Below are 88,179 nucleotides of genomic sequence, written 5' to 3'. Positions count from 1 at the left end.
AATTCTGCGGCGGCCCTTATGTACATGCATATCTGCAAACCGTTTCTTGGAAGCCTCATTGCCGGAACTGCTCTCATTATCCTTCTTCCGCTGCTGCTGATCGTTTCGGGACTTCTTGTACTTTCTACAGGGAAATCCCCGTTTTTTCTGCAAACGCGCGTAGGGTACAGGGGAAGGCTGTTCAAGATCATCAAATTCAAAACGATGACCGATGAAAAGGATGAACACGGCAACCTTCTGCCTGATGAACAGAGAGTGTTCCGGCTGGGGAGTTTTCTCCGCAGCTCCTCCCTGGACGAACTTCCCCAGTTAATCAACATCCTGAAAGGCGACATGGCTTTTGTGGGCCCGCGGCCCTGGATTCCCTCCCAGATGGCCGCTTTCCCGCCCAGCTACTGCCAGAGGCGCTGCTCCGTGCGTCCCGGCATCACCGGCATGGCGCAGATCCATGGCCGCAACGGCATCCCCTTCTACCGCCGCCTCTGCTATGATCTGATTTACGTCCATAACATCAACCTGAAGCTGGACATCTCCCTTATTTTCCAGACGGCACGCACAGTACTGATCCGTGAAGGAATCCAGCAGTGCAACGAGGCATTCCATAACAAGCTGGGACAAACCCTGGTTCATAACGATCTTTCCATGCCTTCCTCCACTCCCTCTCCCAACCGCTCTTTCTGACTCCCTTCACCCAACCTCTCTCCAACCAATGAATATACACCACCTCATTAGCAAAGCCGCCGTCTGCTCCGCAGTCCTGGCCGCTTCCTCTCTCCTCCCTTCCTGCGTCAGCCCCAAGGAAGTCCTCTATATCCAGGACGTCTCCGGACAGACGAATGAAAAGATCAAGGGGAATTACCAGACCCTCATCCAGAAGGATGACCAGCTTTCCATCACCGTGAGCAGCAAGCAGCCTGAACTGGCCGCTCCCTTCGCCGTCTCGGAGATAGGCTCCGGCAGCCAGGGCGCCACCTCCCGGAAGGGCTACCTGGTGGATTCAAACGGCTACATCGTTCTTCCGGTCATCGGCAAGATCAAGGCGGCCGGCAAGACCTGCTCCCAGCTGGGAGATGACATTGCCGCCACCCTGAGGAACAGGGATTACATCAGCGACGCCTCCGTCAACGTTCAAATCACCAACTTCAAATTCTCCGTCCTGGGCGAGGTGGCCTCCCCCGGCACCTACACCGTGGACGGCCAGCGCCTGACGATTCTGGAAGCCATCAGCCGCGCCGGAGACCTGAACATTGACGGCAACCGGGACATTACCCTGATCCGGGAGACCAACGGCCGCCGCCAGATCGCCACCGTGGACCTCCGCAGCAAGGACCTCTTCCAGTCCCCTTATTACTACATTCAGCAGAATGACACCCTTTACGTCACGCCTGCCGAACGCAAGATCAACACCCGCAGCGATACTGTCCAGTATGTCGGCTGGGCCGCTTCCGGCCTGGGCCTGATCCTCGGCATCGTCGCCCTGTGCGCCCTGTAGCCGCACCCTGCCCATCCCTCCGGCTTTCCGTTCCGTGGAAAGCCGGCACCTTTTTTTGACCGCTCCCTCTTTTATGCCAGATACTTCTGCTCCCCCCGCCGCACCGCCCGCCGAGGAACCAGAGTCCTCCCTTTCCCTGGATGTCATCACCGGCATTCTTCTCAGACGCTGGTACTGGATTCTGCTCTTTGCCCTGGCCGGGGGCGGCATAGCCTACTACATGACCGGGAAGCAGAATTACATCTTTGAAAAAACAGCCAGCGTCATCATGAGGGAGTCTAGCAAGGAGTCCTCCTCAGACCGCATCAAGGTGGACCTGGGCATGGATTCCGGAGCCGCCAACCTGGCTAATGAAAGCTTCATCCTCCGCTCCAGCACGGTGATGCGGAGCACGGTGGAAGACCTGGCGCTGAATGTCTCCTACTGGAAGCAGCAGGACCTGCGCCAGATAGACCTGTACAGGGACAGCCCCATCACCGTCACGTTTGACGGCATCGCGGAGAACCGCTTCTGCAGCGTGGACGTCACCTTGCAGGAGGGCAACTCCCTGGTGCTGACGTACCATGACATCAACGGCAACCCTGTCCAGGAGAAAGGCACCTTCCACACCCCCATCCATCTTCCCTTCGCCACGGTTACGGTTTACCCCACGTCCAACATGACGGAGGCCGTCCCCGGCACCACCATCACCGTGCGCCGTACCCCCGTGAACGCCGCCGCGGACCAGCTTCTTGCCAATTTTACGGTCATGCGCCCGGACGCCAAGGAGTCCAGCATCCTGCAAATGACGCTGACTTCCACCAATCCGGCCAAAGCCGCCGATACGCTGAACAAGCTGATTGCGGTTTACAATGACCATTCCACGGCGGAACGCCGCACCACCGCGGTAAAAACCAAAGATTTCATCCGGGAACAGCGCGCGCAGGTAGGCGCGGACCTCAAGCAGGTGGACCAGAAAATGGATGATATTAAAATCAAGAATGACATCATCGCAGACACGGAGGCGTCCATTTCCGCAGACTTCAATGCGGCCCAGACCCTGGATAATTCCATCTTTGAGCTCCAGACGCAGATGAAACTGGCGGACGGGCTGAAGGAAAGCCTGAATGCCCTGGACCAGAAGGCGGGCCTCATTTCCCTGGATACCGGCATTGCGGATTCCGGCGTTTCCCGCCAGATTGAAGCCTATAACACCGCCTATCTGGAATACCAGAAAGTAGCCGGCAGCGCAGGGGGGCAGAACCCCATTGTGGTTACCCTGACCAAGAAGATGGACGCCACCCGCAGCGCGGCGGCCCGTTCCCTGGACAATCTCCGCAATAACCAGAAACTCCAGCTTGAGGAGCTCACCAAGAAGCGTGAAAACATCGGCAAAAGGCTCACGGCCACTTCCGGAAAAGCCCGGGAGCTGACGCCCCTGGACCGTGAACACCGGGTGAAGGAGGAACTTTACCTCACGCTGTTGAGCAAGGAGCTGGAAAACGACCTGACGCTGGCCCTGACGGAATCCTCCGCACGCGTGCTGGAGGCGGCCCACGGCCCGGACTCCCCCATCGCCCCCAACACCAGAAAATCCGTGCTGACCGCGGCCGCGGGAGGCGCCATTGCCTGCATCCTCGGGTTCCTGGGTCTAGCCCTGCTTAACAACAAGGTGAAGAACAGGAAGGACCTGAACGCCCTCACCCACCTTCCCGTGGTAGCGGAACTCCCGGCCATGACCAAGAAGGAGCAGAGGAACGTGGCCCGCATGTTCACGGATGAGCATTCCGTCATTTCAGAGTATTTCCAGATCCTGTGCCACAATGCGGACTCCATGCTTCCAGTCACCCGGAACCAGGGGCACGTCATCCTCCTTACCTCCACCATGCAGGGGGAAGGCAAAACCTTCATCTCCGCGAACCTGGCCCTGGCCTTTGCCAACATCGGCAAACGCGTGCTGGTTATTGACGGAGACCTGCGCAGGGCGTCCCTGTCCAAACAGTTGGACGGCAAGGGACGCAAAGGGCTGAGCACTATCCTGCTGCGCAAGGTGGAAGACCCGTTTTCCGTCATCCGCACCCTGCCGGAACACGCCGGGGTGGACATCCTGTACGCCGGACCGCAGGTTCCCAATCCCGTCACCCTGCTCTCCCTGCCGGAGATGGAGGAACTCATCCGGCTCTTCAGGGAACGCTATGACGCCGTCATCATTGACTCCCCCCCGTACGGCATCCTTGCAGACACGGCCATCCTGGCCAGCCATGCGAACATCTCCCTGTACGTCATCCGCAGCAACAGGATAGACAAGCGGCACATCTCCACCGTCCAGCAGCTTGCGGATTCCGGCCAGCTTCCCAATCTGGGCTTCATCATCAACGCCGTGGATTTCAAGGCCAGCAGCTACAGTTATTACGGCTACGGCTATCACTACGGCAACACCCCCAAGAACGCTCATTCCTGATCTCCCAGCCTTGTTTTCCTCCCTCTTCCAACCCAGGCTCAAGACCGCCGCACTCTGTCCTGACGGAATGGACATGCACTGCCACCTGCTGTGGGGCGTGGACGACGGGGCGCACACCCTCCAGGACAGCAGGGACATCATTTCCCTGCTGAAAGCCAGGGGATTCCGGGGCGCGTACTGCACCCCCCACATCATCAGCCGCTACCCCTCCAACACCCCGGCCAGCCTGAAAGCCCGCTTCCGGGAGCTTCTGGACTCCCTGCCGGACCGGAATTTCGACCTCCGGCTCTCGGCGGAGTACATGCTTGACGAGAACTTCGAGCGGATGTTCACGGAGGAGGAGCCGCTCAGCCATGACGGCACGCACCTGCTCGTGGAGCTTCCGCAGTTCCGCCTGCCGAATGCGTGGATGGACATGCTCCAACTGGTCCGGGACAGGGGATTCATTCCCGTGCTGGCCCATCCGGAGCGGTACGGGAAGATCATGCCTCCGGAGGAACTGGCCGCCCTGGCCTCACGGGGCATCCGCTTCCAGGGGAATATAGGTTCCCTGTTCGGCCTTTACGGAAAAACCTGCCAAGCGGTCGCCCGGCAGTTCCGGAAGGAAAACCTGTACCTGTGGTGGGGAACGGACGCCCACCATGCCGGCATGCTGAAAAAACTCCGCCTGTAATCCCGCCAGGCCCCGCCACATGAAGATCACCGTCGTCACCGTCTGCCGCAATAGCGCCTCCACTCTCCGGGACACCCTGGAGAGCGTGCTCGCGCAGTCCTGGAACGATTACGAATACCTGGTGGTGGACGGCGGCAGCACGGACGGCACCAGGGAAATGCTCCAGGCCTTTGAAGACCGCTTCCGCGGACGGCTGAAATGGATTTCCGAACCGGACAACGGCATTTACGACGCCATGAACAAGGGCATCCGCATGAGCACCGGGGACGTCATCGGCTTCCTGAACGCGGATGACTATTACCAGGACAACGGCGTTCTGAAGGCCATTGCGGAAGCCTTCGCCCGGCACGGGGCGGACGCCGTCCACGGCAATCTGCATTACATTGACGGAGCCCGTAAAATCGTCCGCACGTGGCGCGGCGCGGGCTACCGCCCCGGCGCCTTCCAGCGCGGGTGGTGCCCGGCGCATCCCACGTTTTACTGCAAAAAAGAATGCTTCACCCGCTACGGCGGCTTTGACCCCTCCATCGGCAGCGCGGCGGATTTTGAACTGATGCTCCGCTTCATTGAAAAGAACCGCATCTCCACGGCTTACATGGACCGCAACATGGTGTTCATGCGCCCCGGCGGTTCCAGCACGGCGGGCCTGCGGGCCATCCTGCGCAATACGCGGCAGAACCGGGCGGCCTTCCGGAAGAACCATCTCCCCTGCCCCTGGCATTACGGCGTCACGCGCCTGCTGTCCAAGGCCGCCTCCACACGCAATCCCCTCCATTACTTTTTCAAAGCCCGGTAACCTTCCTTCCCTCCCCCCGCTTTTTCCGTTTCCACCTCCGTTCCGCCGCCATGAACCTGATCTTTTACTTTGACCACCCCATTTTACCCCATGCAGGGGGAACGGAACGGGCGGCGCACCTTCTGGCGGAGGCCCTGTCACGGCACGGCCACCGGGTTTCCTTCCTGTCCCTCCGGCGGCCGGATTCCCTGCCGGCCGCCTCCCCCTACTTTTACCTCCCACGGACAGACACGCTCTCCTGCGCGGAAAACAGGGAGTACGTGGAAACCCTGTGCGCCGCACAAGGGATTGACTGCATCATCAACTGCGGGGCCAACCAGGACGACTCCTTCTTTTTCAGCCATGAGCGCCTTTCCGTTCAGGCGTCCATCGTCTCCTGGATTTCCTTTGACGTCCGCACCGGACTGGACTACTTTTCCGCCCTGCTCCGGAAGGATTTCAGCACCTGGGGCAATGCCGTGAAAACCCTGCTGCGCCGGGCCATCCTCCCGTACAGGAAATATCAGGCCGTAAGCGCCAAGAGGAAGAAATACCGGGACATGTTCCGCGGCTCCGACAAGGTGGTCTTCCTTTCCAGCCGTTATGCGCAGGATGCCCTTCAACTGGCCGGAGCGCCGGAAAGGGCGCGGCTGTACTCCATCCCCAACCTGCTGACTTATGAGCCTGTGGAAACCGGCCCCTGCCGCAAGGAAAATGCCGTCCTTTACGTAGGGCGGCTGGTGGATTCCCCCAAGAAGGTAGACCGCCTGCTGAACGTCTGGAAGAGAGTCCACCCCCGGCATCCGGACTGGAGCCTGTACCTGCTGGGGGACGGCCCGGAACGCGGCGCCCTGGAACGGCTGGCGGCGCGGCTGAAACTGGAAAACGTCCATTTTGAAGGCGTCCGGGACCCGGCCTCCTATTACAGGAAGGCCAGAATCCTGTGCCTCACCTCCACGCATGAAGGCATGCCCATGGTGATTAACGAGGCTCTTTCCCATGGCTGCATCCCCGTTGCCTTCAACAGTTTCCACGCCGCCGCGGAAATGCTGCCAGACCGGGAGACGGGCCGGCTCATCCCTCCCTTCAGCCTGCGCCTGTTCGCCCGGGAGCTGGATGACCTGATGAGCGGCCCCCACGTGCCTCCCCGCACGGACGTATTAACCCATTACCAGCCGGAAAAAGTCATTCCCCAATGGCTGGAATGCCTGCAAGAACAACCATGAGCAACATCGTCATCTATCTCCCAAGCGAACCTCTGGGCAAGCAGGGCGGCATGGAGCGCGCCACCCATGGCCTGGCTGAAATGCTGCGTGACGCCGGGCACCGCGTCCTGCTGCTTTGCCGTGAGAAAAACAGGCTGGGGGAAACGTATTTCCCGCCCGTTCCCCTGACTTTCCTGCCTCCGGGCCTTTCCCGCCGGGAGGAGCAGGATTACCTGCGGAAATTGCTGTGGGAGGAAAAGACGGACGTCCTCATTGACCAGACGGAGGGGGGCATCACCGGCCGCTGGGGCATCTTCAGCAGCCGCGCCCAAATGAAGGAGGATTCCCTGAAGCTGGTTGCCGTACAGCATAGCTCCCAGTATTCCTCCCTCCGTTATTACCGTCTTGTCCACAAGCGCCGAGGCGCACGCACGTTCCCGGGGAAACTGCGGAACCTCCTGTTCAACGCCCTGGTGCTTCCCGTCAAGCGGCGGCGGGCGTGGCGCCTGCAAAAGAGCCTGTTCCGGGACCTCGCGGCCAATTATGACCACATCGTCACTCTTTCCAGCGGCGGCATGGAGGAGTTCCGTCTTCTGGCCCCCCGCACCCCCGCGGAAAAACTGGCGGCCATTCCGAACGCTCTCCCCCTGCTTGAAGACGCGCCCGCACCGCAGGAAAAGGAAAAACGCGTCCTCTTCGTCGGCAGGCTGGACAACTCCGTCAAGGGCGTGGACAGGCTGCTGAGGATATGGGCCCGCGCCGGAAAGGCCCTGCCGGACTGGCGCCTGGACATCGTGGGCGACGGCCCGGACGCCGCCCGCCTGAAGGAGCTGGCCCGGGAACTGAACTTGTCCGGCGTCTCCTTTGAGGGCTTCCGGAATCCGGCCCCCTATTACCGGCGTTCCTCCATCTTATGCCTGGCCTCCACCTTTGAGGGCTTCGGGCTGGTACTGCCGGAAGCCATGCAGAACGGCTGCGTCCCCATGGCCTTCAACAGCTACGCCGCCGTGCGCGACCTCGTTATTCCGGACCGCACGGGCATCCTGGTTCTCCCCTTTGACGAGGAGGAGTACGCGCGCCAGCTCATCCGCCTCATGCAGGACGCCCCCCTCTGCGCCGCCATGGCGCAGGCCGGGCTTCAGCATGCCTCCCTCTTCTCCCCGGCGTGCGTCGTCCGGGAATGGAACTCCCTGTTCCAGCGTTAACCAGCCAATACTCCAATGAAGATTCTCTTTTGTTTCATGGGCACGCTTAACCCCTCCTGCGGCGGGGTGGAACGCACCATGTGCAACCTGATTCATGAATTGCAGGACCGCGGGCACGAATGCACGGTCGTGAGCTGGTACCGGAACGCCCCTTACGCGCCCTTTTCAGCCATTCAGAAGATACTGCCCACGCCGCCCGCCGGGGCCAGGGAGCAGCGGCAGCAGGGCTTCCGGCAGGTCATGGCGGAACTGGCGCCGGACGTCATCATCCATGACGGGGAACTGCTGGGGGCCTGGGCCCTTTTCCCCGGCATGGCCGGAAAAAAACGCCTTCTGGAAGCTTTTCCGGGAAAACCCCCAGTCATTGTCGACATGCACCACTCGGACATCCGGGGGCGCCTCCGCGCGCCTTTCCTGAAAAGAATGTACTACGGCCTCACGTGGCGCAGGAATTTCTACCTCCGCATCGCGCACGCGGACGCCTTCGTCGTCCTGTCCGATTCTTTCAGGAAGGATTTTTACGCCTTCCTGCCGGGAGTCCGCCGGGAGAAGATCACCGCCATCCCGAACATGAATTCCTTTGAAAACGAAAGCATCCCTGCCGCAAAAGAGAAGGAAGTCCTGTTTGTGGGGAGGCTGGACAATCCCGTGAAGGGCGTGGACCGCCTGCTGAAGATATGGAGCGCGGTCTGCCACCGGGAACCGGGCTGGTTCCTCCGTATCGTAGGGGACGGGCCGGACCGGGAATTCCTCACCGGGCTGGCGGAGGAATGCGGCTGCGCCAATTACTCCTTTGAAGGCGCTTCCGACCACCCGGAGGAATACTACCGCAGGGCCTCCATCCTGTGCATGACCTCCACGTTTGAGGGCTTCGGCATGGTCCTGATTGAAGGCATGCAGCACGGCTGCGTCCCCATGGCCTTTGAATCCTTCACCGCCGTGCGGGACATCATTGACCCGGACCGCACGGGCATCCTGGTCCCGCCCTTTGACCTGGAGCAGTACGCCGCCCGGCTCCTGGACCTCATGAGGAACAGCGGGAAAAGGGAGGCCATGTCAGCGGCCTGCTTCCGGAGCAGCCGGAAATTCAGCAAGTCCCGCATCACCGGCCTGTGGGAAGACCTGCTCTCCACGCTGGCGGGAACGTCCAGATGAACCGCTCCCCTTCTCTTTCCACCATCCTTTCCTTATATTCATGAAGATCTGTTTCATCGCCTGGGAACGTTTCGGCGTGGGGGGAGTCTCCCGCGTGCTGACGCGCGTCATGAACGCTCTGGCCCGGGAACATGACCTCAGCGTGTACTGCCTGAGACAGCCCCCGCTGGAAAACGCGTACGGGCTGGACCTGGACAGGATACGCTTTTTCCACCATGAAATGAATCTTTACGAGAAGATAAGGCGTTCCGCGGCGGACAGGCTGGTCACCCGCACCCCGCTGTTCTCCTCCTGCGCCGGAGCCCGCGCGTACGCCCTCCTGCGGTACACGCGCGCCTTTAAAAAACGCCTCGCCGGGCATATCAACAGCCAGAGGTATGACGCCGTCGTGTTCGGCTCCGGATTTGAAGACTCACTCCTGCTGGCCCTGGTCCAGCCGCATCTTTCCCCCGGCACCAGGACCATCTCCTGGTCCCATGCGGCGTATGAAGACTACTTCGGGTTCAAGGGGCCCCATTTCGCCCGTTACTTCCGCCACGCGCTCCAGCGGTTCTACCGCCGTTTTGACCAGATCATCGTCCTGTCAGACCACGACCGGGAGAGCTTTGAAACGCAGCACCGGCTGAAGACGCGCCGCATTTACAACCCGGCCAGCTTCACGGCCACGGAGCATTCCTCCCTGACGTCAAAGACGTTCGTCTTTGCAGGCTCCCTCTCCTCCCACAAGGGAGCGGACCTGGCCCTGGAGGCGTTTGAGGAATTCTCCCGCCGGAACGGGGAATGGAACCTGCACGTGTACGGGGAAGGCCCGCTGCGCCCGTGGATGGAGGAATTCATCCGGAACCGCGGCCTGCAAGCCCGCGTGCGCCTGCACGGCAGCTGCGGAGCCATGGAGCGGGAATACCCCAAACATGCCGTTCTGCTGTTCCCCTCCCGGTGCGAGGGCTTCGGCCTCGTGCAGATTGAGGCCATGGGCTGCGGCCTTCCGGTCCTGGCCGCGGACATCCCCATCTGCCGGGAACTCATCCGTGACAGCGGGGCGGGCCGCCTGTTCCCCGCCGGAGACAGCCACGCCCTGTGCGCCGCCATGCTCTCCATGGCCGCGGAGGACCTGGCCCCGTACGCCCGGAAAGCGCGGGAGCAGGAACCGCGCTTTACGCTGGAACGGATCATCCGCGAATGGAACGAGACGCTCAAGGAGGGAAACGCATGAAAAAGCTTCTTCTGCTGGAACCTGTCAGGAAAAAGGGGAACCACCAGTTCTTCATGGACTGGTTTGCCCGGGCGTGGCAGGCCGCAGGGGGCGGCGTGAAACGCAGGCGCGCCGTACCGTGGCCCGCGCTCCTGACGATTGCCCGGCTGAAGCTCTCCGCGGGCCTGCCCCTGCTCTCCTCCCGGCGGCCGGCCCTGCTGGTCCCCGGCGCGGGCTATCCGGACTCCTTCGCGTGGCCGTACGCCTATACGCATGAAATCGTGCCCATGCTGTGGGACGTGTGGCCCCGGTACTGGCCGCGCCTTATCTCCTCCCTGAAGCGGCACCATGTCCGCACCTTCCTGTGCACCTCTTCCCGCGTCTGCGAATACGTCCGGAAGGAACTGCCCCGTGTCCGTGCCGTCCACGTTCCGGAAGGCATTGACCCCGCGGGCTACCTGCCCGGAAAGGACCTCCGGGAAAGGCCCGTTGACCTTCTGGAACTCGGCAGGCAGATGCCTTTCTTCCACCGGGCGGCCGTCCGGGCCTGCCGGGAGCATCCGGAATGGACCCATCTGTTCCCCGCCGCAGAGGGCCCCCTCCTGTTCCCGGATTTCCGCTCCCTCTGCGAAGGGCTGGCCTCCGCAAAAATCACCGTCTCCTATCCCCGGTGCGATACGCACCCGGACATGGCCGGAGAGGTGGAAACCCTCACCCAGCGCTACTGGGAATGCATGCTGTCCCGCACGCTCCCGGCAGGCAGGGCCCCGCAGGAGCTGGTTGACCTGCTGGGGTATAATCCCGTCATGGAAGTGAGCGAACGGAACGCCCAGGAACAGATCACCCGCCTTTTAACGGACATCTCCTCCTACCAGGACCTGGTGGACAGGAACTACCGGGCAGCGCTCCGGCACGCCCCGTGGGAGGCGCGCCTGTCCGCCCTGCTGCCGCAACTGGCCCTGCTGGGCTACCAGCCGTGAATTACCCGCTCCGCATGACTTCCCATTCCTGAACCACATGGCCCCCCTTCTCCAGTACATCAGAAAAAACGGAACATGGTCCTTCGCGGCCATGGTGGCGATTGCCGCCACCATGACGGGGGCCGTCTCCTTTCTTTCCCCCCTGTACCCGGTGATGCTGGCGGCGGGCGCCGCCGTGTGCGTGGCAAAGGCGAAGAAGACCAGCCTGGCGCTGGTGCTGATGGCGGCAGCCTGCGTCCTGAGCCTGGTGTTCAACCACCCGCCCGCCATTTTCAAGCCCTGGTACCGCCTGGGTTATTTCCTCATCCTCCTGCTGGCGCTCACCCCCCTGACCGCCTCCCGCCCCTTGAACGTCTTCCGCCTGAACCTGTTTCTGTGGCTCATGCGCTTCTGCGTCTTCATCGGCGCAGGCTCCTTCATCGGCTACTTTCTGGGGATCAACTACATGCGCCATAATGCCAGCGGGATGATCAATGTGGCGGGCCTCTTCGGGGGCCTGGTCTGGCAATCCATCACGCTGGGGCTGCTCGCGGGGCTGGGGCTGGTTTACCTGATCGTCATCCACATGGAAAACCGGCATTCCGGCAAAAAAGAACTTTATATCCGCCTGGGCCTGATGGTCGCCTGCCTGGGCTCCATCCTGCTCTCCGCCTCCCGCTCCGCCCTGGTAGCCACCCTGATGGGGACGGCCTACGTCTTCTTCATGTACTTCAGGCACTCCCCCAAAAAACTCTTCAGGGCGCTGCTGGCCCTGTTCTTCCTGGGAATTGTCCTGGTGCCTTTCGTCCAGCACTTCGGCGCCAATACGCTTGCCAAGCAGCAGGCCAACGTAGGCATGGGCAGCGCCATATCCTCCCGCTCCCACCTGTGGCAGGACCGGGAGAACGAATTCCTCTCCTCCCCCCTGTTCGGCGTGGGCTTCGCCTCCCAGAAAATCATTTCATTCAAGCAGTCCTTGGTCACCGGAATCATTGAGCCGGGCACGTCCTACGGGGCCGTCTTCGCCATGACGGGCCTGCTGGGCGGCGTCCCTTTCCTGTTCATCCTGTTCGGCAACCTGCTCAAGCGTCCGTTCCGCACGCCCGGCTCTCCGCCCATTTCAGCGGCGCAGGCGGCGCTGGCCCTCTTCTCCGTCCACATGGTCGCGGAGGGGTACGTCTTTGCCGCCGGCTCCGGACTGTCCGCCGTCTTCTGGGCCACCATCGGCGGGGCCTATGCCTGCCGCAACCTTCCCAATGGAGGAAAATAACACCATGGAATTCGTCTTCTGGCAAAACATGCTCAGCATTCACCAGTCAGCCCTGATTAAGGCGCTGGCGCGGGAACATGACGTCCTGCTGGCGGTTCAAACGGATTTTGAAGGGGAGCGGCGCGCCAGCGGCTGGGCGGTGCCGGACATGGGGAATGCCCGCGTCCTCCTTTCCCCCTCCCCCTGGGAGGCGGAGGAAACCGTACGCGCCCATCCCGCCGCCATCCATGTATTTTCCGGCATCAACACCTATCCCATGGTGTACGCGGCCTTTAAACAGGCCGTCCGCAGCGGCCTGAAAATCATGGTGTACGCGGAACCCTACCGCCGCCAGGGGTGGCGCGGCGCGCTGAGGGCCCTCAAGTACCGCCTTCTCCATGCCCGGTACGGAAAAAAAATAACGGCCCTGCTGGCCACGGGCAGGCTGGGCGTGGAGTGCTACCGCCGCGCCGGGTTCGCGGAGGATTCCATCTTTGAATGGGGCTATTTTACGGAAGCCGCAGAAGCCCCGGATACTTCCGCCGCCAAGGCCCCCGGTTCTGGGGAAAAACCGGACCTTCTGTTCGTGGGCCAGCTTATCCCGCGCAAAAACATTCTGCCCTTCCTCCGCGCCGCACGGCAGTGCAGCGGAGCCTTCCGCCGCTGCCATGTGGTGGGGGACGGCCCCCTGAGGGAGCAGGCCGCCCTGGAGGCGGAGGGCTGCGCGCAGATTTCCCTGCTGGGCACGCGGGGGAATGAGGAAACGCGGGAGCTGATGCGCCGGTGCGACCTGCTCGTCCTCCCCAGCCTGTTTGACGGATGGGGAGCTGTGGTGAATGAAGCCCTCCAGGCCGGAATGAGGGTGTTATGCTCCACCGCGTGCGGAGCCGCCAGCCTGCTGGACGGCCATTTGCGGGGCGGCACGTTTGACCCGGCGCTGCCGGACAGCCTGCCTCGCGCCCTTCAGGAGTGGCTGGCCAAAGGCCCCCTCACCCCCGCGGAACGGAACGCCATCTCCGCCTGGGCGGAACAGCACGCCGGCGGAACCGCCGCGGCGCATTACCTGGAACAGATCGCCGCCTGGACGGAAGGACGGGAACGGAACCGCCCCGCGGCTCCCTGGGCGCAGCTCAACGGAACGGAATCATGAAGATACTGCATACCATCGCCTCCATGTCCTCCCGGTCCGGGGGAACCACGGCCTGCACCCGCGAGTTGGTCCGGGCCCTGAATGATGCGGGCTGCCGCACGGACGTCCTCACCGTGGAGGACAGCGCCGGGAGCGCCCCGGAGGAGGAAAGCGCCTTCATCCACGCCGTTCCCAATGACCTGCGCACCCCGCTGGGCATCTCCCGGAACCTGCGCCGCTGGCTGGAAAACTGGCAGGATTACGACCTTTACCACACCAACGGCCTGTGGCTGGACGTGAACCACGCCACCTGCGCGGAGGCCAGAAGGGCGGGCAAGCCCTGCGTGGTCTCCCCCCACGGCATGCTTTACCCCCAGGCCCTGGCCATCAAGCCCGGGAGGAAGAAACTCATGCTGGCGCTGGGCCACCGCCGGGACCTGTCCCGCGCGGACTGCATCCACGCCACCTGCCGGGAAGAGGCAAGGCACCTGCGCGGGCTGGGCTTTACCAACCCCGTGGCAGTTATTCCCAATCCGGTGGCCGTGCCCCCGTGGATCAGCCAGATCCGGCGGAACACGGGGGAACGCTTCCGCGCCGGGTTCCTGGGCCGCTTCCACCCCATTAAAAATCTGGAAAGCCTCATCCGGGCGTGGGGAGCCCTCAACCTCCGGAACGGGGAACTCCTCCTCATTGGCGACGGCCCCGCGGATTACGTGGCGCACCTGAAGCGGCTGGCCGCGGAGGAAGGAGGCGAAGGCATCCGGTTCGCGGGATTCGCCGCGGGGAGGGAGAAGTATGAACTGCTCGCCTCCCTCCACGTCCTGTGTGCCCCCAGCCACCAGGAAAACTTCGGCATGAGCATTGCGGAAGGGCTGCTGGCGGGAACGCCCGTCATCGCAGGCACGGGCACCCCGTGGGAGGAGCTCCGCACGCGCCGGTGCGGCTGGTGGCGCGGCAACGGGACCGCCTCCCTGGCCGCCGCGCTGGAAGAGGCACTCAGCCTCACGCCGGAGGAGAACCGCGCCATGGGGGAACGGGGCCGCTCCCTCATCATGGAAACGTATGCCTCCCCCCATGTGGCCGCCAGCATGAAACGCCTGTACGGCTACCTGCTGGGGCGGGAACCCAAACCAGACTTTCTTGACCTGTCATGAACATCCTCTTCCTGCTTGGGAAATTCCCCTCCATCGGCGGCGTGGAGACCGTCACCACCATCCTGGCGAATGAGTTTTCCGCACGGGGGCATGAGGTTCATGTAGCCTCCTTTGAGCAGGCGGCGGAGACGCCCTCTCCCGCGCTGGACAGCCGGGTCACCCTGCACCGCTTAAGCTACCCCGTCTCCGGCCGGGCCAACCGGGACGCCCTCCGGGACATCCTTTCCTCCCGCCGCATCAACGTCATCATCAACCAGTGGTGCCTGCCCTTCCACGTTACCCGCCTGTGCCGGAAGGCCATGCAGGGCCTCCCCTGCCTTCTGCTGGCCGTGCACCACAACGCGCCGGACTGCAACAAGAGGCTGGAAGGCCTCCGGATGCACATGGCCCGGACGGGGAACCCGGTAAAAAAGGCGTTTCTGCGCCTACTGCTGAAAGGCGGCGCCATGGCTACCGGGGCCAGCCTGCGTTACGTTTATGCGCACAGCGACCGTTACATCCTGCTTTCCGACAGCTTCCACCGGGCTTTCCGGAACATCACCGGACTGAAGAATACCGGAAAGCTCCTGACTGTCCCCAACCCCGTCACCGTGGAAAACCGGGAATTCCGCCATGATCCGGCCTTCAAGAAGAAAGAGGTTCTCTTTGTGGGGCGGCTGGAACCCAACCAGAAAAGAGTCTCCCGCGTGCTGGAAACGTGGGCCCTGCTGGAACCCCGCTTCCCGGACTGGACCCTCCGCCTGGTGGGGGACGGCCCGGAAAAGGAGGCCCTTCAGGCATTCTGCGCGGAACACCGCCTGGAACACGTCTCCTTTGAGGGCTTCCAGGACCCGGCCCCCTATTACGAACAGGCGTCCCTGCTCCTCCTGGCCTCGGAATACGAGGGGCTTCCGCTCGCCGTGGTGGAGGGCATGTCCTTCGGCGTCGTGCCCGTCGTCTACGGGAGTTTTTCCGCCGCCTATGACTTGGTGGAGCACGGGAAAAACGGCTGCATCCTGCCCGCGGACAACGGCTTCCAGGCGCAGCAGATGGCGGAACTGGCCGCCGGGCTGATGCAGTGCCCGGACGTTCTGCACGCCATGGCGCGGGAGGCCGCCGCCAAAAGCCGGAAATTCACGCGGGAACACGTCGTCCGCCAGTGGGAGGAAATCTTCCGGAACGGTCCCGCCGCCCGCTAGCAGCTCTTCATTCACCCATCTCATGGAACAGATACGGAAAAAAACGGACATTGTATTCACCATCAGCGGCAAGCTTCTGGCTTCCTGCGCCGTGGCGTACATGGCCCTGCCCACCATCCTTTTCCTGCTGGGCTGGGTCAGGCCCCTGTTCTCCATCCCGGCGGCCATGGCCGTGGCGGCGGCTTCAGTGCTGCTGTGCGTGAAGCTTCCGGCCTCCCCTCTCCACTTCACCCGGCGGCAGCTTGCCGTTTACCTGGGCACCCTGCTTCTTTCCCTCCTGTGGCTGCTGGCGGGCGGCATTACGGGCGTGGCGCTCCAGCACGCGGACTTCGTCGTCCGCAATCCCATTTATGAAACCCTCATCCGGTGTGACTGGCCCCTGGTGGATGCGGACGGCAGCCATTTCATTTACTACCTCGCTTTCTGGCTGCCCCCCGCCCTGGCCTGCAAATGCCTCTCCTGCACGGACGTCTTCATCTCCGGCTACGTCCTGACCGCCTGGATTGAACTGGGCCTGGCGCTGGCGCTCACCGTCCTGTGGGGCAAATTCCGCACGGGCGCCCTGCTCTTCCTGGTCCTGCTCATGTTCCAGGGGCCTCTGGACGGCGTGGTCAGATGGAGCGTGCACCTGTTCAACCCGCAGGGCCAGACAGCCCATGAACTTTACCTGACGGTGCTGGCCTTCTTCGGCGGCGTGGCCCCCACCATGCAATTGCACTACACCTTCCACCACACCACGCTGCTGTGGCTGTTCGTCGCCATGGTCGTCTCCTGGAACATCCCGGCCAGGCACCAGCTCTTTCTTGCCTCCCTGTGCCTGCTCGTCTCCCCCATCGGGTCCGTGGGCCTGCTGGTCTTCATTGCCATCCGGGCGCTGGCCTCCAAAACTCCGGCCATGCAGTACTTCTCCTCCTGGACGGTACTTGCGGGCGGCGCGCTTGTCCTGCTGGCGGGAATCTACTTCATGAGCAGCAACGGGAACAACCGCATCCGCCTGACCTGGGAGGATTCCCCCTTTGACCTGCTCCGGCACGGAGGCTGGAAATTCTGGGGCGCGCTGGCCGGGTCCTGGCTGCTGACAGTGGGCGCTCCGGCGGTCCTCCTGTTCCGGCAGTTTAAAAGGGACGCGTTCTTCTGGAGCGCGCTGGCCATCCTGACCCTCACCTACTTTATTTACATAGGCTCCGTGGGCGGTTACAACGAATTCTGCTACAAGGCTTCCAGCATCAGCTTCTTCTGCCTGGCCCTCCTCTTTACCCGCGTCTTCGTGGAGCCGCTGGGCACCCGCCGGTGGCGCGCATGGTGCGTCTGCTACCTGGCGCTGGCCGCGCTGCCCAGCCTTTCCGTCTTTGCCAAGGCGGCGCCCACGCTCGCCTTCACGGAGCCCGCGCGGCTTGCCAACATGCAGCGGCTGTGGGCGGGCCACCTCCACCATCCGGAGCATCCCTGGAACGCCCCGCTGTGGGGCAAAGGGGAGGGAGCCGCGTTCCGGGCCGTCTATTTCCAGCAGGCCGGGCAGTCCGCGGACGGTCCCCTGCGCCCCTTTTCCACCGGAATCAGGACGGATACGGAACCCTCCGCCGTCCGGACCGCACGCCCCTGACCGCCTTTCCACCATTCAACCTCCATATCCCCACCATGAACCTGTCCCGTTACCAGGAACATTACTCCCTCAGCCACCGCCTCAGGCGGTACGGCTGGTACATCGTCAACCGGACTCTCTTCCGGATGATGGTCACCAACGTCATGAAGGTGCCCCGGAACCTGCTGCTGCGCCTCTTCGGGGCGGACATACCGCTCGTCTCCCTCGTTTACTCCAGCAGTAAAATCTGGGCTCCCTGGAACCTCTCCATGGGGGAATACGCCTGCATAGGCCCGGACACGGAAATCTACAACAAGGCCCCCGTCACCATCGGGAACCACGCCGTCATCTCCCAGGGAACCTTCCTGTGCACGGCCTCCCATGATATTTCAGACCCGGCGCACGCCCTCATCTCCGCCCCCATCGTGGTGGAGGACCAGGCATGGGTGGCCGCGGAAGCCTTTGTGGGCATGGGAGTGACGGTAGGCCGGGGCGCCGTGGTGGGCGCCCGCAGCGCCGTGTTCAGAGACGTGGCCCCCTGGACGGTGGTGGGCGGGAACCCGGCACGGTTCATCAAACAACGCACATTACGCCAGAGCCATGCTTGACCTTTCCGTCATCATCCTTGCCAAAAACGAGGAACTGCACATCCGCCGCTGCCTGGAGAACATCCTTCCGGTGGCCGCGGAAGTCTTCGTCATTGACTGCTTTTCCACGGACAGCACCGTTTCCATCTGCCGGGAATACCCCCGGGTGCAGGTCATCCAGCACGAATGGCCCGGCCTTTACGCGCCGCAGTTCAACTGGGCGCTGGACAACTGCCCCATCCGGACCGCCTGGGTTCTGCGCCTGGACGCGGACGAATGGTTCATACCGGAAGCCCTGGAGGAACTGAAGGAAAAACTGCCCGCCCTGCCGGAAGACGTCACCGGAATCATCCACAAGCGCAGGCACATCTTCCTGGGCCGCTGGATGAAGCACGGCGTTTACCCCGTCAAGCTGCTGCGCCTGTTCCGGCACGGAGCCGCCAGATGCGAGCAGCGCTACATGGACGAGCACATCCGGCTCAGCCGCGGCCATGCCGTGGAGTTTGAACACGACTTTGTGGACGAGAACCTGAACGACCTGGGCTGGTGGGCGCACAAGCACGTGGATTACGCCTCCCGGGAGCTGGCGGACCTGGAAGACATCCTTTCCTCTTCCGCGGCGGATTCCGGTTCCGGCATCAGCGGGCAGGCCGGGAAAAAGCGCGGCATGAAGGAACGCTACGCCCGCCAGCCGCTGTTCTGGCGTTCCTTTGCCTACTTCTGCTACCGCTATTTTTTCAAACTGGGTTTTCTGGACGGCAGGGAAGGTTTTTTGTGGCATTTCATGCAGGGGTGGTGGTACAGAACCCTCGTGGACGCCAGGCAGTTTGAAAAACAGAAAAACGGTTCCGGCAAAACGCCGCGCTGACTCCCTCCATTCACGCTTTTCCATGAAGCCCTTCTTTTCCATCATCATTCCCGTTTACCGTTCGGAGGCCTTTCTCCGGGACTGCCTGGATTCCATCCGCAGCCAGACCCTGGAGGACTGGGAGTGCATCTGCATCAATGACGGCTCCCCGGACGGGTGCGGGGATATTCTGGACGAATATGCCCGCACGGACGCCCGCTTTACCGTCATCCACCAGGAGAACCGGGGCGTGAGCGCCGCGCGCAACGCGGGCCTTTCCCGGGCGCGGGGAATCTGGACCGCCTTTATTGACGGGGACGACGCCGTGGAGCCGGACATGCTGGCCTGCCTCCATGAAGCCGCCCTCCGGACGCCGGAAGCGGCGTTCCACTGCTGGGGCATCAGCAAGGATTTCCACGCGGGAAGCCGCCTCATCCGCACGGAAACCACGCTGCCCAGCCGGGACCAGTACATCCCGGCGGAGGAAACGGGAACCTTTCTGCGCTACCTGCTGACCAGCCTGGACATGGAATCCTCCTGCAACAAATTGTTCCGCACGGAGCTTCTGGAAAAAAACGGCCTCCGGTTCAATGCCTCCGCGGTGGTGTTTGAAGACTTCCAGTTTGTCCTGGACTACCTTTCCTCCTGCGCGCCGGGCATCAGCCTGGTGAAAAGGGCGTTCTACCACTACCGCGCCCATGAGGAGGAAAACGGAGCGGCCAAGCGCAGCCGCTTCAACCTTGTGCAGGACATCGACGTGCTGGCGGCCAAATTCCTGGCGTGGACGGACACCCTAGCCCTCCCGCAGGAAGACGTTCCCGTGGTCAAAGGCTACATCCTGCAAAAAATCAACGTAATCTTCCACGCCCTCCGGCAGCAGCCCTACGCCGCCCGCAAAGCGGTGTTCCGGGACTTCCTTTCCAGCGGGCTGGCCGCGCGCAAGGCAGATCTGCGCCTGTGCGGCCCGTACTTCCACCTGGTCTGCCGCCTGCTGGCCGCGCGCAGGTACCGCATGGCCCATCTCCTGCTGAAAACAAGGCACCTTTAACGCCGTGCCCTCCCTCCTCTCCTCTCTCTTTCCCTTATCCAGCCATGCAAGCCGCCCTTGACAGTTCCATCCCCGCACCCGCCGCCGCGCCCGGCAGGGAGCGGATTCCGCAGGCGGACTACCTGAAGGGAATCCTGATTACCCTGATGGTTCTCTTCCACCTGTCCTGGTTCTCCACATACTACCTGGACGTCACGCGGTACGTGTACGTTTTCCACATGTCCGGGTTCATTATCCTGTCCGGCTTCTTTGCCAATACGGACAAGGCTCCGCGCCGGTTCCTGAAAACGTGGCTGGGCATCCTGGTTCCGTACCTGGTGTTTGAAGCTCTTTATTACCTGGCTCTTTCCCTTCTTCCGGCGTCCATTCCCGCCAGCAACCGCCTGGAACCAGCGTTCACGGCCTTCTGGAAAACGCTGCTGCTGGCCCCGGCGGGAACGTACTGGTACCTCTATCTTCTGGTGGTGTGCCTGGGCGTTTATTATCTCGTCTCCCGCATTCCGCGGCTCTCCCCTCCGGCACGGCTGGCCATATCCGCCGCCGTCCTGACGGCGGTTTCCTGGCTTAACCCGGCGTTCCAGATGATTCACGTCAGTTATTTCCTGCTTGGGGCCTTTTTCCGGATAACAGGGGTTCCCATCCTGAAATGCTTCTTCCCCACCCTGTGGGCCGTGGTCCCCGTAACCGTGCTTTTCCTGCTTTTCCCCCTCCCCTCCAGGGACAGCATGGCGGCCCTGTGCCTGTGCATGCTGACGCTCAGCTTTCTGGTAAAGACGTATGACCCCGCGGGAAAGGCCGTCCGGCGGCTGTTCACCTACCTGGGCAGGAACTCCCTGTCCATCGTGATCTTTTCCCCCGCCTTCACGCTCCTGTGCAAGCCGCTGGCCCCGGTCCTGGCCTTTGATTCCAGCAGAATCTGCTTTGCCCTCCTGTCCGTAACGCTGGTGCTGGCCGGCTGTCTGGCAGCCACCAGGCTATGCGACGCGCTGGGCTGGAGCAGGTTCCTGTTTTTCAAAGAGAAGATGTACTGCCCCCTGGCTCCATCCCGGTAATCCCATTGTTTCCCCGTTCGTCCCATTGAATTTCCAGACGCCCCATTCATGAACCCCGCCACACGCCATCCCCTGTTCAGCATCATCATCCCGGTTTACCGGAATGAAAAGCGCCTTGCGGCCTGCCTGGATTCCATCCGTAGCCAGACGGTGGAGGAATGGGAATGCATCTGCATTGACGACGGCTCTACGGACGGGAGCGGCGCCATTCTGGATGAATACGGCGCCAGGGACGCGCGGTTCAAAATCATCCACAAGCGGAATGAAGGCGTATCCGCAGCCCGCAATCTGGGCATGGAACTGGCGCAGGCCCCGTACCTGATGTTTGTGGATGCGGATGATGAGCTCCTTCCGGAAACCCTTCAATGCTGCCGGCAGGCAATCCGGGACTCTTCCCCCGGCATCATCGTCTTCGGGGCCCATCTGCTGGATGCGGACTGGAAGGGTTTTCTGGCCCCCACGGTAAGCCCCATGCCGGAAGATTCCACGGCCTCTTTCTCCTCAGGCGTTCCCTTTGTAGCAAACAATAATATTCCGGCCTGCTGGGGCAAGGTATATGAAAAGGAAATTCTGGTAAAAAATAAGATAAAATTCCCGGAAGGAGTCAAATTTGCGGAAGATCTTTATTTTACGGCTCAATGTTTCTGCCATTGCACCTCCGTAACCGTCATCAACAAGCCTTTTTATCAATACTTCACCAACGGGGAAACAGGCGTTACAAGCAACTTCTTCAACCGGAAAATGCCTCTGGAGGATTACATGAACGCCCTTCACGCCGTCCTGAACTTAAGCAATTGCATTGACGGGCGTTCCCCGTACAGCAGCAACTACTTCCTCCGGAGCAGGAGCCTGCTCGTCCTGTTCAGGCTCTGCTATTCAAACTATAAACTCATTTCAGGCAGAATAAAAACCCTCTACCCGGAGCATGAACAAACAATCAGGCGGGAGTCTTTCCCTGCATTAAAAAAATACGCGACGCTTGCCAACCTGCCCCTGGTACTTTACTTTTTCCTCAAATCAAATTACGGGCGCACCTTTAAAAACTGGCTGGCCGGCAAAAAGCACATTTCCACATGAATAACATCAAGACGGAAGCCCGGATGACGAACCCTCTATCAAGCGGCGGCGCGGCAAATGCCTGCGGCCTGCGCGTCCCTGCCGCACCCTGTTCCTGCGCCCGGCAGGTGCGGAACGGATAACCCCCGCCAGCATTTCTTCCTGTCCCCATGCTTCAGCCCCTCGTCAGCATTGTCATTCCCGTCTTCAAGGTGGAAGAGTACCTGCGCCAATGCCTGGATTCCGTCCTCAGCCAGACGGTGGAGGAATGGGAATGCATCTGCATTGACGACGGCTCCCCGGACGGAAGCGGCGCCATTCTGGATGAATACGGCGCCAGGGACGCGCGGTTCAAAATCATCCACAAGCGGAATGAAGGCGTATCCGCGGCACGCAATCTGGGCATGGAACTGGCCTCCGCGCCCTGCCTGACGTTCATGGATTCCGACGACTGGATGGAACCTGACGCGCTGGAATGCCTGCTGGCCGCCATGAAAGAAAGCCGCGCGGACATGGCAGTGTGCTCCATCTTCATTCACCGGGAAAACCGGGAAGACGCCTATACGGAGACTCCCCACCGCCCTCTTGGAAATCTTCCGGAATGCCCGGTCACCAATGAGACCTTTTCCGGCTCCTCCCTGGTGGACGTATCCGTTTGGGCCAAGCTTTTCAAAACGGAAACCGTCAAACGGAACGGGATTCATTTCATCCCGAACCTCAAGGTTTCCGAAGACATGGAATTCTCCACCAGGATGCTCTGCCACAGCAGCCGCATCTCCATCATTCCGCGCCCCCTGTACCATTACCGGGCGGGCCATGAGAGCAGCATCATGAACAACCTCATGAACGGAAGAATGAGCACGGCGGACTTCATCAATTCCATCAGGACCATTTACCACCTGTACCAGTGCGTTCCCCGGGAACTGGCCGGAAAAGAACGCCGGGAACGCGTCACGGGCACGCTGCGCAGGGCGCTGGCGGGAAAAACCTTTTACGGTCAGGCCATCCGGCGGCTTGCGCGGGAAGACCGCGCGGCCATCCTGGGCAGCACGTCCTTTCCTTATTCAAGCTATCTGCGGAAGGGGAAAAAAATGACGTCCCTGCGCCTGATGTTCCGGCATTGGAGAATGCAGGCGGGCATCGGAACGCGGCTCCAGTCCCTGCTGCACGGAATCGGAAAACCCTTCCAGAGCTGACGCCCATGAAGATAGGCATCATCACCATTCATTACTCTTTCATCACGCGCAATTACGGCTCCCTGCTGCAATTGTACGCCATGCAGCGCGTGCTGGACCGCATGTCCATTCAATCCGCGCTGATCAAGCAACTGCCGGCTTTGCCCCCCGTCCCCGCTCCACCCTCCGCCCGGCAGAAGCTGGCCTACTATCTTCACCATCCCGTTCATTTCCTTGCACGCTGCGCGCGTCTTCTTGCCGTCCGGAGAAAAACATCCCTGAAAACGCCGCCATTCGACGCCTTTCTGGAGAAGGAAATCCGCAGCCTCCCCCCGGTCTTCCGTCCGGGGGAACTCCATGCGGAAGAACTGGACTTTGACCTGTACCTGGCGGGAAGCGACCAGATATGGACCTCCTGCGAGCCGGAAAAACTCCTGGACTTCGCTCCTCCCGGGAGACGCATTGCGTATGCCGCCAGCGCCGCGTGGGGAGAGCAGGCTCCGGAATGGTTCGCGCACGCGCAGAGGGAATTACCCAGGTTTGCCGCCATTTCCGTGCGTGAAAAAAACGGAGTGGACATCTGCCGGAAAGCCGGGGCGGACAAGGTGGACGTGGTGCTGGACCCCACCCTGCTTCTGGACCGCCGGGAGTATGGCAGACTGCTGGAAGGCCGTCCCCCCTACCTGGCCGCCCCCTGCGTACTGGGCTACTTTCTCAACATTGAAAACCTTTCCCAACTGCCATGGAAACAGGTAAAAGCCGTGGGTAAAAGGATGGGCGCCCCTCTTCATGTGATTCCCCTCCAGGGAGCAGAGCGCTGCATTCCTGAAAAATACGCCATCACCCCGGACCCCTACCAATTTTTGCAGGCCTTTCAGGAGGCCTCCTGCGTCATCACCAATTCATTCCACGGGACGGTATTCGCCATCATCATGCAAAAGCCCTTCCTGACCATCCTCCAGAACGGGCACACGGCCATCCAGAATGCCCGCGTCTTCTCTCTGCTGGAAGCCCTGGGCCTGGAGGACAGGATATACCGCCCGGAACAGGGCTCCATGAGCGCGCAACTGGAACGCCCCGTCAACTGGGAGGCTACGGACCGGAACCTGAAAGCCCTGCGCCGCCATTCCATGAACTTCCTCCGGAATGCCGTTCAACAATGCACCCCCTCTCCCCTCCATGGCTGAAGAAAACAGCAACAGGCGCATTGCGCGCAACACCGTACTGCTCTATTCCCGCTCGCTGGTCAACCTGCTCATCGGGCTGTACACCTCGCGTCTCACGCTGGATGCCCTGGGCATAGCGGATTACGGGATTTACAACGTGGTGGGCAGCCTGGTAGCCCTCTTCGGCCTGTTCAACGGCAGCCTGAATACGGCTATAAGCCGGTTCATCACCTATGAGCTGGGAAGGAACAACCATGAAAAGCTGAACAAGGTTTTCTCCTCCTCCCTGAGCATCCTGTTCCTCTTTGCCCTGGTCATTTTCATTCTGGGTGAAACGGTGGGGCTGTGGGCAGTCAACTACCACATGGTCTTTCCCGCGGACCGCATGACGGCCGTCAACTGGGTTTACCAGCTCTCCCTGATGACCTTCCTGGTCAGCGTGCTTAACGTAGCGTACTCCGCCACGCTGGCGGCCCATGAGAATTTCCGCATTCTGGCGTCCGTGGACATCACGCTGACCGTGGTCAGGGTCGTCTGCGTGATCCTGCTGTACTACGTTCCCATAGACCGGCTGATTTACTTTGCGGGGTACTGCTTCCTGCTCACCGTGGCCTCAAGCGGTTTCTACGTTTTCTACTGCCGGAGGCATTACCCGAGCTGCCGCTACCGCCTTATTCTGGACAAGCCCTTCCTCAAGGAAATGGGAGCGTTTTACTCCTGGAACCTGTTCGGGTCCGTGGCATGGCTTCTGAAAGGGGCCGGCATCAACGTGGTCATCAACCTCTTCTTCGGGGTGCTCATCAACGCGGCCCAGGCCGTGGCTTCCCAGGTATCCACCGGGGTAACGGCCCTGATGGGGAGCTTCTCCAGCGCCATGCAGCCGCAAATCATCAAGAGCTACGCCTCCGGCGACTACGGGCACATGTGGAAGCTCGTCTTCAATGGAACGCGCTACAGCTTCTTCCTCCTGGCCGTGTTCATCATCCCGCTGTGCTTCAACATTGATTTCATCCTGTCCCTCTGGCTCAAGGAAATCCCGGTTTACACGAACATCTTCACCATCCTCCTCCTGGCCAATATCCTGATGGAATGCTACGCCACTTACATCATCACCGTGCTGCTGGCTACGGGGAAAATAGCCCTTTACCAAACGCTCGTCGGCACCCTGCTTCTGCTTAACGTTCCCCTGAGCTACCTCATCTTCAAGTGGGGCGGCGCGCCCATTTCATTCCTGCTGGTTTCCATTCTCCTAACGCTCATGGCGCTGGGAATGAGGCTGGTGCTGCTGAAAAAAATGCTCCCGTTCTCCGTACGCGCCTTCATGAAACAGGTGGTGTTCAGAACCTCGGCCGTCGTCCTGATGATCTGCGCGGCCACCTGGGGCCTCTTCCTGCTGCTGAAAGGGGTGCCGGGAGAACGCTTCATCTGCCTGGCCCTCTCCTGCCTGGTCTCCCCGGCGCTCATCTACCTGGCGGGGCTTACCCGGCAGGAAAAAACGATGGTCCTCCAGCAAATTAAAAAACGCCTTCCCATCCTGAACCGGGCCTGATTCCTGCTTGGCCGCCACCCCTTCCCCCCATCACTTCCATCCATGAATATTCTTCAACTGTTCCCCAGAATCCGCCGCCGCCTCCAATACCTGGGCTGCAAGTATTCCACCCGTTTTAAAATCAGGCATCTGTACGCCTATGACCGGAATCGTTTCTCCAGGCATTCCGGAGCCTTCCACCAGCAGGAACGGGAGCAGAAAAATGCTGCCGTCATCATGGCCTACCATATTGTGGAAAAGGGATTGACCATGCCTGAAAGAAGGCTGGGCTTCGGCCATGACGTGATCCTTAATCTCATCTCCCTGCTACGCTCCTACGCGGAAACGGAAGACGTCCGGGAACCCGCCTTCCAGCATGCCCTGTCCGTACTGAAGACTTACCAGACTCTTCACCGGGCGGAAGGCTTCCCCCTGAAACCGGATTTGCAGCGTGAGCTGGACAGCCTGCTGGCGGACTACCCTGATACCCAGGAGGCCGAACAACTGGAAATGACCAGGGAACAGTACTTTGCGGACATCTCCGCCCCCTTCCCCGTTTTTGCGGAATCCAGGCATTCCGTCCGCCATCTCTGCGGAACCGTCTCCCTGGAGCAGATTGAACGGGCCGTTTCCGTAGCCCGCAGCGCCCCCTCCGCCTGCAACAGGCAACATACCCGCGTTCACTGCATCTGCGACAAGCAGACCCAGAGGGAAATACTTTCCCTCCAGAATGGAAACAGAGGATTTGGAAACCTGGCGGACAAGCTTCTGGTCATCACGGCGGATCTCCATGACATCCGCTGGGCTGAAGAACGCAACGACCTTTATACCAATGCAGGCATCTTCCTGATGAATCTCTGTTACGCGCTGCACGCCAACCAGGTGGCACACTGCATCCTGAATTGGTCCGTTACACCGGCCCTGGATTCATGGATGAGAACGCTTGTCCCCATTCCCACCCATGAAAACATCATCTGCATCCTGGCCTGCGGGGATTGTCCGGAACGGTTCAGCCTGGCCGTCTCTCCCCGGAAACCCGTCCGGCAGATTCTGACCATTCACAAGTGATCAAGAAAAAGCGCCGGCCACTGAAGACAAGGGGAGTAGCTTTTTCTTTCCCACATTATGCCGTCTCCCGCCGCAGCCAAACTCTCTCTGCATGGAACCATCAAAAAAACGTGTCGTATGGATTGAGGTGTCAAGAGTGCTTGCAGCGCTCCTGATCATGTACATCCACCTGTCCTCCCCCCTGCTCAGGACAACGGGAATCCATCTGTTTTACAACGGCCCAGTTCCCTTTTTCCTGGTACTGGCCGGGTATTTCCTGGCAAGGAACATCACCTGGGGCAAAGCCATGGACCGGGCTTTATGGCTGTTCATCCCGTACATGTTCTGGAACGTGCTCTACCTGCTCTTTCTCTCCCTCCACGGCGGCAGTTCCTTCCAGTTTGCGGACCTGCTCGGCATCCGGGACGTGTTCCTGCCGGGCATGGACCTCTTCCCCTTCGGGAGCGAGCCTCATTGTGTTCCCCCCATCGGCCCCTCCTGGTTCCTGCGGGACATCATCATCCTCACTCTGCTGACGCCGCTACTGGCCCGCATCAAAATACTGCTGCTGCCCGCCCTGCTCCTCTTTTTCTCCTTCTGCAACATGGCTCCCGATCCCCTGGTGACGCTCTCCGTAGGAGCCTGCGCCTTCTACCTGCTGGGCGTCGTGCTCAGCTCCCGCCGGATTGACGACATCCATCTGGTGCTGAACAAAAAATTCGGCATCGTCTTCTGCGTAAGCATCCTCGTTTCCTCCGCAATGATTCTGCTGCACTCCGCCGGAATCCTCTCCCTGTGGACGGAAACGGTCGCGGGCATGCTGCTGGGAGTCATGCTGATTATGTATGCAGGCATCTGGATGGAAAAGCGCCTGCCCGGCGTGGCCGCCAGAATAGCCCTGCTGGCCCCCGCCTGCTTCCTGACATTCATGTTGCACATGCCCATTTACAAATTCCTGCCTTCCTCCATGAAATTCGGCGCGTTCGCCCTGTTCATGCCGCTGCTGGCATTCACGGCCATTGTCCTGTTCTATTTTGCCCTGAAACGCTTTGCCCCGTTCCTGCTCCCGTATCTGGCCCATGTCAAACGGCCGTCAGGAAAATCGGCGGCTTAAAGGGCAAATGCCCATTAAAACCCTCGCCGCAGCTTCCAGCTGTTTCCATGTTCCAGCCTGGAGCTCCTCATTCCTTTCGCAAGAGAAGAATGCGAGCCCGTCCGCACTGCTGCAAGGCACATGCATGAACTAATGTGCGGCACGGCCATTCCCCTCCGGGGAAGCCTTGCTATCCCATGGACCTTTTTCCGGACGCGTTCTCGCCAGGCCTCCGTCCTCCCTGCAAATGCGGCAGGGCAGAATCTGAACGTGCACGGAAACTTTAATTCAAGCAATAAAATTCCGGAGAACAGGAAACGCCCTGACGCGGCAAACAAGGATTGCAAGCCGCAGCAAAAACGCTGCCGACGGTTTTTATTCATTTCTGTTCAACGGATAAAGACCCCAGAAAAGGACGGAAGGCAGATGGCCCGTCCAAAAAAATACCTTCCTTCCCATGAAATAGCCGCGTTCATTGACAGCATCCATCCTTTATTGTGTCCAACAAATACATTCATTGAGCGATTTCCAATCATACTCACCTCAAAATCTTTGATTCATTATCACAATGAGCAAAGTACCCCACATGGACGAACCTCTTGTGGATATTTTGGAGCTGGGACGCTGGATGGCGGAAAACCATGTCAGCCGCTCCGCCCTGGCTTCAGCCATTGGCATGAACAGAAGCGCCATTGACAATTATTTTGTCAGGAAAAAACTCTCCCGCCACGCCCAAATCCTCATCAGGCGTTTCATGGACGGCCAGGAATCCGTGGGCGCCGCCCGTGAGGTTTCCTCCCTCATCACGGTTCCCCTGAGCAACAGGGTGCTCAACCTTGCCATGAAGACCGCCGTCCGTCAAAACCTCACGATGGAGGAATTCCTGGCGCGGGCCGTGGAAGCGGCCGCGAAAAACCCCGCAGACGAGAAGGAAGCAGCCCAATGAACCGCCGCAAAGAAATGCGGGCAGAGGAAGAAAACTCCGCGCCCCTGGTGCTGCCCATGGGGGGCCCCGCCCACTCCAGGAACTACGGCCTTGATTTTCTCAGATGCCTGTCCATGTTCTTTGTGGTTCTTATGCACGTGCTCAAATGGGGGGAGGCGGGCAATCTGGACAACAACACCCTGGGAACTCCCAATTACGCGGTTTCATGGTTTCTTGAACTTAGCGCCTTCTGCGCGGTCAACAGTTTTGCGCTTATTACAGGGTATGTGGGCATCAGGGTGCCGCACCGCATTTCCCGTTTTATCAATTTATGGTTTCAGGTTTTCTTTTACACCGTTGTAATAACCTTTTTATTTAAATGGCTCGTACCGGGAAGCGTAAACCTTAAGGGAATGTTTCAGGCCTTCTTTCCTGTTCTACGCAAGGCCTATTGGTACTTTACGGCTTACGCCGTCCTGTTTTTCCTTATTCCTTTCCTGAATACGCTCATCCGTTCCCTTGGCAGGGAATCCGCCAAATGGCTTTGCCTGCTGATCTTCATTATTTTCTCCCTGCTGTCCACCATCTCCGGAAATGAGGACTGGCTCACCCATGGCGGATACAGCGCCCTCTGGCTGGGCTGCCTGTACGTTGCGGGAGGCTGCATCAGCCATTTCCAGTTATGGGGCGCGTTAAAACGGCCTGTGTTTTATTATTTACTTTGCTGCCTTCTGGCTACGGCGGGCATGCTGGGATGGGATTACCTTCCCTTCCGGCAGGGCATTTCAGAAAAACTCTTTGCCGTTTATACGGCGCCGTTCTGCTGCCTGTGCTCCTTCTTCCTGCTCCAGGCCTGCGCGCGCATGCGGATCACCAGCAGAACGGCCATCCGCCTGATTTCCTTCTTCGCCCCTCTTTCCTTTGCCGTTTACCTCATTCACGACAACCCGCTTGTGGGACGCCATCTGATGACGGGACGGTTTGCCGTGCTGCAGGATTCCCCCTGGTACATCATGGCCGCGGGAGCGCTGGGGGCAAGCCTGGGCATCTACCTGGCATGCAGCATGATCGACTCCGTCCGGAGCGTCTTGTTCCGCCTGCTCCATATCCGGGAACTTTCCGTTAAATTGGAGGCCGTCCTGTCAAAATTGAAGCAATGGATTCTCCGGAGCATTCCATCATAACTTCACGGCGTAAATTTAACTGTAAATTCTTTCAATTTCCTAAAGAATGTCTTGCGGAATTGAACGGCATCATTACTATGGCGGCGAAACATGCAATATACAACTATTACCGCAACCGTGTGCGCGGCGGCTTTCTCTCTCGCCGGTATGGCTTCCGCAGATATTCATGTCCCCCTCCGGGCGCTGAATGCCTCTTATGACGCCTCCCGCCCGTTTTCCGCCATGCTGGCGACGGGCTACGCTACCGAATACGTCAGCCGAGGCCTTTCCTTTGAGTTTTCCGGAACCAACCACACTATCCCCGTGGCGGCCGTCGGCTCCTATGACCTCAATGACAAATACGCCGTGCTTGCCGGGCTGAAATACGAGTGGCTGACCCAGAACAACCTGACCCACAGCCACATCGGCATCTCCGATGAATCTACGGCCCTGCTGGGCGTCACCCGCAAGTTCAGCGAGTATACCATAGCCTCCCTGGGCTACCAGTTCGTCAACGGCGGCCTGCCCGGCCTGATGAACGGCCACCTGGGAGAAACCTCCGGCTTCCCGGCGTTTGACCACGCCCGCGCTGAGGAGCACAGCTTCGTCCTGGACATCCATCACGAGTTCGGCAAGGGGCTTGAAAACTTCTTCTGGGACTGCCGCGTCCAGTACACCTTCCGCTGGATGTCCGGCTGGTGGTTCACCAACACCCTGGGCTACAAATATGACTTTAACCAGGCCGTCTCCCTCATCGTGGCGGGAACGTGGAACGCTACCGCCGGTTATTTTGACCGAACTTCCATTAATGACAACGGAACGCAGGGCATCGGCCTGACCGTGGCCGTTCCCTTTAAAACGGTAGACCGCCTGGTCCTTACCCCGTTCATCAGCACCGTCTGGCTGGGCAACGGCGGCAGGACGGCCAACCACCGCATCTATACCGAACGTTATTCCCTGGGAGCCCCCGTCCAGATCTACCACAACTTCACGTTTGTAGCGGGCCTGGGGGTTACCTACTCCTTCTAAGCCTCCCCTTCATCCATATCCCTGCGGCCTCCGGCGCTTCCAAGCAATGCGCCGGGGGCCTGCTTCTCTTTCCTGCCATGCCCCTGTCCGCCGTTTTCCATACTGATTCCCTCCAGGAGCAGGTTGCCGCCCTGGGCGACGCCTTCGCCATTGCCGGGGAATTCCTCCATTGCGACACCATCAACAGCGGCCATATCAACCTGACCTTCCGGGCCGCCTACCGGAAAATGGACGGCACCACGGACCGCTACATCTTTCAGCGCGTCAATGACGCCGTCTTCCAGTGCCCACGGGACGTGATGCACAACGTGGAGAAGGTGACCAACCACATCCGGTGGAAAATGCTCCGGGTGCTGAAAACGCCCTTCCGCCAGACGCTTAACCTGTATTCCGCCCGCGGAGGCCGCAAGTACCTGGAAATTCCCGGCTCCGGCTTCTGGCGCTGCTACAACTGCATTGAGAGCACCCATACGTTTGACGTGGCGGAACATCCCCGCCAGGCTTATGAAGCGGCCCGCGCCTTTGGCGCGTTCCAGCAGCTCCTGTGCGACATGAATCCGGAAGACATCCATGAGACCATCCCGTTCTTCCACCATACCCGCAGGCGCTTTGACCGCCTGGAAAAAGCGGCTGCCCACGATTCCCGCGGAAGACTGGACTCCTGCCGGAGGGAGCTGGACTTCATCCGCCGCCGGGAACGGTATGTGGATGTCCTGCTGGACCTTCAGGAACGGGGGGAACTCCCCGTCAGAATCGTGCACAACGATACCAAGATCAACAACGTGATGCTGGACAAGGAAACGGACAAGGCCGTCTGCGTCATTGACCTGGACACGGTGATGCCCGGCAGCGTGCTGTACGACTTTGGGGACATGGTGCGCACCATGACCTCTCCCGCGGCGGAGGATGAAGAAGACCTGGACAAAACCTTCCTGCGCATGCCCATGTTTGAAGCCGTAACCAGGGGTTACCTGGACGCTGCCAGAGACTTCATCACGCCGCTGGAAGTTTCCAAACTGGCCTTTTCCGGGGTGCTCATCACGCTGGAAACCGGCATCCGCTTCCTGACGGACTACCTGGAAGGGGACGTTTACTTTAAAACGGAGCGGAACCGCCATAACCTGCACCGGGCGCGCACCCAGCTCAAGCTGGTGGAAAGCATGGAAGAGCAAATGCCGGAAATGGAAGAATGCGTCCGGCGCTGCTTTCACGCGGCCTCCCGCTGACGGAGAACTAATATAACGGACACCTGATTTTGTGATCGTCTCCGAACGCGGGTGTTTGGTATACTCCCGCGCATGTTAAAAAATATTTCTCCCCTCATCAGCCCCTCCCTGCTGAAAATCCTGGCGGAAATGGGGCATGGCGATGAAATCGTCTTTTCAGACGCCCACTTTCCCGGCCACACCTTCAACCCCACGGTGCTGAGGGCGGACGGACTGGAAGCGGACGCCCTGCTGGCCGCCGTCATCCCCCTCTTCGAACTGGACGCATACGCCACCCCCGTCATCATGATGGCCCCGGTTCCGGGAGATTCCCTGGACCCCGCGGTGGAGGACAAATACCGCAAGGCCCTGAACTATGACGGGGACATTGAGCAAATGGAGCGCTACGCCTTTTATGAACGGGCCAAAAAGGCCTATGCCGTGGTCATCACCGGAGAAACCGCCAAATACGGCAATATCATCCTGAAGAAAGGCGTTACCCCCATCTCCTGACACTTGCCTACGCGGACAAATCCATGCAGTACGACTTTGACGAAGTGATCGACCGCCGCGGCACCGGCGCCCTGAAATATGAAGCCCTGCTGCCCCGCTGGGGCCGGGATGACCTGCTCCCCCTGTGGGTGGCGGACATGGACTTTAAAACGCCCCCGTTCATCATGGAGGCCATCCGCCGCCGTTGTGAGCATGAGCTTTTGGGGTACACCGTCAAGCCACGCGCCTTTTTTGAAGCCATCCGGGACTGGGTGGGCCGCCGCCACGGCTGGGAAGTGCGCGCCTCGGAAATAGGCTTCGCGCCGGGCATCGTTCCCGGCATCTCCAGCGCCATCCAGTGCTTCACGGAACCGGGGGACAAGATCATGATCCAGCCGCCCGTGTACCATCCCTTCGCCATGATTATCCGGGAAAATGGCCGGGAAATCGTGAACAACCCCCTTATCCTGGAAGAAGGGCGCTACCGCATGGACTTTGACCACATGCAGGAGGCCGTCCGCGGCTGCCGCATGTTCATCCTGTGCAATCCGCACAACCCCGGAGGCCGCGTGTGGAGCCCGGAGGAACTGCGCCGCGTGGCGGAAATCTGCGCGGAAAGCGGTACGCTGGTCGTCTCTGACGAGATTCACGCGGACCTGGCCCTTCCCGGCCACACGCACACCGTGTTCGCCACCGTCTCCGGACAGGCGCGCATGAACTCCGTCACGTACATGGCGCCCAGCAAGGCCTTCAACGTGCCCGGCCTGGGCAGTTCCTACTTGATTTGCCAGAATCCGGCCCTCTTCGGGAAATACCAGAGCTTTGTCAGCGGCAGGGAGCTGGCGGAAGGCCACGTCTTTGCGTATGAGGGGCTCATCAGCGCTTACTCCGGCCCGGAAGGGGAGGAATGGCTCAAGCAGGCGCTGGACTACATTCAGGAAAACATCCTGTTCATTGACCGGGAACTGCGCCGCCGCATGCCTAAAATCAAGGCCATGCTTCCGGACGCCTCCTACCTGGTTTTCCTGGACTGCCGGGAACTGGGCCTTTCCCAGGAGGAACTGGCGGACTTCTTTGTGGACGGAGCGCGCCTGGCCCTGAATGACGGCTCCATCTTCGGCAAGGAAGGGGAAGGATTCATGCGCCTGAACGCGGGCTGCCCACGCTCCATCCTGGAACAGGCGCTCAACCAGCTGGAAGAGGCCTACCGGGTGCGCGGCTTCTGATCACAGAAGCCCGGGTCCGTCCGGCACGGTTCATTCAGGAAAGGGGGGCTTTCACGCCCCCCTTTGCCCTGTCATGGAGAGAACCTTCAGCAGGCCTGCTCTCCGCACGCCGGAGCGGTGCACTCAAAAAAGAGCTGGAATCCCCCATTTGCAGGAAACGCCTGTAAATGATTGTCTTCAAGAAAAAATGGATTATTATGGCAAGGATATGAATAGAATCGCCTTTTCCATTATTTTCGGTTTCTCCATGGTGACTGCGGCATTGACCATAGACACAACCATCTGGGCAACAAAAACAATTGCGCTTTTATCCATCGCGCTCACCATCATTGCTTTTATTTTCCTCGTGATAGCTTTCCTGAAGAAAGACTAATCCCTTCCCGCATCAAAGAGTCATGGAAAGAAAAGGGCGGCCAGGCGCCTCTTTTCATGCCGTCCCGGGGCCGTCCGGGAAAAAACCTTCGGCATCCGGGCAAACGCCGGCTTCATTCCCCGAACACTGGCAGGGAATGACTTTGCTTGCAAAATAAAAGGAAAGGAGTATCGTTCCCCGCATGTACTATATCACCACGGCCATTGACTACACCAACGGACCGCCCCACATCGGGCACGCCTATGAAAAAGTCCTTGCGGACGTTCTCGCGCGCTGGCACCGGATGAAGGGGGAGGAAGTCTATTTCCTGACCGGGGTGGACCAGCACGGGCAGAAAGTACAGCAAACGGCGGAAAAACTGGGCATTACGCCGCAGGAGCATGTGAACAACATCACGGCCAAATTCCTGGCTCTGTGGGAGCGCCTGGGCATCAGCAATGACGGATGGGCCTCCACCACGGACCCGCGCCACAAGGCCTGCGTGCAGAAAATCCTGACGAACCTGAAAGACAGGGGGCAGCTTTACAAAAAATCCTACAAGGGGTTCTACTCCGTGCGGCAGGAACAATTCCTGACGGACAAGGAACGGGACGCGGAAGGCAACTTTGGCCCGGAATGGGGTGAAGTAGTGGAACTGGAGGAAGAAAACTGGTACTTCCGCCTGACGGACCATGTGGAGTGGATGAAGCGGTTCGTGGAAAAAAGCAGCGATTTCGTTCTTCCGGCCTTCCGCAAGGCGGAAGTGCTCAACGCCATCGATTTTGACTCGGACCTCTGCATTTCCCGCCCCAAGAGCCGCCTTTCCTGGGGGATCGAACTTCCGTTTGACCCGGAATTCGTCACCTACGTGTGGTTTGACGCCCTCATCAACTACGTCTCCTTCGCCGGGTACCTGGCGGAACCGGACAGCGGCCTGCCGGAATTCTCCAAACTCTGGCCCGCGGACTGCGAAGTGATAGGCAAGGACATCCTGGTGCCCGCCCACGGCGTATACTGGCCCGCCATGCTGCACGCCATGGGCTTCTCCGACGAGGAAATGCCCACCCTGCTCGTGCACGGCTGGTGGAACATCAACGGAGAAAAAATGTCCAAGTCCATCGGCAACGTGGTGGACCCCAACCTGCTCGCGGAACAGTTCGGCCCGGAACCCGTGCGCTATTACCTGGTGCGGGACATCACCACCGGAAAGGACGCCAACTTTGACGCGGACCGCCTGGTCATGCTGTACAATACGGAGCTGGCCAACGACCTCGGCAACCTGTGCAACCGTTCCATCAACATGACGCGCCGCTACTGCGAGTCCGTCCTCTCCGGTGAGGAAGGATACGATGACGAGGCCTCCAAGGCCCTGCGCGTCACCATGGACCAGGCCGTTACCCTGTTCTCCAAATTCATGGATGACAACATGGTCTCTGACGCCCTGGCGGCCCTGAACGCCCAGGTTTCCGCCTGCAACGCGTACATTGAACAGCAGCAGCCCTGGCAGCTTGCCAAGGATGAGTCCGCCGCGCCACGCCTCCGCTGCGTGCTGCGCCACCTGCTGGAATGCTGCGCCCAGACAGGCTACCTCATCGGCTGCGTCCTGCCGGACGCTTCCGCCCGCATCCTGGACCAGCTCAACGCCGCAGACCTGTTCCAGGGCCGCACGCCGGATACGCTGGCCTGGGGAATCCTTCCCGCAGGCCACTGCATCAATGACCCGGCCCCCGTCTTCCCGCGTATTCTCTCCGAAGAGGAAAAGGCCAAGCTGGCTGAAAAAGCGGCCAAGGCGGCAAAAAAACAAGGCTGATTCCCGTGAGCACCTCCGCATCCTTCGTCAAATCCCTGCTGGCCCAGTGCTGCCTGGGCGGCATCTGTGAATGGGTGGTCTGCCCCGGCGCGCGCAACATGGCGCTGCTCCAGATGCTGGCCGCCGCGGAGGACCTGGTGAAATGGACTCACTTTGACGAACGGTCCGCCGCCTTCTTCGCGCTGGGCCGCGTTCAGGACATGGGGCTGCCCGTAGCCGTGGTCACCACGTCCGGCACGGCGGCGGCGGAACTCCTTCCCGCCGTGGTGGAGGCGTACTATGAGCGCCGCCCCCTGCTTCTGCTCACCGCGGACCGCCCGGCGGACTACCGCGGCTCCGCGGCTCCGCAGGCCATTGAACAGGCGGACATCTTCGGCGTTTACGCGCCCACGATTGACCTGGAAACGCCGGACAGCCTGCCGGAAGACATTCTGGAAGACTGGGACTACGCCTCTCCCCTGCACATTAACGTCTGCCTGCCGGACCCGGACCCCGCCTGGAACCCCGGCAATTGCGACCTTTACCCGGCGGAACCGCCGGAAGACAGCGAATTCCGGGGCTCCCTGGCGGAACTGGCCCAGGCCCTGCGCTTCAAATCACGCGGCGGGCTGGTGGTCATGCTCGGCGGGCTGGACCCCACGGAACAGGCCCCTGCCCTGTGGCTGGCCAATGAACTGAAAGCCCCTGTGGTGGCGGATGCCACCTCCGGCCTGCGGGAGGAACTGGCGCACCTGGCCCTGACGGATGCGGATGCCCTGCTGCGGGAAAACCCGCCTGCCGTCCTGCTCAGAATAGGGGACGTGCCAGTGGCCCGCTTCTGGCGTGACCTGGAGGACATCCCCTCCACGGAAGTCTTTTCCATCACCCGCACCGGTTTTTCCGGGCTGGTCCGGCCCTCCGCCGTCGTCACCGGAGACCTGGAAGCCATTCTGCACGCGCTGGGTGATGTGGACAGCGTGGGGGACGTCAACGGCCTGCGCGCCATGAACAAGCGGAAAAAAGCCCTGATGGAGGAACTGCTCATCACCTGCCCGGACAGCGAGCAGGCCATGGTGCGCGCCTTCTCCTGCTTTGCCGCGGACGGCGACTGCATTTACCTGGGCAACTCCATGCCCGTGCGGTACTGGAACAGCTTTGCCCAGACGGCCATTCCCACGGAAAACGTCCGCGCCAACCGGGGAGCCAACGGCATCGACGGGCAAATCGCCTCCTTTCTGGGGGTCTCCGCCCGGTGTTCCCGCTCCTGGGGGCTTGTGGGAGACCTGACCGCCATGTATGACTCCAACGCGCTGGCCCTCCTCCCCCAACTGGACAAGGGAACCCGCGTGCTCGGCGTCATCAACAACGGCGGGGGCGGCATCTTCCGCTCCCTGCCCGGAGCGGCCAGCCATCCGGAAGCCATGCGCAACCTGCTTGTGCAGCCCCACGCCCATTCCTTCAAGGCCATTGCGGAACAATGGGGCATGCGTTACCTGGTGGTCCGCACGGCGGAGGACTTCGACCAGCTTGACTCCCTGGCTGAAAACAGCCAGACGCTTGTGGAACTCATCCCGGACCGGGAACAGACGGAACACGTCAGGAACGCGCTGGCGGGAAATTGAAGATGCGGCAGTTTGCCGCGCGTGCTTCCAATGCCTCCGCCACGCTCCGGATAGAATTCAGTACGAAGGAAGGGAAACCGAACGTGCCCGGCCGAAATGCGGAGCGTGCAGCCCGCAGGAGAGCTAATCTGGAAAATGAACGAATCAAACCTCCGCTCCCGGCTGGCCGTGATCTGTCCAAACCGCAGGAATATGCCCGTTCATCTGCGTCCCTTGATGGCCGCGCTGCTGGGAACAAGGGCCTCCTAGCCCTTGTAAACTATGGGCAACAAACGAATCAAGAAATCCCTCCCCGCGCCGGACGACAGGAAAAGATATCTTTCCCGGCCAGGCAGCCACAGGGCGCCCCCAAGCGGAAGCGTTGGTGCGGACGGCGTTTCCACAGTCCCCCTTCTCTTCCCTTCATCACCCCAGCATGGCCACCCCACGGCCGGGAACTTTTTCCGCAGCCTTTTCCGCATACGGGGCAAAGCGGTACAGGAGTTTAAGCATCCGCCGCTCTTCCTTGTTCCGCGCCTTTTTCTCCCTTGCCGCCACGGCGGCGGCATCCATGCGCGGCTGGAAAAACCAGGATTGCTTTCTGTCCAGCACTCCATCCCGGTAGACCAGCATGGCCGTACCGTGGCCGGAAGCGTCATAAAACAGGCACCGGAATTCCTTCTTCTTCACATCCTCATTAACTTGCAGGGAGGGATGCAGGCCGCCCTTCTCCGGAAAGTACATGATGGAGACGTAAATGGCTTTCCCCTTTCCCTGCGACGACAGGGCGGCAACATCATGCCGGCCCAGTTCCCCATGGACCGGAAGCTCTTTGTCCGGCAGAGGAATCTCTTCTATTCTCCACCAGAGAAGGCGCCCGTCTTTCATGTCCCAGGTATGGCGGGTATATGACCGGAGGCCGGAGAGGGCCCAGGATTCATCCCTGCACGCAAACAGCCCCTCAGGCTTGTGGGAAAAGGTCCACTCATTGAAGTTCCGTCCGTCCGGAAAAGAGACATCGCAAATTTCCCCCATATTTTTACCTTTAGGGTCAAAGCAATAGGACGTCCGGTACAGGGCCTTGGCCCTCCCCGCCTTCCACGCGCCGTATCCCACCCTGACCACCGTGGAAGAACGGTGGTCCACCGTCACCCGGCACAATCCCGGAAAGAACGGCTCCGGAATGCCCGCCTCATCAAAAAAAATGAAGGTCAGGGCGCCGTCCAGGTGAACCTGCATCGCCTTCCAGCCTTCCTCCTCCTTCCAGGCGGCATCGGGCACCAGGCCCAGGCCGTCCTTCTCCGTTTTCAGGACACATGGGTCATTGGCCAGCCGCCCCGCCGCCAGATAACGGTCACATTCCTCCAACGTCCGGGGAACGGCCTCTTCCCACTGTTCCGCCAGCATTTTCTCCATCGGCAGGCATTCCGAAGCGGGGAGCACGGGAACAGGCTCCGCCGGAGCAGTGGAAACAGCCCACGCGGATGATGTACAGACGGCCAAAACCGCACTCAGCAAGGCAGCACCATGAACAGACATGTCTGCCCACTTCATACGGCAGGAAGCCCCGGGCCGCAATCCTCTTTTCCGGTTCGCGGCATATTTAGAGTGTTTCCTGTCATTCAAGTGCCCCGCCCGGCATGAAAAACCGGGCGGAACATGACGTTCCCCCGGTTCCGTGCAGCTGCCGGATACATCAACCGGCGGCATGTAACTTCCGGCCTTCCGCCGGAAACGGTTAAAGGTAGCTGCGCACCACGCCGGAGACGCGCTCCCGGGCGGCGGCAATGCGCTTGCGCAGTTCAAGCGTGTAGGCCTCCATGTCCCGGATGGGGGACTGGGCCACGCCGGAAATCATGGCCGCCTGGGCCACTGCCGGGCACTCCCATTCAATGATGCGGGGATCAATGGGCTTGGGAATCACGTAGTCAATGCCAAAGCTGAGGGGCGTGCCCCCGTAGAGGTCCACCACCTCCTGCGGAACGGGCTCCTTCGCCAGATCAGCCAGCGCGCGCGCGGCGGCAATCTTCATCTGTTCATTGATGACGGTGGCGTGCACGTCCAGGGCGGCGCGGAAGATGAAGGGGAAGCAGGAGACGTTGTTCACCTGGTTGGGCCAGTCGGAACGGCCGGACCCCATGATGCAGTCCGGACGGGCCTTCTTGGCGTCCTGATACGTGATTTCCGGGTCCGGGTTCGCGCAGGCGAAGATGATGGGTGAAGGAGCCATGAGCTTCACCATGTCCTGCGTGAGCAGCCCCTTGGTGGAAAGCCCCAGGAACACGTCCGCCCCGGTCAGGGCTTCATCCAGAGAGCAGTCCTCCGACTGGGAGAACTGGGCCTTGGTGGCGTGCAGGTCAATGCGCCCCGTATGAATCAACCCCTTGGAGTCAAACATGTAAATATGTTCACGGCGAACGCCCAGCGTCATGTAGAACCGGGCGCAGGAGATGCCGGCAGCCCCGGCGCCGACCACCACCACCTTCATGTCTTCCAGCTTGCGGCCCGTCAATTCCGCGGCGTTCAGGAGGGCCGCTCCGGAGATCACCGCCGTGCCGTGCTGGTCGTCATGGAATACGGGGATGTTCATTTCTTCCCGCAGGCGGTCCTCCACCATGAAGCATTCCGGGGCCTTGATGTCTTCCAGGTTAATGGCGCCGAAGGTGGGCTCCATCGTCTTGATGACCTCGATCAGCTTTTCCGGTTCCTTCACGTTCAGTTCAATGTCAAAAACGTCAATATCCGCGAACACCTTGAACAGGACCCCCTTGCCTTCCATCACCGGCTTGGCTGCGTCCGGACCGATGTTGCCCAGGCCCAGCACGGCGGTGCCGTTGGTCACCACGCCCACCAAGTTGGAGCGGCCCGTGTACAGAGCGCTCTGGGAAGGGTCCTCCTGAATGCGGAGGCAGGGTTCGGCCACGCCCGGGGAATAGGCAAGCGTCAAATCCCGCTGCGAAAAGCAGGGCTTGCAGGGCAGCGTTTCCACCTTGCCGGGGCGGGGCTGGGAATGGTACTGCAAGGCATCTAATCTGATATCGGAACTCATGATCGTAATGGAAAAACGGAAAATCGAGCCTTGCTTGCACCACATAATCACCATGGTTTCAAGCAAATAATCATTTAATCGCGTCACACGCCGGGACTGAAAAACGGCTTTTTACATTGAAAGAGGCTTCCGGATGTGGTAGTAAATAGCCGGATTATCAATTGCCTCGTGACCATGGAAACCACTCCCCCCCTGCCTTCCGGATTTAACATCAACGGCTATCTTATTCAGTCCCTGAAGCAGACGGATTCCCTCTGCCACGTTTACTACGCATCGGACGCCGGCCACGTTCAGTACCTGGTCCGCGAGTTCTGCCCTCAGGGCCTCGCCGTGCGCGACCCGGAAAGCGGAAAACTGCGCTATCCGGAAACCACGGACATTGAACGGGAAGTCCTCCCGCTGAAAAACGATTTTGAAGCCCAGTTCCGCACCGGCTCCCTGGGGGAAATCCCCGCCCTGGGCACCCTGTACCTGGTTTATGCCCTGCCCGGCGTCCATCCTGCCGCGGAGCAGCCCGCGGCCCCGGCTTCACCGGTGGAACCCCTCCAGCGCGACCAGAGAGCCCTGGCTACTCCCGGACCGGCGGCAGCTCCGGCACACTCCATCCCCCTTTCCCAGCCCCGGAAAAAGAAAAGCTCCGCCGGGCTATGGATCCTCCTCCTGATTCTTCTGGGAGCCGCCTACGGCCTTTACCATTACACACAGACCCCGGCAGAAGAGCCTGCCGCTGCGCAGGAGGCCGCCAAGCCACAGCACAGGAAGGAAAAGAAGGAAGCCCCCAAGGCGGAAAAGAAAGCTGCCCAGCCCGCCGTGGAGGCGGAAGACCCCTTTGAACAGGAAACCGCCGCCGCGGAAAACGGCGCACCCGCTGTAGAAGAACAGCCGGAAGAAACCCCGTCCGCGGATGCCCCTGCGGAGGAGACCGGGGACGATTCCGCCGTTTCAGCCGAAGAACCTGCTCCGGAACCTGAAGAGGCCGCGGAAGATACCAAAACGCCCGCGGCGGAAGAACAACCGGCCCCCGCCGTTCCCGCCAAGCAAAAGGAAACTCCCTCCGCCGCCCCGGCGGCACACGCCGCCGCCAAACCTGCTCCCGCTGCACGGCCCCGCGGAAAAGCCGTCAAGCAGACCACCAACATGGGGGACGTGAACGCCTACGTGAAGAAATTCGCCAAGGCCATGACCCTCAACCAATGGAGAAAGCAGTACGCCAACATGTACACCAGTTGGTTCGGCGGCAATGAAGAAGTAGCCAAAGGCTGGATCACCACCTTCGGCCCGCTGGGCTTCCGCGCCCGCGGACTGGACTCCTCCTGGCCGGACGCCAATTTCCGGAGCTTCGTCCCCAAGTCCCTTCAGGACCCCAACGGAGAACCGGTAGCCAACATGTACGTGGTCACCCAGGTGATTGAGGGCTCTCCCGCAGAAAAATACGTGAAGGAAGGTGACGTGATCCTGGGGATTGACGGCCAGCCCTTCAAGACGTCCCTCAGCCTGGACGTTCCCTACGGCCCCTACCAGCACCAGGACAGGCGCGGCCTGGACATGCACGCGGGCCTTCTGGTGGACAAGGCGGAAGGCGCCGGGAAAATCACCCTCAATGTCATCCCCGCGGAAAACGTGGAAAAAATCCAGGGCATCCCCCCGCTCTGGAAGGAAGTCTTCCGGGAGGAACGGGCCAGAAAGCCCATTGCTCTCTCCATTCCGGTAAAGGGCGGCCAGCAGCTCCGCCTCCATGTGGATGACGGAGGCAACGGCATCGGCAGTGACGGCTTTGAATGGTCGGACCTGAGGCTGGAAGGCTCCGGAGCGCCCATTCCGCTGACCAAACTCAAGCCGCTGCAATACAGCGTGGGCTACGGGGCGGCCAAGTACGACGCCGAACGCAAGGTGTGGCTGGCCCATGCCGTCTCTTCCCTGGTCTTTGACATCCCCAAGGGGGACTGGAAGCTGAAAGGCACCGGAACGCCCGGCGGCGCGGCTTCCGTAGGTGTCACGGTGCAGGTGGGCGGCTCCTCCTCCCTGCCGGATGAAGTGAAAAAATACGTGAAGAACGTCACGTTCAAGATTCCCCAGCTGGGCACGTACGCGCCCGGTTTCCCCAAAAACTGCGCCAAAAGCAAGGCCGTGGTCCACATGATGAGCGAATGGCTGGCCGCCCAGCAGCGGGAGGACGGCTCCTGGGAGCGCCCGGGCGGCTATTGCGGCAACCATTATGATACGGGCTGGGCCGGACTGGCCCTGATGGCCACGGGCAACCCCAAGTATGACCCCGTCATCAAAAAAGCCGCGCAGTACATCGCCTTCTCCGGTTCCCAGTGCTGGTGGGCCGTCCCCCAGGCCTCCGCGGGCATCTTCCTGTGCGAATACTGGCTGCGCTACCGGGACAACTCCGTGCTTCCGGCCATCCGCAACGGCGTGCAGCGCATGAAGAATGAAGTCCTCTACGGCGACTTCGTCACCGGGCACGGCATCCACCCCGGCTACGCGGGCACGGGCGTCAGCATCGGCGGCTCCCACATGTGCCTGTTCCTGGCGCTGGCCAGCAAGACCCCGGCGCGCACGGAAGACGACGTGCTGGACAAGATGATGGACCACGCCCAGTCCATCTGCCCCACCGGCATGGGACCGTACGGCCGCATGACGGAAGCCTTCACCTTTGAACCCAACCGCGAATGCGGAGGCACCTACTCCGGCCGCCACGGTCCGTATTACATTGCCTCCCTCATCTGCGGAGGACCGGAACTGTACACCAAAAACAGCCGCATCATGTACGGGGAAGGCCCCATCGGCGGGTGCGACCAAGGCCACTCTTCCGAGACTCTCTCCATTATGTGGGCCCTTCCCGCCTACTGGCGCACCAGCCCGGAAGCGTACTACAAGAACATGGAGGCCTTCCGCTGGAAGCTGACGCTTCTGCGCCCGTTTGACGGCGGCATGATGCAAAACCCCAACCGCCTGGAACTGATGACGGCGGACCCCGTCATAGGCACCTACATCCGCACCAGCGTCTGGATCACGGCGCTGTGCGCGGAACGCCAGAACCTGGCGATCACGGGCAAGCCGGAATTCCAGGCAAAATCCTTCCGGAAGGTCCCCCCCATTATTGACACGGAATCCCGCTTCCTGAATACCTACGTCCGCAACTGGTCCATGGTGAACGCGGCGCTGGGCGCCAAGGCGCCCGGTTCCCTGAAATCCGCCATCCGGGAACTGAAAAACGTTCCGGTGGAACAGGGCTGCCGCTTCAAGCTCATGAGCATCGTCAACTCCCGGGCCCTCCCTATCGCCAAGGCCATCATGGGCATCCCCGGCCTGGACCAGCTCACCAAGGCCACCTGTGCGGAAATGATCCTGGGCATGGACGTGCGCATCTTCTTTGAACCCAAGCGGAAGGATGACAAGCCCCAGCCGGGGGAATACTCCCTGAACGTGGATGTCCAGCAGCCGCTGGGAGGCCGCGCGCTGGGGCTCCAGCGTGACAAGGAGCTGGAGGGCAAGGCCAATTCCGCCTACAAGTACGACTTTGCCGGCACGGTGCAGTTCAGCGATACCGCCACCTTCTCCCCCATGGAGACCATCTCCTGGACACCTGATTCCAAATTCGGCGGCCAGTGGAACGTATACTCCTACAAGAAGGAACTCAGCGGCCCCACCCAGCCGGGCGTGCAGAAAATGAGCGCCAAAGTTAAATGGCGCGTGAATGACCTGGACGTGGAATATGACCGCCCCATCGCCGTGGGCGGCTTTGAAGTGGGCTGCGGTGAAAAAGCCCAACCGGTCACCAACTGCAACCACCTGTGGGTGCCGGGCATCCTGATCCGCGACCACGGCAACTGGGGGTGCTCCTTCCACCTGCCGGACGGCACGTACATCTCCGCCGCCTCCCAGGGCAACCAGATTGAGGTGTATGATGAAACGGACAAGAAGAAGGAAAAAACGTGGGTTTCCCCGAACGACTCCTGCCTGACGCAGGGTTCCCGCTGCCTGTTCCGCGTTTCCACGGACTGGCACGGCCTGGAGTGCCGCGTGCGCGAACTCAAGCTACTGGGGAGCGCCACGGAGGAAGTCACTGACTACAAGCTGAAAGCCTCCACCGGAGGCCATGTGGACACCGCCAAATTGCTGGACCGGGACGCCACCACCATTGAGGAACTGGACGCCTCCCCCACGGAGGACGATCCCCTGGTGCTGGAACTCACCCTGAAATCCCCCGCCTCCCTGCGTGCTGTGGACATCAAGATTGAAAAGGGCTACAACCGCCTTGTCATTGAAGCCAACAAGGGCGGCAAGTGGATTCCCATCCACTGGGGCTCCCTGGGAGCCGCTACCGCCGGCGTCAGCGATGCGCAGAAAGCCATGTACGCCAATGAGCCGGAAGTGCTGCGCATGCTCCAGCTTCCGGGCAATGGATTCATCAAGTGCATGAGGACGTTTGAACCCATTACCACCAACAGGCTGCGCGTCAAACTCTTCCAGAAAGGCGGCAAAGTCCGCCTGGCGGAACTGCACGTGTACAAGGCGGACACCGCCAAACCCGCCGTTTCCAAGCAAATGGCCGCGGCCAACTGAAGCAGCATCCCCTTCCCCTCCAGGCGCCGCCGCACCCATGGTGAGGCGGCGCCTTTTCATGGAGGCCCGGGGAATACCGCATGCCATACGGAACTCCTGGCACGTTTTTTTCCGGGATATCAGTACTTCTGCACGGGGGAGGAAGGCAAACCGTTCTCCGCGCCGTCATCCGCCAGCCGGCACAGGGCCTCCGCACGGCGCAGGCAGGAATCCCACGGGGAGGCCTTTTCCGGGAATGGGAAGCACAGGGAATCGCTCAGCTTCTCCACCCGTTTGGAGGAATCCTCCCGGTCATAGGCATTCATGTCCTCCAGGCGGGCAGCCAGGCTGTCCAGCCACGGGAGGGGTTCATGGCAGATCAGGGGGAGGTCGCACCCGGCCTTGAGGGAAAGCAGGGCCGCTTCATCCGGAGCGTACTGCGCCGCAATGGCTCCCATGCACAGGTCATCCGTAAACACCAGGCCCCTGAAGCCCAGCCGGTCCCTCAGAAGCCCCCTGATCACCCGTTCGGAAAGGGTGGCCGGGTAATCCGGATCAATCTGCGGCAGCATGATATGGGCGGACATGATGGCGGGCAGCTCCGGACACAGCGCCAGGAAAGGCAGCAGATCCGTCTCAAACAACTCCCGTTCATTCAGGTCAACCACGGGAAGACTGAAATGGGGGTCCGCCTGGGCGCGTCCCATGCCGGGAAAATGCTTGCCGCAGCTCTCCACGCCGCCCCGGCGCAGATTGGCGGAATAAACGCCTCCGCGTGAAATCACGTCCTGGGCATTGTCTCCCCAGCAGCGGCCCGGCAGCGCGTTGGAGGCGGCAGGATCATGGCAGATGTCCAGCACCGGGGCAAAGTTCAGATTCACCCCCAGGCAGCGGAGCGCCAGGGCCGTCACGGCGCCCAGCTCCACAATGCCGTTAAAACCGCTCCGCCGCGCCAAGGACGCCGGGGAAGGAAGGTTCAGGCCCAGGGCTGCGGTGCGCACCACACGGCCGCCCTCCTGGTCCATGGCAATGACGGGATGGTGGCGGCAAAGCTTCCGCAGCGTTTCCGTCAGCTTCCGCACCTGCTCCACGGAAGCCACGTTCCGGGAAAACAGGATGAAGCCGGCCGGCTGCAAACGCAGGATGGCCGCCTCCTCTTCCGCGCCCACTTCATGGCCGCTAATGCCGATCAGGGCGGGGAGCATGAACGGAAAAAAGATTACTTGCCCAGAAGGGATGTCCGGGTATACAGGGTATGCACGGGAATGCCGCGTTCCTCAATCGCCTGGCGGCCGCCTTCCTCACGGTCCAGCAGCACCAGGGCGGCGGCAACCGTGCCCCCTTCCGCCTCAATGGCGTCAATCGCCTTCAGGGTGGAACCGCCCGTGGTAATAACGTCGTCCACGACGATGACGGTATCCCCCGCCTGGAAATTGCCCTCAATGCGCCGGCCGCGGCCATGGTCCTTCGGCTCCTTGCGCACGGTGAACACCTGGAGCTTCTTTCCAGCCCCCTCCAGGGCGCTCGTCATGCCGACGGCCAGGGAGATGGGGTCGGCCCCCATGGTCATGCCGCCGATGGCCGCGACCTCCGGAAAACGGGGAAGAATCTCCTCCTGAACCAGCTTCCACCCCAGCGCGCCCACCAGCGTGGCCCCCACGGGGTCCAGGGCGGTCATGCGGCAGTCCACATACAGGTCGGAAACCTTGCCGGAAGCCAGCGTGAAAGTTCCCGTGCGCACGGATTTTTCCAGAAGAATGCTTTTCAGAAGATCGTATTGTTCGCTCATGAAGATAGGGATGGATGAAATGGCTCCGCCGTGTATAACAGATGCCCCCGGAATAAGCAACGGATAACAGCATGCAAATCTTGACAAAAAGGCGGAGAGGCTCCATAACCTGCCTGTCATTCCCCCGTTCCCATGAAATCCGGCATACTGGCATTAGCTTCTATCAGTTCCATTCTCGTTTCCTGCAATCCGTACGGACGACCCCCGCTCTTTGATAAAATAGCCGGGAAAATCCAGGGCGCGTCCGGACAGGACAGCTACCTGTCCGGCGTGGGAACCACCTCCGGGGTCAACACGGAGCTTCCGCCGGAAGCCCGCCTGGGCCAGGGATACTGGGACCTGCCGGCGGGCACCCAGGGGGAAAAGCATATCATCATTGACCTCAAGCAGCAGAAAGTCTTCTACTACGTAGGCGCCACGCTGGTGGGCGTATCCCCCATGTCCTCCGGCAAGGAAGGCTACGGTACCCCCATGGGCACCTACAAGATCATCCAGAAGGACGCCAACTACAAATCCGGCACTTACGGCGTCCTGCGCAGCCGGGCCACCGGAGCCGTGGTGAACGGGGACTATAACGCCCGGTCCAGCGGCGCGCCCGCGGGAACGTACTTTGACCCCGCCCCCATGCCCTACTGGATGCGGATTACGGGCGGCTACGGCATGCACGTGGGCTTCGTCACCGGGTACCCGGTCAGCCACGGCTGCGTGCGCCTGCCGGCGGACATGGCCAAGACATTCTTTGAACACACCCCCCTGGGCACCAAGGTCACCATCCGGTAGTCCCTTCCTGCGGCTCCTTCCGCCGCAAGGGTGAAAAAGGCCCCTGCCTGCTTCTGCAACACGGAGCGTTCCCCTTTCCTGCCCCCGGTGCGCCGTGCCGCACCGGGGGCATTCTGTTTCATCCCTCCGGTTTATGGCACAGCTTCCGCGCTCCGGAATTGACAATCGGTTCCGGAACTTTTTAAATGCATGAGTCTTTGATCTTTTGATTCGTCATGACAGTCCCTCAAACCCCAGCCCTCCCGCCCCACTTCAACATAGGCGGCTATAGAATCACGGCGCTTCTGGAAAGCGGTCCGGAATACAACCTGTACCAGGCCCTTTCCCCGGAAGGCCAGGCCGTGCTGGTGCGTGAATTCTGCCCCCAGGGCCTCGTCACCCGTGACTTGGCCAGCGGGGAACTTTCCCCCATTCCGGGAAATGAAGCTCAATTCTCCCAGGCGCAGGAAGCCTTTGAAGCCCAGTACTCCGTCAATGCGGAAGGCAAGATGAGGGGCTTCGGCACCGTACTTTTCCTTTACCCGCTGGCACAGCCGCAGGTTCAGTCTGCGGCACAGCCCCAACCGGCCGTAGCGCACGCCCAGGCCCTGCGCCCGGCCAAAAAGCCGCAGCAGCCCCAGCTCCGGAAGCCCGTGGCCGGCCCGATCGCACCCGGCGCGCCGCTGCCCAAGGTAAAACGTTCCGGCGGCTTCCCCGTCATCACGGTCATCGTCACGGGAATGCTCGCCCTCTTCGGCTTCCTGGGCTACCAGATACTCAAGGACAAAAAGGAACCCGTCGCCAAAACCGTCGCTCCTCCGGTAGTGGCTCCTCCCAAGCCCAAACCCAAGCCCGTTGCGCCCAAGCCGGAACCCGTGGTGGTTGCCCCGGAACCGGAACCCATCGTCGTGGCGCCTGAGCCGGAACCTGAGCCTGAGCCGGAACCGGTCGCCCCCGATCTTTCCCCCTCCCCGCAAGTCATCGCCATGGAAAAGGCGCTGCGGGAGGAAGCCATGGCCTCCAAGGGCAAATTCTCTGAAAAGCTTCTGGCTAAATATCCCCTTTATGCGGAAGCCTACGTGCGCGACTACGTGAAAAAGCGCGGCGGCACCTTCTCCCCGGACTTTGAAAAATGGCTGAAAAACACGAAAAACAACCGTGAAGTCTTCGCCATGTTCTTCCCGCCGGACCCCAGCGTCGCCACCAACGTGGCCTTCATGATTGACGAACTGGGCCTGGAAACAACGGAAAAATACAACCAGCTCGTGCTGGCCTTTGCGGTGGGGCGCCGTGAATTCGGCATGGGCGCGTTTGACCTTACCCAGCAGGGCCGCTACATTGACGCCCTGGGCAAACTGAACGGCCTGAGGTCCTCCGGCGCCATGCCTCCGCCTGCGGACCTGTACTGCGCCGGAAAGCCTCCCGTGAACTGGTACGGGAATGCTCCGCGCACGGTGGATGAAGAATGCTACAAGAAGGTGGAAGCCTACCTGGACCGCAAGAAAATCACGCCCAAACAGGCCTGGATCAACAAATACCCCACCGTCTCGGAAATCGGGGACACCGCCATCACGGAAGGCAACCTGGCCGGCTTCCTGCATGAATACCTGTACCGCCACGGCCAGCTGAGACGCAAGAGGGACCCGTTCCCCACCCCGGTGGAATTCTTCACCTACCTGGTGGACAAATATGAAAACTGCAGCAAGCTGCGGGACGTGGACCACAAGCGCGTGGAATGGACCGGCGTCTCCCTGGAAGGGACGCCCTGGCCGGCCATGATGGCCCTTTCCGAAACGCGCCCCCTGCGGGAATGCGACAGCGTATGGGAACGCTACATGGGCCAGCGCGGCCCTACGCGCCTGTGGCTGTACGGCCCCTACCGCATGGATGACGACAAGGAGCCGCCCATCCTCTTCAGCTTTGACCCGGACCCGGAATGGTCCCGCGAGTCTAATGAACGCAAGCTCCATGAAGGCGGCGTATGCGGCACCATGTCCCTCATCTCCCGCAACTCCCAGATTGCCCGCGGCATTCCCGCCGCTCCGGCCGGGCAGCCCGGCCACGGCAACCTGATGACCACCAACTTCAACGGCAACGGCTGCTGGCTGAGCGTAGGCCAGAGCGTGGACACGCTGAAAGCCACCACGGGATTCTGGTACTTCCGGGACTCCAAGGCGCCGCGCACCGGCAACGCGGAATACCAGTCCGGACTGGCCCTGTCCATGAACATCGACTACGAGAAATTCATCGACAGCCGCTTTGCCATGAACATCTACAAGCTGGCGGGCGCGGGCTCCTCCACGGAAGAAGCGGAAGACGCTTCCGCCGCCCTCCCCGGGGAATTCACCCAGACCGCCATGAGAACCGTTCTCAAGGCCAACCCGTTCTATACGGAAGCCTGGTACACCCTCTTCAAGCAGTCACCCCAAGACCTCATGGGGGCCACCAAGATGGTGGATGAAGTACGGGAAGCCCTCCCGGACGGCATGGGCATCAGAAAACTCTGGAAAACGCGCAAATACGTTTCCTCCGTAGGCCGCGGGGACAAGAACGGCAAGGAAATGCTGGCCAACCACGCCAAGGAATACGTCAACGTGCTTTGCTCCGTGATTCTGGAAAACGCCCTGAAGCAGGAACATGACTACAAGACCTTCCAGTGGGCGGACCTCATGTCCTGGCTCAAGTCCGAGTCCAAGCGCAACTCCTACCCGGAGCCGCAGGCCGCCTACCAGATAGCCTATGCCAAGGCCCAGGGCACGGACAGGCTCAAGAGGACCGTGGACAGGGGGTTCAAGAAAGCCGTCAACTTCTACCGGGATGAAAACAACGCCCTGAACGCGCCCAAGGACGTGGACCAGGAGGAAATGTCCTTCTCCCTGGACGCCCTGTGCCTGGCCCTGCCCAAGGACGAACTGCTGCCCTGGATGAAAAACATGGTGGACACCTGCCCGGACGGTTTCAGGTACAAGCCCAAGAACAAGAAGGAAACGAAGATCCACCCCTTCTACAGCGCCCTGACGAAGAACTACATGTCCCTGGCTGACGGCACGGAAAAATCCCGCGTCAAGAAGGAGATGAAAGACTCTTCCGACAGGATTCTGGAACTCTCCCAGAAAAAGAAGGGAGAGGGGGAAGAAAACTCCGGACGCCGCCGGAGACACTGATCCCCTCCGCCCCCGTGCATCTTTACGTTCACATCCCCTTCTGCCACCGCATCTGCCCGTACTGCGCCTTCTTCAAGCACACGCCGGCCTCCACGGACATGAAACTCTTCATCCGTGCGCTGGCGCGGGAGGCGGAATCCCGCGCCGCGGCCCTGTCCATGGACCGCGGGGGGGAAACGGCCACGCTCTACTTTGGCGGCGGAACGCCCTCCATGCTCTCGGATACCCATCTGGGGCGCCTCATGGAAACCCTGAACCGCCTGATTCCCGTGGACAGGCTGGACGAATTCTCCTTTGAGGCCAACCCCGCCACTTTTACGGAAAAGAAGGTGCGCTTCTGGCGCAGCCTGGGCATGAACCGGGTCTCCCTGGGCGTTCAATCCCTGGACGCCCGCATCCTGCACCTGTTGGGGCGGGAGCACACGCCGGAACAGGCCCTCCATTCCGTGGAAATGCTGAAAAACGCAGGCATGCCCCAGGTCAACATGGACCTCATGTTCGCCATTCCGGGGCAGACGCTCTCCACCTGGGAGGCCACCCTGCGGGAAGCCGTCCGCGCCGGAACGGACCACGTCTCCGCTTACAACCTCACCTATGAGGAAGACACGGAATTCTTCCGGAGCCTGCTCCGCGGAGAAAAACGGCAGGATCCGGACGAAGACGCGGCCTACTTTGAACTGGCGGAAACCATGCTGGAAGCGGCGGGCATGCGCCATTATGAAACCTCCAACTACGCCCGGGAGGGCTGCCGCTCCCCCCACAACATGGCTTACTGGAAAGGAGAGGACTACGTGGGCATAGGCCCCGGCGCGGTCAGCACCATCAACGGCGTGCGGTACTCCAACACGCGGGATACGGACGCCTACATGCGCAGCACGCTGGAGACCGGACTGCCCCTCTCCGACCAGGAGCCCGTCACCGCGGAAGACTACCGCCTGGAACGCATCGCCCTGATGCTCCGGACGGATGAAGGGCTTCCTCTGAAATACATCCTTCCGGAATCCCTTCCCCTGCTGGAACAATACAGGGAGCTGGGTTTGGCGGATATTTCCCCGGAACAACGGCTCATCCTGAAAGGCCGCGGCCGCCTGCTGGTGGACGCCATTGCCGCGGAACTGTGTTGATTGGCATTATTTTTCCAACTTAATATCAATAAGTTGGAAATAAATTAAAAAAATGTTTGAAATTAATTTCTTGACATTTTTCATTTTTTATCTCCTATTATGCCATAAATAGACAGATATGTTCCATGCATCCGCTGTTCAACATTTACTCTGTTTCTTTTCTGGCAGGACTTGTCTTCCTGTTGCAGGCCCCCTTTAACCACGCATGGGGAAGCAAGCCTCCGGCATCAGCCCAGGAACCCCAAACCTTCATCCTGCCCCTTTACCTGAAATCCGCGCCTCTTTCTGAAAAAAGGCAGGTCTTCCGGAAATCCCTATCCGCCTTTCCTTTTGCTGAAAAGAACCCGAGAATCCATCAATTTGTACGGGAATATCCGGCATTGGCCTTTGACGAAGGCGTATCTCTTTTTGTTCAGCGGACTGCCATGGGACAAACACCCGGTGATGTTTGCGCCCGTCTCAATGAATTGACCGCCCTGATGCGGCATAGGAATATGCAATCAAGGCAGCGCCGCTCCTGTCTTACGGGATTTTTGGAAAACGCCTTTCTCCGGACGTACTCTTCCCGGTACTCCCCCATGGATATGGAAGCTTTATCGCTTTGCGCCCTGATGGAACTGGAAATGGAGGAAGGATGTCCGCCAAGCCTCCGGAGCCGCATCTTAAAAATTTGGGAAAGCGCGGCAATATCCATGGAAAAAGGAACCGGCCTGCAAAGAAAACTGGCGGCTCTTTTATTTATAAGGACACTGCGGTACGGAAAAGAAGATCCTTATTTAATGGCCCGTTGCGGATATCGGTTAGCCAATCTTTATATACGCATGAAAGAACCGCAAAAAGCCCGGTGGGCGGCATCCTTTATTCCGCCTATCCGGGGCATGGAAGGCTCCCGTGCCTTAATTCAGAAATGGACAACACCCGCTTCCAACAAAAAAAATCGTAAAAAATAACCTCATTCAACCTGCCTGATCATCATATGGACAAAGCATTAATCTCCCGATGTTTTTTTCAAATGCCGGTTTTGCTTGCAGTTGCCGGCATTGCTGCACTCTCTGTCCTCCACGCAAAAGGACAACAAGTTTATGAAGGGAAGACAACAATGGAAGCTTCCCTATCTCCGGTTGAAGTGGTAGCCAATCTTTCCCAGCTTGCAGACAAATTGAAACAATGCTGCGCCGGAGAACTGAAAATTCCCAATACGACGGAAGTAACCGACCCCAAATCACCCTCCACGATTCCATATAACGGAAAAATCTCCCTCAAGGATTTTAAGGATGAACGTATTTCCCAACCTACCACGGTTGCCTGGCTTTCCCTGATTTCCGATGACGGCTGCGACATCACATATACTACGGAACAAGGTGAAAAAACAGACTGGCTGAAGGAACATGGACAAGGACATGACATTTCCAAAGGACGCCGGGACTGTCCGCATGTTCTGAAAGCGGGATCTTATCAATTCCAGATCAAATATTCGCAAACCTATTACAATCCCAAACCGGGCACAAGTGACCTGGACGGCATCAGCCTTGTAGTTGCTCCCATTGTCGTTGATGTGTGCATAGGGGAAAAAACGGTGCCCGCCCGCAAAAGCCACCTCTTTTTAGAGAAAAAAACCCAGCTCCGGCTTGCTATTAATAAAACTTACCTGGCGAATGGCCCTTCCGAAGATTCCGGAGGCGTCCCCATCAAATGGGAAGCTCAAGTTTACTCCAAATGCCCTCAGCGATTTAATGGAGTCATTCTGGCACGCAACCATACGTTCCAACCCAACAATGGCGCCTGGAAACCCATCGGCAAAGGGCCGTGCATCACCTATACTCCGACAGAAGTAGAACTAATCCGTGTGACAATTGGTGACAAAATCTTTTACTATGAAGGAATTCCCAATCGCCTGGGGGAAATTTACTGGGCCATCCGCCCCTGTCAAGGCCTGCCCATAGCAAACCATCATTTTCTGTTATTTGTTCCTGACGACCCGGAAAAATTAAATCTCCCAAACCCCGGACTTGCCGACTGCAACGCCATCCCAAAAATGAAAATCATCACTATTGGAGGAGATGCAGGAGCGGAAATCAAATACCAAAAAAAGCTCAAAATCATCCCAGCTGCCGGAACCGTTTATTATAAGTGGATTTATGAATCCCTATCTCCCCCATTTGCTCAAGCAGGTATAGCCAGCAAATATATTGATTGCTTAACTAACATGGTTTACCATAAAAACGACAATCCTGATATAGCGGCTGTTGAAAACTGGTTCAAAAACCAGCATAACAAAAAATTTACAAATTTCACAAATATCATAACCATTCAGAACAAGGAACTATTTCAAAAAGTTCTTCATTTTTCACAAAGTTATAATGAGCAGGAACGATATCTAACCAATCCACCAACTAACCGAAATCCAGAAAGTACAGAAAATGGATCAAATTGTGCTTCCTTAGTTTCTTCTATTTTACAATATAGTGGAGCAACTTGGGAACAGGTACTTGAAGCAGCTGACACAAACGGCATTGATGTTGGAGAACGCCGTCTTATCCCTATTAAACGTTTCAACCCCTAATTTTCATGACACAATCAACCACCATAGCATTCTTATCGTCGGCTTTTATATATTTCTCAGTTTGCCAGGGAGATATTTGTCAAATCAATGGTCTGAGTCCAGAAGATTTAAAAAATCTCTCTTATGATCCTCCAGGGAATGAATTGCTTTCTGAGGCACAAGATAAAAAAGCATGGCAGACATTCGTTGAAACCTATGAAGCGCCTGTAGGCAAAGTACAGGATTGGTATAATTCCATTAGGGACAAAGATTCTGCTGATGCTGCAGCCGATGCGTTCAAGATAGATGTCCTGCCAATTCTTAAAAAGCTGACGGGACGTTCTGCTGATATAAAGAAACAAGTCCTTGCTATTCCAGCTTCTTCTGAAATGCAAAAACTCATTCTTTCACGTATCCTCACATTGCAGAGCCGCTTGCTAATAATTTTTCTTCCTATGCAAGACAGTAAAAAGTCAAGTTCCGATGCTTGTTATCATGGCAGCGAAAAACTCTTTGACATATTTCTAGGTCTAACGTCAACAACAGCCATGGACATTTCAAAATTTATTGAAACTCAAAATGAAGACCAGGAAAGCATTGAAGCAGCTTTCAAAGAACCATGGACAGAGACATCATCTTCTTAAAAAGCAGTTTACAGAGAAATTGCGTTGATCTCTATTAAATTTCCATCCTTCTTTTATTCTTCCCTCAATTAAGTTCCACTTACCATGTATTAATAGTGTTTCTTTGCCTCACCTGCGTGCTCTCATCCAGGAACCGCCACAAATCAATAACTTAGCCATTGCACAGAGAAAAGTTGCACAGAATAAATGTTTATTCCCCTTCATTCAGGAGCCCTGTCATGCTTCCATAATCTGATGATCTTGAAATACTCCATCATTCTCACATTTGCATCTTCCCTCTTTATTTATTATTCAGCGTGCTATGGAGACACCTGCCAAATCAACGGACCGGAACCGGAAGCCTTGAAAAGATTTTCTTATAATCCGCCCGGCAAGGAATTGCTCTTCAACGAACAGAATCAAAAAGCGTGGCAGATATTCGTTGAAACCTATGAAACACCTGTAGGCAAGGTACAGAATTGGTATAATTCCATCGTGGATAAAAATTCCGCGGACGCGGCGGCAAAATCTTTTTCTACGGAAGTCTCACCTATCCTTAAAAAACTTACAGGACCCACTGCCGACATGAAAAAGCAGGTTCTGTCTATCCCTGCATCACCGGAAATGCAGAAATTTATTCTTTTGCGCATTCTCCAGCTTCAAAGCCGCCTTCTGGTTATTTTCCTTCCCATGCAGAATTAAAGGAAAATGGATGGCAATACCTGCTACCGGGGCAGTGATCTTCTTTTCGATACTATTCTGGAACCTACAGCCCAATCAGCCCAGGACGTTGCCAAATTCATTGATTCCCGGTATGAATCCCAAGAGCACATAGAGGCTTCATTCAAAGAGCCCTGGTCCGCACCCGCCGAATAAACTTATTAACTGTGTACCTGTTCCACCCTTTATTCAGCGCAGAATGTGAAAAACACTGGCGGTTCTATTTTGGCAGATATGGAGCCTCCGCTAGGATATATGTTGCCGGAATCCTGCCTCTGCCGGAGCATTACCGGGAACTGGTTCTGGCGGATGTCTCCCCGGAACAACGGTTCATCCTGAAGGGCCGCGGCCGCCTGCTGGTGGACACCGTTGCCGCGGAGCTGGGATGACGGAGGGAATTTTTCTCCTGTAAAAAATCACGCGCTCGCGGAATCCATGAAAAGCTGTCATGGAAATATTCAGCCCGTGCAATATTATTCTTGGCTTTTTATGATTCAGAGATTACTCTTCTTAGAGACAACGGTGTCTGCGTATTCAGATTTTGCCTTCTAATCCCGGCTCTTCGGGAATGCATTAAAGAACAATCAGATCACTTTGTCTTTTGATCATATGAACACAAAAATGTACGTAGGGAATTTGTCCTTCGATGCCACCGAACAGGACCTGAGGGATTTGTTTGGTTCCCATGGCGAAGTGACTGAAGTATTCATTCCGACCGACCGTGAATCCGGAAGACCCCGGGGTTTCGCATTCGTAACCATGGAATCCGCGGATGCCATGAACAATGCTATTGAGGCCCTGAACGGCAATGAATATCAGGGACGCGCCCTGGTTGTCAATGAAGCCAAGCCCCAGTCAAACACGGGCGGCGGTTTCCGCGGCAACGGTGGCGGCGGCTATGGCGGCGGCGGCAGACGCGACAATAACGGCTACGGCCGCAATCGCCGCTAAAAAACGGAAATTGAGGGAAAGGCATTTGCCTCTCCCTGATCACCACACTTCCAGTAAGGCCCGGTGCTTTCATGCTCTTGGCCTTATTATTTTTTATAGACGCGCTACGGCACGTATTTCTTACGGGCGCCCCTGCCAACAGGGGCGGCTGCTCCCGGCGCCATTCAAAAATAGAATCCCGGCCAAGCCAGTGCATCCCGGAAGGCAGGTTTCCCGCCAACAGGGGATTCCCCTCCGCTCCTAATCTATCCGGAACTGGCGCGCCATCTTTTTCAGCCACCAGTCCCGGTGCCGCATTTCATCCCTGCTGCGTTCCAGTTCCCGGAGCTCGCTTCCGCGCAGGCCGCCCCTCATGTACCGCTCATCCAGCTTGCGCGCTTCCGCGCGCGTATCCTTCCGCAGGGCCTTGTAAAACTGAGCTCCGGTCACCAGGCCGGTGGCGGCCCCGCCCTGGCCCACCAGGTTCATGTAAAGCTTTCTCAGCCTGTTGTAGTCCTCCACCACCCGGTTGTATTTCAGCGCGGCATACTGGTAGCGCTCCTTCCAGTCCTCCGGACCGGGATTCACCAGGCGTTCTTCCACGGAGCCGGGTTCCGGCACGGGAGCCGGGGGGGTCTGCCCGCCGGAAGGCAGGGGCGTGAGTGGGGGAGGCTGCGGAACGGGGCGGCGGCTTGCTTTGGGAATGCCGCTGCCCGTCATGGACAGGGGGGAGCGTTCCGTCAGCAGGCTGTCCATGCGCACCTGTTCCAGCGTTTCCAGCAGATGGGCGCGCTCCTTTTGCAGGGAGGCATTGGAATCACGCTCTTCTGAAAGAGATTTCTTCAGCGTCCCCATGCTGCCGGACATTTCAGAATAGACCAGCGCGTACGCCCCCACGCACCCCAGCAGAAAGCCAAGGCCCAGCATGACGCCCCTTTCCCGCCAGGGCCCGGAACTGCGTTCCGGAGCCGGTTCCGGAACGTCCGGCTCCGGCTCATCATGGGAAGCAGTCAGGTAATGTTCCAGGGGTCCCTCGTCAGGCATGGGCTTGATTCAGGGTTGGGACGTGAAAAACGCCGGTTCAGGCCTGTTCCGGGCGGATGCTGTCCGCGCCGAAGTACGGCACAAGCGCTTCCGGAATGCGGATGGAGCCGTCCGGCTGCTGGCAGGATTCCAGCAGGGCCACGTACAGGCGCGGCAGAGCCGTGCCGGAACCGTTCAGCGTGTGGCAGAACTGGTTTTTGCCGTCCGCGTCCTTGTAACGCAGGCGCATGCGGCGCGCCTGATAGTCCGTAAAGCAGGAGCAGGAGGAAACCTCCAGATACTGCCCCTGGCCCGGCGCCCATACTTCAATGTCGTACGTTTTGGCGGAGGAAAAGCCGAGGTCGCCCGTGCAGAGTTCAATCACGCGGTAGTGAAGCCCCAGCTTCTGGAGGATGGATTCCGCATGGCTGCGGAGCACTTCCAGCTCCCGGAAGGAGTCTTCCGGCTTCAGGATCTGCACCAGCTCCACCTTGTCAAACTGGTGGATGCGGATCATGCCGCGGTTGACGCGCCCGGCGCTCCCGGCTTCCCGGCGGAAGCAGGGCGTGTACGCCGCCATCTTGATGGGCAGCTCGCTTTCCTGTAAAATGGTGTCCCTGTACAGGTTGGTCACGGGCACTTCCGCGGTGGGAATCAGGAACATCTGCTGGTCTTCCGTGCCGTACATGTCTTCCTCAAACTTGGGAAGCTGTCCGGTGCCTTCCATGCACTCCCGCTTGACCACAAAGGGAACGCCCACTTCCTGATAGCCGTTTTCCACGGTCTGCGTGTTCAGCAGGAAGTTGATCAGGGCGCGTTCCAGGCGGGCGCCCGCGCCGCGGTACACCACAAAACCGGAGCCCGTGATCCGCGCGCCGTCTTCAAAGGAAATCATGCCCAGGTTCGCGGCCAGTTCCACATGGTCCTTCGGGTTTTCAATGGCGGGCTTTTCACCCCACAGCTTGATTTCCGGATTGGCCGTTTCATCCGCGCCCACGGGGCATTCCAGGTGCGGCAGGTTGGGGATGTTCATCAGCAGGGAGGTAAGCTGGGCGGCATTTTCCTCCGCCATGCGGTCCAGTTCCCGGATGCGGTCGCCGATCTCGCGCACGCGCGCTTCAATGGAGGAAGTGTCCTCCCCTTTTTTCTTGAGCATGCCGATCTGCTTGGAGGTGGCATTCCGCTCGGACTGCAACGCCTGCTTTTCCGTCTCGGCATTGCGGCGCGCTTCATCACACGCCAGAACGTCATCAACAAGCTTCCACGCGTCCCCGCTGCGGGGCTTCAGGCGCGCTTTCACTTCTTCCGGATTTTCTCGTATTACACGGATATCAAGCATAACGCGCACAGCTTGCACTCCATCCCTCCGCCACGCAAGCCAAATGAACGGACTTTCATGGAAAAACTTCACATGCAATAACCTGCCTTGCGCTCCGGCGCGGCGCGGTTTTCCTGAGGAGAAGGGGAAGGAACATCCTGCGGATTTGCCGCATGGCATGCGGAGCTCCTGACGGTCTTTTAGTGACCGTACGGCCATGCTTTTCCGTTTCCAGCAAGTTAATTCACTCCCATTCTCATTTGTTCTTGAAGAGTCCGAACGCCACAGGGTAGTGTAGCCACACTATGCAACAGACCGCACGCGCCGCTGTCCTGACAGCGCCCAAGACATTTGAAATCCGTGAGTACCCTATCCCCTCCATCGGGGATGATGAAATGCTGATCAAGGTGGAAGCCTGCGGCGTTTGCGGCACGGACGGCCATGAGTACAACCGGGACCCGTTCGGCCTCTGCCCCGTGGTGCTGGGCCATGAAGGCACCGGGGAGATCGTCGCCATGGGCAGGAATATCACGAAGGATACGGCGGGCAATCCCCTGGCCCTGGGGGACAAGATCGTAACCTGCATCATCCCCTGCGGCACCTGTGACGCCTGCCTGAATACGCCTGCCCGCACCAACCTGTGCGAGAACGTGGGTGTGTACGGCCTGATGCCTGACGACGACGTGCATTTGAACGGCTACTTCGGGGAGTACCTCGTCATCCGCAAGGACTCCACGTTTTTCAATGTTTCCGGCATGACGCTGGACCAGCGCATTCTGGTAGAACCCGCCGCCGTGGTGGTCCATTCCCTGGAACGCGCCAAGTCCACCGGACTGCTGAAGTTCAATTCCGTGGTGCTCGTGCAGGGCTGCGGCCCCATCGGCCTGCTCCAGATCGCCACGCTGCGCACGCTGGGCATTGAAACCATCATCGCTGTGGACGGCAATGATTCCCGCCTGGAACTGGCTAAGGAAATGGGCGCCACGCGCACCTATAATTTCACCCATTACGCGAACCTGGACGGCCTCCTTGACGCCGTAAAGAAGGATAACGGCGGCCGCCTGGCGGATTTCGTCTTCCAATGCACGGGCGTGGGCAAGGCCGGGGCCAACGCCTGGAAGTTCGTGAAGCGCGGCGGCGGCCTGTGTGAAGTGGGTTTCTTCATGGACGGCGGAGAGAGCGTCATCAACCACCATTACGACCTCTGCAACAAGGAAGTGACCGCCGTAGGCTCCTGGGTGTATTCCCCGCAGGATTACCCCACCACGTTCGATTTCCTGAAGCGCGCGTACGGCATCGGCCTGCCCCTGACCAAGCTGATTTCCCACCGCTTCAAGCTGGATGAAATCACGGAGGCCCTGGAAACCAACGTCCAGATGAAGGGCATCAAGATCGCCGTCATCTGCGACTAAGCGAAAGCAATTCCCTGCTCTTTTTACACTGCCGTTTCTCCGGGAACGGCGGTGTTTTTGCGCCGTTTTCTCCAGTGGTGGACGTCACTTATCCGGTTCAGGCCACAGGTCCTCCCAGTCCAAAAAACGCCCCGTGTTGGGAGGGATAGCCATGATAGCCGCGACTTTTTTCTTCAACTGCGCCAATGCCGCAGGGGCAAGAACCATGGGCTCGCTCACTTTAAGATACAGCCCCTCCCGGTACACCTGCCTCTCCAGCGTCAAATATTCCGTGACGCCTCCGCCGGAATCCAGGGCGGCGTCAATGACGAAATGCAGCAGGAAGTCGGACTCCCGGAGGTAAAAATCGAATTCATAAATCCAAGAAAAAGAGCAATTTTCGTCATCATCATCGTCGCTCACCTCCCTGCGGGGGACGCCGGAATCATACAGACGGTTCAGTTCCTGCAGGAGGGACAGGATGTGTTCACGCTTCAACACGGTCACCTGGCACCCCTGCTCTCCCATCATGCCCTGGAGGCAGTCGATGACCAGTTCGCCGCACTGCCTTTTCATGGCAAGGAGCACTTCCCGGGCCTGCTCCCGTTGCCGCTCCATGGTTTCCCCGGAATACATGATCCAGGTGTACTACAGCTTCACTTCCCCCACCGTTCCGTGATGCCGCCGTAGGAGTCAATGCGGCGGTCCCGGAAGAAGGGCCAGATGCGGCGGTGGTCTTCCAGGGCGTCCAGGTCCAGGTCCGCGTACAGGATGGCTTCATCGCTCACGGGGGCCTTCGCCACAATCTGCCCGTAGTAGTCCGCCACGAAGGATTGCCCCCAGAATTCGCTTTCCCCTTCCGTCCCCACGCGGTTGACGGCGCAGACGTAGCAGCCGTTGGCCACGGCGTGGCCGCGCTGCACGGTTTCCCACGCGCAGTGCTGCTGTTCCCCCAGCAGGGGCTTTTCCTCCGGCAGCCAGCCGATGGCCGTGGGGTAAAAGATGATTTCCGCCCCCTGCATGGCTGTCAGGCGCGCGGCTTCCGGGTACCACTGGTCCCAGCAGATGAGCACGCCGATGCGGCCGAATCTGGTGTCAAACGCCTTGTAGCCCAGGTCGCCGGGGGTGAAGTAGAATTTTTCCTCAAAGCCGGGGTCCTGCGGTATGTGCATCTTGCGGTACATGCCCAGGAACGTTCCGTCCGCGTCCACTACCCACGCGGTGTTGTGGTACAGCCCGGTGGCGCGCTTTTCAAAGCCGGAGGCCACAATCACCACGCCCAGCTCCGCGGCCAGCTTGCGGTGGGCTTCCGTCAATTCTCCGGGGACGGGTTCCGCCAGGTTGAATAGATCGCATTCCTCCGTCCTGCAAAAGTATTCCGTGGTAAAGAGTTCCTGCGTGCAGACGATCTGCGCGCCGTTGGCGGCGGCTTCACGGATGGCGGCTTCCGTCTTTTCCTTGTTCACGGAGGGCCGGGCGTCTGCGGACAGTTGAATGAGTGCGATTTTCGGCATGCCCCTTCCTTACCCCGTTTCCCCTCCCATTCCAAGCAGGGAAAATGAATGCGACGCGATTATTTGGTGGAAAAGGGCCTGAAAAGTGCTATGAACTTATAATATGGAACCCACCACCCCCTCTCTGCCCGACGACGACGTGGCCGCCATTGACCGGCTCGGCGCCATTTACAAGGAGCTTTCCGCGGAATTGAGCAAGATCATCATCGGCCAGCAGCGCGTCGTGGAGCTGTTGAGCATCGCCCTGTTCTCCCGCGGGCACGCGCTCCTGATGGGCGTTCCCGGCCTGGCGAAGACGCTGCTGATCAGCTCCGTGGCAAAGACGCTGGACCTCAGCTTCAACCGCATCCAGTTCACGCCGGACCTGATGCCCGCGGACATCACCGGGACGGACATCATCCAGGATGATTCCGCCGGAGGAAAGCGCCAGTTTGAGTTCATCAAGGGCCCCGTGTTCGCCAACATCGTGCTGGCGGACGAAATCAACCGCGCCCCCGCCAAGACCCAGTCCGCCCTGCTGGAAGCCATGCAGGAGCGCCGCGTCACCGTGATGGGCCGCACCTTCACCCTGCTGCCCCCCTTCTTCGTGCTGGCCACCCAGAACCCCATTGAGCAGGAAGGCACGTATCCCCTGCCGGAAGCCCAGCTGGACCGCTTCATGTTCCTGATTGAAGTGGATTACCCCACGGAGGAGGAGGAAATGCGCATTGCCCGGGAGACCACCGGGAACCGCAGCGAGGAGCTCAAGCACGTCCTTTCCGGGGAGGAGATCATCTTTTACCAGGACCTGGTGCGCCGCGTGCCCGTCCCGGAACATATTTACGAGTACGCCGTGAAGCTGGTGCGCGCCACCCGCCCCTCCCTGGAGACCTCCCCGGAATGGGTGAAGCAGTACGTGGCCTGGGGCGCAGGCCCGCGCGCCGTGCAGTTCCTGATCCTGGGGGCCAAGACGCGCGCCGCCCTCCAGGGCAGCTACATCGTCCGCAAGGAGGATATTGATGCCATTGTGGAGCCCGTGCTGATGCACCGCGTGGTCACCAACTTTGCCGCGGAGTCCCAGGGCATCACGCCCCGCAAGGCCGTGGCGCGCCTGGCGGCGGAAGTCTGACCGCCCCCGCGTCATCCCACCCTTTCCCTGCCCTCCCATGAAGTACCTGAACCATGACCTGCTAAGCCGCCTGGGGAACCTTCCCCTGGAGGCGCGCCACAGCATGACGGGAAACGTCTCCGGCCGCCACAGGAGCGCCAACCGCGGCTCCTCCGTGGAGTTTGCGGAGTACCGCAAGTACGTTTCCGGGGACGATACGCGCCGCCTGGACTGGAAGGCGTACGCTCGGTCGGACAGGTATTACATCAAGGAGTTTGAGGCGGATACCAACCTGCGCGCCTACATCGTCATGGACCTTTCCGGCTCCATGAATTACCACCCGGAGCAGGTGGAGTCCAAGTACATGCGCGCGTGCAGGCTGGCGGCCAACCTGGCTTACATCGCCATCCGCCAGGGGGACGCCGTGGGGCTGAGCTTTTCCCGGCAGACGAAGGACGGCGCCACGCTGCACATTCCGGCCTCTCGCCGCCCCGCCCATCTGAACGTGCTCATCAGCCAGATGGATACGCATTACCCCAAGGGGGAAACCGTGCTGGCGGAGACCCTGCATGAACTGGCGGAGCGCGTCAGCCGCCGCGCCCTGGTGCTGATTTTTTCCGACCTGTTCACGGATACGGAGGAGCTCAAGAACGCCCTCCGGCACCTCCACTTCCGCAAGCATGACGTGGCCGTGTTCCATCTGGTGGACCAGTTGGAGATTGATTTTGACTTTGACCGCCCCATCCGCTTTGTGGACATGGAGGGCGGCGGCTCCTTGATTACGGAGCCGGACCTGATCGCGGACGAGTACCGCTCCATCGTGGCCAATTACCTGGAAGAGACGCGCCGCATCTGCACGGACATTAACGCGGACTACCGCCTGATCAGGACCGGAGACGCCCTGGAGGACGTGCTGACCGGGTTCCTGATGGGCAGGCAGAAGAAGAAAGCGGGGAGATAACCTCCCGGCTGTCTCACGGAACGGTTGATCCTTCCGCGGAACGGGTGCAGGATTCCAGCGCGCTTTCCTCAGCCGGAAATGCGGTGGCTTTCATTCCTTTTTTCCCATTTTTCATCTCGTGGACGCACCCGTTAAAATGATCGTGGGCCTGGGCAATCCGGGCAGGACTTATGAGGACACCCGCCATAACGCGGGCTTCATGGTGCTGGACCGCCTGGCCGTCCGGTGGGGCTGCGCGTTCAAGGCGGACAAACAGCGCAAGTGCGAGCTGGCGGCAGGCCCCGGCGTCCTGCTGGTGAAGCCGTCCACCTTCATGAATGAATCCGGCCTGTGCGTAGGGCCCATGATGCGCTTCTTCAAGCTGGACCCGCGCAGCGTGTTCGTCATCCATGATGAGGTGGATTTTCCGCTGGGCGTCATGAAACTGCGGGAAAAAGGCTCCGCCGGAGGCCACAACGGCCTCAAGTCGCTCATCGCCCACATGGGCACCCAGGAATTCCCGCGCCTGCGCTTCGGCATCGGCCTGCCGCGCGGCAAGGGGGAGATGATCGGCCACGTGCTGGGCAAATTCCGCCCGGAGGAGCGCGAGCTTCTGGACGTGATGCTGGGCAAGGCCACGGACGCCGTGGTGTACACCATGGAGTACGGCCTCACCAGGGCCGGCAACATCTTTAACGCCGTACAGGACCAGTAGGCGGCCCGGAGCGTTCCGGGAGGCTCCACGGGCGCATGCCTTCTTTTTTCTCTCGCCGGCAGTGTACGGTATTGCTAAACAAACGGGAATACGCTAGGATTTCCGCACGTTTTTTCCTCTCCCGGGACCCACCCTGTTTCATCTTCATGGCTGAATTAAGTTCACAAGCTCCGCGCAGGCACATGCAGGCCAACAAAAGGCGCCAACCCAAGGCGAAGCCCCGGAAACGATTCTGGAGCTTTGTCAAGAAGCTGATCCTGTGGTGCCTGGTCATGGCGGTCATCGGCGGGGCCGTAGGCTACTTCGGCTTCATGATGGCCTGGAAGCGCTATGACAACTGGGCGGCGGAGTTTGACCTGGAACGCATCAACGACCTGGAAAAACCCAGCATTATTTATGACCGGAACGGGGAGGAAATAGGCCGCATTTACGTGGAGAACCGCAGTTACGTCACGCTGGAAAAGATTTCTCCGGCCATGATTAACGCGCTGATCGCCCAGGAGGATTCCCGCTTCCGGGAACATCCGGGCTACGATTTCCTGGGGATTCTGCGCGCGGCGAAGGAATACCTCCATAACAGCGGGGACGCCAACCAGGGCGCCTCCTCCATTACCCAGCAGCTGGCCAGAAACGCGTATGACCTGAAGAACCGGGCCAAGGCCAGGAATGAAGGCAGCTTTGGCCGCAAGTTTGTGGAAATAGCCCTGGCGCGCCGCATTACGGAACGGTACAGCAAGGACCAGGTGCTGGAGTTTTACCTGAACCGCGTCTACTTCGGCAGCGGGTTCTACGGCATCCGCGCCGCCTCCCTGGGCTACTTCGGCAAGGAGCCTGCGGACCTGACCACGCGGGAGGCGGCTTCCATCGCCGCCCTGATTAAGAACCCGAACGGCCTTTCCCCCCTCAACAATCCGGAAAGCAACCTGAAATGGCGCAACCACGTGCTCAACCGCATGGCCAAGGAAAAGTACATCACGGCGGATGAAGCGGAACGCCTTTCCGCCATGGACCTGGGGCTGGATTCCAAACCGCTGAAACGCGGCGTTTCCCACATTTACGACCGCATTTCCGCGGAAATCACCGCCTACCTGGGGGAGGAGCGCGTGAATGCCGCCGGGCTCAAGATTTACACTACCATTGACAGGAAGCTTCAGGAGGCCACGGGAAAAGCCCTGGAACAGGCCCTGGAAAATATTGAACAGCGCCCCGGCTACCGCCACCAGAAGGCCGCGGATTACCACAGCGCTTCCGGGGACAAGCCGCGCTACCTGGAAGGAGCCGTCCTGGTGGTGGACAACCAGTCCGGCGCCGTTCTGGCGTACCACGGCGGGCGCGACTATACCAAGCGGCAGTATGACGCCATCAAGGACGGCGCCCGCCCCACCGGCACAGCCGTGCTTCCCTTCCTTTACGCCACGGCCTTTGACACGGGCAAAAGCCCCGTCACCCACATTCTGGATGATGCCATTGACAACCGCCTGACGGGCATCGGCGGGTCGGAAGGCATCCTGGGTGAGTGGGGCGCGGAAAGCTCCAAAAACCGTTATGAGGGCATGATTACGGCCCACCGCGGCCTGTCCGCCTCCAAGATTGCCGCCTCCCTGCGCATGGGCATGGACATGGGCACGGCGCCGTTCGTGAAAAAGCTGACGGATTTCGGCATCCGCAAGCCCGTGCGGGAAGCGGGGAGCACGGAGGTGAATCCCGTTTACCGCCCCAAGATTTTCGTGGGCACGGAACCCGCCTCCCTGAAGGAGATGACGCTGGCCTACACCGCCATCCCGAACGGCGGCTCCCGCCCGCAGGACATTTATTACCTGGACAGGATTGAGGACGAGAACGGCCAGTTGATCTGGGAGTCCACCCAGGCCATTGAAACCCGGAACAATTCCCAGGTACGGAAGGGGGCCGCCTCCACCGCCACGGCCTTCCAGCTCCACAATATCCTGCACTCTTCCCTGAAAAGCGGCTCCGCCCAGCGCGTGGCCCCGTACCTGCCCAAGGATTTCAAGGGCGGCGTGAAGACGGGCACCACGTACGATTTTGCGGACAACTGGCTGTTCGGCTATGACAGCCGCGTCACCTGCGGCATCTGGGTGGGCTTCCTGGAAGGGAAAAAGCCCATTTACAACGGGGCCTTTTCTTCAGACACCTGCGCCCCCGTGCTGGGTACGGCCATGACCACGGCGGAGCAATTGTTCCCCGCCGGGGAACTGGCCCCGCCCTCCAGCGTGGAGCGGGTGGAAATCTGCCTGACCACCGGGAAAAGGGCCACCCACAGCTGTTACGACATTGACCCGGTGGACAAGAAGTACCGCCGCCACACCATGTTTGAATACCTCCGCAAGGGGGATTCCAGCCTTCCCTTCTGCGACCTGCACGGGGAGGATGTTTCCGCCCCCGTTTCCCCCTTCACGGCGCAAACCCGCATTCTCCCCCTGCCGCCCATCCTGCCCACCAAGGCCATTCTCCAAGGGAACGACCCCTACCACACGGAGGTGAACCAGGCGCCGGCCAACCGCAACTTTGAACTGCTGAGCGCGGGAGAGAACGTGCCGGAGGCGCAGGCCCTTTCCGCGGACCCCGTTTCCCAGGACCACGCGGACACGAACATCACGCTCCCGGCGCCCAAGCCCATCAACATCCCCGTTCCGGAATTCATCCACCTGTAACTTCTTTTTTCACCCATGCCCTCCCCATCCCAGGATACGGTAGCCTGCACCTGCCCGTCATGCGGCAACCTCTTTGCCGTGGAAACGTCTTCTCTGGGACGCCAGGTCACCTGCCCCATCTGTTCCGCCCAGGTCACGGCCCGGAAGGAAAAGGAGGCCGCAGCCCCGACACAGGAGGAAAAGCCCGCACAGGCGCCACAAGAACGGGCGGCCGCCCTCCCGGCACAGACCCCGGAACCTGAACCCTCCCTTCCGCAGAACTCCGCGCAGCCGGAGGAAAAGAGCCCCTCTTCCGCATCCGCCCTGGCCCCTCAAAAAAAGGCGGACAGGCGCAGCATCCCCGCTTCCGGAACCCCGGTTCCCGTTCCTGCGGAACACACCACAAAAATCCGCAAACGCAAGGAACAGGGGAACGCCGCCCCCGCCATCACCACTGCCCGCAGCGCCTCCCTGGCGCAGGCGGAACCGGAATACAAGCCCACCGCCATGGAGGCCGCGCACACGGAGCGCCGCCCCACCTGGCACATCTGGCTGCTGGTCGCAGGCCTGGTGCTGGCTTCCCTGGGCGTGGTCATGTTCCTGCGCGGCAGGGACATGGAAGCGGAAAGCTCCAAGATTCTGAACATTTCCGACCGGTTTGTGGACCATGAAGCGGATTTCTCCCCGGAGGTGAACAAGGAACTGCTGAGAGAACTCCAGCAGAGGGAACAGCAGTACCGCCTGGCCTCCCGCTCCCGCAGCGGGGATGACCGGGAGGCGGAAACCGTGTCCGCCCACATCACGGCGGCCATGAATCAACTGGCCCTGTACTGCATGGCCAAATCAGATGAAGAGAGGCTCAACTACGTGATGGACCCCGCCGCCACGCGTCCCAAAATGAAGCACTGGGCCGCTTACGGGCGGTATAAGGACTACCTGCCGCAGGAAGCGGGCAAGAGCTCCAAGAACGGAGACCTGCTCCAAATCTCCGTGCTGATGGATGACAACACCATGCGCCCCGCCGTCTTCCTGTATGACCGGGATTCCGCCAAATGGAAGCTGGACTGGGAGGCGTGGGAAGGTTATTCCCCCATGCTCCCGGCGGAGCTGGAAGCCAAGAGGCCCTCTACGCCCGTTCCCGTCAGGATAGCCCTCAGCATGTCCGGCCTTTACCAGGCGCCCTTCCTGGAGGAGTCCTCCCCGGAAAGCTACCGCAGCACGGCCTACATCAGCTTCAACCTTGAATTCCCCAACGGCGAACGCCTGAACGCGTACGTGGACAGGTATTCCCCCCTGGCCCTGGAACTGACCAAGCTCCTTTACAACGGCCCCGTGCGCGCCTGCGTGCTCATCCATTATCCGGCGGACCTGCCCGGCGGCCAGTCCGTCATCATTGACAAACTGCTGTATTCCGGGTGGATGAGCGACGCCACCCGCAGCCTTCTTCCCGCCACCAACTGACCAATCCAGACCCGGTTCCCCCGTTTTCCATGAGTTCCAAAGCATTAGCGCAAACACAGGACAAAGCCCTCCAGCTCAATCTGGCCACCACCATTTACGGCACCTTTGCGGAAATCGGCGCCGGACAGGAAACGGCCAACTGGTTTTTCCGGGCGTCCGGAGCCGCCGGCACGGTGGCCAAGACCATCTCCGCCTATGACATGACTGTCAGCGACACGCTGTACGGCCCCGTCAAGCGCTACGTCTCTGAAGAGCGCCTGAAAGGCATGCTGGATTATGAGTTCACCCAGCTCGTCAACCGCCTGGGACCGCAGCGCGGGAAGGACACGCGCTTTTTCGCCTTCTGCAATACGGTGAAGGTGAAGGGCTACCGGGACAACGGACCGTGGCACGGGTGGATAGGCGTGCGCTTCCAGCTGAAGCCGGGTGCGGAACCTTCCGACCTGATCATCCACGTGCGCCTGAATGACCCGGACCACGACAGCCAGATGAAGGACCTGGGCATCCTGGGCGTCAACATCCTGCACGCCGTCTTTTTCAAAAGGGACCGGCTGGAGGAATTCATTGAATCCCTGATAGACAATCTGGACCCGCGCCTGGTGGAAATAGACGTGGTCCGTTTTGAGGGCCACGGCTTCTCCATGGTGGACAACCGCCTCTTTGCCCTCCAGCTGGTTCAATCCGGCCTGACCCCCGCCACCCTGTTCCTGGCAAACGGCCAGGTGGCCCAGGCGGCGGACGTGCTGTACAAACGCCCCATCGTGCTGATGAGGGGCAGCTTCAACCCCGTCTCCAACCTGCATCTGGAAGTAATGGCGCAGGTGAAGAAAACCTTCCTCACCCACATTAACGAGACGCAGGCGGACCGCTGCCTGGAGATCTGTGAAATATCCATGAACAACCTGCTCCGCGGGGACGACGTGGACCACCTGGAGTTCCTGGACCGCGCGGACAGCCTGAAGGCCCTGGGGAAAAACGTGCTGATCACCAAGATGGCCCGGTTTGACAACCTGTCTGAACTCCTCGCGCGCTACACGAACGAGCCCATCGCCATCGCCCTCTCCATCGGCCTGCTGAATGAACTGTTCAAGGAAAAATGGACGGAAGACATCCCCGGCGGCATCCTGGAATCCTTCGGCCGCACCTTCCAGAACAAGACGCGCCTGTACGTCTCCCCCTGGCTCAACCGCAAATCCGGGGAATTCGTCACGGCCCGCACCTTCCGCGCCCCGGAGCAGTACGTGCACCTGTACCAGCACTTCCTGGCCAACGGCCTGGTGGTGGACGTCCCCTTCTTTAACGAATTCCTGCTGCGCCACACGCCGCGGGACATCCAGCGCATGATCGCCGCGGATGAAGACGTCTGGAAAACGCTGGTCCCGCAGGAGGCGCACCGCTCCGCCCTGCACTTCCGCTGATGCCCCGGCTTCCGCGCCGTGCGGAAAGGTTGCCTGTAATATCAGGAAAACTTAACAACTTGGTAAGATTGTCTTGCCATAAGGCGGGAATATCATTAAGGTCTCCGAGTTCCATTTTTATCATGAATACCATTATTATCGGCTCCCAATGGGGCGACGAAGGCAAAGGCAAAATGATCGACTTCCTGACGGAATCAGCCGACGTGGTTGCACGCGGCCAGGGCGGCAACAACGCCGGCCATACCGTAATCGCCAACGGGAAGAAGTATATCCTGCACCTGGTCCCGTCCGGCATCCTGTGGCCCGGCAAGCTTTGCGTCATCGGTAATGGTGTAGTGCTGGACCCCATCGGCCTGGTGGAGGAAATCAATGAACTCCGCGGCCAGGGCGTTTCCATCACCAAGGACAATCTTCTCATCTCCGACCGCGCCCACGTGGTCCTTCCCTTCCACAAGGAAATGGACGCCGCCCAGGAATCCTCCCTCGGCAAAAAGGCCATCGGCACCACCAAGCGCGGCATCGGCCCCACGTACGCGGACAAGGCCCGCCGCATCGGCGTGCGCATGGCGGACATGAGGGACCCCCAAATTTTTGACGAAGTGCTGCGCCGCCGCATCAAGATGGCGAACGCGGAAATGGAGCGCATGGGCCTTCCCGCCATGGATGAAGAAAAGATGGTGAAGGAAGTAACCGCCGCCGCGGACGAGCTGCGCCCCCACATCACCAACACCATTCCGGTCATGCATGAAGCCGTGACCTCCGGAAAGAGCATCCTCTTTGAAGGCGCGCAGGGCGCGTACCTAGACGTGGACTTCGGCACCTACCCGTTCGTCACCTCCTCCAACACCTCTTCCGCCGGCGCCTGCACCGGCACGGGCGTGCCGCCGCACAAGATTGACCGCATCATCGGCGTGTGCAAGGCTTACACCACCCGCGTGGGTTCCGGCCCCTTCGTCACGGAGGATGAAGAAATCTCCAACCACCTGCACAGCATGGGCCGCGAGTTCGGCGCCACTACGGGCCGCCCCCGCCGCTGCGGCTGGGCTGACGGCGTGCTGCTCCGCTTCTCCGCCATGTTCAACGGCTTTGACGAAATGGCCATGACCAACCTGGACGGCTATGACAAGTGCCCGGAAATCAAGATCTGCACGGGCTATGACCTGGACGGTGAAATCCAGGCCTACCCGCCCGCCACAGTGGATGAATGGGAACGCTGCAAGCCCGTGTATGAAACCATGCCAGGCTGGATGCAGGACATCTCCGCCTGTCGTTCCTGGGAAGAGATTCCGGAAAACGCCAAGAAGTTCGTCAAGCGCATGAGCGAGCTCATCGGCTGTCCCATCACCACAGTGGGCGTGGGCCCCGACCGCGAACAGACGATCGCCGTGAAATAATCACCAGGGTTCCAAAACCCTCCTTTACCTTCAGGGCCGTTCCGGACAACCGGAACGGCCCTTTTATATTCGGGAACCCGCCTGTGGACGCTTCCTCTCTTCCCATATTCCATCCACGGGGCCCGTTCCGTCCATCAATCCGCTGCCCCCGTACGCCATTCTAAAAAAGAATCCCTTCTCCGCCTGCCGGATTTTATATGCACAAAAGCCGGGAAAAAACCTTTCCTCCCAAGCCCGGAATCTGGCGGCGGATTCAGTACTCCGCACGCATCTACGGAGGGAATCTGTTTTCCCTTTTTCCGGAAAGACGGTAAAAAACAGGTATTCGTGTCAGCTTTTCAATTGAGTTATGACACTTCCGGGCGCCGCCTTGTCTGATTGTCTATATGAAACATGTCATGCTCCCCACCTTGTGCGCCGCTGCCGTCGTCACCTCCTGCGATCCCGTCCTGGCCCAGCAGGCCCCTCCGGTCACGACCACTCCTCCCTATCTGAACACGGAACGCGGCCTGCGCGTGAAAACGCTGGAAGGCCGGGAAATAAGCCCAAGCCTGTTGAAGGGCATGCGCCCGGAAGAACAAATCACCAAGAGGACGCCCGGCGTTCCCACCAAGCCCAGCGTACTGCTCCAGCATGAGGCCAGGCCCTCCACACCCGGCATTGAATGGTTTGCGGCCAAGCCGCTCAAGATGATGCCGTACCTGGACAGTTCCTACGTCTTCGGCAATACCTGCGCGGAACCGAACGCCTGGATCCGTGAAGACATGATTTCCACCGGGGCGCAAAAGATCAAGACCGCCCTGTCCAGATACGGCATCACCTATTCCGCCCAGTTCGGCTTCAACTACACGGGCCTGACGGGCGGCGGCCTGGAGGGGAAGACGGATTTCCCCTCCTACAACGGCTCCCTGCTGACCAACATCACCATTTTCCGCAACAATTCCACGGGCAGCGGCCTGTACCTGGCCTCCGAGTTCGACTTCGGCAACGGCTTTGACTTCAATGAAGGGAACAAGGGCCCCGCCACCACGCTGGGCTCCCTCCAGAACCCCACCAGCTCCTTCCAGGGGCCGGACCCCCACCTCAGCAACCTGAGCCTGGCGTGGGTGGGCGCGGGCGGCAAGCTCCTGCTGATGGCGGGCCAGCTGGACACCACCAACTACATGGACCACAACGCCTACGCCAACTCCCACAACAATAACTTGACCAACAGCGTTTTCGGCAACAATCCCATGCTCCCTCTGACGGATAATTCCCTGGGGTTCCATTTCGCGTGGCAGCCTACCACCTCCTTTTATGTGATGGGGGCCACCGCCGCCAACAACATGACCCAGAACCACAATCCGTTCAGGAACCTGAACTCGGACAACTGGACGAACGTGCTTGAATTCGGCTACGTGGCGGAGGACTTCTGCGGCATGGGTTCCGGCGTGTACCGCCTCCAGCCCTTCTTCACCACCAGCGGCGGGGACAACGGCGGCGGCGTGGCCGTGAACTTCCAGCAGCAGCTGGGCCGCGCCAGCCACCTGGGCTGGTTCTTCCGCGGCGGCTGGGCCAGTGATGACGCCGCCACGCTGACCGGCGTGCGCGTGGCAGCCACCACCGGGCTGGTTCTTCTCTCCCCCTTCCGGGGCAAGGGAGCTTCCAATGACGGGTACCTGGGCCTGGGCTTCCTCTGGCAGCAGGGCGCCAAAAAGAACGGCCCGTACGTGAACAAGAATGAATACGGCATTGAACTGACGTACGTGGCGCAGGTCACGCCCACCATGACGCTCCAGCCTGATATTCAGCTCGTCAAGAATCCCGTGAACGGCCGCAGGGGCCAGACGGCCGTGGTGTTCCAGGTCCAGAACGTCTGGTCCTGGTAACGGGCGCCCGGAGAAATTGGAAAATATTGATCGCATTTCCTTAAAATCGTGTCTAAATGGAAACGATTTACTTGGACCACGCACATGAAGCGCACTCAGCAACCTTCCATGCAGGAGGCGGAGCAGGCCTCCCTGAACCATGAGATATTAACCACCTGGCGCCCGGGGGAGACCCTGGGGGAACACATGGAGCGGCGCGGCGTCAGTCGGCGTGAGTTCAACAAGTGGTGCCTGAAGATGATTGCCCTGATGGGCGTCGCCACCGTGACCGGAGGCGTTTCCAACGCCCAGGAGATTGCGGACAAGATGGCCGCCCTGAAACGCCCGGTGGTCATCTGGCTCCAGCTCCAGGAGTGCACCGGGTGCCTGGAAAGCACCATCCGCAGTTATAATGAGGAGATCGGGGACATGGTGCTTTCCGCCGTCTCCATGCCTTACGTGGAGCTTCTGATGGCTCCCTCCGGGGACGCGGCCAACGCCGCCCTGGAAGAGGCGATCAAGGAACCCCATATCCTGGTCATCAACGGTTCCGTTCCGCTCAATGACGGCGGGGTGTACTGCACCGTGGCCGGGGATACGGTGGAGCACATGCTGCGCCACTGCGCGGAGAATGCCTCCTACATCCTGGCGGTGGGCTCCTGCGCGTACTTCGGCTCCATCCAGGCCGCCCGCCCCAACCCCACCGGGGCCGTGGGCATCCGGGACATCCTGACGGACCGCACGGTCATCAACGTGCCGGGCTGCCCGCCCATCGGGGACGTGATTACCGCCGTCATCATGTACATCCTCACCTTTGACCGCGCTCCGGAGTGCGACCTGGAAACGCGCCCGCTGATGGCGTACGGCACCCGCATCCATAACAACTGCCCGCGCCGCGCCCACTTTGACGCCGGCCAGTTCGTCAACGTGTTTGACGACGAGAACGCGCGGGAATGCTTCTGCCTGTACAAGGTGGGCTGCAAGGGACCGGATACGTTCTCCCCCTGCCCCATCGTGAAGTGGAACGGGGGCGTCAGCTTCCCCATCCAGTCCGGCCACCCCTGCATCGGCTGTACGGAGCTGTACTTCTTTGACCGCATGACTCCCTTTTACAAGACGCTGCCGAACGTGAACGGCTTCGGCGTGGAGGCCTCCGCCAACGTGATCGGCGCGGTGGGCGTAGCGGGCGCGGGCGCGGCCATCGCCGCCCATGCCGTGGGCTCCGCCATCCATTACAAGCGGCAGCACATGAAGGAGGAGGCGAACGTATCCCTCCCCGCCTTCGGTGACGCGCCCGGCTCCCCGGACAAGGAAACGGAAGAATAAACAGAAGCCTTTACCACCACCAGATTACCATGAGCAATTACACATCAGCGGACGTTCCGGAATCCAGCCGCGTGGTCATTGACCCCGTGACGCGCATTGAAGGCCACCTGCGCGTGGAAATGGAGGCCGGAGACGGCGTGATCAAGAACGCCTGGACTTCCACCACGCAGTACCGCGGCATTGAGGTGATCGCCTGCAAGCGGGACCCGCGGGACGTATGGGCCTTTGTGGAACGCATCTGCGGCGTCTGCACGGGCACGCACGCCATCGCGGCCCTGGCCGCCGTGGAGGACGCCCTGCAATACCCCGTTCCCGTCCAGGCGCGCCTCATGCGGGACCTGGTCAGCGGCGCCCTGGGCATCCAGGACCACGTCATCCACTTTTACCAGCTTCAGGCCATGGACTGGGTGGACGTGATGTCCGCCTTGAAGGCGGACCCCAAGGAGACCGCCGCCATCGCCAAGTCCCTTTCAGACTGGCCCCTGTCCTCCGCCTCGTATTTTGCTGGCGTGCAGCAGAAGCTGAAGGATTCCATCGCCCACGGGCAGTACTCCATTTTCACGAACGGCTACTGGGGCCACCCGGCCTACAAGCTGCCGCCGGAGGTGAACCTGCTGGGCGTGGCGCATTACCTCCAGGCCCTGGTCTGGCAGCGGGACATGATCAAAATCCACACCATCCTGGGCGGCAAGAATCCGCACCCGAACTTCCTGGTGGGCGGCATGGCCTGCGCCATTAACATGAACAATGACCAGGCCATCAACCAGTTTGCCCTGAGCTACCTGAAACAGCTCGTGCAGACCTGCCATGACTTCATCCACAAGGTATATTACCCGGACATCGTGGCCATTGCCGGATTTTACAAGGATTACGCCCACATCGGCGCGTCCAACCCCAACTTTTTCTGCACCGGGGACCCGTCCGAGATCAACACCGGGGCCCCCGCCGGCAAGGGAATGATCAAGCCCGGCGTACTGCTGAACGGGGACTATAAAAACGTGCTCCCGTTTGACCAGGACAAGATCAAGGAATTCGTCACCAGCGCCTGGTACAAGTACACGGAAGGGAGGGATGCGGGCCTGGCCCCGTATGACGGGGAGACGAACGCGGACTACAACGGCCCCCGGCCGCCCTACAAGTGGCTCTCCGACCACCCGCAGTACACCTGGGTGAAGGCCCCGCGCTATGACGGCCACGCGATGGCCGTGGGCCCGAATGCCCGCATGATGATCGGTTATGCCCAGGGGGTGCCCGCCATCGTGGAACGGGTGGACGCCGCCTGCGACAAGCTGGGCATCCCCCGTGACAACGCCTTCCTGAACTCCACGCTGGGCCGCGTGTACGGCCGCTCCCTGGACGCCCTGATCAACGTGGACATGATGGTAAACCAGCTCCAGGAAATGACGGACCGCATCAAGAACGGGGAGACCGCCACCTTCAACCCGGAAAAATGGGAGCCGGAAACCTGGCCCTCCTCCTGCAAGGGCGTGGGCTGGGTGGAGGCGCCCCGCGGCAGCCTGAGCCACTGGGTGCGGATTGAGAACGGCCAGACGGTGAATTACCAGGCCGTGGTTCCCAGCACCTGGAACAGCTCCGGCCGCGACGCGGAGGGGCAGATGGGGCCGTACGAGTATTCCCTGGCCCATACCGGAAAACACCCGCTGGTGGACCCCACCCGCCCGGTGGAGCCCCTGCGCACCGTTCACAGCTATGATCCGTGCCAATCCTGCGCCGTCCATTTGTTTGACGAGGAAGGGGAGGCCATTCTGACCAGACAGGACCCGTGAAAACGATTCTCATAGACAATGACCTCACCCTGGCGGTGGAGGACGCCATTCCGGCCACTCCGGCCAACACGCCGCAGGAGGTGCTGGCCCTGGCCGTGTGCGCCTCTCCGGACGGCAGCGCGGACCCCGGGGACCTGGCCCTGCTCCACGCCGCCAAGGAGCGGAACGTGGCGCTCCCGTACGCCCAGCAGAAGGATTCCTGGCAGGCCCCCTCCCGGGAAAGGCCGTACAGCACGGTCATGCTGAAAGCCGCGGACAGGGAGGACGCCGCCCCCTTCATGGTGGCGCGCGGCAGCCTGAGGGCGCTGGAAAAGCTGTGTGAAGCGGGCCACCAGGAAAGGGAGAACATCAGGAAGGCCTTTGAGGAGTACTCCTCCTCCGGCTTTGAACCTGTGGCCGTCGCCGTGCACCGCCCCGGCGCCCCGTGGCAACTGCTGGGCGTGGTGCCCATGCACGCCATGCGGGACGTCCGCAGCCTGTCCAAGGCCAAGGCGAACTTCCGCTACTTCCACGTGTGGGACTGGCCGCTGCGCGTGCTGCACTGGACGTGGGTGTTCTGCATCATCGGCCTGGCGGCCACCGGCATCTGCATTGCGGAAGGGTGGTTCCTGAAGATGGGGGACCTGCACGGGGCCTTCCAGTTCGGCACGCTCCGCTTCGTGCACTACGCGCTGGGGTGGACCCTGGTGGTGGTGATGATGCTCCGCTTTTCCTGCTTCTTCATGGCGTCCAACAAGTACCAGAGCTTCCGCGCCCTTTTCCCCGTTTCCAGACAGCAGTGGAAGGACCTGTTCGCCACGGCGTGGGACTATGTGTGCGCCCGGAGCGCCCTGGCCCCCCGGTACATCGGCCACAATCCCCTCCAGCAGTGGACGTACACGGGCGTTTACGTCCTGTTCACCACCATGGTGGTGACCGGGCTGGCCCTGTATGCCCTGTATGAGCCGCGCCACTGGTTTTACCACCTGTTCATGCCCCTGAATGACCTGATAGGCATTCCGTACGTGCGCCTGGTGCACCTGATCGGCATGTGGTGCTTCATCATCTTCGCCATGATCCACGTGTACCTCTCCATCCTCTCCGGGAACGTAGACCGGGACGGCACCATCTCCTCCATGTTCAGCGGAGGGCGCTGGCTGCGCAAGGGCGTCAAATTCCGGGATGAATAACTACTTTTCCCCACACTTTTCATGGAATTTGAGGAATATACGGAAGAACTCCGGGGCTGCCCCGTGAAGGGGAACGCCTATCCCGTACTCGTGCTGGGCGTGGGCAATCCGCTCATGGGGGATGACGGCATAGGCGTGGAGCTGGCGCACTGCCTCCAGGAGCGGGATTACGGCCCGCTGGTCCATGTGGAGGAAGGCGGAACGCTGGGCATGACCCTGCTGCCCCTGCTGGAGGACGCGGACACGGTCATCCTGCTGGACGCCGTGAAGACGGGCGCCGCGCCGGGGAGCGTGGTCACCCGCAGCAGGGATGAAATCCCGCGCCATTTTTCCCACGTCATTTCTCCCCACCAGATAGGCATGAAGGAGGTTCTGGGCGCAGCCCAGCTGTGCGGCACCCTGCCGCGCGCCATCACGCTGGTGGGGGTGGAGGCGGGGCACACGGACTTCTGCCGGCCCATGTCCGCAGAGGTGCGGGGAGCCGTGCCGCAGGCGCTGGAACTGGTGGAAACCCTCATTTCCCGTGTGCTGGCGGAACAGGAGGCGCGGAAAGACGCCCATGCATGAAGTAGGCATCATGGAAGAGGCGCTGGACATGGCCCGGCAGCTCATGGAAAAGAACGGGGGAACCCGGCTGATGCGCGTGCACATGACCGTAGGCAGCCTGAGCGGCGTGGTTCCGGAGGCCCTCCAATCCGCCTTCCTGGCCCTGAGAGACGCTTATGCGGCGCGGGACGCCGCCCTGGACGTCACCTGGGTGGAGGCCCTGTGCCATTGCGACGCGTGCCGCGCGGATTTTTTCTTCACGGAGCACGGCTACATCTGCCCCGGCTGCGGGGACCCCGCCCTGGCCATCCTGCGCGGGCGGGAGCTGGAGCTGACCCGCGTGGAGTGGGAGTAGTCCGCCATGCGGAAAACTGCGTTTCCCCCGTCCGGAAGAAAATAAGGTAAATTTACCCGAACATTTCTCCCTCCCGGACGGTCTAATATCATTGGCGCGCATCCACCGCGCCGCGAACGCCAACCCAGCTATAGGACCAACGCCATGAGCAATATCAACCCATTCATTCTAACAGGGATGATGCCGCTTTCAGCCTCATCCATGAACCGTGTCTCCTACATGTGCCCGGTCACCATCAGCAATGACGTGGTGCAGGGCCAGACAGACATTCAGGATTCCCTCACCGTTGATTCCGGCGGAAATCTTTACATCATCAACGCTCCCGTTTACGTGGGAGGCCCCAACCAGCCGGACCACGGGCACGGCACGGCGCACCTGGTCATCCGGAACGGAGGCACCCTGACCCTCCTGGGCAACCTGCCGGACCACATGACCGTGTTTCTGGGCAGCAAGGCCAAGGGCAGCCTGGAGATCAACGGGGGGCGCCTGCTGATGGGACAGGGGCGCATCCTGGGCTCCCGGGAGCACGAAGGCAGGATCGTGATGACGGACGGCTGGCTGTTCGCCTCTGAAGTGGACCTGCCCGCCGAGAACTCGGAACTCATCATCAGGCACGGCCTGATGCGCATCCGTAAGTTTTCCGGGAACGTCTCCACCCACATTTACGGCGGCGTGCTGCACGTGAAGGAGGAGGCCCATGCCAGCCGCATCCACCTGGTTGACGACGGGGTGCTGCTGCTGGGCAGCGTCACCAGCCAGCCTTCCGCGGACGTGATGGCGGGCGCGGGCATCAACTTCCGCGGGGACGGCGGCGCGCTGGTCATCCGCGTGCCCCATCCGGAAAACGCGCTGACGCGCACGCGGGAGGCGGAGCATGTTTTTGACGAGCTGCTCAGAAGAGGCAAGCTTTTCCATGACAGCGAACCCATGACCAGCTTCCAGGGCTTCAACATGCGGGAATTCACCGGGCATGACAGCCTGACGTATGCCGCCCTGCGCCCCGCCGCCCAACTGCGGGCGGAACAGAACCAGGTCACGCGCCTGCTGCACTCCTTCATGTACGGCGGCAGTGAGAAGGAACTGCCCATCTGAACCGCGCCGGGACGGAACCCCTCTGCACAAAAAAAGCCGCCGGCAAAAAACGCCGGCGGCTTTTCCATGTTATTAAAAACAGGAAGCGCCCGTTATTTCAGGAACTTGATCGTGAGGGGCATCACGTAATCGTAGTCCCCGTTAGCCACCTTGACGGCATTGATGATGGACAGGACGAGCCAGGCGATCACCACGATAATCAGCAGAGGAATGCCAATCAGCACCGTGCACAGGAGGATGCAAACAAACGTATAAATGGTCCAGGAAATCTGGGCGTTCAGAACATTCTTGCCCAGACGGTCCACCAGGGGGTTTTCATTCTTCCAGATCAGCCAGCAGACCAGCGGGGCAATGATGTTGACGCCTACGGATGATCCAAAAAGGAGAGACACCAGCGGGGAAACGCCCGTAATAATTGCCTGGGTGGTATCAGGCTTTTTTTCAGGAGCAGGCTCCTGAACCGGTTCCGGCATTATTTGTTGTTCTTCGTCCATAAAAATTCAAGGCGATGAGGAAGCGGGAGGGGAACGGAACCCTTTTCCATCCCTTTCCGCCTCAGTCTGTTTCTTTTTCCCACATTCCGCCCCGTAGTCAAGCTCCCAGACCGTTTCCAGGTAAAAAAGCCAATCCCCGCAATCATCCTTGCCTCCACGGCGGGAAGGGGCTACACATGCAGGCCATGACCAACGCCCTGACGCTGCTCACCTTTTCCGTCTGCCTGGGGGCCTGCTCCCCCGGCGTGCCGGAGATATTGCCTCCGGCCTCCTCCGTCACCCGCCGTGAAGCCCTTGAAACCAGCAGGGCTTACACCGCCATGGTCTGGAAGGGTTCCTCCCGGAACGTCCGCCATGGAGAGGACCCGGACGGCATCCGCATTGACACGCCGGACGCGGACGCTCCCGGCGGCCATGCCGGCGCGTGGTGGCGCCCCGGCAAGCGTTCCACGGGCATGCCGTACAAATGGGGCGGCTTTGACACCCCGCGCCAGTTTGCCGCACGGTTGAAGGCGGACGCCGCCAGCGGAGGCGCCCCTGCCGCCGCCGGAGACATGGGAACGGCGGAAAAACAGGCGGCGGGGGATGCGGCCGTCAGCCGCTTTGCCGCCGGGGTGGACTGCTCCGGCTTCGTCTCCCGCTGCTGGCGCCTGGACAGGCCCTTTTCCACGCGGGAGCTTCCGGCCCTTTCCCGGCCCGTGCCGTGGGAGGAACTCCGCACGGGGGATATCCTGATTGCGCCGGGACGCCATGTGCTCCTGTTCATCCAATGGGTGGGAACGGCAAAAGACAGGTTCATGGGCAGTGAAGCAGGCCCCCTGCCCGTCTGGAAATGCGGGGAGCACGTTTTCAGCCGCTCCAGCCTGGAGAAGAACGGCTACCTTCCCATGAGGTACAGGGGGATGCTGTGACACGCGCCATCCCAAGGCCCGCCCCGGAAACAAAGAGCGCCCCGCCATCCGGAGACGGCGGGACGCTGTAAAGGCCATAGTGCACGCAACTGCCCGGAGGGGCAGTTACTGCGGCTGCACGGTCATGTTAATCACCTTCCCCTGAAAGGAGGAGCCCAGTTCCTTCAGCGGGAGCACGAAGGTGGAGCGCACCCCCTGGGTGCGGGGTCCGAAGTTTTCGTCCGGGTTGCGGAAGCTCTTGAGCGTCATGGTTCCCGCGGGCTGGCCGTCAATGAGCAGGCTGGTTTTCTCCGGTTCACCCACAATCTCAACCTTCACCTTCCTGCCGACGGGCAGCTTGGTTCCGAAGGAGAATTCCAGGGAGTCATCACGGCGGAAGCCCATGGTGCCGTCTTTCATGACGGCAAACAGCTTGCCCTCCGGGCCGGAAAGGAGCACCTGCTCCGTTCCCTCCGGAGCGGCGGAAAGCTCAAGCTCCATGGCAAGGCGGTAGTTGGGGCCCAGCGCGGGCTGGTTCAACTGCTGGGGCAGCTTGCCGGGAACCACGGAGAAGGGCTTGGAGTCCTTCCACTTGTGGAGGGGGTTGGTGCGCGGGGCGTCTCCGATGGCCTTCACCAGTTCACGGTGCTGTTCAAAGGAGTCCGGAGCCTGGGCCTTCCCCCACATCTTCTGCGCCAGCACGTCCATGGAGCCGGAGACGATTCCCCAGATGTCATACGGGGCATAGCCGGAGTGCATGATGTCCGTCATGTCATTCCAGATGGCGAAGGCCGCGCCAATGAGCTGGGGATGGCCGGCGGGAAGGGTTTCACTGCCGATGCGGTTGGGAACCCAGTTTTCATACAGGCCCTTGTGGTTCCGGTCCATGCGGTAATAATTGGCGTAAGGCACCACGTAAAGGGCGCCGTCATTGGTATTGATGACGTCGTAGCCCTGGTTCACGGCTTCCCAGGCGTGCATCCACCCGGTGTTCCAGAGGTTCATCTGAACGCCCTTGCTGACCACGGGGGTTTTGCCGGGCTTGGTGCTCAGGCTGCCCCAGATGCGGGGCGTGTAACCGCGTTTCAGGGCGTGCTTCAGCACGGCGTCCGCAAAATGGCGGTAGTCCTCCTTGTTGCCGTAAAATTCATCCGCGCCCACGTGCACCACGTTGCTGCCGAATACCGGACGGCCCAGCTTGGGGTCCTTCAGCAGGTACTCGTCAAACACCTTGCCCACAAGATTGATGGTCTCCGGGTTGGCGGCGTCCAGCATCTCGTTGCGGCGTTTTTCATGATTCATGGGCCCCTTGTAAATGAGGTCCGGCCTCAGCCGGGTGAAGGAAAGCGCGTGTCCGGGAGTGTCAATCTCCGGCACAATGCTGATGCCGCGGCGCGCCGCGTAGTCAACCAGGTCCGCAAATTCCTTCTTGGTGTAGGAAAGGTCCCGGGCGGTGAGGGGCTGGCCGTCCTTGCCCTTCATGTTGGATTCCAGGCGGAAGGCGGTATAAGCCTCCTTGAACGGGTCGCGCCCCTTGTCCACATAGTGCTCCTGGAAGATGAAGTTGTTGTTGATGACCAGGTGCAGGTCATTCATCTTGTACCAGGCCATGGTGCGGATCACGTCCTTCAGGTAGCTGAGGGGATACGGCGTGCGGGCAATATCCAGCATGAAGCCGCGCAACTGGAAGCGGGGGAAGTCCACCGCCGTGCCGCAGGGAACGCTGCCGGGCGTCTGGCGGAGCATTTGCAGCAGGGTGCGCGTGCCCCAGAACAGGCCGGTGGGAGTGGCCGCGCCGATGCGGATGCCGTCCCTGGTCACCTGGAGCCGGTACCCTTCCTTGCCCAGGCTGCCGCCCTTGAGCACGGAAAAGGAAATATCCGCCTTGGCGCCGGGAGCCACAAACTTGACCTTATGGCCGAGCACGTCTTCCATATCCGCCGCAAATATCTGCGCCAGCTCTTTTTCCGGGCACGCTACGGTAACCGTGCTACCCAGCTTGTATTCACCCTGGCCGCCCTTCCATTGCAGGATTTCCGGGATAATCCTGGGCTTCGGGTTGCCCTGGGAGGCGTTCGGGGCCTTGAGCATGATTTCATAATCCTTGCTGACGGCTTCCTTGCCGTCCTTGGTCACCTTGAAGCTGACGTTGACCGGAGTGTCTGAAATGACGGGAGCTATTTTCCCCTTGCTGTTGATGAGCTCTTCGTAATCGGCCCCCAGCAGCTTGATCTGGGCTCCGGAAGCGCTGGGCATCGGCAACTGCTTTGCGCCCGCTTTCACCTCAGGGATGGAAAGGGAATTCGCAATCTGCTGAGCATCCTGCCCCATCAGCGGAGACGCCGCAAAGGCGGCAAGCATCAGGAATATGTTCTTTTTCATTATGTTGGTTTGTTCCGGGGAAAAGGTAAGTCCGGGGTTGTGCTAAACAATACGCGGCTTTCCTCCATTTCTTGCACGGAAGCAGGAAAAAAGGACACCCGCCCCTTCCATATAGCACAGGCGCTCCCCCATGTCTATTTTGAAAGAGGCGCGGCAGGTGCGGGCCATGGCGGCGGCAGGTTCTTCTTCCATGTTTTTTAATGGGACCGCCATGTAATAAGGGACGCCCGGCCCCTCAAACTACCGGACGGAAACCGGGGAGGAAGGAATGCCCTCCGCTTTGCTCCGGCAGGGATTTTAGGTGCGAAGGCCGGGAAACCGGACGTGCCCGGTTGGACGGAAGCTTGAAGCCCGTAGGGTAAGTGAATCTGAAAGATGAAGGAATCAAACCTCCGCTCCCAGGCGGCGGCTTCTTTCCAAACCGTGGAAGATGAACCTTCCCGTGCCCCTGGGGGGCCGCCTGCTCGGGAACGGTTGCCGCATGGGCCAGCGGCGCTCCTTCACGCGCAGGGATTAAAAAGGGAGATGCCGCCTGCGCGGCATCTCCCGGAAAGACGGCCCGTTCCGCTCCCGCAGGAGGAAAGGATCAGGCGCGGATGTCAATCACTTCACTGGCGGGGAAGCGCACCTTCGCCTCGCGGGCATAGGAATCATCCTGTGCGCGGTAGCCCAGGGCCACGCTCACCACGGAGCGGTACGGCGTGCCGTCCAGCCCCAGGATTTCATCATACTTTTCACGGTCCATGCCGCCGATGGTGCAGGAGTCCACCCTCAGGGCGGCCGCCGCGCTGAGCAGGAAGCCCGCGGCGATGTACACCTGGCAGTCCAGCCACGTGTGCATTTTTTCCGGAGTCAGGGATTTTACGTATCCGGTGTAAAAATCAGCGGAGGAGGCCAGCTTTTCCGCAGACGGGTGGCGCGTGAACTCAATCTGGGCCAAGTAGCGGTCCACGTCCCGCTGGGTAGCCGTCCTGCGGGCGCACAACACCACGTAATGGGAACAGTCCTCCACCTGGGACTGGTTCCAGGAGACTTCCCGCAGGCGCGCCTTCAATTCCTTGTTGGTCACCACCACAAATTTCCAGAGCTGGAGGCCCAGGGAGGACGGGCTGAGGCGCAGGCTTTCCGCCAGCGCGTGCCACGTGGGTTCCTCAATGCGGGCATGGGGGTCAAATTTCTTGCAGGCGTAGCGCCATTCAAGGCCGTCAATGTACTGTTCAGGGGAGATCATAACAGGTGAGACAGGATGAACGCTGAAAATGTTTAAAGAACTTCCCTTAAAACTTCAAGGCAGCGGGCATTTTCCGCGGGAGTGCCTATGCTGATGCGGATCCACTCCGGCAGGCCGTAGCCGTCCTGCGCACGGACGATCACGCCCCTGGCCAGCATGTCGTCGAACACCTTCCTGCCCTGCCCCACCTTCACCAGGATGAAATTGCCCTGGCTCGGAATCCATTCCAGGCCCATTTCCCTGAAGGCGTCTTCATAAAAACGCATGCCCGCGGCGTTGTTCTCCACCGTGCGGCGCACGTGCTCCGCGTCCGCCAGGGCGGCCAGGGCGGCCTCCTGCGCCAGCACATGCAGGTTGAACGGCGCGCGCGCCTTGTGCAGCATGCCGGTGACGTGTTCCGGCGCTACGCCGTAGCCCACGCGCAGCCCGGCCAGCCCGTAAGCCTTGGAGAAGGTGCGCAACACAATCACGTTGCGGCCCTCACGCACGAACTTCAGCGTGTCCGGCGGGTTGTCTGAAAACTCCCGGTACGCTTCATCAAAGCACACCAGCACGTGTTCCGGCACCTTGTCCATGAACTCGTCAATCTCCTGCTGGGTCACGACGGTGCCCACGGGGTTGGTGGGATTCGTGATGAAAATGATGCGCGTCCTGTCCGTGACGGCGTCCAGGAAGCCGTTCAGGTCATGCGTCCAGTCCGGCTTGTTGGGCACCTCCACATACGTGGAACCGAACAACTGGCTCATGACCGGGTACATGGAAAAGGCGTGCCTGGCGGCCACCACTTCCGCCTGGGGGTTCAGCAGGGCATGGCACATCAGTTCAATCACCTCGCTGCTGCCCGTTCCCACCACGGTCTGGTCAAATTCCACGCCGCAGAACTCCGCAATGGCGGAACGCAGCCGGAAAGCCGCGCCGTCCGGATAAATATTAACGCCGGCAGCCGCGCGGGCAACGGCCTCCACCGCCTTTGGGGACGGGCCCAGCGGATTTTCATTGGACGCCAGTTTCACAATGTCATGAGGGTCCAGGCCCAGTTCCCGGGCCGTCTCCTCAATCGGCTTGCCCGGCTGATAAGCCACCAACTCCAGCACATGCTGATTTGCGAAACTTTCAATACTCATAGCGGCGGAATGTTACCGCCATTACCCCCTTCTGGCAATACGGATTTCCATCCGGAAAATTCCTTTAAAAATGCCTGCCGCCGTGCCGTCCAGTCAACAAGCAGAGAGACGCCTTTCAGCGGGATTTTTCCCCTTGCCTCTGCCTCTTAAAGAGCATCCACTGCCGTTATATACTCAAATGCCGGGGGCCCCTGTCCCCGGCATTCATTCATCTTTACACTTCCGGGAGCTTGAATACCGGATATCTTCCGAGACCAGTTGATGGGAGTGCAGCAAATAGGTCCGCACGTAAATCCGGACCAGCTCCCCCGAGGAAAGGTCCACATCCCAAAAAATGAAATAGAGGCGCTCCTCCTTTTTTTCCACGATATCCGTCAGGGAATCCACAAAAAGATACGGGAAACGGCCCGGTGAACTTCCTTTTCAAAAACGGCCTGGAGTCCCTTACCTTCCGCATCCGGATGGTGGTCAGCAGCAATCCGTCCGGACTCAGCGTTTTCCGGGTTTCAGTATAGCAGGGGTTGTTGGCCTCGTTGCGTCCCATGCTGCGTGAAACCAGGGAGCGGGAATCCGCCTCCCAATACGGCGGAACATCCGGAATGCTATACCGTGTTCCATCAAAGGAGGGGTTCTGGAACGATTGTTTTTCCGCCGCCGTCACTTCCCGGCACAGCGTTTTCATGGAAGCGGCCGTTTCCGGCCTGATCCGGTCCCGACCGGGGTTTTCCATCTCTCCGGCAACACATGCCAAGGGGAAGAACATGAGGAATGTTCCAATATTCATCACTATTAAGTATATTGCTTGCAACATAATAGGCCAAAAAATCTGTAAAGGATATTTTGGATGAGGGAAAAAGGGCCTCCCCATGACCCCCATCCGCTACATGCCGAAGCCACGCGCACCCTCCTGATAAAAAGCGGACAGGCCCGCCCCCGTGCCTTACGGAACGTACCTGCCCGGCATTTCCTCCCGCGCCCGGCGGGTCATGGCCGTAATGAGCTCCGTCTTCCCCTCCGTATAGGCGTCGCGGTTGAACTCAAACTTCTCTTTTAAAGAGCGTTTGAGGCCGGCGTACTTCTGCGCCTCCTCCGGGTGAGCGGCCAGGTAATCCCGGAAGTAGAGTTCATCCCAGTCCCCCCAGGGGCGCACATGCAGGTGGAAAGCCTGCCCCCGGAAGCCTTTTTCCGTATACCCCTTCACCAGCACCAGGCGCATCTGCGCCTCGTCACGGTGCATCTCCCGGTAGCCGCACTTCTCCACCAGGGCGGGAACTTCAAAGACAAGGGAATCAGGCCCCACCTCCAGCAGAATGTCAATGGTGGGCTTGGCCGCCAGGCCGGGAACGGCGGTACTGCCGAAGTGGGAAAGGCGCCGGATGCAATGACCCGGCACGGCGGATTCCAGAGCATCCTTCTCCCTCCGGTAGATTTCCGCCCATTCCGGCCTGGGCTCACTTATGATAATGGGGAACAGACGCCAAAGTTCTTCAAGGCTCATGGCGGACAAAGCGGTTTTATCCGGAAGACGGCGGGGCATTCCCGGAAGATACGGGAGGCGGGGGGAGAAGTCAATTTCCCCGGCGCCCCTGCCCGGCTGCCGGCGTGGAAGCGCATTCCTTCTTCCCGGATTCTCCCGCCTGCCCTGTCCGTTCCCGCACCGGGGGCGGCACCGCAGCGCCTGGTACCCCGCCACGACAAAAGCGAAGGCCGTCACCGCCAGGAAGGAGCGGAACAACCAGGCCAGCAGTTCCCAATAAATCTCTTGAGTCATGCGGAAGGTTTTTGACGGGAGGACGATCCGTTGCCCATATCTTCCCGGAGACGCTTGACAGCAGAGGCAATCAGGGTAGCTTTGTCCAGCAGGCAGCGATCCACCTGGAGGGCTTCAGCTTCCGCATCCCGGAAAAAATGGACGGATAACGGCATTTTCCCCTTGATTTGAATTTTTTTCTGACTCTTTTTTTTATTTCCCGCCTTCATAAAAATCCTTCTTTTGGTGCAATA

General features: G+C 60.2%; 75 protein-coding genes. 60 read left to right on the top strand and 15 right to left on the bottom strand.

The genetic code is table 11. The annotated features are described in order from the left end of the window. Window positions 1-18: 18 nt before the first annotated feature. From HHJ06_RS06625 to menD, 35 genes are all read left to right on the top strand, one after another. Window positions 19-681: a sugar transferase gene (locus HHJ06_RS06625; protein WP_343206606.1), complete on the top strand. Its 663-nt coding sequence runs from the start codon at window positions 19-21 to the stop codon at window positions 679-681. 28 nt (window positions 682-709) lie between these two features. Next, on the top strand, window positions 710-1,492 hold the full coding sequence (locus tag HHJ06_RS06620; RefSeq protein WP_215428566.1) for a polysaccharide biosynthesis/export family protein: 783 nt from the start codon (window positions 710-712) through the stop codon (window positions 1,490-1,492). Window positions 1,493-1,565: 73 nt separating this feature from the next. Further along, window positions 1,566-3,932: a GumC family protein gene (locus HHJ06_RS06615; protein WP_215428565.1), complete on the top strand. Its 2,367-nt coding sequence runs from the start codon at window positions 1,566-1,568 to the stop codon at window positions 3,930-3,932. A gap of 10 nt (window positions 3,933-3,942) precedes the next feature. Continuing rightward, window positions 3,943-4,605 carry a tyrosine-protein phosphatase gene (locus HHJ06_RS06610; RefSeq protein WP_215428564.1) on the top strand — a complete coding sequence of 221 codons (663 nt, stop codon included), beginning with the start codon at window positions 3,943-3,945 and terminating at the stop codon, window positions 4,603-4,605. 19 nt (window positions 4,606-4,624) lie between these two features. Continuing rightward, window positions 4,625-5,401, top strand: coding sequence for a glycosyltransferase family 2 protein (locus HHJ06_RS06605; RefSeq protein ID WP_215428563.1), 777 nt, complete (start codon window positions 4,625-4,627; stop codon window positions 5,399-5,401). Window positions 5,402-5,451: 50 nt separating this feature from the next. Then, complete coding sequence (locus HHJ06_RS06600; RefSeq protein WP_215428562.1) at window positions 5,452-6,606, top strand: glycosyltransferase; 1,155 nt, start codon at window positions 5,452-5,454, stop codon at window positions 6,604-6,606. Next, window positions 6,603-7,790 carry a glycosyltransferase gene (locus HHJ06_RS06595; RefSeq protein WP_215428561.1) on the top strand — a complete coding sequence of 396 codons (1,188 nt, stop codon included), beginning with the start codon at window positions 6,603-6,605 and terminating at the stop codon, window positions 7,788-7,790. The genes HHJ06_RS06600 and HHJ06_RS06595 overlap by 4 nt, the downstream gene beginning before the upstream one ends. 36 nt (window positions 7,791-7,826) lie before the next feature. Further along, a complete protein-coding gene (locus HHJ06_RS06590) occupies window positions 7,827-8,945 on the top strand; it encodes a glycosyltransferase (RefSeq protein ID WP_215428560.1) in 1,119 nt (372 codons plus the stop codon). 40 nt (window positions 8,946-8,985) lie between these two features. Continuing rightward, entirely contained in the window at window positions 8,986-10,158 is a 1,173-nt protein-coding gene (locus HHJ06_RS06585; protein WP_215428559.1) for a glycosyltransferase, read from the top strand. After that, window positions 10,155-11,117: a hypothetical protein gene (locus HHJ06_RS06580; RefSeq protein ID WP_215428558.1), complete on the top strand. Its 963-nt coding sequence runs from the start codon at window positions 10,155-10,157 to the stop codon at window positions 11,115-11,117. The genes HHJ06_RS06585 and HHJ06_RS06580 overlap by 4 nt, the downstream gene beginning before the upstream one ends. 37 nt (window positions 11,118-11,154) lie before the next feature. Next, window positions 11,155-12,366, top strand: coding sequence for an O-antigen ligase family protein (locus HHJ06_RS06575; RefSeq protein WP_215428557.1), 1,212 nt, complete (start codon window positions 11,155-11,157; stop codon window positions 12,364-12,366). A 4-nt stretch (window positions 12,367-12,370) separates the two neighbouring features. After that, entirely contained in the window at window positions 12,371-13,495 is a 1,125-nt protein-coding gene (locus HHJ06_RS06570) for a glycosyltransferase family 4 protein (protein ID WP_215428556.1), read from the top strand. Next, window positions 13,492-14,628 carry a glycosyltransferase gene (locus HHJ06_RS06565; RefSeq protein WP_215428555.1) on the top strand — a complete coding sequence of 379 codons (1,137 nt, stop codon included), beginning with the start codon at window positions 13,492-13,494 and terminating at the stop codon, window positions 14,626-14,628. The genes HHJ06_RS06570 and HHJ06_RS06565 overlap by 4 nt, the downstream gene beginning before the upstream one ends. Then, complete coding sequence (locus tag HHJ06_RS06560; protein ID WP_215428554.1) at window positions 14,625-15,806, top strand: glycosyltransferase; 1,182 nt, start codon at window positions 14,625-14,627, stop codon at window positions 15,804-15,806. The genes HHJ06_RS06565 and HHJ06_RS06560 overlap by 4 nt, the downstream gene beginning before the upstream one ends. Before the next feature lie 22 nt (window positions 15,807-15,828). Continuing rightward, window positions 15,829-17,409 (top strand): hypothetical protein, encoded by a 1,581-nt coding sequence (locus HHJ06_RS06555; RefSeq protein WP_215428553.1) that lies wholly within the window; start codon window positions 15,829-15,831, stop codon window positions 17,407-17,409. A 35-nt stretch (window positions 17,410-17,444) separates the two neighbouring features. Continuing rightward, on the top strand, window positions 17,445-17,996 hold the full coding sequence (locus tag HHJ06_RS06550; RefSeq protein ID WP_215428552.1) for a putative colanic acid biosynthesis acetyltransferase: 552 nt from the start codon (window positions 17,445-17,447) through the stop codon (window positions 17,994-17,996). Continuing rightward, complete coding sequence (locus tag HHJ06_RS06545; RefSeq protein WP_215428551.1) at window positions 17,989-18,843, top strand: glycosyltransferase family 2 protein; 855 nt, start codon at window positions 17,989-17,991, stop codon at window positions 18,841-18,843. Before HHJ06_RS06550 ends, HHJ06_RS06545 begins: the two co-directional genes overlap by 8 nt. A gap of 22 nt (window positions 18,844-18,865) precedes the next feature. Continuing rightward, complete coding sequence (locus tag HHJ06_RS06540) at window positions 18,866-19,870, top strand: glycosyltransferase family 2 protein (protein ID WP_215428550.1); 1,005 nt, start codon at window positions 18,866-18,868, stop codon at window positions 19,868-19,870. A 44-nt stretch (window positions 19,871-19,914) separates the two neighbouring features. Then, a complete protein-coding gene (locus tag HHJ06_RS06535; RefSeq protein WP_215428549.1) occupies window positions 19,915-20,922 on the top strand; it encodes an acyltransferase family protein in 1,008 nt (335 codons plus the stop codon). Window positions 20,923-20,970: 48 nt separating this feature from the next. Continuing rightward, window positions 20,971-21,999 carry a glycosyltransferase family 2 protein gene (locus HHJ06_RS06530; protein WP_215428548.1) on the top strand — a complete coding sequence of 343 codons (1,029 nt, stop codon included), beginning with the start codon at window positions 20,971-20,973 and terminating at the stop codon, window positions 21,997-21,999. Beyond that, window positions 21,996-22,121, top strand: coding sequence for a hypothetical protein (locus HHJ06_RS11860; protein ID WP_286010594.1), 126 nt, complete (start codon window positions 21,996-21,998; stop codon window positions 22,119-22,121). Before HHJ06_RS06530 ends, HHJ06_RS11860 begins: the two co-directional genes overlap by 4 nt. 27 nt (window positions 22,122-22,148) lie before the next feature. Then, the gene (locus tag HHJ06_RS06525; protein ID WP_215428547.1) at window positions 22,149-23,174 is read left to right on the top strand and encodes a glycosyltransferase family 2 protein; all 1,026 of its coding nucleotides are present in this window, start codon (window positions 22,149-22,151) and stop codon (window positions 23,172-23,174) included. A 5-nt stretch (window positions 23,175-23,179) separates the two neighbouring features. Next, complete coding sequence (locus HHJ06_RS06520; protein WP_215428546.1) at window positions 23,180-24,340, top strand: polysaccharide pyruvyl transferase family protein; 1,161 nt, start codon at window positions 23,180-23,182, stop codon at window positions 24,338-24,340. Then, the gene (locus tag HHJ06_RS06515) at window positions 24,333-25,868 is read left to right on the top strand and encodes a hypothetical protein (protein ID WP_215428545.1); all 1,536 of its coding nucleotides are present in this window, start codon (window positions 24,333-24,335) and stop codon (window positions 25,866-25,868) included. The genes HHJ06_RS06520 and HHJ06_RS06515 overlap by 8 nt, the downstream gene beginning before the upstream one ends. 42 nt (window positions 25,869-25,910) lie before the next feature. After that, on the top strand, window positions 25,911-26,915 hold the full coding sequence (locus HHJ06_RS06510) for a nitroreductase family protein (protein ID WP_215428544.1): 1,005 nt from the start codon (window positions 25,911-25,913) through the stop codon (window positions 26,913-26,915). A 91-nt stretch (window positions 26,916-27,006) separates the two neighbouring features. Beyond that, a complete protein-coding gene (locus HHJ06_RS06505) occupies window positions 27,007-28,008 on the top strand; it encodes an acyltransferase family protein (RefSeq protein WP_286010593.1) in 1,002 nt (333 codons plus the stop codon). 547 nt (window positions 28,009-28,555) lie between these two features. Beyond that, a complete protein-coding gene (locus HHJ06_RS06500) occupies window positions 28,556-28,933 on the top strand; it encodes a hypothetical protein (protein WP_215428542.1) in 378 nt (125 codons plus the stop codon). After that, complete coding sequence (locus tag HHJ06_RS06495; RefSeq protein ID WP_215428541.1) at window positions 28,930-30,096, top strand: acyltransferase; 1,167 nt, start codon at window positions 28,930-28,932, stop codon at window positions 30,094-30,096. The genes HHJ06_RS06500 and HHJ06_RS06495 overlap by 4 nt, the downstream gene beginning before the upstream one ends. A 147-nt stretch (window positions 30,097-30,243) precedes the next feature. Next, complete coding sequence (locus tag HHJ06_RS06490; RefSeq protein ID WP_215428540.1) at window positions 30,244-31,104, top strand: hypothetical protein; 861 nt, start codon at window positions 30,244-30,246, stop codon at window positions 31,102-31,104. Between the two features lie 77 nt (window positions 31,105-31,181). Then, window positions 31,182-32,330: a phosphotransferase enzyme family protein gene (locus HHJ06_RS06485; RefSeq protein ID WP_215428539.1), complete on the top strand. Its 1,149-nt coding sequence runs from the start codon at window positions 31,182-31,184 to the stop codon at window positions 32,328-32,330. Between the two features lie 72 nt (window positions 32,331-32,402). After that, window positions 32,403-32,822, top strand: coding sequence for an L-fucose mutarotase (gene fucU / locus HHJ06_RS06480; protein ID WP_215428538.1), 420 nt, complete (start codon window positions 32,403-32,405; stop codon window positions 32,820-32,822). A 23-nt stretch (window positions 32,823-32,845) separates the two neighbouring features. Next, complete coding sequence (locus HHJ06_RS06475) at window positions 32,846-34,027, top strand: MalY/PatB family protein (protein WP_215428537.1); 1,182 nt, start codon at window positions 32,846-32,848, stop codon at window positions 34,025-34,027. Between the two features lie 73 nt (window positions 34,028-34,100). Next, window positions 34,101-34,400: a hypothetical protein gene (locus tag HHJ06_RS06470; RefSeq protein ID WP_215428536.1), complete on the top strand. Its 300-nt coding sequence runs from the start codon at window positions 34,101-34,103 to the stop codon at window positions 34,398-34,400. A 181-nt stretch (window positions 34,401-34,581) separates the two neighbouring features. Beyond that, complete coding sequence (gene metG / locus HHJ06_RS06465) at window positions 34,582-36,189, top strand: methionine--tRNA ligase (RefSeq protein ID WP_215428535.1); 1,608 nt, start codon at window positions 34,582-34,584, stop codon at window positions 36,187-36,189. Between the two features lie 5 nt (window positions 36,190-36,194). Then, window positions 36,195-37,790, top strand: coding sequence for a 2-succinyl-5-enolpyruvyl-6-hydroxy-3-cyclohexene-1-carboxylic-acid synthase (gene menD / locus HHJ06_RS06460; protein WP_215428534.1), 1,596 nt, complete (start codon window positions 36,195-36,197; stop codon window positions 37,788-37,790). 405 nt (window positions 37,791-38,195) lie between these two features. Here menD and HHJ06_RS06455 read toward each other — a convergent pair whose 3' ends face one another. Then, window positions 38,196-39,287, bottom strand: coding sequence for a hypothetical protein (locus tag HHJ06_RS06455; RefSeq protein ID WP_215428533.1), 1,092 nt, complete (start codon window positions 39,285-39,287; stop codon window positions 38,196-38,198). A gap of 220 nt (window positions 39,288-39,507) precedes the next feature. Continuing rightward, complete coding sequence (locus HHJ06_RS06450) at window positions 39,508-40,818, bottom strand: malic enzyme-like NAD(P)-binding protein (protein ID WP_215428532.1); 1,311 nt, start codon at window positions 40,816-40,818, stop codon at window positions 39,508-39,510. 174 nt (window positions 40,819-40,992) lie between these two features. Between HHJ06_RS06450 and HHJ06_RS06445 the strand changes: the two genes are divergently transcribed. Further along, on the top strand, window positions 40,993-45,390 hold the full coding sequence (locus HHJ06_RS06445) for a DUF6288 domain-containing protein (protein ID WP_215428531.1): 4,398 nt from the start codon (window positions 40,993-40,995) through the stop codon (window positions 45,388-45,390). Between the two features lie 119 nt (window positions 45,391-45,509). On the opposite strand, the gene nagZ is transcribed toward HHJ06_RS06445, so the two are convergent. Together nagZ and pyrE are read right to left on the bottom strand one after the other, a co-directional pair. Then, window positions 45,510-46,574, bottom strand: coding sequence for a beta-N-acetylhexosaminidase (gene nagZ, locus HHJ06_RS06440; protein WP_215428530.1), 1,065 nt, complete (start codon window positions 46,572-46,574; stop codon window positions 45,510-45,512). 14 nt (window positions 46,575-46,588) lie between these two features. Next, a complete protein-coding gene (gene pyrE / locus HHJ06_RS06435; RefSeq protein WP_215428529.1) occupies window positions 46,589-47,158 on the bottom strand; it encodes an orotate phosphoribosyltransferase in 570 nt (189 codons plus the stop codon). Window positions 47,159-47,290: 132 nt separating this feature from the next. Here pyrE and HHJ06_RS06430 point away from each other — a divergent pair, with 132 nt between their 5' ends. The 8 genes from HHJ06_RS06430 to HHJ06_RS11855 all read left to right on the top strand — a co-directional run bounded on the left by HHJ06_RS06430 (window position 47,291) and on the right by HHJ06_RS11855 (window position 57,041). Next, window positions 47,291-47,938, top strand: a complete 648-nt coding sequence (locus HHJ06_RS06430; protein WP_215428528.1) for a L,D-transpeptidase family protein — start codon at window positions 47,291-47,293, stop codon at window positions 47,936-47,938. 215 nt (window positions 47,939-48,153) lie between these two features. Next, window positions 48,154-51,081, top strand: coding sequence for a hypothetical protein (locus HHJ06_RS06425; RefSeq protein WP_215428527.1), 2,928 nt, complete (start codon window positions 48,154-48,156; stop codon window positions 51,079-51,081). Between the two features lie 14 nt (window positions 51,082-51,095). After that, on the top strand, window positions 51,096-52,205 hold the full coding sequence (hemW, locus tag HHJ06_RS06420) for a radical SAM family heme chaperone HemW (RefSeq protein WP_215428526.1): 1,110 nt from the start codon (window positions 51,096-51,098) through the stop codon (window positions 52,203-52,205). A gap of 125 nt (window positions 52,206-52,330) precedes the next feature. Further along, window positions 52,331-53,155 (top strand): hypothetical protein, encoded by an 825-nt coding sequence (locus HHJ06_RS06415; RefSeq protein WP_215428525.1) that lies wholly within the window; start codon window positions 52,331-52,333, stop codon window positions 53,153-53,155. A gap of 26 nt (window positions 53,156-53,181) precedes the next feature. Beyond that, a complete protein-coding gene (locus HHJ06_RS06410; RefSeq protein ID WP_215428524.1) occupies window positions 53,182-54,768 on the top strand; it encodes a hypothetical protein in 1,587 nt (528 codons plus the stop codon). Between the two features lie 5 nt (window positions 54,769-54,773). Further along, window positions 54,774-55,391, top strand: coding sequence for a hypothetical protein (locus tag HHJ06_RS06405; protein WP_215428523.1), 618 nt, complete (start codon window positions 54,774-54,776; stop codon window positions 55,389-55,391). Window positions 55,392-55,577: 186 nt separating this feature from the next. Then, complete coding sequence (locus HHJ06_RS06400) at window positions 55,578-56,072, top strand: hypothetical protein (RefSeq protein WP_215428522.1); 495 nt, start codon at window positions 55,578-55,580, stop codon at window positions 56,070-56,072. 627 nt (window positions 56,073-56,699) lie between these two features. Continuing rightward, window positions 56,700-57,041: an RNA recognition motif domain-containing protein gene (locus HHJ06_RS11855; RefSeq protein WP_215428521.1), complete on the top strand. Its 342-nt coding sequence runs from the start codon at window positions 56,700-56,702 to the stop codon at window positions 57,039-57,041. Window positions 57,042-57,281: 240 nt separating this feature from the next. Here HHJ06_RS11855 and HHJ06_RS06390 read toward each other — a convergent pair whose 3' ends face one another. Then, window positions 57,282-58,064 carry a hypothetical protein gene (locus HHJ06_RS06390; RefSeq protein ID WP_215428520.1) on the bottom strand — a complete coding sequence of 261 codons (783 nt, stop codon included), beginning with the start codon at window positions 58,062-58,064 and terminating at the stop codon, window positions 57,282-57,284. Between the two features lie 37 nt (window positions 58,065-58,101). Further along, entirely contained in the window at window positions 58,102-59,382 is a 1,281-nt protein-coding gene (gene serS, locus HHJ06_RS06385) for a serine--tRNA ligase (RefSeq protein WP_215428519.1), read from the bottom strand. A gap of 284 nt (window positions 59,383-59,666) precedes the next feature. Here serS and HHJ06_RS06380 point away from each other — a divergent pair, with 284 nt between their 5' ends. Beyond that, entirely contained in the window at window positions 59,667-60,773 is a 1,107-nt protein-coding gene (locus tag HHJ06_RS06380) for a zinc-dependent alcohol dehydrogenase (RefSeq protein WP_215428518.1), read from the top strand. Window positions 60,774-60,857: 84 nt separating this feature from the next. Here the strand turns inward: HHJ06_RS06380 and HHJ06_RS06375 are convergent, their stop codons facing one another. Together HHJ06_RS06375 and HHJ06_RS06370 are read right to left on the bottom strand one after the other, a co-directional pair. Continuing rightward, the gene (locus HHJ06_RS06375; RefSeq protein ID WP_215428517.1) at window positions 60,858-61,388 is read right to left on the bottom strand and encodes a hypothetical protein; all 531 of its coding nucleotides are present in this window, start codon (window positions 61,386-61,388) and stop codon (window positions 60,858-60,860) included. A gap of 20 nt (window positions 61,389-61,408) precedes the next feature. Then, window positions 61,409-62,266, bottom strand: coding sequence for a carbon-nitrogen hydrolase (locus HHJ06_RS06370; protein ID WP_215428516.1), 858 nt, complete (start codon window positions 62,264-62,266; stop codon window positions 61,409-61,411). A 103-nt stretch (window positions 62,267-62,369) separates the two neighbouring features. Between HHJ06_RS06370 and HHJ06_RS06365 the strand changes: the two genes are divergently transcribed. From HHJ06_RS06365 to HHJ06_RS06300, 14 genes are all read left to right on the top strand, one after another. Further along, entirely contained in the window at window positions 62,370-63,374 is a 1,005-nt protein-coding gene (locus tag HHJ06_RS06365; RefSeq protein ID WP_022397351.1) for an AAA family ATPase, read from the top strand. A gap of 37 nt (window positions 63,375-63,411) precedes the next feature. Then, window positions 63,412-64,314, top strand: a complete 903-nt coding sequence (locus HHJ06_RS06360) for a DUF58 domain-containing protein (RefSeq protein WP_215428515.1) — start codon at window positions 63,412-63,414, stop codon at window positions 64,312-64,314. 118 nt (window positions 64,315-64,432) lie between these two features. After that, a complete protein-coding gene (pth, locus tag HHJ06_RS06355; RefSeq protein ID WP_215428514.1) occupies window positions 64,433-65,008 on the top strand; it encodes an aminoacyl-tRNA hydrolase in 576 nt (191 codons plus the stop codon). 146 nt (window positions 65,009-65,154) lie between these two features. Continuing rightward, window positions 65,155-67,680 (top strand): transglycosylase domain-containing protein, encoded by a 2,526-nt coding sequence (locus HHJ06_RS06350; protein WP_215428513.1) that lies wholly within the window; start codon window positions 65,155-65,157, stop codon window positions 67,678-67,680. Window positions 67,681-67,695: 15 nt separating this feature from the next. After that, window positions 67,696-69,120 carry a hypothetical protein gene (locus HHJ06_RS06345; protein WP_215428512.1) on the top strand — a complete coding sequence of 475 codons (1,425 nt, stop codon included), beginning with the start codon at window positions 67,696-67,698 and terminating at the stop codon, window positions 69,118-69,120. Between the two features lie 29 nt (window positions 69,121-69,149). Continuing rightward, the gene (locus HHJ06_RS06340; RefSeq protein WP_215428511.1) at window positions 69,150-70,538 is read left to right on the top strand and encodes a TonB-dependent receptor; all 1,389 of its coding nucleotides are present in this window, start codon (window positions 69,150-69,152) and stop codon (window positions 70,536-70,538) included. Window positions 70,539-70,660: 122 nt separating this feature from the next. Beyond that, the gene (locus HHJ06_RS06335; protein ID WP_215428510.1) at window positions 70,661-71,932 is read left to right on the top strand and encodes an adenylosuccinate synthase; all 1,272 of its coding nucleotides are present in this window, start codon (window positions 70,661-70,663) and stop codon (window positions 71,930-71,932) included. 398 nt (window positions 71,933-72,330) lie between these two features. Continuing rightward, on the top strand, window positions 72,331-73,800 hold the full coding sequence (locus HHJ06_RS06330) for a carbohydrate porin (RefSeq protein WP_215428509.1): 1,470 nt from the start codon (window positions 72,331-72,333) through the stop codon (window positions 73,798-73,800). An 84-nt stretch (window positions 73,801-73,884) separates the two neighbouring features. Further along, window positions 73,885-75,105 (top strand): hydrogenase small subunit, encoded by a 1,221-nt coding sequence (locus HHJ06_RS06325; RefSeq protein ID WP_251841442.1) that lies wholly within the window; start codon window positions 73,885-73,887, stop codon window positions 75,103-75,105. Between the two features lie 29 nt (window positions 75,106-75,134). Next, window positions 75,135-76,892 carry a nickel-dependent hydrogenase large subunit gene (locus HHJ06_RS06320; protein ID WP_215428508.1) on the top strand — a complete coding sequence of 586 codons (1,758 nt, stop codon included), beginning with the start codon at window positions 75,135-75,137 and terminating at the stop codon, window positions 76,890-76,892. Beyond that, on the top strand, window positions 76,889-78,061 hold the full coding sequence (locus tag HHJ06_RS11925) for a cytochrome b/b6 domain-containing protein (RefSeq protein WP_215428507.1): 1,173 nt from the start codon (window positions 76,889-76,891) through the stop codon (window positions 78,059-78,061). The genes HHJ06_RS06320 and HHJ06_RS11925 overlap by 4 nt, the downstream gene beginning before the upstream one ends. A gap of 21 nt (window positions 78,062-78,082) precedes the next feature. After that, window positions 78,083-78,628: a HyaD/HybD family hydrogenase maturation endopeptidase gene (locus tag HHJ06_RS06310; protein WP_215428506.1), complete on the top strand. Its 546-nt coding sequence runs from the start codon at window positions 78,083-78,085 to the stop codon at window positions 78,626-78,628. Beyond that, complete coding sequence (locus HHJ06_RS06305) at window positions 78,621-78,962, top strand: hydrogenase maturation nickel metallochaperone HypA (protein WP_215428505.1); 342 nt, start codon at window positions 78,621-78,623, stop codon at window positions 78,960-78,962. Before HHJ06_RS06310 ends, HHJ06_RS06305 begins: the two co-directional genes overlap by 8 nt. A 201-nt stretch (window positions 78,963-79,163) precedes the next feature. Next, window positions 79,164-80,054 (top strand): hypothetical protein, encoded by an 891-nt coding sequence (locus HHJ06_RS06300; protein ID WP_215428504.1) that lies wholly within the window; start codon window positions 79,164-79,166, stop codon window positions 80,052-80,054. Window positions 80,055-80,146: 92 nt separating this feature from the next. Here the strand turns inward: HHJ06_RS06300 and HHJ06_RS06295 are convergent, their stop codons facing one another. Continuing rightward, window positions 80,147-80,527: a DUF4870 domain-containing protein gene (locus tag HHJ06_RS06295; RefSeq protein WP_215428503.1), complete on the bottom strand. Its 381-nt coding sequence runs from the start codon at window positions 80,525-80,527 to the stop codon at window positions 80,147-80,149. 206 nt (window positions 80,528-80,733) lie between these two features. Here HHJ06_RS06295 and HHJ06_RS06290 point away from each other — a divergent pair, with 206 nt between their 5' ends. Next, window positions 80,734-81,459 carry a hypothetical protein gene (locus tag HHJ06_RS06290; RefSeq protein WP_215428502.1) on the top strand — a complete coding sequence of 242 codons (726 nt, stop codon included), beginning with the start codon at window positions 80,734-80,736 and terminating at the stop codon, window positions 81,457-81,459. 105 nt (window positions 81,460-81,564) lie between these two features. Here the strand turns inward: HHJ06_RS06290 and HHJ06_RS06285 are convergent, their stop codons facing one another. The 6 genes from HHJ06_RS06285 to HHJ06_RS06260 form a co-directional block, all read right to left on the bottom strand. Continuing rightward, window positions 81,565-83,820, bottom strand: coding sequence for a beta-hexosaminidase (locus HHJ06_RS06285; RefSeq protein WP_215428501.1), 2,256 nt, complete (start codon window positions 83,818-83,820; stop codon window positions 81,565-81,567). Window positions 83,821-84,406: 586 nt separating this feature from the next. Next, on the bottom strand, window positions 84,407-85,051 hold the full coding sequence (locus HHJ06_RS06280) for an NAD(P)H-dependent oxidoreductase (RefSeq protein WP_215428500.1): 645 nt from the start codon (window positions 85,049-85,051) through the stop codon (window positions 84,407-84,409). A gap of 32 nt (window positions 85,052-85,083) precedes the next feature. Then, on the bottom strand, window positions 85,084-86,175 hold the full coding sequence (gene hisC / locus HHJ06_RS06275) for a histidinol-phosphate transaminase (protein ID WP_215428499.1): 1,092 nt from the start codon (window positions 86,173-86,175) through the stop codon (window positions 85,084-85,086). Window positions 86,176-86,389: 214 nt separating this feature from the next. Next, complete coding sequence (locus HHJ06_RS06270; protein ID WP_215428498.1) at window positions 86,390-86,959, bottom strand: hypothetical protein; 570 nt, start codon at window positions 86,957-86,959, stop codon at window positions 86,390-86,392. A 156-nt stretch (window positions 86,960-87,115) separates the two neighbouring features. Further along, complete coding sequence (locus HHJ06_RS06265; protein ID WP_215428497.1) at window positions 87,116-87,946, bottom strand: GrpB family protein; 831 nt, start codon at window positions 87,944-87,946, stop codon at window positions 87,116-87,118. Beyond that, window positions 87,943-88,155: a hypothetical protein gene (locus tag HHJ06_RS06260; protein ID WP_215428496.1), complete on the bottom strand. Its 213-nt coding sequence runs from the start codon at window positions 88,153-88,155 to the stop codon at window positions 87,943-87,945. The genes HHJ06_RS06265 and HHJ06_RS06260 overlap by 4 nt, the downstream gene beginning before the upstream one ends. Window positions 88,156-88,179 lie beyond the last annotated feature (24 nt).

The sequence above is a fragment of the Akkermansia muciniphila genome (genome assembly GCF_018709685.1).
Lineage (GTDB): Bacteria > Verrucomicrobiota > Verrucomicrobiia > Verrucomicrobiales > Akkermansiaceae > Akkermansia > Akkermansia muciniphila_E.
This window is presented reverse-complemented; position numbering and strand designations above follow the sequence as displayed.

Coding starts and splice junctions, on each gene's coding strand:
- HHJ06_RS06625 (WP_343206606.1), top strand. CDS start 19: ATGTACATGCATATCTGCAAACCGTTTCTTGGAAGCCTCATTGCCGGA.
- HHJ06_RS06620 (WP_215428566.1), top strand. CDS start 710: ATGAATATACACCACCTCATTAGCAAAGCCGCCGTCTGCTCCGCAGTC.
- HHJ06_RS06615 (WP_215428565.1), top strand. CDS start 1,566: ATGCCAGATACTTCTGCTCCCCCCGCCGCACCGCCCGCCGAGGAACCA.
- HHJ06_RS06605 (WP_215428563.1), top strand. CDS start 4,625: ATGAAGATCACCGTCGTCACCGTCTGCCGCAATAGCGCCTCCACTCTC.
- HHJ06_RS06600 (WP_215428562.1), top strand. CDS start 5,452: ATGAACCTGATCTTTTACTTTGACCACCCCATTTTACCCCATGCAGGG.
- HHJ06_RS06595 (WP_215428561.1), top strand. CDS start 6,603: ATGAGCAACATCGTCATCTATCTCCCAAGCGAACCTCTGGGCAAGCAG.
- HHJ06_RS06590 (WP_215428560.1), top strand. CDS start 7,827: ATGGGCACGCTTAACCCCTCCTGCGGCGGGGTGGAACGCACCATGTGC.
- HHJ06_RS06585 (WP_215428559.1), top strand. CDS start 8,986: ATGAAGATCTGTTTCATCGCCTGGGAACGTTTCGGCGTGGGGGGAGTC.
- HHJ06_RS06580 (WP_215428558.1), top strand. CDS start 10,155: ATGAAAAAGCTTCTTCTGCTGGAACCTGTCAGGAAAAAGGGGAACCAC.
- HHJ06_RS06575 (WP_215428557.1), top strand. CDS start 11,155: ATGGCCCCCCTTCTCCAGTACATCAGAAAAAACGGAACATGGTCCTTC.
- HHJ06_RS06570 (WP_215428556.1), top strand. CDS start 12,371: ATGGAATTCGTCTTCTGGCAAAACATGCTCAGCATTCACCAGTCAGCC.
- HHJ06_RS06565 (WP_215428555.1), top strand. CDS start 13,492: ATGAAGATACTGCATACCATCGCCTCCATGTCCTCCCGGTCCGGGGGA.
- HHJ06_RS06560 (WP_215428554.1), top strand. CDS start 14,625: ATGAACATCCTCTTCCTGCTTGGGAAATTCCCCTCCATCGGCGGCGTG.
- HHJ06_RS06555 (WP_215428553.1), top strand. CDS start 15,829: ATGGAACAGATACGGAAAAAAACGGACATTGTATTCACCATCAGCGGC.
- HHJ06_RS06550 (WP_215428552.1), top strand. CDS start 17,445: ATGAACCTGTCCCGTTACCAGGAACATTACTCCCTCAGCCACCGCCTC.
- HHJ06_RS06545 (WP_215428551.1), top strand. CDS start 17,989: ATGCTTGACCTTTCCGTCATCATCCTTGCCAAAAACGAGGAACTGCAC.
- HHJ06_RS06540 (WP_215428550.1), top strand. CDS start 18,866: ATGAAGCCCTTCTTTTCCATCATCATTCCCGTTTACCGTTCGGAGGCC.
- HHJ06_RS06535 (WP_215428549.1), top strand. CDS start 19,915: ATGCAAGCCGCCCTTGACAGTTCCATCCCCGCACCCGCCGCCGCGCCC.
- HHJ06_RS06530 (WP_215428548.1), top strand. CDS start 20,971: ATGAACCCCGCCACACGCCATCCCCTGTTCAGCATCATCATCCCGGTT.
- HHJ06_RS11860 (WP_286010594.1), top strand. CDS start 21,996: ATGAATAACATCAAGACGGAAGCCCGGATGACGAACCCTCTATCAAGC.
- HHJ06_RS06525 (WP_215428547.1), top strand. CDS start 22,149: ATGCTTCAGCCCCTCGTCAGCATTGTCATTCCCGTCTTCAAGGTGGAA.
- HHJ06_RS06520 (WP_215428546.1), top strand. CDS start 23,180: ATGAAGATAGGCATCATCACCATTCATTACTCTTTCATCACGCGCAAT.
- HHJ06_RS06515 (WP_215428545.1), top strand. CDS start 24,333: ATGGCTGAAGAAAACAGCAACAGGCGCATTGCGCGCAACACCGTACTG.
- HHJ06_RS06510 (WP_215428544.1), top strand. CDS start 25,911: ATGAATATTCTTCAACTGTTCCCCAGAATCCGCCGCCGCCTCCAATAC.
- HHJ06_RS06505 (WP_286010593.1), top strand. CDS start 27,007: ATGGAACCATCAAAAAAACGTGTCGTATGGATTGAGGTGTCAAGAGTG.
- HHJ06_RS06500 (WP_215428542.1), top strand. CDS start 28,556: ATGAGCAAAGTACCCCACATGGACGAACCTCTTGTGGATATTTTGGAG.
- HHJ06_RS06495 (WP_215428541.1), top strand. CDS start 28,930: ATGAACCGCCGCAAAGAAATGCGGGCAGAGGAAGAAAACTCCGCGCCC.
- HHJ06_RS06490 (WP_215428540.1), top strand. CDS start 30,244: ATGGCTTCCGCAGATATTCATGTCCCCCTCCGGGCGCTGAATGCCTCT.
- HHJ06_RS06485 (WP_215428539.1), top strand. CDS start 31,182: ATGCCCCTGTCCGCCGTTTTCCATACTGATTCCCTCCAGGAGCAGGTT.
- fucU (WP_215428538.1), top strand. CDS start 32,403: ATGTTAAAAAATATTTCTCCCCTCATCAGCCCCTCCCTGCTGAAAATC.
- HHJ06_RS06475 (WP_215428537.1), top strand. CDS start 32,846: ATGCAGTACGACTTTGACGAAGTGATCGACCGCCGCGGCACCGGCGCC.
- HHJ06_RS06470 (WP_215428536.1), top strand. CDS start 34,101: ATGGAGAGAACCTTCAGCAGGCCTGCTCTCCGCACGCCGGAGCGGTGC.
- metG (WP_215428535.1), top strand. CDS start 34,582: ATGTACTATATCACCACGGCCATTGACTACACCAACGGACCGCCCCAC.
- HHJ06_RS06450 (WP_215428532.1), bottom strand. CDS start 40,818: ATGAGTTCCGATATCAGATTAGATGCCTTGCAGTACCATTCCCAGCCC.
- HHJ06_RS06445 (WP_215428531.1), top strand. CDS start 40,993: ATGGAAACCACTCCCCCCCTGCCTTCCGGATTTAACATCAACGGCTAT.
- nagZ (WP_215428530.1), bottom strand. CDS start 46,574: ATGCTCCCCGCCCTGATCGGCATTAGCGGCCATGAAGTGGGCGCGGAA.
- pyrE (WP_215428529.1), bottom strand. CDS start 47,158: ATGAGCGAACAATACGATCTTCTGAAAAGCATTCTTCTGGAAAAATCC.
- HHJ06_RS06430 (WP_215428528.1), top strand. CDS start 47,291: ATGAAATCCGGCATACTGGCATTAGCTTCTATCAGTTCCATTCTCGTT.
- HHJ06_RS06425 (WP_215428527.1), top strand. CDS start 48,154: ATGACAGTCCCTCAAACCCCAGCCCTCCCGCCCCACTTCAACATAGGC.
- HHJ06_RS06415 (WP_215428525.1), top strand. CDS start 52,331: ATGCATCCGCTGTTCAACATTTACTCTGTTTCTTTTCTGGCAGGACTT.
- HHJ06_RS06410 (WP_215428524.1), top strand. CDS start 53,182: ATGGACAAAGCATTAATCTCCCGATGTTTTTTTCAAATGCCGGTTTTG.
- HHJ06_RS06405 (WP_215428523.1), top strand. CDS start 54,774: ATGACACAATCAACCACCATAGCATTCTTATCGTCGGCTTTTATATAT.
- HHJ06_RS06400 (WP_215428522.1), top strand. CDS start 55,578: ATGTTTATTCCCCTTCATTCAGGAGCCCTGTCATGCTTCCATAATCTG.
- HHJ06_RS11855 (WP_215428521.1), top strand. CDS start 56,700: ATGAACACAAAAATGTACGTAGGGAATTTGTCCTTCGATGCCACCGAA.
- HHJ06_RS06390 (WP_215428520.1), bottom strand. CDS start 58,064: ATGCCTGACGAGGGACCCCTGGAACATTACCTGACTGCTTCCCATGAT.
- serS (WP_215428519.1), bottom strand. CDS start 59,382: ATGCTTGATATCCGTGTAATACGAGAAAATCCGGAAGAAGTGAAAGCG.
- HHJ06_RS06380 (WP_215428518.1), top strand. CDS start 59,667: ATGCAACAGACCGCACGCGCCGCTGTCCTGACAGCGCCCAAGACATTT.
- HHJ06_RS06375 (WP_215428517.1), bottom strand. CDS start 61,388: ATGTATTCCGGGGAAACCATGGAGCGGCAACGGGAGCAGGCCCGGGAA.
- HHJ06_RS06370 (WP_215428516.1), bottom strand. CDS start 62,266: ATGCCGAAAATCGCACTCATTCAACTGTCCGCAGACGCCCGGCCCTCC.
- HHJ06_RS06365 (WP_022397351.1), top strand. CDS start 62,370: ATGGAACCCACCACCCCCTCTCTGCCCGACGACGACGTGGCCGCCATT.
- HHJ06_RS06360 (WP_215428515.1), top strand. CDS start 63,412: ATGAAGTACCTGAACCATGACCTGCTAAGCCGCCTGGGGAACCTTCCC.
- HHJ06_RS06350 (WP_215428513.1), top strand. CDS start 65,155: ATGGCTGAATTAAGTTCACAAGCTCCGCGCAGGCACATGCAGGCCAAC.
- HHJ06_RS06345 (WP_215428512.1), top strand. CDS start 67,696: ATGCCCTCCCCATCCCAGGATACGGTAGCCTGCACCTGCCCGTCATGC.
- HHJ06_RS06340 (WP_215428511.1), top strand. CDS start 69,150: ATGAGTTCCAAAGCATTAGCGCAAACACAGGACAAAGCCCTCCAGCTC.
- HHJ06_RS06335 (WP_215428510.1), top strand. CDS start 70,661: ATGAATACCATTATTATCGGCTCCCAATGGGGCGACGAAGGCAAAGGC.
- HHJ06_RS06330 (WP_215428509.1), top strand. CDS start 72,331: ATGCTCCCCACCTTGTGCGCCGCTGCCGTCGTCACCTCCTGCGATCCC.
- HHJ06_RS06325 (WP_251841442.1), top strand. CDS start 73,885: ATGAAGCGCACTCAGCAACCTTCCATGCAGGAGGCGGAGCAGGCCTCC.
- HHJ06_RS06320 (WP_215428508.1), top strand. CDS start 75,135: ATGAGCAATTACACATCAGCGGACGTTCCGGAATCCAGCCGCGTGGTC.
- HHJ06_RS06310 (WP_215428506.1), top strand. CDS start 78,083: ATGGAATTTGAGGAATATACGGAAGAACTCCGGGGCTGCCCCGTGAAG.
- HHJ06_RS06305 (WP_215428505.1), top strand. CDS start 78,621: ATGCATGAAGTAGGCATCATGGAAGAGGCGCTGGACATGGCCCGGCAG.
- HHJ06_RS06300 (WP_215428504.1), top strand. CDS start 79,164: ATGAACCGTGTCTCCTACATGTGCCCGGTCACCATCAGCAATGACGTG.
- HHJ06_RS06295 (WP_215428503.1), bottom strand. CDS start 80,527: ATGCCGGAACCGGTTCAGGAGCCTGCTCCTGAAAAAAAGCCTGATACC.
- HHJ06_RS06290 (WP_215428502.1), top strand. CDS start 80,734: ATGACCAACGCCCTGACGCTGCTCACCTTTTCCGTCTGCCTGGGGGCC.
- HHJ06_RS06285 (WP_215428501.1), bottom strand. CDS start 83,820: ATGAAAAAGAACATATTCCTGATGCTTGCCGCCTTTGCGGCGTCTCCG.
- HHJ06_RS06280 (WP_215428500.1), bottom strand. CDS start 85,051: ATGATCTCCCCTGAACAGTACATTGACGGCCTTGAATGGCGCTACGCC.
- hisC (WP_215428499.1), bottom strand. CDS start 86,175: ATGAGTATTGAAAGTTTCGCAAATCAGCATGTGCTGGAGTTGGTGGCT.
- HHJ06_RS06270 (WP_215428498.1), bottom strand. CDS start 86,959: ATGAATATTGGAACATTCCTCATGTTCTTCCCCTTGGCATGTGTTGCC.
- HHJ06_RS06265 (WP_215428497.1), bottom strand. CDS start 87,946: ATGACTCAAGAGATTTATTGGGAACTGCTGGCCTGGTTGTTCCGCTCC.
- HHJ06_RS06260 (WP_215428496.1), bottom strand. CDS start 88,155: ATGAAGGCGGGAAATAAAAAAAAGAGTCAGAAAAAAATTCAAATCAAG.